Source organism: Vibrio sp. RW, from assembly GCF_027587105.1.
Classification (GTDB): domain Bacteria; phylum Pseudomonadota; class Gammaproteobacteria; order Enterobacterales; family Vibrionaceae; genus Vibrio; species Vibrio toranzoniae.
This window is the reverse complement of sequence record NZ_JAPPTM010000010.1, coordinates 1-115,343: the sequence shown is the minus strand read 5'-3', so window position 1 is coordinate 115,343 and position 115,343 is coordinate 1. Positions and strand designations below refer to the sequence as shown.

96 protein-coding genes, 5 tRNA genes and 1 pseudogene (1 of these 102 running past the window's edge) are annotated in these 115,343 nt (G+C 45.7%); 38 read left to right on the top strand and 64 right to left on the bottom strand.

Annotation, left to right across the window (positions count from 1 at the left end; all coding sequences use genetic code 11):
- Together spoT and recG are read left to right on the top strand one after the other, a co-directional pair.
- Nucleotides 1-548, top strand: the 3' end of a protein-coding gene (spoT, locus tag OCT63_RS11485) for a bifunctional GTP diphosphokinase/guanosine-3',5'-bis pyrophosphate 3'-pyrophosphohydrolase (RefSeq protein WP_161687366.1). The gene continues 1,579 nt to the left of window position 1, outside the view; 548 of the gene's 2,127 nt are visible here — the last part of the coding sequence; its start codon lies beyond the left edge, outside the window; the stop codon is at nucleotides 546-548.
- A 244-nt stretch (nucleotides 549-792) separates the two neighbouring features.
- On the top strand, nucleotides 793-2,871 hold the full coding sequence (recG, locus tag OCT63_RS11480) for an ATP-dependent DNA helicase RecG (protein ID WP_269983751.1): 2,079 nt from the start codon (nucleotides 793-795) through the stop codon (nucleotides 2,869-2,871).
- Between the two features lie 75 nt (nucleotides 2,872-2,946).
- Here the strand turns inward: recG and envZ are convergent, their stop codons facing one another.
- Entirely contained in the window at nucleotides 2,947-4,248 is a 1,302-nt protein-coding gene (gene envZ, locus OCT63_RS11475; protein ID WP_060466927.1) for a two-component system sensor histidine kinase EnvZ, read from the bottom strand.
- 328 nt (nucleotides 4,249-4,576) lie between these two features.
- Nucleotides 4,577-5,296: an osmolarity response regulator transcription factor OmpR gene (gene ompR / locus OCT63_RS11470; RefSeq protein ID WP_046223430.1), complete on the bottom strand. Its 720-nt coding sequence runs from the start codon at nucleotides 5,294-5,296 to the stop codon at nucleotides 4,577-4,579.
- 170 nt (nucleotides 5,297-5,466) lie between these two features.
- Here ompR and greB point away from each other — a divergent pair, with 170 nt between their 5' ends.
- Nucleotides 5,467-5,937 carry a transcription elongation factor GreB gene (gene greB, locus OCT63_RS11465; protein WP_269983750.1) on the top strand — a complete coding sequence of 157 codons (471 nt, stop codon included), beginning with the start codon at nucleotides 5,467-5,469 and terminating at the stop codon, nucleotides 5,935-5,937.
- A 33-nt stretch (nucleotides 5,938-5,970) separates the two neighbouring features.
- On the opposite strand, the gene OCT63_RS11460 is transcribed toward greB, so the two are convergent.
- Entirely contained in the window at nucleotides 5,971-6,753 is a 783-nt protein-coding gene (locus OCT63_RS11460; protein WP_161687373.1) for an AraC family transcriptional regulator, read from the bottom strand.
- 168 nt (nucleotides 6,754-6,921) lie between these two features.
- Between OCT63_RS11460 and OCT63_RS11455 the strand changes: the two genes are divergently transcribed.
- From OCT63_RS11455 to OCT63_RS11440, 4 genes are all read left to right on the top strand, one after another.
- Nucleotides 6,922-7,881 carry an ornithine cyclodeaminase family protein gene (locus OCT63_RS11455; RefSeq protein ID WP_161672373.1) on the top strand — a complete coding sequence of 320 codons (960 nt, stop codon included), beginning with the start codon at nucleotides 6,922-6,924 and terminating at the stop codon, nucleotides 7,879-7,881.
- 127 nt (nucleotides 7,882-8,008) lie between these two features.
- Complete coding sequence (gene nhaC, locus OCT63_RS11450; RefSeq protein WP_269983749.1) at nucleotides 8,009-9,490, top strand: Na+/H+ antiporter NhaC; 1,482 nt, start codon at nucleotides 8,009-8,011, stop codon at nucleotides 9,488-9,490.
- 43 nt (nucleotides 9,491-9,533) lie between these two features.
- Complete coding sequence (locus OCT63_RS11445) at nucleotides 9,534-10,829, top strand: NAD(P)/FAD-dependent oxidoreductase (protein WP_269983748.1); 1,296 nt, start codon at nucleotides 9,534-9,536, stop codon at nucleotides 10,827-10,829.
- Nucleotides 10,830-11,007: 178 nt separating this feature from the next.
- Nucleotides 11,008-13,338, top strand: a complete 2,331-nt coding sequence (locus OCT63_RS11440; RefSeq protein ID WP_269983747.1) for a Tex family protein — start codon at nucleotides 11,008-11,010, stop codon at nucleotides 13,336-13,338.
- A 208-nt stretch (nucleotides 13,339-13,546) separates the two neighbouring features.
- Here OCT63_RS11440 and OCT63_RS11435 read toward each other — a convergent pair whose 3' ends face one another.
- Together OCT63_RS11435 and bioH are read right to left on the bottom strand one after the other, a co-directional pair.
- Nucleotides 13,547-14,020, bottom strand: coding sequence for a hypothetical protein (locus OCT63_RS11435; protein WP_060466920.1), 474 nt, complete (start codon nucleotides 14,018-14,020; stop codon nucleotides 13,547-13,549).
- Between the two features lie 193 nt (nucleotides 14,021-14,213).
- The gene (gene bioH, locus OCT63_RS11430; RefSeq protein WP_017055618.1) at nucleotides 14,214-14,990 is read right to left on the bottom strand and encodes a pimeloyl-ACP methyl ester esterase BioH; all 777 of its coding nucleotides are present in this window, start codon (nucleotides 14,988-14,990) and stop codon (nucleotides 14,214-14,216) included.
- Between the two features lie 93 nt (nucleotides 14,991-15,083).
- On the opposite strand from bioH, the gene OCT63_RS21505 reads away from it, so the two are divergent.
- The 4 genes from OCT63_RS21505 (at nucleotide 15,084) to cysQ (ending at nucleotide 18,221) form a co-directional block, all read left to right on the top strand.
- Nucleotides 15,084-15,797 (top strand): ComF family protein, encoded by a 714-nt coding sequence (locus tag OCT63_RS21505; RefSeq protein WP_333482694.1) that lies wholly within the window; start codon nucleotides 15,084-15,086, stop codon nucleotides 15,795-15,797.
- Between the two features lie 109 nt (nucleotides 15,798-15,906).
- On the top strand, nucleotides 15,907-16,491 hold the full coding sequence (gene nfuA / locus OCT63_RS11420) for a Fe-S biogenesis protein NfuA (RefSeq protein WP_029626881.1): 585 nt from the start codon (nucleotides 15,907-15,909) through the stop codon (nucleotides 16,489-16,491).
- A gap of 293 nt (nucleotides 16,492-16,784) precedes the next feature.
- On the top strand, nucleotides 16,785-17,336 hold the full coding sequence (nudE, locus tag OCT63_RS11415; protein WP_060466918.1) for an ADP compounds hydrolase NudE: 552 nt from the start codon (nucleotides 16,785-16,787) through the stop codon (nucleotides 17,334-17,336).
- 57 nt (nucleotides 17,337-17,393) lie between these two features.
- On the top strand, nucleotides 17,394-18,221 hold the full coding sequence (cysQ, locus tag OCT63_RS11410) for a 3'(2'),5'-bisphosphate nucleotidase CysQ (RefSeq protein WP_046223426.1): 828 nt from the start codon (nucleotides 17,394-17,396) through the stop codon (nucleotides 18,219-18,221).
- A 119-nt stretch (nucleotides 18,222-18,340) separates the two neighbouring features.
- On the opposite strand, the gene OCT63_RS11405 is transcribed toward cysQ, so the two are convergent.
- From OCT63_RS11405 to gspC, 12 genes are all read right to left on the bottom strand, one after another.
- The gene (locus OCT63_RS11405; RefSeq protein WP_060466917.1) at nucleotides 18,341-19,120 is read right to left on the bottom strand and encodes a type II secretion system protein N; all 780 of its coding nucleotides are present in this window, start codon (nucleotides 19,118-19,120) and stop codon (nucleotides 18,341-18,343) included.
- A gap of 1 nt (nucleotide 19,121) precedes the next feature.
- The gene (locus tag OCT63_RS11400; RefSeq protein WP_269983746.1) at nucleotides 19,122-19,610 is read right to left on the bottom strand and encodes a type II secretion system protein M; all 489 of its coding nucleotides are present in this window, start codon (nucleotides 19,608-19,610) and stop codon (nucleotides 19,122-19,124) included.
- Nucleotides 19,611-19,629: 19 nt separating this feature from the next.
- Nucleotides 19,630-20,859: a type II secretion system protein GspL gene (gene gspL, locus OCT63_RS11395; protein ID WP_269983745.1), complete on the bottom strand. Its 1,230-nt coding sequence runs from the start codon at nucleotides 20,857-20,859 to the stop codon at nucleotides 19,630-19,632.
- Entirely contained in the window at nucleotides 20,828-21,877 is a 1,050-nt protein-coding gene (gspK, locus tag OCT63_RS11390) for a type II secretion system minor pseudopilin GspK (RefSeq protein WP_269983744.1), read from the bottom strand. Before gspK ends, gspL begins: the two co-directional genes overlap by 32 nt.
- A complete protein-coding gene (gene gspJ, locus OCT63_RS11385; RefSeq protein WP_060466913.1) occupies nucleotides 21,870-22,619 on the bottom strand; it encodes a type II secretion system minor pseudopilin GspJ in 750 nt (249 codons plus the stop codon). Before gspJ ends, gspK begins: the two co-directional genes overlap by 8 nt.
- On the bottom strand, nucleotides 22,606-23,001 hold the full coding sequence (gspI, locus tag OCT63_RS11380) for a type II secretion system minor pseudopilin GspI (RefSeq protein ID WP_161672365.1): 396 nt from the start codon (nucleotides 22,999-23,001) through the stop codon (nucleotides 22,606-22,608). The genes gspJ and gspI overlap by 14 nt, the downstream gene beginning before the upstream one ends.
- Nucleotides 22,988-23,581 carry a prepilin-type N-terminal cleavage/methylation domain-containing protein gene (locus OCT63_RS11375; RefSeq protein ID WP_161672364.1) on the bottom strand — a complete coding sequence of 198 codons (594 nt, stop codon included), beginning with the start codon at nucleotides 23,579-23,581 and terminating at the stop codon, nucleotides 22,988-22,990. Before OCT63_RS11375 ends, gspI begins: the two co-directional genes overlap by 14 nt.
- A gap of 100 nt (nucleotides 23,582-23,681) precedes the next feature.
- On the bottom strand, nucleotides 23,682-24,128 hold the full coding sequence (gspG, locus tag OCT63_RS11370) for a type II secretion system major pseudopilin GspG (protein WP_017055607.1): 447 nt from the start codon (nucleotides 24,126-24,128) through the stop codon (nucleotides 23,682-23,684).
- 96 nt (nucleotides 24,129-24,224) lie between these two features.
- Nucleotides 24,225-25,445: a type II secretion system inner membrane protein GspF gene (gene gspF / locus OCT63_RS11365; RefSeq protein WP_269983743.1), complete on the bottom strand. Its 1,221-nt coding sequence runs from the start codon at nucleotides 25,443-25,445 to the stop codon at nucleotides 24,225-24,227.
- Nucleotide 25,446: 1 nt separating this feature from the next.
- A complete protein-coding gene (gene gspE, locus OCT63_RS11360) occupies nucleotides 25,447-26,949 on the bottom strand; it encodes a type II secretion system ATPase GspE (RefSeq protein WP_060466909.1) in 1,503 nt (500 codons plus the stop codon).
- A complete protein-coding gene (gspD, locus tag OCT63_RS11355) occupies nucleotides 26,949-28,973 on the bottom strand; it encodes a type II secretion system secretin GspD (RefSeq protein WP_060466908.1) in 2,025 nt (674 codons plus the stop codon). The genes gspE and gspD overlap by 1 nt, the downstream gene beginning before the upstream one ends.
- Nucleotides 28,974-29,014: 41 nt before the next feature.
- Entirely contained in the window at nucleotides 29,015-29,941 is a 927-nt protein-coding gene (gspC, locus tag OCT63_RS11350) for a type II secretion system protein GspC (RefSeq protein WP_060466907.1), read from the bottom strand.
- Between the two features lie 287 nt (nucleotides 29,942-30,228).
- Here gspC and hslR point away from each other — a divergent pair, with 287 nt between their 5' ends.
- The 4 genes from hslR (at nucleotide 30,229) to OCT63_RS11330 (ending at nucleotide 35,599) form a co-directional block, all read left to right on the top strand.
- A complete protein-coding gene (hslR, locus tag OCT63_RS11345; RefSeq protein ID WP_060466906.1) occupies nucleotides 30,229-30,615 on the top strand; it encodes a ribosome-associated heat shock protein Hsp15 in 387 nt (128 codons plus the stop codon).
- A 19-nt stretch (nucleotides 30,616-30,634) separates the two neighbouring features.
- The gene (hslO, locus tag OCT63_RS11340) at nucleotides 30,635-31,516 is read left to right on the top strand and encodes an Hsp33 family molecular chaperone HslO (RefSeq protein WP_269983742.1); all 882 of its coding nucleotides are present in this window, start codon (nucleotides 30,635-30,637) and stop codon (nucleotides 31,514-31,516) included.
- A 335-nt stretch (nucleotides 31,517-31,851) separates the two neighbouring features.
- Complete coding sequence (gene pckA / locus OCT63_RS11335; RefSeq protein WP_017055600.1) at nucleotides 31,852-33,477, top strand: phosphoenolpyruvate carboxykinase (ATP); 1,626 nt, start codon at nucleotides 31,852-31,854, stop codon at nucleotides 33,475-33,477.
- 151 nt (nucleotides 33,478-33,628) lie between these two features.
- A complete protein-coding gene (locus OCT63_RS11330; protein WP_269983741.1) occupies nucleotides 33,629-35,599 on the top strand; it encodes an AsmA family protein in 1,971 nt (656 codons plus the stop codon).
- A 43-nt stretch (nucleotides 35,600-35,642) separates the two neighbouring features.
- On the opposite strand, the gene OCT63_RS11325 is transcribed toward OCT63_RS11330, so the two are convergent.
- Genes OCT63_RS11325 through OCT63_RS11315 form a run of 3 tightly spaced genes read right to left on the bottom strand, consistent with a single transcriptional unit; the run spans nucleotide 35,643 to nucleotide 37,942 of the window.
- On the bottom strand, nucleotides 35,643-36,578 hold the full coding sequence (locus tag OCT63_RS11325; protein WP_060466903.1) for a bifunctional GNAT family N-acetyltransferase/hotdog fold thioesterase: 936 nt from the start codon (nucleotides 36,576-36,578) through the stop codon (nucleotides 35,643-35,645).
- Between the two features lie 16 nt (nucleotides 36,579-36,594).
- Nucleotides 36,595-37,029, bottom strand: coding sequence for a D-aminoacyl-tRNA deacylase (gene dtd, locus OCT63_RS11320; protein ID WP_269983740.1), 435 nt, complete (start codon nucleotides 37,027-37,029; stop codon nucleotides 36,595-36,597).
- Nucleotides 37,001-37,942: a virulence factor BrkB family protein gene (locus OCT63_RS11315; protein WP_161679619.1), complete on the bottom strand. Its 942-nt coding sequence runs from the start codon at nucleotides 37,940-37,942 to the stop codon at nucleotides 37,001-37,003. Before OCT63_RS11315 ends, dtd begins: the two co-directional genes overlap by 29 nt.
- Before the next feature lie 197 nt (nucleotides 37,943-38,139).
- Here OCT63_RS11315 and OCT63_RS11310 point away from each other — a divergent pair, with 197 nt between their 5' ends.
- Nucleotides 38,140-38,670, top strand: coding sequence for an AAA family ATPase (locus OCT63_RS11310; RefSeq protein ID WP_269983739.1), 531 nt, complete (start codon nucleotides 38,140-38,142; stop codon nucleotides 38,668-38,670).
- A 199-nt stretch (nucleotides 38,671-38,869) separates the two neighbouring features.
- On the opposite strand, the gene typA is transcribed toward OCT63_RS11310, so the two are convergent.
- Nucleotides 38,870-40,702 carry a translational GTPase TypA gene (typA, locus tag OCT63_RS11305; protein WP_060466899.1) on the bottom strand — a complete coding sequence of 611 codons (1,833 nt, stop codon included), beginning with the start codon at nucleotides 40,700-40,702 and terminating at the stop codon, nucleotides 38,870-38,872.
- A gap of 561 nt (nucleotides 40,703-41,263) precedes the next feature.
- On the opposite strand from typA, the gene glnA reads away from it, so the two are divergent.
- From glnA to OCT63_RS11280, 5 genes are all read left to right on the top strand, one after another.
- Nucleotides 41,264-42,673 (top strand): glutamate--ammonia ligase, encoded by a 1,410-nt coding sequence (glnA, locus tag OCT63_RS11300; protein ID WP_060466898.1) that lies wholly within the window; start codon nucleotides 41,264-41,266, stop codon nucleotides 42,671-42,673.
- Between the two features lie 207 nt (nucleotides 42,674-42,880).
- On the top strand, nucleotides 42,881-43,444 hold the full coding sequence (locus tag OCT63_RS11295) for a DUF4124 domain-containing protein (protein ID WP_161672355.1): 564 nt from the start codon (nucleotides 42,881-42,883) through the stop codon (nucleotides 43,442-43,444).
- A 167-nt stretch (nucleotides 43,445-43,611) separates the two neighbouring features.
- Nucleotides 43,612-44,688 (top strand): nitrogen regulation protein NR(II), encoded by a 1,077-nt coding sequence (gene glnL, locus OCT63_RS11290; protein ID WP_269983738.1) that lies wholly within the window; start codon nucleotides 43,612-43,614, stop codon nucleotides 44,686-44,688.
- 110 nt (nucleotides 44,689-44,798) lie between these two features.
- Entirely contained in the window at nucleotides 44,799-46,202 is a 1,404-nt protein-coding gene (gene glnG, locus OCT63_RS11285) for a nitrogen regulation protein NR(I) (RefSeq protein WP_060466895.1), read from the top strand.
- Between the two features lie 108 nt (nucleotides 46,203-46,310).
- A complete protein-coding gene (locus OCT63_RS11280; protein WP_269983737.1) occupies nucleotides 46,311-48,857 on the top strand; it encodes an EAL domain-containing protein in 2,547 nt (848 codons plus the stop codon).
- Nucleotides 48,858-48,954: 97 nt separating this feature from the next.
- On the opposite strand, the gene hemN is transcribed toward OCT63_RS11280, so the two are convergent.
- The 5 genes from hemN to OCT63_RS11255 form a co-directional block, all read right to left on the bottom strand.
- Nucleotides 48,955-50,346, bottom strand: coding sequence for an oxygen-independent coproporphyrinogen III oxidase (gene hemN, locus OCT63_RS11275; protein ID WP_060466893.1), 1,392 nt, complete (start codon nucleotides 50,344-50,346; stop codon nucleotides 48,955-48,957).
- Between the two features lie 316 nt (nucleotides 50,347-50,662).
- Nucleotides 50,663-51,151 carry a DUF2489 domain-containing protein gene (locus OCT63_RS11270; RefSeq protein ID WP_060466892.1) on the bottom strand — a complete coding sequence of 163 codons (489 nt, stop codon included), beginning with the start codon at nucleotides 51,149-51,151 and terminating at the stop codon, nucleotides 50,663-50,665.
- 6 nt (nucleotides 51,152-51,157) lie between these two features.
- The gene (yihI, locus tag OCT63_RS11265; RefSeq protein WP_060466891.1) at nucleotides 51,158-51,718 is read right to left on the bottom strand and encodes a Der GTPase-activating protein YihI; all 561 of its coding nucleotides are present in this window, start codon (nucleotides 51,716-51,718) and stop codon (nucleotides 51,158-51,160) included.
- A complete protein-coding gene (locus tag OCT63_RS11260; protein WP_060466890.1) occupies nucleotides 51,718-52,356 on the bottom strand; it encodes a class I SAM-dependent methyltransferase in 639 nt (212 codons plus the stop codon). The genes yihI and OCT63_RS11260 overlap by 1 nt, the downstream gene beginning before the upstream one ends.
- A 557-nt stretch (nucleotides 52,357-52,913) precedes the next feature.
- Nucleotides 52,914-53,531, bottom strand: a complete 618-nt coding sequence (locus tag OCT63_RS11255; protein ID WP_017055583.1) for a c-type cytochrome — start codon at nucleotides 53,529-53,531, stop codon at nucleotides 52,914-52,916.
- 148 nt (nucleotides 53,532-53,679) lie between these two features.
- Here OCT63_RS11255 and yihA point away from each other — a divergent pair, with 148 nt between their 5' ends.
- Both yihA and OCT63_RS11245 read left to right on the top strand, forming a co-directional pair.
- Nucleotides 53,680-54,315 (top strand): ribosome biogenesis GTP-binding protein YihA/YsxC, encoded by a 636-nt coding sequence (yihA, locus tag OCT63_RS11250; RefSeq protein WP_269983736.1) that lies wholly within the window; start codon nucleotides 53,680-53,682, stop codon nucleotides 54,313-54,315.
- A gap of 212 nt (nucleotides 54,316-54,527) precedes the next feature.
- On the top strand, nucleotides 54,528-55,127 hold the full coding sequence (locus OCT63_RS11245) for a GTP-binding protein (protein ID WP_269983735.1): 600 nt from the start codon (nucleotides 54,528-54,530) through the stop codon (nucleotides 55,125-55,127).
- 264 nt (nucleotides 55,128-55,391) lie between these two features.
- On the opposite strand, the gene OCT63_RS21550 is transcribed toward OCT63_RS11245, so the two are convergent.
- The 4 genes from OCT63_RS21550 to hemB form a co-directional block, all read right to left on the bottom strand.
- Complete coding sequence (locus OCT63_RS21550) at nucleotides 55,392-55,439, bottom strand: hypothetical protein (protein ID WP_438356636.1); 48 nt, start codon at nucleotides 55,437-55,439, stop codon at nucleotides 55,392-55,394.
- Between the two features lie 193 nt (nucleotides 55,440-55,632).
- The gene (gene polA, locus OCT63_RS11240) at nucleotides 55,633-58,431 is read right to left on the bottom strand and encodes a DNA polymerase I (protein ID WP_269983734.1); all 2,799 of its coding nucleotides are present in this window, start codon (nucleotides 58,429-58,431) and stop codon (nucleotides 55,633-55,635) included.
- Between the two features lie 694 nt (nucleotides 58,432-59,125).
- Complete coding sequence (locus tag OCT63_RS11235; RefSeq protein ID WP_060466887.1) at nucleotides 59,126-59,566, bottom strand: GNAT family N-acetyltransferase; 441 nt, start codon at nucleotides 59,564-59,566, stop codon at nucleotides 59,126-59,128.
- A gap of 77 nt (nucleotides 59,567-59,643) precedes the next feature.
- Nucleotides 59,644-60,687, bottom strand: a complete 1,044-nt coding sequence (hemB, locus tag OCT63_RS11230; protein WP_060466886.1) for a porphobilinogen synthase — start codon at nucleotides 60,685-60,687, stop codon at nucleotides 59,644-59,646.
- A 207-nt stretch (nucleotides 60,688-60,894) separates the two neighbouring features.
- Between hemB and OCT63_RS11225 the strand changes: the two genes are divergently transcribed.
- Nucleotides 60,895-61,659, top strand: coding sequence for a TatD family hydrolase (locus tag OCT63_RS11225; RefSeq protein ID WP_269983733.1), 765 nt, complete (start codon nucleotides 60,895-60,897; stop codon nucleotides 61,657-61,659).
- Between the two features lie 275 nt (nucleotides 61,660-61,934).
- Here OCT63_RS11225 and tatC read toward each other — a convergent pair whose 3' ends face one another.
- The 7 genes from tatC to rmuC all read right to left on the bottom strand — a co-directional run bounded on the left by tatC (nucleotide 61,935) and on the right by rmuC (nucleotide 68,270).
- A complete protein-coding gene (tatC, locus tag OCT63_RS11220; RefSeq protein ID WP_017055575.1) occupies nucleotides 61,935-62,690 on the bottom strand; it encodes a twin-arginine translocase subunit TatC in 756 nt (251 codons plus the stop codon).
- 147 nt (nucleotides 62,691-62,837) lie between these two features.
- Entirely contained in the window at nucleotides 62,838-63,245 is a 408-nt protein-coding gene (gene tatB, locus OCT63_RS11215; protein WP_060466883.1) for a Sec-independent protein translocase protein TatB, read from the bottom strand.
- 3 nt (nucleotides 63,246-63,248) lie between these two features.
- On the bottom strand, nucleotides 63,249-63,503 hold the full coding sequence (tatA, locus tag OCT63_RS11210; RefSeq protein ID WP_060466882.1) for a Sec-independent protein translocase subunit TatA: 255 nt from the start codon (nucleotides 63,501-63,503) through the stop codon (nucleotides 63,249-63,251).
- Between the two features lie 53 nt (nucleotides 63,504-63,556).
- On the bottom strand, nucleotides 63,557-65,191 hold the full coding sequence (ubiB, locus tag OCT63_RS11205; protein WP_060466881.1) for a ubiquinone biosynthesis regulatory protein kinase UbiB: 1,635 nt from the start codon (nucleotides 65,189-65,191) through the stop codon (nucleotides 63,557-63,559).
- A complete protein-coding gene (locus OCT63_RS11200) occupies nucleotides 65,188-65,793 on the bottom strand; it encodes a ubiquinone biosynthesis accessory factor UbiJ (RefSeq protein ID WP_269983732.1) in 606 nt (201 codons plus the stop codon). The genes ubiB and OCT63_RS11200 overlap by 4 nt, the downstream gene beginning before the upstream one ends.
- 99 nt (nucleotides 65,794-65,892) lie before the next feature.
- A complete protein-coding gene (gene ubiE, locus OCT63_RS11195) occupies nucleotides 65,893-66,672 on the bottom strand; it encodes a bifunctional demethylmenaquinone methyltransferase/2-methoxy-6-polyprenyl-1,4-benzoquinol methylase UbiE (protein WP_060467028.1) in 780 nt (259 codons plus the stop codon).
- Nucleotides 66,673-66,737: 65 nt separating this feature from the next.
- Nucleotides 66,738-68,270: a DNA recombination protein RmuC gene (gene rmuC / locus OCT63_RS11190; protein WP_161672343.1), complete on the bottom strand. Its 1,533-nt coding sequence runs from the start codon at nucleotides 68,268-68,270 to the stop codon at nucleotides 66,738-66,740.
- A gap of 138 nt (nucleotides 68,271-68,408) precedes the next feature.
- On the opposite strand from rmuC, the gene OCT63_RS11185 reads away from it, so the two are divergent.
- Nucleotides 68,409-69,317, top strand: coding sequence for a DMT family transporter (locus OCT63_RS11185; protein ID WP_269983731.1), 909 nt, complete (start codon nucleotides 68,409-68,411; stop codon nucleotides 69,315-69,317).
- Nucleotides 69,318-69,521: 204 nt separating this feature from the next.
- Here OCT63_RS11185 and OCT63_RS11180 read toward each other — a convergent pair whose 3' ends face one another.
- The 5 genes from OCT63_RS11180 to OCT63_RS11160 form a co-directional block, all read right to left on the bottom strand.
- Nucleotides 69,522-70,517: a GlxA family transcriptional regulator gene (locus OCT63_RS11180; protein WP_269983730.1), complete on the bottom strand. Its 996-nt coding sequence runs from the start codon at nucleotides 70,515-70,517 to the stop codon at nucleotides 69,522-69,524.
- A 319-nt stretch (nucleotides 70,518-70,836) separates the two neighbouring features.
- Nucleotides 70,837-72,966: a peptidase domain-containing ABC transporter gene (locus OCT63_RS11175; protein ID WP_269983729.1), complete on the bottom strand. Its 2,130-nt coding sequence runs from the start codon at nucleotides 72,964-72,966 to the stop codon at nucleotides 70,837-70,839.
- Nucleotides 72,963-74,228, bottom strand: a complete 1,266-nt coding sequence (locus OCT63_RS11170; protein WP_269983728.1) for an HlyD family secretion protein — start codon at nucleotides 74,226-74,228, stop codon at nucleotides 72,963-72,965. The genes OCT63_RS11175 and OCT63_RS11170 overlap by 4 nt, the downstream gene beginning before the upstream one ends.
- Nucleotides 74,228-75,604, bottom strand: a complete 1,377-nt coding sequence (locus OCT63_RS11165; RefSeq protein WP_269983727.1) for an ATP-binding protein — start codon at nucleotides 75,602-75,604, stop codon at nucleotides 74,228-74,230. The genes OCT63_RS11170 and OCT63_RS11165 overlap by 1 nt, the downstream gene beginning before the upstream one ends.
- Nucleotides 75,605-75,661: 57 nt before the next feature.
- The gene (locus OCT63_RS11160) at nucleotides 75,662-75,868 is read right to left on the bottom strand and encodes a hypothetical protein (RefSeq protein ID WP_161687415.1); all 207 of its coding nucleotides are present in this window, start codon (nucleotides 75,866-75,868) and stop codon (nucleotides 75,662-75,664) included.
- Between the two features lie 1,243 nt (nucleotides 75,869-77,111).
- Between OCT63_RS11160 and OCT63_RS11155 the strand changes: the two genes are divergently transcribed.
- Nucleotides 77,112-77,924 carry a winged helix-turn-helix domain-containing protein gene (locus tag OCT63_RS11155; RefSeq protein ID WP_269983726.1) on the top strand — a complete coding sequence of 271 codons (813 nt, stop codon included), beginning with the start codon at nucleotides 77,112-77,114 and terminating at the stop codon, nucleotides 77,922-77,924.
- Nucleotides 77,908-78,393, top strand: a complete 486-nt coding sequence (locus tag OCT63_RS11150; RefSeq protein ID WP_161687419.1) for a hypothetical protein — start codon at nucleotides 77,908-77,910, stop codon at nucleotides 78,391-78,393. Before OCT63_RS11155 ends, OCT63_RS11150 begins: the two co-directional genes overlap by 17 nt.
- 242 nt (nucleotides 78,394-78,635) lie before the next feature.
- Here OCT63_RS11150 and OCT63_RS11145 read toward each other — a convergent pair whose 3' ends face one another.
- The 5 genes and pseudogenes from OCT63_RS11145 to ftnA form a co-directional block, all read right to left on the bottom strand.
- Nucleotides 78,636-80,633, bottom strand: coding sequence for a hypothetical protein (locus OCT63_RS11145; RefSeq protein ID WP_269983725.1), 1,998 nt, complete (start codon nucleotides 80,631-80,633; stop codon nucleotides 78,636-78,638).
- A gap of 472 nt (nucleotides 80,634-81,105) precedes the next feature.
- Nucleotides 81,106-81,254 (bottom strand): annotated as a pseudogene (locus tag OCT63_RS21545) (IS6 family transposase); the annotation flags it as partial.
- Nucleotides 81,255-81,505: 251 nt separating this feature from the next.
- A complete protein-coding gene (locus tag OCT63_RS11140) occupies nucleotides 81,506-82,699 on the bottom strand; it encodes an NAD(P)/FAD-dependent oxidoreductase (RefSeq protein WP_269983724.1) in 1,194 nt (397 codons plus the stop codon).
- Between the two features lie 218 nt (nucleotides 82,700-82,917).
- A complete protein-coding gene (gene uspB, locus OCT63_RS11135) occupies nucleotides 82,918-83,241 on the bottom strand; it encodes a universal stress protein UspB (RefSeq protein WP_017055567.1) in 324 nt (107 codons plus the stop codon).
- 68 nt (nucleotides 83,242-83,309) lie between these two features.
- Nucleotides 83,310-83,837 (bottom strand): non-heme ferritin, encoded by a 528-nt coding sequence (gene ftnA, locus OCT63_RS11130; RefSeq protein WP_017055566.1) that lies wholly within the window; start codon nucleotides 83,835-83,837, stop codon nucleotides 83,310-83,312.
- Between the two features lie 186 nt (nucleotides 83,838-84,023).
- Between ftnA and uspA the strand changes: the two genes are divergently transcribed.
- Nucleotides 84,024-84,458 carry a universal stress protein UspA gene (gene uspA / locus OCT63_RS11125; RefSeq protein ID WP_161687425.1) on the top strand — a complete coding sequence of 145 codons (435 nt, stop codon included), beginning with the start codon at nucleotides 84,024-84,026 and terminating at the stop codon, nucleotides 84,456-84,458.
- 52 nt (nucleotides 84,459-84,510) lie between these two features.
- Complete coding sequence (locus tag OCT63_RS11120; RefSeq protein WP_017055564.1) at nucleotides 84,511-85,389, top strand: carboxylate/amino acid/amine transporter; 879 nt, start codon at nucleotides 84,511-84,513, stop codon at nucleotides 85,387-85,389.
- Between the two features lie 93 nt (nucleotides 85,390-85,482).
- On the opposite strand, the gene OCT63_RS11115 is transcribed toward OCT63_RS11120, so the two are convergent.
- The 3 genes from OCT63_RS11115 to OCT63_RS11105 form a co-directional block, all read right to left on the bottom strand.
- On the bottom strand, nucleotides 85,483-86,043 hold the full coding sequence (locus OCT63_RS11115) for a hypothetical protein (RefSeq protein ID WP_269983723.1): 561 nt from the start codon (nucleotides 86,041-86,043) through the stop codon (nucleotides 85,483-85,485).
- Nucleotides 86,044-86,204: 161 nt separating this feature from the next.
- On the bottom strand, nucleotides 86,205-86,984 hold the full coding sequence (locus OCT63_RS11110; protein ID WP_060466875.1) for a class I SAM-dependent methyltransferase: 780 nt from the start codon (nucleotides 86,982-86,984) through the stop codon (nucleotides 86,205-86,207).
- Nucleotides 86,985-87,162: 178 nt separating this feature from the next.
- Nucleotides 87,163-90,273, bottom strand: a complete 3,111-nt coding sequence (locus tag OCT63_RS11105) for an EAL domain-containing protein (protein WP_060466874.1) — start codon at nucleotides 90,271-90,273, stop codon at nucleotides 87,163-87,165.
- Between the two features lie 125 nt (nucleotides 90,274-90,398).
- Here OCT63_RS11105 and asnC point away from each other — a divergent pair, with 125 nt between their 5' ends.
- Nucleotides 90,399-90,863 (top strand): transcriptional regulator AsnC, encoded by a 465-nt coding sequence (gene asnC / locus OCT63_RS11100; RefSeq protein WP_017055560.1) that lies wholly within the window; start codon nucleotides 90,399-90,401, stop codon nucleotides 90,861-90,863.
- Nucleotides 90,864-91,006: 143 nt separating this feature from the next.
- Here asnC and prlC read toward each other — a convergent pair whose 3' ends face one another.
- Nucleotides 91,007-93,049: an oligopeptidase A gene (gene prlC / locus OCT63_RS11095; protein WP_060466873.1), complete on the bottom strand. Its 2,043-nt coding sequence runs from the start codon at nucleotides 93,047-93,049 to the stop codon at nucleotides 91,007-91,009.
- A 281-nt stretch (nucleotides 93,050-93,330) separates the two neighbouring features.
- Here prlC and OCT63_RS11090 point away from each other — a divergent pair, with 281 nt between their 5' ends.
- Nucleotides 93,331-94,185, top strand: coding sequence for a 23S rRNA (adenine(2030)-N(6))-methyltransferase RlmJ (locus OCT63_RS11090; RefSeq protein ID WP_060466872.1), 855 nt, complete (start codon nucleotides 93,331-93,333; stop codon nucleotides 94,183-94,185).
- A 188-nt stretch (nucleotides 94,186-94,373) separates the two neighbouring features.
- Nucleotides 94,374-95,729 carry a glutathione-disulfide reductase gene (gorA, locus tag OCT63_RS11085; RefSeq protein ID WP_269983722.1) on the top strand — a complete coding sequence of 452 codons (1,356 nt, stop codon included), beginning with the start codon at nucleotides 94,374-94,376 and terminating at the stop codon, nucleotides 95,727-95,729.
- A 269-nt stretch (nucleotides 95,730-95,998) separates the two neighbouring features.
- Here the strand turns inward: gorA and OCT63_RS11080 are convergent, their stop codons facing one another.
- The 11 genes from OCT63_RS11080 to OCT63_RS11030 form a co-directional block, all read right to left on the bottom strand.
- Nucleotides 95,999-96,961 (bottom strand): SPOR domain-containing protein, encoded by a 963-nt coding sequence (locus OCT63_RS11080; RefSeq protein ID WP_269983721.1) that lies wholly within the window; start codon nucleotides 96,959-96,961, stop codon nucleotides 95,999-96,001.
- Between the two features lie 187 nt (nucleotides 96,962-97,148).
- Nucleotides 97,149-98,087 (bottom strand): ABC transporter permease, encoded by a 939-nt coding sequence (locus tag OCT63_RS11075; protein ID WP_060466869.1) that lies wholly within the window; start codon nucleotides 98,085-98,087, stop codon nucleotides 97,149-97,151.
- 2 nt (nucleotides 98,088-98,089) lie between these two features.
- A complete protein-coding gene (locus OCT63_RS11070; protein ID WP_017055555.1) occupies nucleotides 98,090-99,067 on the bottom strand; it encodes an ABC transporter permease in 978 nt (325 codons plus the stop codon).
- 180 nt (nucleotides 99,068-99,247) lie between these two features.
- The gene (locus OCT63_RS11065) at nucleotides 99,248-100,801 is read right to left on the bottom strand and encodes an ABC transporter substrate-binding protein (RefSeq protein ID WP_046223391.1); all 1,554 of its coding nucleotides are present in this window, start codon (nucleotides 100,799-100,801) and stop codon (nucleotides 99,248-99,250) included.
- A gap of 93 nt (nucleotides 100,802-100,894) precedes the next feature.
- Nucleotides 100,895-102,622, bottom strand: a complete 1,728-nt coding sequence (locus OCT63_RS11060; RefSeq protein ID WP_017055553.1) for a dipeptide ABC transporter ATP-binding protein — start codon at nucleotides 102,620-102,622, stop codon at nucleotides 100,895-100,897.
- A gap of 664 nt (nucleotides 102,623-103,286) precedes the next feature.
- Nucleotides 103,287-103,517 carry a hypothetical protein gene (locus OCT63_RS11055; RefSeq protein WP_161672336.1) on the bottom strand — a complete coding sequence of 77 codons (231 nt, stop codon included), beginning with the start codon at nucleotides 103,515-103,517 and terminating at the stop codon, nucleotides 103,287-103,289.
- A gap of 67 nt (nucleotides 103,518-103,584) precedes the next feature.
- Nucleotides 103,585-103,661, bottom strand: a tRNA-Pro gene (locus OCT63_RS11050).
- Between the two features lie 55 nt (nucleotides 103,662-103,716).
- Nucleotides 103,717-103,792 (bottom strand) — tRNA-His (locus OCT63_RS11045).
- A 44-nt stretch (nucleotides 103,793-103,836) separates the two neighbouring features.
- Nucleotides 103,837-103,913, bottom strand: a tRNA-Pro gene (locus OCT63_RS11040).
- Nucleotides 103,914-103,990: 77 nt separating this feature from the next.
- Nucleotides 103,991-104,066, bottom strand: a tRNA-His gene (locus OCT63_RS11035).
- Between the two features lie 47 nt (nucleotides 104,067-104,113).
- Nucleotides 104,114-104,190 (bottom strand) — tRNA-Arg (locus tag OCT63_RS11030).
- 297 nt (nucleotides 104,191-104,487) lie between these two features.
- Here OCT63_RS11030 and OCT63_RS11025 point away from each other — a divergent pair.
- On the top strand, nucleotides 104,488-104,901 hold the full coding sequence (locus tag OCT63_RS11025; RefSeq protein ID WP_017055692.1) for a c-type cytochrome: 414 nt from the start codon (nucleotides 104,488-104,490) through the stop codon (nucleotides 104,899-104,901).
- Nucleotides 104,902-104,982: 81 nt separating this feature from the next.
- Here the strand turns inward: OCT63_RS11025 and rep are convergent, their stop codons facing one another.
- The gene (gene rep / locus OCT63_RS11020; protein WP_161687442.1) at nucleotides 104,983-107,001 is read right to left on the bottom strand and encodes a DNA helicase Rep; all 2,019 of its coding nucleotides are present in this window, start codon (nucleotides 106,999-107,001) and stop codon (nucleotides 104,983-104,985) included.
- A gap of 179 nt (nucleotides 107,002-107,180) precedes the next feature.
- Here rep and OCT63_RS11015 point away from each other — a divergent pair, with 179 nt between their 5' ends.
- From OCT63_RS11015 to ubiK, 4 genes are all read left to right on the top strand, one after another.
- The gene (locus OCT63_RS11015) at nucleotides 107,181-107,762 is read left to right on the top strand and encodes a TetR/AcrR family transcriptional regulator (RefSeq protein ID WP_017055694.1); all 582 of its coding nucleotides are present in this window, start codon (nucleotides 107,181-107,183) and stop codon (nucleotides 107,760-107,762) included.
- An 18-nt stretch (nucleotides 107,763-107,780) separates the two neighbouring features.
- Entirely contained in the window at nucleotides 107,781-108,887 is a 1,107-nt protein-coding gene (locus tag OCT63_RS11010) for an efflux RND transporter periplasmic adaptor subunit (RefSeq protein WP_269983720.1), read from the top strand.
- Between the two features lie 11 nt (nucleotides 108,888-108,898).
- A complete protein-coding gene (locus OCT63_RS11005) occupies nucleotides 108,899-112,021 on the top strand; it encodes a multidrug efflux RND transporter permease subunit (protein ID WP_060466864.1) in 3,123 nt (1,040 codons plus the stop codon).
- 118 nt (nucleotides 112,022-112,139) lie between these two features.
- Complete coding sequence (ubiK, locus tag OCT63_RS11000; RefSeq protein WP_060466863.1) at nucleotides 112,140-112,391, top strand: ubiquinone biosynthesis accessory factor UbiK; 252 nt, start codon at nucleotides 112,140-112,142, stop codon at nucleotides 112,389-112,391.
- 315 nt (nucleotides 112,392-112,706) lie between these two features.
- Here ubiK and ilvC read toward each other — a convergent pair whose 3' ends face one another.
- On the bottom strand, nucleotides 112,707-114,191 hold the full coding sequence (gene ilvC / locus OCT63_RS10995) for a ketol-acid reductoisomerase (protein ID WP_161672333.1): 1,485 nt from the start codon (nucleotides 114,189-114,191) through the stop codon (nucleotides 112,707-112,709).
- 146 nt (nucleotides 114,192-114,337) lie between these two features.
- Here ilvC and ilvY point away from each other — a divergent pair, with 146 nt between their 5' ends.
- A complete protein-coding gene (gene ilvY, locus OCT63_RS10990) occupies nucleotides 114,338-115,228 on the top strand; it encodes an HTH-type transcriptional activator IlvY (protein ID WP_161672332.1) in 891 nt (296 codons plus the stop codon).
- Nucleotides 115,229-115,343: the final 115 nt, after the last annotated feature.

Below are 115,343 nucleotides of genomic sequence, written 5' to 3'. Positions count from 1 at the left end.
CATCAATTGGTCTCGGTGAGTTGATGAGTATCGTGATTGCTCGCCGTCTACTCGGTGATGCGGACGAACTGACTGAAATGGAAAACAGCAGCGGCACACCTAGGAAGAAATTGCCTATCCGTGGTGCTGAAGGTCTACTGCTGACATTCGCTAAATGTTGTCACCCAATTCCAGATGATCACATCATCGCCCATGTCTCTCCAGGTCGTGGTCTTGTGGTCCATCGTGAAACGTGTCCAAACGTTCGTGGTTACCAGAAAGAACCAGATAAATACATGGCGGTTGAATGGTCTGATGGTTATGATCAAGAGTTCATCGCTGAACTTAAAGTTGATCTACAAAACCACCAAGGTGCGCTGGCTGAGTTAACGAATGTTGTCTCAAAAACAGGATCTAACATTCACGCGATTTCAACGGAAGAACGTGATGGACGCTTGTACACTGTGACAATCTTGCTGACCACGAAAGATCGTGTTCATCTGGCAAGTATTATGAAGAAGCTGCGTGTGATGCCACACGCGCTGAAGGTAAGGCGTCGCAAGAACTGATCAAAATAAAGATGAGGGATTCGAGATGGCGAAATGCGAAGAGCAAAAGACTTCGTGACTCACCATCTTGGCTCCACATCTTTTTTAATCTTTTCGAATCCCATTAACTCGCATCCCGTATCTACTCTTATTCCCTTCGAATCCCGTTCACTCTCATCCCTCATCGGCTTCTAAGCTTTATCCTGTACAAAAATCCAGTAAAATGCTTGAATAGATCATCTCTCTTACGTATATGAGCCTTGTTATGTCACAGCTTTTATCTGCTATCCCTCTCAACTCTTTATCTGGAGTCGGCGCTAAAGTCGCAGAGAAACTGGAAAAGGTTGGGCTTAACAACGTACAAGATCTGCTGTTTCACCTCCCTTTACGCTATGAAGATAGAACACGTATCTATCCCATCGTAAAACTGCACGCAGGCCTTTGGGCGGCAGTGCAAGGCAAGGTGATGCACGTCGATACCATTTTTGGTAAACGTAAGATGTTAGCGGTAAAAATCAGTGATGGTAACGGCACCATTACTCTGCGTTTTTTCAACTTTACCGCCGGCATGAAAAATAACTTTGCCGAAGGCAAACAAGTGCATGCTTATGGTGAGATTAAGCGCGGCAATATGGGGCTGGAGATCGTCCACCCGGATTACAAATTCTTTGCCCCAAGGCAGCAACCTGACGTTGAAGCGAACCTGACCCCTGTATACCCAACCACTGAAGGACTAAGACAAGTCACACTGCGCAATCTGACTGAGCAAGCGTTAGAGCTGATCGACAAGGCCGCCGTGAATGAACTTTTGCCTTCAGGTTTATACGATCACCAAATTACCCTCGCCCAAGCACTGCACACCATTCACAGACCACCTCCGGGCATCGACCTAGAGCTGTTTGATGAAGGTAAACACCCTGCGCAGCTGCGCCTGATTATGGAAGAGTTACTGGCTCAAAACCTGTCGATGTTGTCGGTTCGTAGCAAAGGGCAGCAAGACAAAGCGATGCCCTTTCCTCCAGTACATACACTTAAAGACAAGCTATTGGCTCAGCTGCCGTTTTCGCCAACCAATGCTCAAGCACGAGTAACCAAAGAGATCGAAGCTGACCTTGAAAAGCCGCACCCAATGATGCGTTTAGTGCAGGGTGATGTAGGCTCAGGTAAAACCTTAGTCGCTGCACTGGCAGCCGTTCGAGCATTAGAACATGACCAACAAGTAGCGCTGATGGCCCCCACTGAACTGTTAGCCGAACAGCATGCGATCAACTTCGCCAACTGGTTTGAAGCGATGGGCATTCAAGTCGGCTGGCTGGCTGGCAAACTCAAAGGTAAGGCTCGTGAAACTGAGCTGGCGCGTATTGCCAGTGGCGAAGCGCAAATGGTGGTCGGTACGCATGCCCTATTCCAAGAGCATGTCGAGTTCAAAAACCTTGGCTTGGTGATCATTGATGAACAGCACCGATTTGGTGTCCACCAGCGATTAGAGCTGCGTGAGAAAGGCGCTAAGCAAGGCTACTACCCTCACCAGTTGGTAATGACCGCAACCCCCATCCCACGAACACTCGCCATGACCGCCTATGCCGATCTCGAAACTTCGATTATTGATGAATTACCGCCGGGGCGAACGCCCATTCAAACCGTGGCAATTCCTGACACCAAACGGGATGATATTGTCGAACGAGTGAGAAATGCGTGTCTCAATGAGGGCAAGCAGGCCTATTGGGTGTGTACGCTAATTGATGAGTCGGAAGTATTAGAAGCGCAAGCTGCGGCTGATACTGCAGAAGAGCTGCAACGCAAACTACCAGACGTAAAAATTGGTTTGGTGCATGGACGGATGAAGCCAGCCGAGAAGCAAGCAGTGATGCAGGAGTTCAAAGAGAACAAACTGCACCTGTTAGTTGCAACAACCGTGATTGAAGTCGGTGTGGATGTGCCGAATTCGAGCTTAATGATCATCGAAAACCCAGAGCGTCTTGGCCTAGCACAACTCCACCAGCTGCGTGGCCGTGTTGGCCGTGGCTCGGTCGCAAGTCACTGTGTATTGCTGTACCACTCTCCACTGTCTAAAACCGCTCAGAAGCGCTTAGGTGTGCTGCGTGAAAGTAACGATGGCTTTGTGATTGCACAGCGTGACTTAGAGATTCGAGGCCCCGGTGAACTGCTTGGTACCAAACAGACAGGCTTAGCCGACTTCAAGATTGCCGACTTAGTTCGTGACCAGCGACTGATTCCTGAAGTGCAGCGTATTGCGCGTCATATTCACGACAGCTACCCAGAGAATGCCAAAGCGATCATCAACCGTTGGCTGGGCGAGCGTGATGTGTATTCTAAGGCTTAATGAACAAAGTAACGTTAACCCAAAACGTCAAAAGGCTTCCCTCAAGGAAGCCTTTTCGTACTAGTCAGTTCAGCTCTAAGGTTTAACAGGGAAACTGATCTGCGCTTTCAAACCACCTTCACTACGATTGTTCACCACCACTGCGCCTTGGTGCTGGCTGACAATACGTTTGACAATAGCCAAGCCCAAGCCTGTACCTTCACTGCCACGCGCCGTATCGCCACGCGTGAACGGCTCAAACAGCTTGCCGACCTGGTCTTGCGGAATACCCGGCCCATTATCTTCCACCGTTACCCAAGCAAGCTTATTGTCGGCTGTCATTCCCGTCGATACCTTGACCCAACCATGACCATAACGCAGCGCGTTGACCACCAAGTTGCTCACCGCACGCTTCATTTCAATCGGGTTCCCTAAGGTGGGTTTCATTGATTCTGAAATGTCAGTTTCAATCTGTACCTCGTATCCACCCTCAGATATCGCAACTTCACGGGCAATATCATCGATAAACACCGCTTGGAATGAATCTCGGTCGACTGGCTTCAGGTAGTCCATAAACTGACTGATGATCTCGTTACACTCTTCGGTATCACTGATGATCCCTTCTGCTAAGTAACTCTCCTCTGGAGACATCATCTCTGTCGCTAAGCGAATACGCGTTAATGGAGTACGTAAATCGTGGCTGATACCCGCCATCAGCAGCGCTCGATCTTCTTCCAATTCTTGTATTCCTTTCGACATTTGATTAAAGGCTCGAGTGACGGAACGAATCTCTTGTGCACCTTGAACTGGCAATGGTGGGGGAATCTCACCTCGCCCGACACCTTGCGCCGCTTTCTCCAAGGTGATTAATGGTCGGTTCTGTAATCGAATAAACAACCAACCACCTGCAACAATCAACATCGCCATGATCAAGCTATTACGAAAAAGAGGGGCAAAATCTTCCTCTTGCAACTCTGATAGCGGAATACGAATTAAAGAATTAGGTAACTGCGCAATGTCCATCCACAACACATAACTCTCTTTGCCTAACATCAACCGCACTTCCGTCTCAGAGCCGAGTTCTTTGGTCATCTCCTCGCTCATCAGGTCAATCGCCACCGCATGGTAATACTCATCCGCCGCTCCGCTGTCCTTGGCATGAACGGTGACTCCTAGCTGTTCAAGCACACGCTGACGTAGCGGTGCATCAATCTCGATATTCATGTCACTGTCTTGATCCAACACTAGGTTTAACTCATGAGCCAAGATCTTATTAAACTGCTGCAAACTCGGCATCAAAGCATAGTTAAATACGGCGTAGTAAGAAAAAACTTGGCTGGCAACCAGCAAAGTTAACAAGAGCACTATCGACTGGGTAAAGGAGCTACGTATACGCATAGAAGGCCTAAAGTGAGGGATGATAAAGGGACATAATGGGAACTATAGCTGTAATACCAATCACAGTAAGTAAATGATCATAAATAGCGCCGGAAAAAGGCTTGAGAACAAGGCAGCAATTTTTGATAAGTAGTTATTCTACAATCAAAATTTCTAACGAAGTTATCGAGCGTTTTAACAAGCTAGGATGAGCAGTTATTTACTACGATTGGTATCTCTCATTGTGCTGAATACAAAACGGGCCATCACATATCAATGAGATGACCCGTAAATAATAAACTCTGAATCACAGAACCGGTAAAGCCGCTTTTGATCTTATAACGCGAGATTACACCGCTTTACCTTCTGGAACGAAGACATAACCTAGGCCCCACACGGTTTGGATATAACGGGGTTTACTTGGGTCTTCTTCAACAAGGCGACGCAGACGTGAAATCTGAACATCAATAGAACGTTCCATCGCGGCATATTCACGGCCACGTGCCATGTTCATTAGCTTATCGCGAGACATTGGCTCACGAGCGTTGGTCACAAGTGACTTCAACACAGCAAACTCACCAGAAGTCAGTGGCATTGGCTCATCACCGCGGAACATTTCACGCGTACCTAGGTTCAGGCGGAACTCACCAAATTCAACCACAGACTCTTCCGTGCTTGGTGCGCCCGGTGCTTCAATCACTTGGCGGCGCATTACCGCTTTAATACGAGCCAAAAGCTCACGCGGGTTAAATGGTTTCGGCAGGTAGTCATCGGCTCCCACTTCCAAACCCACAATACGGTCGACCTCATCACCCTTTGCTGTCAGCATTAAAATAGGCAGTGAGTTATTTGCGTTGCGTAGACGACGACAGATCGAGAGGCCATCTTCGCCCGGCATCATTAAATCCAATACCATCAAGTGAAAATTTTCACGGGTTAACAGGCGGTCCATCTGCTCACTGTTTGCCACGCTACGCACTTGAAAGCCCTGCTCAGACAGATAGCGTTCCAACAATGCACGTAAGCGAGCATCGTCATCGACCACTAAAATTTTGTAGTTTTCTTGCATGTAATGGTTCCACCTATTAAAGCTCAAACCGTAGGTTAAGCATTTTTGGTAAATTGTATAAGACATTAAAAATGTAACATTATTGGGGAAAAAGTCGCCTAAATAATTGTTAACGTATGTTGCCTTTCTATATATTCTATCTTAGAACATCATTTCATTAAGTCCGATTTATGAAAACCAAACTTATCACCCGAGAAGGTTATAACAAGCTCAAAGCAGAACATGACCATTTATGGCACGAAAAACGTCCAGAAATCACAAAAATAGTCACTTGGGCTGCAAGCCTTGGAGATCGTTCGGAAAACGCAGATTATACGTTCAATAAGCGTTTGCTTCGTCAGATTGATCGTCGAGTGCGTTTCTTACGCAAATTCCTACCTGATGTCACTATCGTTGATTACTCTCCGCAGCAAGAAGGTAAAGTGTTTTTCGGTGCTTGGGTCGAAATTGAGAATGATGAGGGGGACATTAAAAAGTTTCGAATTGTCGGCCCAGAGGAGATCTATGGCGATGCTAAAGGCTATATCTCTATCGACTCACCAATGGCTAGAGCTCTGCTGAAGAAAGAAGTGGATGATGAGTTTACGGTAAAAACACCGGAAGGCGACAAAGAGTGGTTCATTAACTCGATTCACTATTAATAAACCGAATAAGCGTGACCTATCGATTTGTTATTAGCGTGGCTTTCGGCGTGTGTCGCTAGGCGAATGTTGAAAGCTGCGTTTGTAGGCACGAGAAAAACTCGATAGCTGAGAAAAGCCAACCTCGGCCGCGAGTTCAGTCATTGGCATGTTGCTGTTGCGAAGTAAAAGCTGTGCTTTTTGCATGCGTCGCTGCATGACATATTTTTGCGGTGTCACCCCAAACTGTTTTTGGCATAAACAGTAAAAGTGGCTCTCACTCAAATGCATTGCGTGGGCAAGCTGAGCATTCGTTAACGCAGTCGCGATGTGTTGGTCGATGTAAGCATTTAAGTAACTCGTTTCTAAACGGCGGTGAGGTGAAGGCGTGGTAGATGATGCAGACATTTGGCCTAATTGCGTTAAAAACAACGACACTAACTGGCAGTTTATCTGTGGTGACATCGTATCTTGCCGAACTTTCTGAGCGGCAAAGTCCAATAATATCTGGCTTTCGGCCCCTAAATCTAAAAAGTAAGGCTGCTGAAATATCGATTCCTGTAATGACAAATTACACGCTTGCTCTAGAGCTTGGATGTAAGGATCGGCAGGTGCTAAGTCAATGACCAATAACTCACTGTCTTCACTTAGGCCATTATAAAAATGCGGTGCGTTATTGGGGATGACCGCCACCGTACCGTGACCTATTTGCCCACTTTCACGTTCAAACTCACACGCCATGGTACCTCGCCAACCTAGCAGTACTTGAGCATAGCTGTGTAGGTGCTGACCCTGGCGTCTAGCAATAACATTTCGTCTGATCTGAGTTTGATTCACCGTATCTTTCCTACGTTTATCTGTGTGCTTAGTTTTCCCACTGTAGTGCTTCCTTCCCCAAAATCTTTCACTTTCGGAGTCTGAGTTAAATACCACAGAGTCTCAGGCAAATGTTCATCTCTTTTAACAGATAACATAACAATATATTAACAGGGAAGGAAGAATGACATGCAACTTAACCAACAACAGGTTCACAACGCACTACCGTGGCTACCTTTAGTCGACGCGCTAAAGGATATTTTCACTCGCGATGTAACGGCACCGATTCGTCATCACCACACCATGAATGTACCGCAAGATCCTAGCGCGACTTTGCTATTAATGCCGGCATGGATTGAAGGTGAGTATTTGGGAGTGAAACAGGTCAATGTATTTCCGGGCAACTCTGCTCGTAATCAACCAGGGCTCAGCAGCCATTATCTACTTAGCTGTGGTAAAACAGGAAAAATGTTAGCTCAGATTGATGGGAACGAACTAACGGCACGCAGAACCGCGGCCGCTTCAGCATTAGCTTCTCATTATCTATCACGTGAAACGGCGAGCAAAATGCTGATGGTTGGAGCTGGAAGAGTGGCACGACGTTTAGTCCCAGCCCATATGAGTGTACGCCCAATCAAGACCGTTCATGTGTGGGATATTAATCAGTCCGCTGCTGAGCAATTAGCAACAGAACTACGCGATGAAGGAGTGGACGCTGTTGCCTGCCCAAATGATCAACTGGAAGCGATAGCAAGAGACGCTGATCTGATTAGTTGTGCAACGCTTTCAACGGCCCCAATCATTAAAGGTGAGTGGCTTAAACCCGGTGCGCATTTAGACTTAGTAGGAAGCTTTACCCCTACGATGCGTGAAACCAACAATGAAGCGCTAAAACGAGCCAATGTTTTTGTGGATGTGAAAGCAGCTGCACTGGTTGAGACGGGCGAGTTGATCATGCCTATCCGTGATGGCGCGATTACCGAAGAGAGTATCTTAGCCGATTTCTCAACCTTGTGCAGTGGTCAACATGCGGGGCGTGCAGGCCTTGACGATCCTGAAGCCGCAATCACTCTTTTCAAATCGGTCGGTGATTCTCGTGAAGATCTGGCTGGCGCGATTCTGGCTTACCAGTCAGTACAGAGCATTTAAATGGTAATAAGGCCGACGTGTACTTGGCCTTTTATTTTGCTGTCGCCTGTTTATCCACTAGCAGGATTTCCATACGCGGCGCACCTTGCTTGGTGTGGTTCTCGTGACTTTATTTGGAAAAATACCTATGACTAAAAAGAATTCAGATTATACGACGCCACCACCATTAGGCTTGGCGATCGTACCGATTATTCTCACCATTGCGCTGTTAGCGACACAAATTTTTTATTATGACGACTTCACCCCCCATATTGCGCTGGCCATTGGCTTCGCTATTACCGCGCTGGTTGGTTGGTATCAAGGGCTTCGGTGGCAGGACATAGAGTCCGGTGCATTTCGTGTTTTACACGTGGCGATGCCTTCAATAGCAACCCTTATTGTTGTGGGTATGCTAGTCAGCACTTGGATTGCCAGTGGTACGGTACCGACGCTGATCTATTACGGTTTAGTGTTAATCGAACCTGAATGGTTTCTGGCTGCCACAATGTTATTGTGCTCTGTCGTTTCCCTTTCTATTGGTTCGAGTTGGACCACTGTCGGTACGGTGGGCCTTGCCTTAGTGGGTATTGGTTTTGCTTTTGGTATCCCAGTCTACTGGACGGCGGGAGCCGTTGTATCTGGTGCTTTTTTTGGCGATAAAATCTCACCATTGTCTGATACGACCAACCTTGCCGCCGCTGTGACAGAAACTAATGTGTTCGCTCATATTCGCAACATGATGCCGACCACCATTCCAGCCATGCTAATTGCTTTAACGCTGTACTCCATTCTTGGTGGCGTGGTGATGAGCGATACGACATCAGGCGCTCAGCAGCTACAAGAAATCACCGCTATTCAATCGGGTTTGGAGAGTCATTTCTCTCTTGGTTTTCTTCCTTTGCTGCCACTTTTGGTGGTGATGGTGCTCGCTTTTTACAAAATAGCGCCGATCCCTGCCCTGTTTACAGGCTTTGTTTTCGGTGCCGGTGTGGCGGTGCATAATTATGATTACAACCTGAATGACATTCTGACATTTGCCCACAGTGGATACAAAATAGAGACAGGATCTGCAGCGCTGGATAATTTGTTGAATCGTGGTGGCGTCACATCCATGACCTGGGTGATTACCTTAATGATGTTTGCGTTGGCATTTGGTGGCGCGCTGGAGCGTACCGGATGTTTGGAGTCTGTCGTCAATGCAATAATGAAGTCCACTCGAGGTTTCAGAGGGTTACAAACCAATGCCATCCTCACTTCGGTAGCGACCAACGCCGTATCGGGTGATGTGTACCTCTCTATCGCGTTACCTGGCCGTATGTTTGGACCGCAATACGACAAACTCGGTTATAGCAGACTAAATCTATCCAGAGCGATTGAAGAAGGAGGCACATTAGTCTCGCCCTTGATCCCTTGGAATGCGGGTGGCGCATTTGTGATGGGAACATTAGGGCTGGTTGTCACTCCCGGTGATTACAGTGCCTTGCTATACGCACCATTGGCATTTGCTTGTTGGTTGTCACCCACTATCGGCATTATTTACGCTCAAACAGGGTGGTTCTCAAAGCGCACCGAGAAAAACGAAGCGACCAATAATGAGGTGGTTTCAGCCACCAGTGGCAGCCCCCACTGATCCATATAACACACGATTCTTTCGCTAAGCCAGTAGGTAAAACATGACACAATCCGCTATACACACACCGAATGAAGTTCAGTCCACTGTTGCAGTAATTGGTGCTGGAGTCATTGGCCTTTGTACAGCCCTAAAAGCGCAGCGCCATGGCTATCACGTCACACTGTTTGATAAGGGACTGCCGGGTAAAGGGGCTTCGTTTGGCAATGCGGGTTACTTAGCCACAGAATTGATGGATCCTTTGGCAACGAAAAAGATATTGTCTTCTGCGCCAAAAATGTGGATAGACCCAAAAGGTCCGCTGGCACTACCGTGGCAGTATCTACCCAAGGCGATCCCTTGGTTAGCACGCTTTGTTCGGTCAGCCTCTTCTTCAAAAGTTGAGGCAAGCCGAAAAGCGCTCTATCAACTCAATCAAGCAGCCGTTCCCGCTTGGCAGCGCTGCTTAGCCGATATTGGAGCCCAAGAACATCTCGTACCGTCAGGTTATTTATTGGTATGGGAATCAGCAAGCAAATTAGAAGAGGCAAAAGCGCATGCTGCTTACCTTGCACAGTGGGAAATAGAAAGCGTCTTATTGCAAGGAGCACAACTGAGGGAAAAAGAACCAGGGCTGGCTGAGACGGTCAGTCATGCTCTGTTTTTTCCCAATGCTTGCCGAGTTAAAGACCCTTACCTCCTATCAAAACATTTATTTGCGGTTTTTCAGGCCCGCGGGGGATGCTTTGAACAAGCTGAAGTAGACAAAATTCACCCACAAGGTAATTCCGTGAGAGTGGTCACCACGGATTTGCATGTGTTTGAGCATACGATACTTTGTACGGGAGCGTGGGGGAAACCATTACTACAACAAGTGGGCATTTCCGTTCCACTCGAAGCTGAGCGTGGGTATCACTTGACGATAGATACAACGGACTTGGATACAACGGATTTGAAATCTAAGCCACTCAAACATCCGATTGGCTCAGCAGAGCGTAAATTTGTTATGAGCCCATTGGCGTCTGGTTTAAGGGTCGTGGGGATAACAGAAATAGGAGGCTTGCGTTTACCAGCGTTTACTCACAGGTTTCATGTGCTACGTCATCACAGCAGGCAACTGCTGCCGTTATTGAACAATTCGGCGTTGCCAGTGAGTGAATGGATGGGACACAGGCCCACGATTGCCGATTCACTGCCGGTGATAGATCGACACCCACATCATCCACAATTATTGTTTGCTTTTGGCCATCAGCACTTAGGATTGACTCAAGCCGCTATTAGCGCGGAGTTGGTGATCAGCTTGTTGCGTAAAACAGAGCCTGAGTTTGATGTTGCTCCGTATAGGGTGGATAGGTTTTAAGCCTTACCGATTGCCGTTAGCCACCCATTGAAACCCAATCTTTAACAGGCCGAGAGAGGCGGATTTTTTCCGCTTCACATATCGCTTCATGCTTACACATCATTGACATATCACCGCTTGCTTGCGCTACTTTACTCCGTAGAATAGGGCCATCAACATCAAACTAGAGATTCATCGGATGAGCCAAGCTATCTGTCGACTGATCGCTGAAGAACTGAATGTTCGTTCAGAGCAAGTCACCGCCGCAGTAAACCTAATTGACGACGGTAACACCGTTCCCTTTATTGCCCGTTACCGTAAAGAAGTGACGGGAGGCTTAGACGATACCCAACTACGTAACCTTGATAGTCGCCTTTCTTACCTTCGTGAACTTGATGATCGTCGCCAAACGATTCTTAAGTCGATTCAAGACCAAGGTAAACTCACGCCAGAGTTAGAGCGTGATATCACTCAAGCCGACAGCAAGACGCGCCTAGAAGATCTGTATCTACCGTACAAACCAAAGCGTCGCACTAAAGGTCAGATCGCCATTGAAGCAGGCTTAGAGCCACTCGCCGATACGTTATGGAATGAACCACAGCACGATCCTGAAACCGAAGCCGCCAACTTCATCAGCAACGACAAAGGCATTGCCGACATCAAAGCAGCACTCGATGGCGCACGTGCGATCATCATGGAGCGCATTGCAGAAGACGCAAACCTGCTTGAGAAAATTCGCCAACACCTAAACCGCAATGCAGAGCTTTGCGCTCGTGTTGTGACTGGTAAAGAGAACGAAGGTGAGAAGTTCAAAGACTACTTCGAGCATAACGAAGCTCTGAGCAAAGTACCATCTCACCGTGCGCTTGCGATGTTACGTGGCCGCAATGAAGGCTTCCTAACGCTGGCGATGAATGCAGACCCAAAGCAAGAAGAAGGTGTTCGTGGTTCATACTGCGAAAACATTATCTCTGATCACTACGGCATTACCCTAAGCAGTGCACCTGCGGATGCTTGGCGTAAGCAAGTGATCAGCTGGGCATGGCGCATCAAGGTGTCTATGCACATGGAAACCGAATTGATGGGCGCGATGAAAGAGCGCGCAGAGATCGAAGCGATTGAAGTATTTGCGACCAACTTGAAAGACTTGTTGATGGCGGCGCCTGCTGGCCCTCGAGCAACTTTGGGTTTGGATCCGGGTTTACGTACCGGTTCGAAAATCGCCGTTGTCGATTCAACCGGTAAGGTTCTCGCGACAGAAACCATTTACCCTCATCCGCCACAAAAGCAATACGACAAGTCTGCACACGTGGTTGAGCAGATGGTTCGCCAATTCAATGTTGATTTGATTGCGATTGGTAATGGTACCGCTTCACGCGAAACCGACAGTTTTGTGGCTGACGTAATTAAGCGCGGCAATCTAAAAGCGCAAAAAATCATTGTTAGTGAAGCGGGCGCATCGGTGTATTCTGCGTCTGAATTAGCAGCAAAAGAATTCCCGAACATGGATGTATCGATCCGTGGTGCGGTGTCTATCGCTCGTCGTCTACAAGATCCACTGGCAGAGCTGGTGAAGATTGACCCTAAATCGATCGGTGTGGGCCAATACCAGCACGACGTTAGCCAAACCATGCTCGCTAAACGCCTAGATGCGATTGTCGAAGACTGTGTAAACGCCGTGGGTGTTGATGTGAATACCGCGTCTGCCGCACTGCTGACTCGCGTCGCTGGTCTGTCTAACACCATCGCACAGAACATCGTGGATTTCCGTGATGAGAATGGTCGCTTCGAAGCGCGTACCACATTGAAAAAAGTCGCTCGTTTGGGGCCAAAAGCCTTTGAACAGTGTGCCGGCTTCCTACGTATCATGAATGGCAAGAACCCGCTGGATGCTTCATCGGTTCACCCAGAAGCTTACCCCGTGGTGAAAACCATCGCTGAGAAAAACCACAAAGACATCAAGTCTCTGGTGGGCAATACAGATTTCCTACGAGGTTTACATGCGATTGATTACACCAACGAAAGCTTTGGTGTACCAACCGTAACCGACATCATTAAAGAGCTGGATAAACCGGGCCGAGATCCTCGCCCTGAGTTCAAAACAGCAACCTTCGCTGATGGCGTAAACAGCGTTTCAGATCTAGAGCCGGGCATGATTCTAGAAGGTGTGGTTTCAAACGTGGCCAACTTTGGTGCCTTCGTTGATATTGGTGTTCACCAAGACGGCTTGGTGCATATCTCTGCGCTCACCGATCGCTTTGTTTCAGACCCACGAGAAGTGGTTAAAGCCGGTGACATCGTCAAGGTGAAGGTGATGGAAGTCGATGTTCAACGTAAGCGTATTGCACTAAGTATGCGCATGAAAGATGAGCCAGGCCAAGACAACCGAGCACAACGTTCAAGTGCGCCTCGTACGCAAAACCGCCCGAATCAAAATTCACAAGGTGGACAGCGCCGTCGTGAGGAACCGCAACAAAACGCGGCGATGGGCGGTGCTTTCGCTGCTGCCTTTGCGAAAGCGAAGAAATAAGGTGCGCTAAAGCGAATAATCGGCGACTAACGAGTCAGTTTTCATCTTCAACAAAACTGACGTGCTAAAACAGAAAACCTGCACCCCTAAGGGTATGCAGGTTTTTTATTATGTGTTCAAAAAAGACATCAAAGCTTAGCTGTATTCTACGTCTTTTATACTCAAAATAATTGGAGTTGCTGCGAGGCAACAAGTATGAAGAGTATAATCACAATACAACCAACACTTCCGATGGAGCATGAGGCGCAACAGCATGACCATAATGATATTTTATGACCTTACGTCGTTTCTCCATCTGCCCTTCCTGAATCGCCGCACCTAAAACATGCTTTGGCAGGCGGAAACGCATGGTATAGCCTTTGCCTTGGTCAGCACTGTATGTTCTCAGTGCCAATAAGCTGAATAACCGCTCAAAAGGATCTTGAGGTTCTTCATGGCTAATCGAATTGGCCTCTGACTCGTTTTCCATTTCATAACCAGGATGGTCTGAAGGATCCCAAGCTGACTGCTGCCTTCGCTTATCGTCCGGTTTTACCTTTCGTTCTGCATTGGTTTTGGCCAATGCTACTGCGGGAGCGACGGGTACTCGAACTCTATTATCACGCGCAACTTGCTCTGTTTGCACATTAACGGATGGGGCAATTAGTGGCACACTCACTGCAGTTGCAGGTGACACAATCATCGCGAACTCTCCTCAAGAATCGCCCATCGCTATTGCTAGTTTGCCGCGAGCATCATCTTCAACAACTCAACGCTCACAAACATAGCCCCTCTAGTTCAAATCCATACCGCGAATACAACCACATTGGCCTAATTCATATGAACTACTCTAGGGGTAGTCTATATATCGACCAAGTTATTTATTAATTTAGCAGTTATTTTTGAGCGAAGCTGACCAGTTCACTACAAAAGGCATCCGCTTCTGTCATAAATGGCGCATGCGAAGACTGAGTAAAGATGTATTGCTCGGTATGAGGCAAGGCTGTGCCCAGGTCTTTGGCGACCTTGATTGGCACCAATCCATCTAATCGACCGTATAAGCGCAACATAGGCACTGAAATCTCAGGTAACTGGTCACGGAGGTCCACATCTGACAACATTTTCAAACCAGCTAACAACGACTTAGGGTTAGGCAGTGGACGGGACAACACCGCTTGCTTGAGCTGTTTTACATCTTGCCTTGCAGAAGGGCTCCCCATGGCTTGCAATGCCATAAAGCGTTCAATAGTAGTTTGAAAGTCTTCAACTAACTGCTCGGTAAAAGCCGTTAATACGTTGGGTTGAATACCTCGCCATAGTACAGGTTCTTTTGCAGCAGCAAATTTCGGCGAACTCGCGACCGTCACCAGTTTGCTTACGTAATCAGAGTGATGCAAAGCCATATGTGTCGCGACCAAACCACCGAGCGACCAACCAACCCAAATCGCTTGTTTTGGTGCGTCGACCATCAGTTGGTGAGCAATTTCTTCAAGGTTTTGAGCATGGCAATGCGCGCTGTGTCCATACCCCGGAAGATCCACAACGTGAACTCGGAAATTAGCCTCTAAAGCATCCACGGTTTGCTGCCATACCGCCCCATTCATTCCCCAACCGTGAACCAAGACCAAATCCGTTCCTTGCCCGGATACATGCCAATACAACGCGTCACTCATTCTCAATATTCCCTACTTTTTCCATCAGCAATAACCTGCATTTTTCACTATGGTGAGTAAAAGGAACACCATAACCCAAAAGCATCACAAGCTATGTTATCCGATTGGCTACAAAAACACACACCGCGCCTGGTCACATCACAATGCCACCTGTGCAAACTAGACAAACTCCCCAGCGATACTCATCCTCGGTGGTGCCAGACTTGCCTCGGTCTCTTTTGCCAACAGCCACGCTGCCAGCAATGTGGCTTGAAAACCTTAACTAGCGTCGAGCAATGTGGTCAATGTCTATCGAATCCACCACCTTGGCATCGTCTCTATTGTGTGGGTGACTACGTCTTTCCAACAGCACACTATATCCAACAGATGAAATACGCCGATAAATTTTGGTTTGCGCGCGATCTATCAAAACTGTTAGCGCCACGTATTGAACACCCAGCGCCATTGATAACCAGTGTGCCTCTACATTGGGGACGGTATATTCACAGGGGCTTTAACCAGAGTCAGTTATTAGCCCATTACGCAGCCCAAGAGTTGGACGTCAAAAGCGCGGTTTTATTTCGTCGTTCTCGTTCAACGGTTTCGCAGCAAGGATTAACCAAGTCCGCAAGGCAGATCAATCTAAAAAACGCTTTCACGCTGCGCAATATGCATTTTTCAACGAACAATTATGCTCACGTCGCGATAATTGATGATGTTGTAACCACAGGCAGCACTGTGTATCAATTATGCCAATTACTACTTGAAGTGGGCGTGAAAAGGATTGATATTTACTGCATCTGCCGCACTCCTGAGCCCTCTGGATAACAGCTGTGGCTCGCTACTTGTACAGCAATCCAACAAAAAAGGGCTGAATTACAAATCTGACAGGGGTAGAATGGCGCTAATAACCTACAAATCTACTCAGGTATTCGTCGTGTCAAATATTACTATTACAGAAACAGCTCAAACTCACTTTGCCAATCTGCTGTCACAGCAGCCTGAAGGTACAAACATTCGTGTGTTCGTGGTAAATCCAGGCACACAAAACGCTGAGTGTGGTGTTTCTTACTGCCCAACAGATGCTATCGAAGCGTCTGACACTAAACTGTCTTTCGACGCTTTCTCTGCGTACGTAGATGAGCTAAGCCTACCATTCCTAGACGAAGCTGAGATCGACTTCGTAACAGACAAAATGGGCTCTCAACTAACGCTTAAAGCGCCAAACGCAAAAATGCGTAAAGTATCAGATGATGCGTCTCTTACTGAACGTGTTGAATACGCCATTCAAACACAGGTTAACCCGCAACTGGCTGGTCACGGTGGCCACGTTAGCTTGGTAGAAATCACTGAAGATGGTGCGGCTATCGTTGCATTCGGTGGCGGTTGTAACGGTTGTTCTATGGTTGATGTCACCCTAAAAGAAGGCATCGAGAAAGAACTTCTTCAACAATTTGAAGGTGAACTAACGGCGGTTCGTGACGCAACAGAACACGATCGTGGTGAGCACTCTTACTACTAATCACTGATTCAGCGTTCGTAACGGATAAAAAGGTTGATGCACCAGCATCAACCTTTTTTTGTTTTGTAAAGGTAGAGAACGCCTGTCTGTTGCCATTCAAAATGCCACTTTTCAATCAACTCACTGAGCCGTAGAAACCCGATTCCACTTTGATTTAAACAATAGCAGTGATCGCAATCGGTTCCTGTTCAATAATTCTAGGATATGAAAGCTCGCCTCTAGGAACTCAGCGTCATTTCCCCTATATTAGAATGACTTTCTACGAAAAATCCAATGAGTTAAGGAGTGGGCGCATGACAAAAAGGACCAAGCCGGAAATATTGGCTCAGCAAACTGTCGCTCAGTCAAAACTGTTCTCTATAGAGTCGCTCGATTTACGCTTTTCAAACGGTGAAGAGCGCACGTACGAACGCATGAAGCCCAGTGGCCGCAATGCCGTAATGATGGTTCCAATTACTGAACACGGCGATATTCTGTTAGTGCGTGAATACGCAGCAGGGACCGAACGCTATGAACTTGGCTTCCCTAAAGGACTCATTGATGCTGGTGAACAACCTGCTGAAGCCGCCGTTCGAGAGCTGAAAGAAGAGATCGGCTATGGTGCCAACAGACTCACTCCACTCAAAGAGGTTATCCTCGCGCCCTCTTATTTCTCTAGCAAAATGACACTATTCATTGCAGAAGAACTATACCCAGAGAAACTCGAAGGGGATGAACCAGAGCCACTAGATGTCGTGCGATGGCCGCTCTCGCAAGCCGAAGAGCTGCTAACACACCTCGACTTCTGCGAGGCTCGATCTATTACTGCCCTACTATTAGCCCTTCGAGTCTTAAATAACAATTAGAACAAACGATCGCACTCGAAGACCAAACAAGCTCGATCGAAGAGTAAGAGAACATTTATGCCAATAACAAAAGATTTTTCTCACCTCCTTCCCTCTGTCATTGAGATTGCTCGTTCTGCTGGACAGCTCATCTTAGAGATATACGAGAAGAAAGATTACGAAGAGTTCACCAAAAGCGATGACACACCGGTCACCAGTGCCGACCTTGCAGCGCATAAACTGATCTCGAAAAAACTCAGTGAACTCACCCCTGACATTCCCGTGTTATCTGAAGAAGCTGCAGACATCAGCCTAGAGCAACGTTCTCAATGGGATCGCTACTGGTTGGTTGATCCACTAGATGGAACTCAGGAGTTCATCGCAAGAAGTGGCGACTTCGCGACAATCATCGCCCTAATTGAGCATAATAAACCCGTAATGGGGGTGGTGTATGCGCCTGTTTCCGGTGTGAGTTATTACGCTTACAGTGGCAAAGGGGCTTGGAAGATCCCAGACCTTAACGACAGCGTTAAAATCAAAACGCATCGTCATGAACTGCCAAACCAATCCATCGCAATGGCAATCAGTCGCCGCCAAGATATCAATCGCATCACTAGCCGTATGAACTCAGCTTGGAATTATGATTTGGTTCCGCTAGGTTCAGCCGCGCTTAAAGCCTGCTTAGTAGCAGAAGGGGCGGTGGATTGTTATCTCAGACTTGGACCAACGGGCGAGTGGGATACCGCAGGGACACAGTGTATTGTTGAAGAGGCTGGCGGTCGTATTTTGAGTACACAGTTAGAGCCGCTTTCTTACAATGAAAGAGAGACGCTTGAGAACCCGAATTTCATCGTGCTTGGTGATGCAGACTTACCATGGCCCGAGATCTTACAAGGTAAAGACTAAATCGCGTAGTGCCATGACAATCTGATATTCAAATAAAATGGGCACCTCAGTGAGGTGCCCATTTTTTATATCTCGTTTTTTGATAACCAACGGATGCTAGCTCAGAAGTAGATACCGGGCTAAAAACGACCTTGGTAGGTAAATTGGTATTTCCCTTGGTTATCAGGGTTGCCTAACCACTTAAGCTGGCTCTGCATCGCAGGCGGAAACTCAGCACCCGGTTTAAACCATGCCGATGAGGTGTAGCTTTGATTCGGCGTTACGCTCGCAGAAAATTCGCTGCCCACTTGTGGGCTACTCTGTATTCCCTTGGCTGAAATGGCGTTATCTTGACAGCTAATATCCGCAATCACAGGGCCTAGGTCTAACGAACCAACAGGGGAATCCACTGCCGCACCAGACCATGCCACTGTACCTTCGCCCGATTGACACCAAGGCAGAGCATGAGCCGCGTGCTTGATCGTCAATTCAACTTGTCCACCAATCGAAACAGGCACTGGGATGGTTGGGGCATATTTCATCACGTTCATAGCAGGCATTGAAGCCACTAAGTTTTCCGCATATGCACCACTCATGCTATACCCAATATGCCCTTTACCTGACAAGTTCATGTCGCTGTTACGGCCAAAACGCACGGCGAGCTCTGCTTTAGCTTGGAATAATTTAGAGAACTGGAAATCCCACTGCACTGCTCCGTAATTGACTCGCTGCCACACAATATTGTTGGCGCGACCCTGCCAAACTGTACCTTCAACACCTTCGATACTCAGACCGCGTACAGCAGGTGCATGCTTAAGAGCAAAAGATGCCGGTAAGTGCAGCAACAGGCTGACAGAGAAAAAGACAATAAAGGTGCCACTGAATAGCAGGCCATATTTAAGAGATAAACCGCGTTTCACATTAACCTCGTTTAAACTGTAGTCGGTTGACGTCAATAACCCCAGGGTTATCGGAGCGATCAATATCCATAAATTCAACCTCAACACCCTGTTTTTCTTTCAGGTATGTCAGCCAGTCAACGAACTTATTAAAAGGCACAGGTTTTACCCACACTTGCAGCATCTCGCCACGCGGTTGCACTCGAATCAACTCAATCTTAAAACGACGCATAGAAGCGGGCACAGATTGATTCAAAGGCTGACTAGCACTAATGCCTGCGCTGCCTCGCAACTCAACAACTTCATTGGCTTTATTGGTTACCCAAGCTAAGAGTTGTTTCTCACTTTGAATACGACTTTGCGCCAGTCCAGCTCGCTGACTAAGTGGCTGTATTAATCCCCAATAAACGACACCCACCACCAATAAAATTGAACAGCCAATGACCAGGCGCTGTTCTCTTTGACTTATTGAGGTCCACCACGCTTGGAGTGGTTCAATCATATTTTTCATCACTGATCTCCTTGCGCGGTTACTGACGTGGTTTAAGAGTAAAGCTGCCAAATACGGCATCGCCATTACGGTTTAATGGCCCTTGTTCCACAGCAAACTTCTCATCGAGCTTCATTCTAGCGGTCTCAAAATGTTGAAAGTTCGAACTTTTAGCCTGTAGTCGAATTTCAGAACGGTTACCATCGTAGCGAATGCTTTCAACTTCGATTGACTTCACTTGACCTAGCGTTTCTGGCAATAAAGCTAACCACCCTAACAAGGAATCGTTAGCACCGGATCCACCATATTTCTTAGCTTCGTCGCTCATCTGACGCTTAAGGTAACTCACGGTCGGAATGCGTTGTTTTCCTGGGAGCACGGATCTAAAAATACGTTCACTCTCCATTCGGTAAGCTTGAGCTTGCGCTTCATACTGCTGAACCTTCAGCACCTGCTGAGACACAATCACGGCCACCAGCAAACAAGCGGCAATCGCTACTTTTTGCCATACGCGCCAATATTTACTGAAGGAAGATTTGGTTTTAAAGGTACCAGTCAGTAAATTCACACTGCTCATGATCGCTTGTTGGCTCAATAAAGACATCACCAATTCCGCAGGCTTCGCTTGCCACTTCACACCACTTTGTTGCTGAACGTCGTCGCTCGGCATCGCGGTGTAACTGAAGATAGTCGCGGGCTGCTCTTCGTCATCAACGACAACCCAGTCACTCTGCAAGAACATCGGGAGCCATGCTTCGCTGATCGATACCGCTTGATAGTTACCTTGGCGTAAAAGCCAATATTGATCAATCTGCAACGCACTGATGCCCTGCTCTTCCAAAGGTACAGCTAACGCATCCGGCAGCACTTTACGAAAGACAATACCGGCTTCGCGAAACTTATCTAAAGCTTGTTTCAACCATTTGCGTTCGACACCGCATACTGTGGCATGGGTGGCGTCTTTATGTAGAATGGTGAGATGTAAATCTTCGATATCTTGCGCCACTTCGTCTTCTAACAAAAACGGCAGCATAGAATCGAACTGGCGAGCAGCACCTTTCGGGATTTCAACGCGCTTTATCAAGCATTCGCTTCCCGGTAATAAAGCGATACAGCTGCGCTTTTCAGCGTAAGGCGTTAACTCATCAAGCTGCTCCCAGCTAGACAGTTCACCGCTTGCTATCACTTCTTGTTGGCTTGTCGACCAAACTAACCACTGCACAGGGCTTTGTGGTTCGCTACTCAGTCGAACGGTCAGAAACTCGCTCACTGATTCCTCCAAAACGACGGCGTACTACCGTCACTGTTTCTCGATTACTACTATAGAAAAGCGTTCGTATACGTACACGTGACTGCTCAACTAATACCTCTGCATCTAGCTCAAAATAAGCGCTATCTACAGTTAAATATCCTTTCGCTTTCTTGCTGACTTCTGCACTCACACCAACAATGGCAGGCTCAGCCATAAAAGCATCCACCGTATTCCAGCCATCAAATGGTCGCTTGTCTAGCAGTTGTTTTGCATCCGATGCGCTTAAGCCCGGAGCAAACATCGCTTCCAATAAAGGCGCTTGCTTTTCCGTGAGTGTGTTTACATTCAAGCGGAAATCATCGGTTGGCAGAGCGCAAACAAATGGGCGAAGCTTATTCATCACCTCACCCGTAACCTGGTAAACCGCTCGTAACTCGGATTCATCGGCCATTAAGCCATTAGCCGCCAAATAAGAGGGCTTCATCGCCTCATAAGTACTGTCTTCTACGCCTACCGTAGAAGTGGTTCTGGTATCTGCATCGACAAACTCCCAACTTGAGTTTGCGATCACCTCAGCCTGATAAGGTTCAATATCTTGGTTTTCCAACAAGGTTTGCCAAACCGTCACTAAATAGGGTGTTTGGTTGCTTGAAGTCGCCGTTACCCCAGCCAAAGCATTGAGATTAAAACACGCTTGGGCATCGACAATGCGACCCGATACTTGTCCATAATCCAATGGGTATACCTGTTCTTCCAGTGCCCATGGCTGACTTAGATTCACGGTATCACTGTCTTTATAGCTTTGACTAATCCCGTCTTGTACTAGTGCTTCCACACCAATGCTATACCAATAGGCCTGTTGGTAATTTAACTGATTACCAACACGTTTGAATTGTGTAAACAAACGCTCCGACATGCTGCCCGCAATGGTGGCCATGATAGCCAAAAGCATCAGAATGATGATCAGTGCGACACCATTTTGTTTTCGTCCCATTGCAGAATGTATCTTAGCAAGATCATGGGGGCGATTAGCCATTGTTACCCTCACTATTTGAAGAGTCACTCGCGTCATTGACCTGATCTAAAGTGCCACTTGGCGTGAGATAAACTCGCTCTATCTCATCGTAGTCTTTCAACGTCAGCTTGAGTCTCACCGCTTTCGGCAATGATTTATCGGTTTGCCACTCTTTACCCCAGCGACTCCCATCATAAAACTCGATTTCAAAGCCTTCGACATCATCAAGCAGCGGAGTAATCACACCCTCTTGGCCTGCAGGAGTGTCGGGATAACGCCACCAGACACGCTCAAGTGTTTCTTCTTTGATGCGGTAGCCAACCTTCGTGACTTCTCCACGAGGAAACTGCTGTTGTGGGTTGTGCCACCCCAAGCGAGTAAATATGATGCCAACACCGTCGGAGTCCAATAAATACTCTTTCATTAATATCAGCTTAGATGATGCTTCTTCACCATTAGTACGAAATTTTCGCACCGCCATCTGACGAAAATCATTATCTAAAATGACTAAGCTACGTTGCAGTTGATTCAAACGAGCACTGCGTTCGATTGAGAGTTCGTTGCTTCGCTGCACCTGATTCACGACCTGATAAGCCGCCATGCTCAACGTGGCAAAGATAGCGATCGAGACCAACACTTCAATTAAGGTAAAGCCTCTCCCTTTCGAAGATAGACCTTGTTTACGAGGTACACGCTTATTGGCGGGCATGCTCTTACTTAGCGACTTGCTCTTAACTAACGACACGCTTTTAGTTGACCACATAGCTGCGCACCGTGACCACTGGAGAAGCTTGTTTACTGGTTGCCACACTCACATCAAACGCCTTTAATAAATCATCGCTGGTATCAATTGGCGTCACTTTCCAGAACCACTCTCTTCCAGCCAACTCTTGTGTACCCTGCACTTTTTTTAGCTTGTCAGGGTGCAGCATCACCAAGGCCATTTGATTATCAACGACCATAGCAGCGAAGGTTTTTTCTTCTAGGTAACTGAGGGTATTGATGTGCTGAGTGACAGCACGAATCACACTGATCGCCGCAGTCGCAAAGATAGCGAGCGCCACCAATACTTCAAGTAGAGTCATTCCTCGAGAACCAAGAGGCATACCACGAGAACGATAAGAAGAACGGTTATTCCTCTTCATCTTCTTCTCCTGGTTCAAGCAAACGAATGACACCATTGTCTAACACTCGAATGCGCCAGCCATCTTGTATTGTGTCACCCGTATTGGGATAAAATGATAGAACAAAGGGGGTTACTTCAGCACTCGACAAGATATAGACCTGTGGTGGTTTCGGTTTTTTTTCCTCTTCAAGATCAGCAAACATATCTTCATCAAATAAGCTTCCTGGATTAAACAACCGATCATCGTCTTCCCACACGCCCCCCCCTAAGGTCAGTGACAAAGCAAGTTCTTCAGGTAATTCCGTTGAAGAGGGGATCTTTTCGAATTCGACCTCCTGCCACCCTTCTGACTTAAGCGCCATCAGTACATAGGTCGATTTCTTTTCATCAACACGAACGCCAAAGTCCAATCCACTCAAGATAGCCTCTTCATTGAGTAATAGAACTCGCTGATAAAAGCTTTGAGCGTATTGTTTAGCGACATCTTTACTATTGGTAGGAATGGTCGCGATCACCGCAACCGCCGTTAATGATAATAATACCAACACCAAAAGAATCTCAATTAAGGTGAAACCTGGCTGTGTTTGCTTAGTTTTCACCTTTAGACTCCATCTGTTTGCGTCCTACCATCAAATACCGGCATCAAGCCCAATAACTTATTTACCAACAGGAACTTATCAAGCAACAATAAGCCGAAGCTTATTGAAAATCTTGTATGTTCCAGTTACCAACATCGGCAGCAATACCTTCACCACCTTCTTGGCCATCAACACCTAGAGTAAAGATATCGATAGTGCCGTTATCACCTGGGCTTAGGTATTGGTACTCGTTACCCCATGGGTCGTTCGGCAGACGTTTGATGTAACCACCATCGCGGTAATTACGAGGCTCAGGGCTACTTGTTGGCTTAGAAACCAGTGCATCAAGGCCTTGATCCGTTGTTGGGTAAACGCTGTTATCCAGTTTGTACATATCCAGCGCGTTCTCTAGCGCTACAATGTCCGTGATGGCTTTCTGTTGGTCAGCCTTCTCTTTGTTACCCAGTAAGTTAGGGACAACAAAGCTCGCTAAAATACCAAGGATAACCACAACAACCATCACTTCTAATAAGGTAAAGCCTGACTGTTTCTTCATTTTAGTTTTCATTATTTTCTCCAAATTAAAGACAGCGAGTTGAAGGGAGTGATCGCCTTCATCTCGATAATCCAAAAACGAACGTTCTGTTCTATGAGTCGATTGTTGTTAACCGCTCATTAAATTATTCATTTCAAGCATCGGCATCAGAGTCGCCATCACAATGAATAGCACTAAGCCTGCCATCAACGCGATAAGAGCCGGGGTAAAAATACCTAAGGCGATATTGACTGTCGACTCAAAGTTTTGATCTTGGGTGTCTGCTGCTCTGGTCAACATCTGTTCCAATTGGCCACTCTGCTCACCACTGGCGATCATATGCAGCATCATTGGAGGGAAAAGCTTAGTTTGGTCGAGCGCTTTACGTAGGCTAGCCCCTTCTCTGACACTATCCGATGCCTGTAATACTTGTTGTTTAACATGGTGATTCGACATCACGTCAACCGCGACTTTCATTCCTTCAAGGATTGGAATCGCACTCGAAGTACAGATAGAGAGTGTGCGTGCAAAGCGAGAGGTATTGATCCCTTTGGCTATCTTGCCGATCAGAGGAATACTCAATAATTTGCGATCCCAACTCATGCGAGCGGCTGGCTTTTTCAGTGCGGTCTTAACCAGAACAATCACACCAATGGTCAACAACAGCAATTGGATTCCCCAATTCTGAATAAATTCACTCGATGCTAATAAAAATTGTGTCGATTGAGGCAGCTCTTGGCCCATTTGGATAATCGGCTCAACGATCTTTGGTACGACGGTAGCAAGCAAGAAGGAAACAATCGTCACTGCAAATACCACCAGCACCACTGGGTAGATCATCGCTTGCAGCAGCTTAGAGCGCATCTTTTGGCGATTTTCAGCGTAATCGGCTAATCGCTCCAATACCGCATCTAAGTGCCCCGATTTCTCACCAGCCGCAACCATAGCCCGGAATAGTTCATCGAAAATATGGGGATAATCAGACAGGCTGTCAGCGAGTGAGTAGCCTTCAGTCACCTTAGAGCGAACGGCCAACAGCATAGTTCGAATACGTGGCTTTTCCGATTGCTCGGCAACCGCTTTTAAGCACTCTTCGAGTGGCATACCCGATTGAACGAGCGTTGATATTTGGCGAGTAATTAAAGCAAGATCAGGTGTACTGATACCACGCTTAAAGCTGGTCGAAGGTTGTGTGCCTTTCGCCGCTTTTGCTTTAGCTTCGGCCATCTCAACCGGCATCAAGCCTTGCTCTTTTAAGCGCTGACGAGCCTGACGAGCATTATCAGCTTCAATAGAACCCTTTTTGCTCTTGCCTTTGGCATCCAGCGCTTTGTATTCAAATGCCGCCATACTAAACTTCCTTGGTCACGCGCATCACTTCTTCTAGGGAAGTTACCCCTTTCAGAACTTTGCTCAAGCCATCCTCTCGAATACTTGGTGTTGTGCCACGAATTGCTTTCTCAATCGCTTGCTCGCCCGCTTCGCTGTGAATCAACTCTTGCACCGATTCATCAATCATCAATAGTTCATGGATACCGGTACGGCCTCGGTAGCCCTTGTGACCACACTCTTCACAACCTTTCGCATGATAAAGGGTCAGGCTTTCTTTTTTCTTCAATCCAAACAGTTTCTTCTGTTCTTTATCGGCTTCATAAGGTTCTTTACAGTGGTGACACAAGGTGCGAACTAAACGCTGAGCCAGAACACCAAGTAGTGAAGAAGAGATTAGGAAGGGTTCAATCCCCATATCGCGCAGACGGGTAATCGCACCAATGGCGGTATTGGTGTGCAAGGTCGACATCACTAAGTGACCAGTCAAAGAGGCTTGTACCGCGATTTCTGCCGTTTCCAGATCTCGGATCTCACCAATCATGACGACATCGGGATCCTGACGAAGAATGGCACGTAAACCACGCGCAAAGGTCATATCAACCTTAGGGTTTACCTGCGTTTGGCCAATGCCATCGATATCAAATTCGATTGGGTCTTCAACCGTTAAGATATTGCGCTCGTTACTGTTGAGCTCTTGCAGACCAGCGTACAAGGTCGTTGATTTACCAGACCCCGTAGGCCCCGTCACCAAGATAATGCCGTGCGGACGTTGAATCAGCTTACGAAAATTCTCATGGTTCTCTGCCGTCATGCCTAAGCTATGTAAGTCTAGACGAGTCGCGTTCTTATCCAACAAGCGCATTACCACGCGTTCACCGTGAGAAGAAGGCATGGTAGATACACGAACATCGACCGCTCGGCCACCGATACGCAGAGAAATACGACCATCTTGTGGCACGCGTTTTTCCGCAATATCCAGCTTAGCCATCACCTTTACACGTGAAACCAACAGCGGAGCCAGTTTACGACTCGGCGCGAGAACATCACGTAGCACACCATCAACTCGGAAACGGATACAGAGTGACTTTTCAAAGGTTTCGATATGAATATCCGAAGCACCTTCTTTGATCGCTTCACCCAACATCGCATTGATTAATTTGATGATAGGCGCGTCATCCTCCGATTCGAGTAAATCTTCATCTTGAGGAAGCTCTTCTGCCAGAGAGAAAAAATCGTCGTTGTCAGCACCAATGTCTTCCATCAGTTGACGCGCTTCTGATGAGTCACGCTGATAAGCATCGGTCAGTTTTTTATCAAATTCATCTGCAGTAATCGCTTGTGGTGTGAAACCACTTTTCACAACACGGCTGACTTCTATGATCGCCGCTGATTTCAGTGGTTCAACATAATAAAGTATCGGCGCACGCTCTGGATGCTGATATTCCAACACCATCTTATAGCGATTTGCAAAGCTAAACGGCAAGCGCTGATAAGTACGTGCCGCCCCTACCAATTCAGCCATTATTCTTGTTCCATTTGATCGATGAACGCTTGGATTTCAGCTGGGTGATTCATGCTTTCGCCAAACTTAGGTAATACTGGGATATTGTCGTCATCCATCAGTTTCAAACCTTGCTCAGACTTATACAGCTGCTCAGCACGGATGAAGTTGTATTTACGCTGAGTGATACCATCTGCCGTCATGCCATCACGAATGATGGTTGGTTTAATGAAGACCATTAGATTCTTTTTCTCAACCTGAGTACTGGTTGATTTGAACAAATGTCCAAGTACAGGAATATCACCCAAGAACGGGACTTTAGACTCACTCTCCAATGCTCGCTCATCAATCAAACCACCCAACACCAGCATTTGACCGTCTTGAACAATCACCGATGTATTCAGCTGACGCTTAGCAAAGCGCACATCAACCGCGCCGTTTGCGCCCAATACGTTCGATACTTCTTGTTCGATTTGCAGCTGAACCGAGTCACCTTCATTGATTTGCGGCACGACTTTCAGCTTGATGCCCACTTCTTTACGCTCAACCGTCTGGAATGGGTTGTCGTTACTTGAACCCGCCGTCGAACCGGTTAAAACCGGAACCTCTTCACCCACAATGAACGACGCTTCGCCGTTATCCATTACTGTGATGCTTGGAGAAGATAGGATGTTTGAATTGGAATCGGTGGCTACCGCACTGATCAATGCAGTCCAATCACCCATTACCACACTCATAGCCGCACCGTTAACACCAGAAAGAGCAGAAGCCAAACTTGAGTAGTCACCTTGTTCAGTAGTAGTTTCGTTTCGTACGAACTTACCGTTCTCATCATAAACCGCAGTGGTAGTTTCAGTATCTTTAGCTTCTTCTAAACCCACCATGACACCACCAATCGATGCACCAGTATTGCTGTACTGAATCATGGCACCCGTTTCTAGGTTACCCCATTGCACGCCAAGGTTAACGCCATCGCCTTCTGCCATTTCAACAATCAAGGCTTCAATCAATACTTGAGCACGACGAATATCCAGTTGCGCGATCACGTCTTGCAATGCGTTCATAATGTCCGGCTGAGCGGTAATAACCAGAGAATTGGTATCACTGTGCGCTGAGATCATCACTTGGTTGCGTTGAGACGAGCTGCCTTTAGTCGATGATTGCTTCTCTGACTGTAGGTTGTCCGACACGCCCTTTAACACATCGACAAGATCTTCGGCTTTTGCGTACTTAAGGTAGATAACTTGGTTGTTGCCCTTGGTCGCCATTTCGACATCAAGTTGCTCGATAAGCTTTCTTAAACGGCTACGAACTTTAGGGTCACCAGAGATAAGAATCGCATTGGTACGCTCATCAGCGACTAATTTTGGTTGCAGAAAGGCTGGCGTATTTTTAGCATCGTTGGTTTTGCTCAGTGCATCCACGATACGTACCATTTCGGCCGCAGACGCATTTTTTAACTCAACCACCTCAACCTCTTTATCACCAGCTTGATCAACACGCTTGATGATTTCCGCTAAGCGATTGACCACCGCCGCACGGCCAGTAATCAAGATAATATTAGCGGGATCGTAGTGCACGACGTTACCCGCGCCAGCATTGTCATTCAGTTGACGAAGCAAAGGAGAAAGTTCGCGAACCGAGACATTGCGAACGGTCACAACACGTGTAACCACGCTGTCACCTTTAATCGAATCACGCTCACCAACAACGGGGATTGCCGATGTTTTTGAGTCTTTAGCTTTGATTACCTTGAGAACACCCGAGTCCATTTCAACGACCGCGTAGCCGTACACTTCTAAGACGTTTAAGAAGAAGCTGTAATATTGTTCTTCGTTGAGTACATCATAGCTACGGACATCGATTTTACCGCGCACCGATGGGTCAACGATGATCGTCTTCTCTAGATTACGGCCAACAATATTAATAAACTCTTGAATGTCAGTGCCCTTAAAACTGGCACTAAAATCACTAGCGATGGCTGCGGGGGTGCAGATTAAGCTTCCTGCCAATAACCACGCACTTTTCTTAAACCAATGCTTCACGTACTTCTCCTACACTTTCGTCCTTGGTTAGACGCAAAGTTCTAAAATTCAATAAATACTTCATGTTGTTGACCATCTCGCTCAACGACGAGATTTAGCTCAGTTAGCTCTGAGATTGATCGGAATATGTTGCCCATAGCGGCAGGGTCAGTCAGATCTTGTCCATTTAACTGAGTAGCAATATCCCCGTTTTGGAGCCCAACAGAGTTAAAAAGTTCTGAATCTTTGCCAGGGCTCACACGATAACCGATCACTTGATCGTCACGCTTAACCTGAGATAAACGAACATATTGGAAAATTTGTTGTGGATCCTCCATTATCTTCGCTTTTATTTCATCCAACTTCTCTTCTGCAGAAGCTGGGTTATTGCCACGAACCGAAGAAGAAGCGCGAGGTGGCGCAGGTTCAGATACGGCTAAACGTTTGTATTCAATACCTTCAAGCATCAGGGTTTCATCTCGCCCTGAGTTATCAATAATGACACGATCCACTAACACCGCTTTGAGCTTAGCTCGAGTGCCTTCTATTACTTCGTTAATTCCGTAGGTTGCTTGTGTGCCACGATTAGCAATCACAGCTAAGCTTAATTTGGGGTTAGAACTGGCGACTGCACCCACTAAAATCAGGTTCAACCGTGTCTTTGGCGCATCTTGGATAACTTGCTGTTCAACCACAGCGGGCGTGGTTGGGTTATAGGCGCCAAAAAGGTTACTCTGTTGCAAAGAAGAGATATCAAGGGTCGGTTGAAGTGCTGAAGAAGAAGATGAAACAGACGCTTTCCAAGGCACAACCGTTTGCTCGGCAGGTACAAGAAACCATGCAAGCTGTCCTAAAATCCATGCTGAAGCTGCAATTAACAAACAACAAGTCGCTAGGCTTAGTTTCTGCTGAAATACAAATTTATTCTCTAATAAGCGGCTCAACACAGGTGAGTGTCCTATGCGATTTTTGAGCTCTAAAAAGTTCACTTCCCTTGCCCCTTTTCAAGACGACAAACGCTGAAAATCATTAAGCTTCCAACTTTTTCATTCATTCGTTCGATACCAAGCGCATTTAAGCATAAGATCATGAATTATATCATAGCCAATTCATAAATCGGCATTAGATGGCTATTTTGTAATATGACTTGAAAAAAATGCCAACCGCCTCCACTTTAAGCTTCTACTTAATGTGATAAGCATCATCAAGAACATGTTGCGCTCTGTTAATTACAGTTAAACCACATTCATTTTTCACTGAAAAGGCACAACCCTATATGAAAACTGTTGATGAAGCTGTCAGACTCGATAAATGGTTGTGGGCAGCTCGTTTTTACAAAACCCGCTCTATTGCTCGCAACATGGTCGATGGTGGCAAAGTCCACTATAATGGTCAACGCAGCAAACCAAGTAAAATTGTCGAACTTGGGGCGGTGATTACACTGCGTCAAGGGAATGAAGAAAAAACGGTGACTATCGAGAAAATTTCGGCGCATCGTGGCGGGGCTCCGATCGCTCAAACACTCTATGAAGAAACCACCGAGAGCTTGGCAAAAAGAGAAGAGTTTGCGAAACAACGCAAGCTGAATGCTCATAACCCAGCTCCAGATCGTCGTCCGGATAAGAAGCAACGTCGTGACATCATCAAGTTCAAGACTCAATAAGCTAGAAGGAATAGACCCAATGTCTACAAGTAATGTTTTAAATCGCTACCTATTTGAAGACCTATCAGTACGTGGTGAATTGGTACAAATGGATAAAGCGTACCAACAGATTATTTCTAGCAAGGAATACCCAGCGCCAGTACAGAAACTGCTGGGTGAGCTATTGGTCTCAACGACACTACTAACGGCGACCTTAAAGTTTGAAGGTTCTATCACTATGCAGCTTCAAGGTGATGGCCCAGTATCTCTCGCTGTGATCAATGGTGATAACAACCAGAAGATCCGCGGTGTTGCTCGCTTTGAAGGGGATATTGCTGACAACGCAGGCCTACACGACCTTATGGGTAAAGGCCATCTAGTGATCACTATCGACCCTAAGCAAGGTGAGCGTTACCAAGGTATAGTTGGCCTTGAAGGCGACACGCTTGCTGAAGTGCTTGAAGGTTACTTCGCTAACTCTGAACAGCTTAAGACTCGTCTATGGTTACGCACTGGCGAGCATGAAGGTAAAGCACACGCTGCTGGTATGCTATTGCAGGTTATGCCAGACGGCACAGGTACGCCAGACGACTTCGAACACCTAGAGCAACTAACTGACACAGTTAAAAACGAAGAACTGTTCTCCCTAGAAGCGAACGAACTGCTTTACCGTTTGTACAACCAAGAGAAAGTCCAGCTGTTCACCCCACAACCAGTTGAGTTCTACTGTGGTTGTTCACGTGAGCGGAGCGCGGCGGCTATCATTACGGTTGCTCAAGAAGAGATGTACGACATCCTAAGTACCGAAGGTAGTGTTGCTCTGCATTGTGATTACTGTGGCACAAATTATTCATTCGACAAGAACGACGTTGATGCACTGTACGCTGAAGCAGCCGATAAAGGCAGCAATACCGTTCATTAATTTATAACGTACCCAAAACACGTAATTTACCCAAAAAGGCCAGCTGCAAGCTGGCCTTTTTTGTGATCAAAATAGCGCAAAGCCCGTTACATCTCGTAATAAAATCACCGCTTAATTTTCATCAATTAATAATGTTCCTGCCCCTAGCGCAAAGGTTTGCGTACAGGATAGACTAGTTGGGCCAATATGTGACGAGACACTTAAAACCTCAATGTTAATATGGATACTTTTTGAGCTGTATCCCTGTTTCCCCCGAGTCTCGTTGCTAGCATGGTGAGCAGATAACCATAAAAATTAATACAAAATCCCTACAAAATATCCTACAAGGAGCACCTATGACCGTTATGGAACATACAAAGGCTGCACAAATTGATCTAACTAAGCACGGACTGACAGGCGTTACTGAAGTTCTTCGTAACCCTAGCTACGAGCAGCTATTCGTTGAAGAAACACTGCCAGGTTTAGAGGGCTACGAAAAAGGCGTAGTAACGGAACTTGGCTCTGTTGCGGTTGACACTGGTATCTTTACTGGCCGCTCACCAAAAGATAAATACATTGTTAAAGATGACACGACCCGCGATACCATGTGGTGGTCAGATCAAGGCAAAAATGACAACAAACCGATTACACCTGAATTATGGAATGAGCTGAAAGAGCTTGTGACAACTCAGCTATCTGGCAAGCGCCTGTTTGTGATTGATGGTTACTGTGGTGCGAACCCAGATACGCGCTTAAGTGTTCGTATTATCACTGAAGTAGCGTGGCAAGCGCACTTCGTTAAGAACATGTTCATTCGTCCAACTGACGAAGAGCTTGCAACGTTCGAACCTGATTTTGTGGTAATGAACGGTGCTAAAACAACCAACCCGAACTGGGAGAAGCAGGGCCTAAACTCTGAAAACTTCGTTGCGTTCAACCTGACAGAGCGCGTTCAAATCATTGGTGGTACTTGGTACGGCGGTGAGATGAAAAAAGGCATGTTCGCAATGATGAACTACCTACTTCCTCTGCAAGGCATTGCTTCAATGCACTGTAGTGCAAACGTAGGCGAGAAAGGCGATGTAGCCGTATTCTTCGGCCTATCAGGTACGGGGAAAACAACACTATCGACGGATCCTAAACGTGAGCTGATCGGTGATGATGAGCATGGTTGGGATGACGACGGTATCTTCAACTTTGAAGGCGGTTGTTACGCGAAGACGATTCGCCTATCGAAAGAAGCGGAACCTGAAATCTACAACGCAATCCGTCGTGATGCTCTGCTAGAAAACGTAACGGTCCGTGGTGATGGTTCTATCGATTTTGATGACGGTTCAAAAACAGAAAATACTCGTGTTTCTTACCCGATTCACCACATCGAAAACATTGTTAAGCCAGTATCAAAAGCAGGTCACGCTAAAAAAGTTATCTTCCTGACAGCGGATGCATTTGGTGTGCTACCACCAGTATCGAAACTGACTCCTGAACAGACTAAATACCACTTCCTATCTGGGTTTACAGCGAAGCTCGCAGGTACAGAGCGCGGTATTACAGAGCCAACGCCAACGTTCTCTGCGGCATTTGGCGCTGCATTCCTAACGCTCCACCCAACTCAGTACGCTGAAGTGCTTGTGAAGCGCATGGAAGCGGCTGGTGCAGAAGCTTATCTAGTTAACACAGGTTGGAATGGCAGTGGTAAGCGTATCTCTATCAAAGATACTCGCGGCATCATCGACGCTATTCTAGATGGTTCAATTGACAATGCAGACACTAAGGTTATCCCTATGTTTAACCTAGAAGTGCCACTCGCCTTGCACGATGTAGACTCGACCATTCTTGACCCACGTGATACGTACACTGACCCGCTACAGTGGGAGAGCAAAGCGAAGGATCTAGCAACACGATTCATCAACAACTTTGATAAATACACAGACAATGCTGAAGGTCAGTCACTGGTTGCGGCTGGTCCACAATTAGACTAACCCACCTATCTGCTCGGGCTAAGTCCAAAACGAACGCCCATTTACAATGATATTTTGTAGCAAGCCCCTCTTTTGAGGGGCTTTTTTGTTGATGCTTATCCCTTTTTGTTCCACTCTGTTTGAGACTATTGAAATTTAAGGCTTTCAGGGAATGAAAAAGGTATTCATGGTATTCGGTATTGTGCTGGCTATCGCCGTTGCGGTTATCGCTGCGTTGTTATTAAGCCTGCAGACTCAATACCGTGCTGATGTTGCTAATTTTTTTATAAAACATACGCTTGAACAACCTCTACTCATTGAAGATGTTGAGTATCAGGCGCCTTATCACATCACTTTGATGGGTATTACCCAAAACCGACCTGAAAAAAAGTCGCCTTTGTACATCGACAAAGTCAGTATGTGGTTTAGCCCTAGCTCTATAGTTCAAGCCAAACTGATCTTGGATTCAGTGTTGATCAGCGGTCTGCAGTTAGAAGTTGATGATTTAAAAAACCTCACATCGGTACTTACGCAGCCAAACCTCAAGCTTCACCAGTTGGCCATCAATAATCTAGATTTCTCGACCCCAGACTTTAATGCGCGAGGCATTGATCTTCAGATCTCCGATCCCATATGGGACGGGCACAACTCATTATTACCTTATGGCAAAACCCAACTCTCAACCACGCAACTGTATTGGCAAGACGAAGCATTCGATAACCTGTTGATTGACCTCGAACTAAAGCCGATTGACAGCACTCTTTATGGTGCTTCATTTGACTGGCGTGGCGCTAAGGTTTCCGGTCAAGCAGAACAATATCAACATGACTGGTCTTTGGTGAATGTGACGATCGATGGTTTACGACTCAACCAAAAACAGACCCAAAGCCTATTGAACAAACAATGGGATATGACAGGTATCCAGATCAATCACATCAACAGCTTAGATATTTTGCGTAGTGACCTAGAATGGGCAGACGGGCACCTCGCATCCTTTGACGCCTCATTAGAAAACATACAGTTGCCTTTTGAATTGTGGCAACAACAGAACGCCATTTTTTCTCTACAAGCTGAAGGCGTCACCTTAGACAATGACCAATTCATCGACCCAAGCCTTAAGCTCAACCTAGAGCCCAACCGGATTCTGATTGAAGACTTCTATACTCAGTTTCTTCAAGGCAATGTTCAGCTCAATGGCAAGGTGACGCCTGATGCTATTGATTTAGCACAGCTCGACCTGCAAGGCATCAAGTGGCTTACCGAAAGCCAAGATAACCACCTACCAGCCGCACGCCTAATACCATGGCTGAGACAACTCCAGAACGTCGAAATTAACCGACTTAACATAGAACGCAGCCAGTTCATCCAGCTCGCAGAAAAACCTTACTGGCAGGTATCAGGGCTGCATGTAGAAGGGCATCAAGTTCAACTGTTGCAAGATAGAAAGCTAGGCTTGTGGCAAGGAGAGTTATTGGCAAGCGCCAACGATGCCAGCTATCAAAACATTCTCAGTGCTCAGCCTGTGATTGAGATGAATAGCAAACAAGGAAAGTGGACGTTAACACGCCTGTTTATGCCATTGAAACATGGTTATATTGAAGCGAACGCCACCTTAGACTTCAATCAAATCAGCAAGCCATGGAGTGTCGATATCTCGGCTGATGGATTACCGATATCATTAATGTTACAACCATTGGAGTTACCACTCGATGCAACAGGCTACGGGGAGTTCGAACTTCAAGCCGCGGGTTTATATGGTGATTCATTAATGCTTGGCTACTCAACCACTGGCCAACTCACCGGTAGCGTTCGCCAAGGGGTGATGACCTTTAACGATACGCTGTCTGAGGCATCGACTGATAACGTGTTTGAAATCCCAGAATTCAATGCGAATTTTGACCGTGGACGCTTCACACTTGAACCAGTGCACATTATTGGTGCATCCGCAGCCGAGAAAGGTACGCAAAGGGTTCAAACGTTAAATGGTGAGGTAAAGGGAGAGCTCGACTTGCTTAAAACTGAGCGACATACGCTATCCATTACTCTGTCTGACCAATGCCATCAAATCTCAGGAAAGCTCGACCAAGCCGAATATTCAGAGATAAATGACTGCCAACAAAAAAGCGCGACTCCGCAAGAGTAGCGCCTTCAATCAATAACCCAATCTACATCAAGCAAGCGTGAAGTTATTCACTCACCTTGTTATCAGTCGATAGGATTTCCTTGTAGTCAGGAATCAGCATATAGGTTCCCGTAAACTCCACCGCTTCCACATCGCCACTGCGAATCGTCACGTGAATAATAATACGAGCCTTCCTACCTGAAGCGAGACGATCCAAGTCACCACTTATTCCATCTAGAGATGTCGCCGCAACCGGATTTTGCTCGACTGGGTGACGGTAGCGAATATTACTGTCTGCCAGCACAATATCACCACTAAGGCCTCGCTCTTTCATCAGTAACCAAGTCATTCCCCAGCCCGTTAAGGTCGCTAAGGTAAAGGCCGAACCTGCAAACATAGTGTTGTGAGGATTGAGGTTGGGGTTCAACTGAGCACTACACTCAAACTGATAGCCAGTATACTGGTTGATCTTGATGCCCATTTTGTCACTGATTGGAATTTGATGCTCCCAACGCTGCTGCAGTTCATTACACCATTCTGGTTTGCGAAGCACGTCAGCCATAGGGTCAAGGTGCTTAACCATCTGTTGATGACGAACGGGGCCACGTTGGTCACTAATCTCACCGCGACATTCAAATTCATTCTTTTCATAGAATGAGATCGCATCTTCACGAGCATTACACACCAAACGCTTGGCCCCTTCTTGACGGGCCAGCGACTCTAACGCAACCAAGATAAGTGAGCCCATGCCTTTACTCTGGCGAGATTTCTTCACCGCCATGTAGCGGATTTGACCTTCTAGATCGGAGGTAATATATAGGCGACCAATCGCCATTGGACGACCTCGACCATCCACAATCACACGATGATGACTCATAGGATCGTATTCATCACGCTCTGAGCCAACGGGCATACGCCAAGGCTCACGCAGCATCTGCCATCGAAAATGGTAATACTTATTCAGTTGATTTTCGGTGGTTGGAGTTATGAGTTTAAACATGCTTATTCCTTTAAGCTTAAACCTGTAGCCAGAATGTCACTGGACCATCATTAACCAACGACACTTTCATGTCGGCTGCGAATCGGCCACGTTCCGTTGGCAATACTGATTCACATTGGTCAGAAAAAAAATCGTAAAGACGCTCTGCATCTTCAGGGTGGGCACCACGAGAGAAACCCGCTCGAGTTCCCTTCTTGGTATCGGCTGGTAGTGTAAATTGAGAAACCACCAACACTTTACCTTCAATTTGCTTTACGTTGAGGTTCATTTTTCCGTTTTCATCTTCAAAGACACGATAAGTGGTCACTCGTTCCATCAAACGCTTCGCTTTGGCTTCGTCGTCACCTTTTTCTACGCCTAACAGCACCAACAAACCTTGCTCTATCTCGCCAACGACTTCGCCATCAACACGGACGGCAGCGTCACTTACTCTCTGGATCAGTGCTATCACTATTGTTTCCTTGCTCTGTGATTTTGTCTTTATCTGACGAGTGTACCACTTCTTGCGAACCACTCCACTGTTCGTGCTCACCAAGCGCAGCGGTCACTTCAGCCCCGACTAACACGATAAGCCAACACAAATAAATCCAAACAAAGAGAATCGGAATCGCCGCTAGCGCACCGTAAATCAACTGGTAAGACGGAAACTGAGTAATGTAAGCCGCAAAGCCTTTCTTGCTGAATTCGAACAACAGAGCCGCAACGAGAGAACCAACAGCCGCATGAGAAAAGTGTACCTTTTTATTTGGCACTAGCAGATACAAACCGAAGAAAGCCAAGAAGGAAATGATCAAAGGAAGCTTTCGAATGACCGTATTAAATGCGTCAGACACAATGTCATGTTGTAACAAACTTAAGGAAGTGACATAAGAAGTGACGGCAATGCTCGCTCCTACCAAAATAGGTCCAAGCGTTAATACCATCCAATACATAGAAAAAGACAACACCGCACGTCGCTTTTCGGTCACACGCCAAATGTAGTTCAGGTTCTTATCTATATTGGAAATCAGCATCAAGGCTGCGATAAACAAAAACACACTGCCCACCGCCGTCATCTTGCCCGTATTGGCGACAAACTCAAGCAAGGCACCGTTTACCGCATCACCTGACGCAGGCACAAAGTTGGTAATAATGAAGTTTTGAATCACCAGACCGACATCGGAAAAAACTGAAAACGAAGACAAGGTAGAGAGCAAAACCGTCAGCATCGGTACAATCGAGAGTAAAGTAATGTAAGCCAAGTAGCCCGCATTTACGTTCACTCTATCGTGTGTCATCCGCGTGAGAAGATAGCGGGAAAACTGGATGCTTCCAGTGATTGCGTTTTTTATCTTCAACTTGTAACCCTCTTGTAACTCGTTCATAGTCCTAATTATTATTCCGTCATTTAACTATAGGAAACTAGGATGCCTTATTTAATCGTTATAGTCCTCTCTATTTTTCACGCTGACTGGGTGCCAATCCGCTTATTACTGAACTATGAAGCGTGCCGAGAAAAAAAGGCATCGCCTACGCGATAAAAATAAATCGTCTCAATAACAGCAAACCAATAAGAACCCACATGAAGCCAATCATTATCACTGGCGGTCCCGGAGCCGGAAAAACGACCTTAGTTAATGCCTTAGGTGACGAAGGTTACCCTATCTTTTCTGAATCCTCTCGCCAGTTAATTGAACAGCAAAGCCAGCTTGAAGGTGGGGTCCTGCCTTGGCTAGACTTACCGGGATTTGCTCGCCTGTGTTTAACTGTGATGCGTGAACAGAAGGAACAAGCTAATCAACATCAGATTACGTTTCTCGATCGCGCGATCCCAGACATTTGTGGTTACCTAACTCAGGCTAACCTTGAGATTAATGAGATTTACCGAGAAGCCAACAAAGGCTATCACTCCCAAGTCTTGTTCTGTCGACCAGAAGCCTCTATTTATGTGCAAGATGACGTGCGTCCTTATCCCTTTGAAGAAGCATTAGAGATTCATCATACGTTAGTCAACGTTTATCAAGAACTAGGTTATGCGGTGGTTGAAGTACCATTTATGTCGGTAACAGAGCGAGTGCAATTCGTTGAAAGTCACCTGGGAATCAAAAGCTAGATTCCAGATATCTCGTCCCTCGATTCAGGAATGACGATTCGATGAGTGATATGGAACGCGCTCTTCGTATCTCGCATCTCGTTTACCCGTATCTATCTTAATGCCACACAAAACAAAAGCCCCGAGCAGCATAGTCACTACTCGGGGCTTTCTTAACTAAAACGTATAGTTAGCTCTAAACTAACTCACCTGCAAACAATTAGTCTTTAGCAGGGCGAGAAGCGCGCTTACGTTCGTTCTCAGTAAGAAGTTTCTTACGGATACGTACGTTTAGTGGCGTAACTTCTACTAGCTCATCTTCATCGATAAACTCAAGAGCTTGCTCTAGAGTATGCTTGATCGGTGGAGAAAGAACTTGTGCTTCATCAGTACCAGATGCACGAACGTTCGTTAGTTGCTTACCTTTCAGACAGTTTACTGTCAGGTCGTTTGAACGGTTGTGAATACCGATGACTTGACCTTCATAAACTTCATCCGCGTGCTCTGTGAATAGACGACCACGAGCTTGAAGGAAGAATAGTGCGTAAGTCAGAGCTTTACCCGTTGCGTTCGAGATAAGAACACCGTTATTACGCTGACCAATGATACCGCCTTTGTAAGGGCCGTAGTGATCGTATGAGTGGTAGATAAGACCAGAACCAGACGTCATTGTTAGGAATTCAGTTTGGAAACCGATAAGACCACGAGAAGGCATCATGAAGTCCATGCGAACACGGCCTTTACCATCTGGAGCCATATCCGTTAGCTCACCTTTACGCAGACCGATGCTTTCCATGATTGCACCTTGGTGCTCTTCAAGTACATCGATAGTCACCGTTTCAAACGGTTCCATTTTCTGGCCATTTTCTTCTTTAATGATTACTTCTGGACGAGATACTGCTAGCTCAAAACCTTCACGACGCATGTTTTCGATCAGGATAGATAGGTGAAGTTCACCACGACCTGATACACGGAAACGGTCTGGACTGTCAGTTTCTTCAACACGCAGTGCAACGTTGTGTACGAGTTCTTTTTCTAGACGCTCAAGGATGTTACGTGAAGTAACAAACTTACCTTCTTTACCCGCGAACGGAGAAGTGTTTACTTGGAACGTCATTGTTACTGTTGGTTCATCAACAGACAGAGCTTCCATCGCTTCAACATTGTTTACGTCACAGATAGTGTCTGAAATTTTCAGCTCACCAAGACCAGTAATCGCAATGATGTCACCAGCATTCGCTTGTTCAACTTCGTGACGGTCAAGGCCTAGGTAACCTAGAACCGTACCGACTTTACCGTTACGTTTCTTACCGTCAGAACCAACGATAGTTACTTGTTGGTTTGGCTTAACAGAACCACGTGTAACACGAGCAACACCGATAACACCGACGTAAGCGCTGTAATCAAGTTGCGAAATTTGCATCTGTAGAGAACCGTCAAGGTCAACGGCAGGCGCATCTACTGTATCAACAACTGCTTGGAACAATGGTTCCATGTCTGTACCAACTTCGCCTTCTTCCATTGTTGCCCAACCGTTTAGAGCTGAAGCGTAAACAACGGTGAAGTCCAGCTGCTCATCAGTAGCACCTAGGTTGTCGAAAAGGTCGAACACTTGATCCATAACCCAATCAGGACGAGCACCTGGGCGGTCAATCTTGTTGATGACAACGATTGGCTTAAGGCCGTGTGCGAATGCTTTTTGCGTTACGAAACGAGTTTGAGGCATTGGGCCATCAACTGCGTCAACGATAAGCAGAACAGAATCAACCATAGACATGATACGCTCAACTTCACCACCGAAGTCCGCGTGTCCCGGAGTATCTACGATGTTGATGCGGTAATCATTCCAGTTAATTGCTGTGTTTTTAGCAAGAATGGTAATGCCACGCTCTTTTTCGATGTCATTCGAATCCATGACACGCTCTTCAGCTTCACCACGAGACTCAAGAGTGCCTGACTGTTGTAGCAGTTTATCAACCAAAGTCGTTTTACCGTGGTCAACGTGCGCGATGATCGCGATATTTCTTAACTTATCAATCTGTGGAGTAGACATGGATTCTCGATTCACTCATAAAAGTAGCCGTCAGTTATCTCAAAAGTTTGGATAATAACCGCTAGCTTGATTTAAAAAACGGTCAATAATATACCAGATTCTAGACAAAAACCTAGAAATATGTGATCTGAACCAAAGCTTTTTTCTTTGTTAGCGATTCATATCCGCTAACTTTGAGCCAGTACGGTGCTGCACAGCTAAATTCGCAGAGCTCTAAAAAAACATCGCACGTGAGCTGCGAGCTAAATCTCTGGCAAAACCACAAAAGTGGATTGACAACTTAAGCAATTCATTGCTGAATGGTGCTCTCATATGTCATATATTGGTGCACAGGCAAACGTCCGCACCAACAAGGTGCAATGAAGGATCATTTTGGTGCAAAAACCAAAGTGAACAACACAGATAAACAAGTAAACCGTTGAAATTAATGGAATAATTTTTTTGGCACGTTTTTGGCTTTAGATAAATCAGCATCGATTAATGCACTTATAGACATTAATCAATGCTAGTTTCAACCGAATCGAGCTAATACCGAATTAATAACACTGGAGGTTATCCAAGATGTCAGTAGAAAATGTACTATCCCTGATCCAAGAGAACGAAGTTAAATTTATCGACTTACGTTTTACTGATACAAAAGGTAAAGAGCAGCACATCTCTATTCCTTCTCACCAAGTTGATGCAGACTTCTTCGAAGAAGGCAAAATGTTTGACGGCTCTTCAGTAGCTGGTTGGAAAGGCATTAACGAATCTGACATGGTAATGATGCCAGACGCAGCCTCTGCTGTACTGGACCCATTCACAGAAGACGCAACACTAAACATCCGTTGTGACATTCTTGAGCCTGCAACAATGCAAGGCTACGACCGTGACCCACGCTCTATCGCTAAACGTTCTGAAGAGTACCTACGTTCTACAGGTATCGCAGACACAGTTCTCGTTGGTCCAGAGCCAGAGTTCTTCCTATTTGACGACGTTAAGTTCTCAAACGATATGTCTGGTTCTTTCTTCAAGATTGATGACGTAGAAGCAGCTTGGAACACAGGTTCTGACATCGAAGGCGGTAACAAAGGTCACCGTCCTGGCGTTAAAGGCGGTTATTTCCCAGTCGCTCCTGTCGATTCATCTCAAGACATCCGTTCAGCAATGTGTCTAGTAATGGAAGAGATGGGCCTAGTCGTTGAAGCTCACCACCACGAAGTAGCAACTGCGGGTCAAAACGAAATCGCAACTCGCTTCAACACGCTAACAACGAAAGCGGATGAAACTCAAATTTACAAGTACGTGGTACACAACGTTGCTCACGCATTTGGTAAAACAGCGACATTTATGCCTAAGCCACTCGTTGGTGACAACGGTTCTGGTATGCACGTTCACCAATCTCTAGCAAAAGACGGTGTGAACCTGTTTGCTGGTGATAAGTACGGCGGCCTATCTGAAATGGCACTTTACTACATCGGTGGTATCATTAAGCACGCTCGCGCAATCAACGCATTTGCTAACCCATCAACGAACTCGTACAAGCGTCTTGTACCTGGTTTCGAAGCACCGGTAATGCTTGCTTACTCTGCACGTAACCGTTCTGCTTCTATCCGTATCCCAGTAGTACCAAGCCCTAAAGCTCGCCGTATTGAGCTACGTTTTGGTGACCCAGCAGCTAACCCATACCTATGTTACTCAGCAATGCTGATGGCTGGCCTTGACGGCATTAAGAACAAGATTCACCCAGGCGAAGCGATGGATAAAGATCTATACGACCTTCCTGCAGAAGAAGCGGCTGAAATCCCAACAGTTGCAGAATCACTACAAGAAGCTCTAGCTGCGCTTAACGAAGATCGTGAATTCCTAACCGCTGGTGGCGTATTCTCTGATGACTTCATCGATTCATACATCACTCTGAAATCAGACGATGTACAGCGCGTGAACATGGCGACACACCCACTTGAATTTGAACTGTACTACTCAGTTTAGTCCTCAGTTGGAAGTGCTGCGGCCCTTACCCTAACAGGTAAAATCCGCTGCAACATGTAAGAACCACTAAAAAATATTAGGCTCGCCTCGCAGGCGGGCCTTTTTTCGATTCTCCCCTCCTCTTCTTCTTCGTAACATGCCTCCTACCAAAAACAATAAAATCAACGCCCAACATCAAACCACCTGCGGTTGAAAGAGTCTAAATATATGAAAAATATACTGTTCCTAATCGGGTTAACCGTCTCACTCTCATGCAATGCTCAAACGGTATATACTTGGGTAGATGACGATGGTGTACTCCACTTTAGTGATACTCCTACCGGTCAAAGTGCCAAGTCCCTGCACTTACCTGACGTACAAGCTTCTGCGCCCGCACCTAAATTTGAGAGCTCGACCCCCGTTGACACTGCAGCTTCATCTACAACTAAAACGACAACGCCAGCTCAAACTCAACCAAAAGCTACAGAACGCGAGGCACCAACTCAATTAACACTCACCATGCTAAATCCAGTTCATGATCAAACCATCCGTAGCAACCTCGGCTTAATCCCTGTTCAGATAGATCTTAACCGCAAACTCGGTATTGGAGAGCAGTTGCAATTGATGCTCGATGGACGCCGCTATGGCGCCCCGCAGACCCAAGCGAATTGGCAACTCAAAGACATAGAACGAGGCACACACACCATTGCCATTCAAGCACATAGAAGCGGCAAGCTTATTGCATCTACTAGTCCAGTCACCGTGTATTTACATCGAGCGACGATCAAGTAGGCCAATGTGCAAAAAGAGACGAGATTCCCTCTACTTTTCACCTAATCGAAGCAGCTTTCAGCGACCCTAACGAATTATCTTTAGCTTCTGATTGATATGCGCCATACTTGAACTTAGCTACGCACCAATTTGGTGCAGTGAGAAAACACCAGTTCAAGGACGAAACAGTGAATCGATCAGCCAAAAGCGACAGTATAGATACACATCATCTTTCCAGCGCCATTCTCGACAATATGGTGACCTCGACATTGATGCTCGATGAGCAACTCTATGTCCGATACGCCAATCCGGCGGCTGAACAGCTCTTTTCACAGAGCGCACGACGCATCGTTGATCACCCATTGAGCCAACTGATCCAGCACGCCTCTCTCGACTTAGCACTGCTAACCCAACCACTACAAAGCGGCCAGAGCATTACCGACAGTGACGTTACCTTTGTCGTAGACAACCGCCCATTAATGCTCGAGGTAACGGTGAGCCCAATCTCTTGGCAGCGTGAGACCTTGCTATTGGTTGAGATGCGTAAGATAGACCAACAACGACGACTCAGCCAAGAGCTCAACCAACACGCGCAACAACAAGCGGCTAAGTTACTGGTGCGCGGGTTAGCGCATGAAATTAAGAACCCTTTAGGTGGTTTAAGAGGAGCGGCGCAACTGCTTGGAAAGATGCTCCCTGATCAATCTCTGAATGAGTATACGCAGATCATTATTGAGCAAGCCGACCGCTTACGTGCTTTAGTCGACCGCCTGCTTGGCCCTCAAAAGCCGGGAACTAAGTCAGAAGAGAACCTTCACCAGATTCTAGAAAAAGTCCGACAGTTGGTAGAGCTCGAATCGGGTTCGGCACTCGCTATCGAAAGGGATTACGACCCTAGCCTACCGGACATCTTGATGGATTCGGCACAGGTTGAACAAGCCATGCTCAATATCGTGAGCAACGCTGCACAGATTCTAAAGACTCAGGAATCTGGGAAAATCACCATTCGCACCAGAACGGTGCATCAAGCAAACATACATGGGCAACGACACAAGCTCGCTGCTCGCATTGAGATCAGCGATAACGGCCCGGGCATTCCCGACGAGTTAAAAGACACCCTGTTTTACCCCATGGTCAGCGGACGAGAGGGTGGCACAGGGCTTGGGTTATCGATATCTCAAAACCTCATCGATCAGCACAATGGAAAAATTGATGTTGAGAGCTGGCCGGGTAACACCACATTCACGATTTATTTGCCGATATAGGCGAAATCTTGTCTCCCACTGGAAACAACGTTTCATCGGCAACAACAAATACCGAACAATAAAAACAACAATGATCATCACAATAGATTTGGCTGCAAAGGAATTGAATTATGAGTAAGGGATACGTTTGGGTCGTCGATGACGACAGTTCTATACGCTGGGTCGTAGAGAAAACACTGTCATCTGCGGATATTAAGTGTGAAACATTTGCTGATGCAGAGAGCGTATTACTCGCTCTTGAGCGCGAAACACCAGACGTATTAGTGTCTGATATTCGCATGCCTGGTATCGACGGGATTGAGCTGTTGCATCAAGTGCATCAACGCTCTCCCGACTTGCCAGTGATCATCATGACCGCACACTCCGACCTTGATGCTGCGGTAAACGCCTATCAGAAAGGCGCTTTTGAATATCTACCAAAGCCGTTTGATATCGATGAAACGCTTACTTTGGTAGAGCGAGCCATCGCACACAGCCAAGAACAGAAGCGAGAACAAGCCAGCGAAGTGGTCGAAGAGACTAACGCCCCCGAAATCATCGGTGAAGCACCGGCAATGCAGGAGGTTTTCCGAGCTATTGGCCGTTTGTCTCGTTCATCCATATCCGTGCTGATCAATGGTGAATCAGGTACTGGTAAAGAGTTAGTGGCTCACGCCTTACACCGCCACAGCCCTAGAGCAAAGAACCCCTTTATCGCTCTTAACATGGCCGCAATCCCCAAAGACCTAATCGAATCGGAGCTATTTGGTCATGAGAAAGGTGCCTTTACTGGCGCAAATAGTGTTCGCCAAGGACGTTTTGAACAGGCTAACGGTGGCACGCTATTTCTTGATGAAATTGGTGATATGCCACTCGACATTCAAACTCGCTTACTGCGTGTACTTTCTGATGGTCAGTTTTATCGCGTGGGTGGCCACTCTGCGGTTAAGGTCGACGTTCGTATCGTGGCGGCAACCCACCAAGATCTTGAACGATTAGTGCATGAAGGTGGCTTCCGTGAAGACCTTTTCCACCGACTCAATGTTATTCGAATTCATATCCCTGCACTGCGCGAACGTAAGCAAGACATAGAAAAGCTCACTCATCACTTCCTAGCTTCAGCCGCTGAAGAGCTCGGGGTTGAAGTGAAGACACTACATCCTGAGACGGTTTTAAAACTGAATCAGCTGAATTGGCCCGGTAATGTTCGTCAGCTTGAAAACATTTGCCGTTGGCTCACCGTCATGGCCAGCGGTAGTGAAATACTCCCTTCAGATCTGCCACCGGAGCTGTTGGAAGAGAAAACAGTGACCACTTCAGGATCTGGAGATAACTGGCAACAACTGCTCGCTAATTGGGCAAAATGTGCACTTGATTCAGGAGAAAAAGAATTACTCACTTATGCTCTTCCTGAGTTTGAACGGATACTGCTGGAGGCTGCACTCAAACATACCAATGGTCACAAACAGGACGCAGCCAAAGTGTTGGGATGGGGGAGAAACACCCTAACTCGTAAACTCAAAGAACTGTACTAAGCTTATATGATTATCAGTGCAGCTACTTTTTTAATCAAAAAAGTGTCGCTTGGTGTTAATAGTATCAGTACAATTACAAAACGACATTCACCAAAATTGTAGCTAAAAATGTCTTTGAAAACACAAATTACATTGAGAACCGCAGTGGTTCTGCCATTCGTGATGATTTTTCTGTTCACTATGGGCGTAATGGTTTTCACTCAAAAGCAGAACTATGAAGAAACGGTGAGTGATCTTAGTACACGCCAACTAACATCACTCACTGATAACGTTCATCAAAGCCTCACAGAATTTTTAGAAAAGCCGTTTCACGCTAACCTTTCACTCAGTCACAACATTGGTTATCACCACCTTTACCAAGCAGGTGACCTCAGTAAGGTCCAAGACTACATTCTTTATAAGTTTTCGAATCATTTTACGACTGTACCTCAACTCGATGTGATCGGCTTTGGCTCTGAAAACGGTAATTATGTGGGTTTCCGTAAAGAAGCGAATAATGGCTACACCTTGATGGTGCAAGATGATCGCACTCAAAATCAACTCGTGATCTACCGTGGTCGCCAGATCAGTGACGATATACGTTCAGTCATTTCGGGATATGACCCAAGAGTTCGCCCTTGGTATACGCCTGTGGCTAACCAGAAAAAAGCCTCATGGTCTTCGATTTACACTAATGCTGATGAACGCCAAGAGATCACCTTATCCGCCCTCGCCCCTATCTATGACGGCAACGAATTTAAAGCGGTTATCGTCAGTGACATCAAGCTCAATACCTTTAACATATTCTTGAATAATTTAAAATACAAAACCGATGCCTCTGTCTACGTCATTGACCAACAGCAGCGCTTGGTTGCGCACTCCGGAGGAGGCAAGGTTGTCTCCAAAAGGACGGATAAAAGCCACACAAGCCAGCGCTTGTTGGCAACAGAGAGTGACAACCCAATAATACGAGAGAGCGCCAGCTACGTTAACCAATTCCATTTGATTGAAAACAGGCAAATACAACGTTTCGACTTTACTCTGAATGGCGAGCGATACTTCAACCAGATAACGCCTTACGAGGATGAGCATGGCATCACATGGTTTATTGGTATGTCGATCCCTGAAACCAACCTACTCGGTGCATTACCAGAAAACCAAAGAAACAGTTGGTTACTTGGACTAACGCTGAGTTGCATTGGTGTCATCGCCGGATTAATTGCTTTTAATCGAGTGACCCAACCCATCACCTCCACCGCAGATGCAGCAAAAGGTCTAGCGACTGGCGATTGGGACAGCAGCATGCCGAAACCAGGTAATATCTACGAAACTAGCATGTTGGTAGAAGCCTTTAATGAAATGACTAACAACTTAAAGGCTTCTTTTGAACAATTACAGGCTCAACTTACCTATGACTCACTAACCAAATTGTATAGCCGAGAGGGTTTTATCGATGCTATACAGAAAAAGACAAAAACCGAGAAAGGCACACTGTATTTAGTTGGTATTGATCGCTTTCGCGACATTAATGACAGCCTAGGCCATTACAATGGCGACCAACTGCTTATCATCGCAGCCGCTCGTTTGAGAGGTACGCTACCCTCTGAGTATCTATTGGCACGTACTGGTGGTGATGAATTTGCGATTTACGCGCCTGACGTTCTCCAAGAGGGGGGTGTTCATCAGATCGCTAACCGCTTACTCCAAACCTTTGCGGCTCCATTCGCCATGGAATCCGAGAATGTCGTGATCAATGTCTCTATCGGTGTCGTTCATGTTTCCGGCACTAAAGATATTACATTGTGGCTGCGTAACAGCAGTATTGCCTTGAGTAATGCCAAGCAAGACAAGACTCGCGTCAGTATATACAGCCCAGAGATGGGCAACGCTTCTAGGCATCGAACCCAGATGCTAACACGCATCAATCGAGCAATTGAGCAACAACAGTTCGAGCCTTTCTATCAACCAATCATCAACCTTGAATCTGGCTCCCCTATAGGTGCAGAGGCTCTGGCACGATGGGTAACGAAAGAGGGCGTCATTTCACCACTTGAATTCATTCCGCTTGCCGAAGATACAGGGCTTATCTACGATATCGGCAAACAAATACTACACAAGTCCTGTCGAGATACCGCCATCGCCATTGAGTTAGGAAAATGGGACGAAGACTTCTCTCTGCACGTTAACCTTTCTGTCGACCAACTCACCGAAAACGGTTTCATTGACTTGGTTAAAAACACTTTGTCTGACACCAAGTTACCGGCTAAAAACCTCACATTAGAGATCACCGAGTCACGCATCATCGACAATGATCCAACGATCATCGACAACATGCTAACGCTGAAAGCATTGGGTATCTCAATTGCGATTGATGATTTTGGTACCGGCTACTCATCGCTTGCTTACTTGCAAAAACTGCCATTTGATTGCCTTAAAATCGATCGCAGCTTTGTTAGCAAACTCGATCAAGAGAACCTAGACAGTTCTATCGTCGCGGCCATCGTCAATATTACCAAGGGCTTCAAGGTGAGTTTAGTAGCAGAAGGGGTTGAAACTCAGCAACAGGCTGAACTACTCAAGCAGCTACAGTGTCCACTTGCTCAAGGGTTCTTGTACAGTCGCCCAGTTCCTTTTGATCAGTGGCCTAGCAACATCACGAATCACAACAGTAAATAAAACATGACGTAACAATCAGCAGATAATCGAATAAACCAAATACAAAAATGCCAGCTTGATGCTGGCATTTTTTATGTTTCTATTCTCAATCGAGCGATTAGATAACGCGAGAGAATTGCTGTTGACGAGCCTTAGCGCGCAGGTATTTATCAAAACACATACAGATATTACGAATCAACAAACGGCCACGCAGAGTCACGCGGATTTCCTTGTTATCGACTTCAATTAACCCATCATTAATGAAGGTTTGTAGAAGCGCTAAGTCTTCTTTGAAGTAGCGATTAAAGTTAACTGAGAACTCAGATTCAATCGTGGTTTTATCAAGCTTAAAGTTACAGATAAGCTGCTTAATCACCTCACGACGCAGCAGATCATCATCGTCTAATACCACCCCTTTCCAAAGGGCATGACGCAAGTCATTGACCTGAGCGTAGTATTTCTTCAACTCTTTTTGGTTTTGTGCATAAGCATCGCCTACCATAGAGATAGCCGATACACCAAAACCAATCAGATCACATTCACCCTGAGTGGTGTAGCCTTGGAAATTCCGGTGCAGAATACCTTCACGCTGCGCAACTGCTAGCTCATCTTCAGGTAGTGCAAAGTGATCCATGCCGATGAACTGGTAACCCGCCCCCGTTAAGGTCTCGATGGTATCTTGAAGAATCGCCATTTTCTCTTTTGCTTCTGGCAGGTCTTCGTCTTTAATCTTACGCTGCGCAGCAAACAGCTGCGGCATGTGTGCGTAGTTAAATACCGATAAACGACCCGGTTTCATTTCAAGCACTTGCTTCAATGTTTCAGCGAACAAAGCTTGAGTCTGTTTTGGCAGGCCGTAGATCAAATCTAGATTAGTCGAACGGAAGCCTAACTCTTTAGCACGTTGAACCATCGCGATGATGAACGCTTCGTCTTGCTCACGGTTGACCAGCTTTTGGACTTCTTTGTTAAAGTCTTGCACGCCAATACTCAGGCGGTTAAAGCCTTCGTTACGCAGGTGATCGAGAACGTCTAGTTCAATCTCTCGTGGGTCAACTTCGATACTGATTTCAGCATCCGCAGTGAAGTTAAACTCATCACGCAGAATCATCATCAAGCGAGTGATTTGTATTTTGGTCAAGAACGTTGGCGTACCGCCACCGAAATGCAGTTGAGTCACTTCGCGGCCATTCAGCAGCGACGCACGCTGGCGAATTTCATGTTCAATCACATCAAGGTACTCATCCGCTTTATGCGAGTGACGAGTAATGACCTTGTTACAACCACAGTAGTAACAAAGTTTGTGACAAAATGGGATGTGCACGTAAAGAGAAAGGGGACGCTCTGGGTATTGAGTACACGCCATGTCGTAATCAGCGACGGTAAACGCTTCATGAAACTCCAACGCTGTTGGGTATGAGGTGTAACGAGGTCCCGAATAGTTGTACTTGTTTAAGATTTCTTGATCCCAAACGATTTGCTGATTCGTTGTTACTGGCTTGCTCGACATAGCGGTACTTCCAATTTAGATCCGCGAGAACCTAAGGTCTCTCAAATCATTTTACATACATTAAAATATAGACGGGCTATTTTGCCACACGACCTGTAAGGTCGTTCAAGACAAAATCAATTTTTCAGAGAAAAACTCAGAACTGCTAGCTTGATCACTAACAAAGCGTCGGGATTAACGAGACGCAAGAGGTAAGAAGGCTCGTTTAACATTCGGTATTCAAGACAATACTATTGAAGACAATGTGTCCTAAAAGCAATATGCCTTAAGAATAACGTGTATTAAACAAACCTCTATATTTAAAAGTCTGTCGTGACTAGATCATCTGAATGTTAATTTGGTTGTTGAGAGGCTTGACCTTCTCCTGCAACCTTTTCAAATCTTCGATAACCGCATCATTCAAGCGAGTCTCTGCCTTGTGGCGTGTGAGATTCTGCTGCATGCGTTCTTTTTTCGTCAGTTCTTGTCTTGCCTCTCCTCGCGCCATATCTTTAACGATATGGTACAGCTCAGAAAGAGCAGGATATTCCGAATCAAAATCGACACGCTCATCACCCTGAACATTATCCATTATGATACACACTCGGATACTGATCTCAGGTAAATCACACTGGCCTTGGATACCCGCTAAACACAAGGTATTTACGTTGTCGTAAATCGTTGCGTTACGTTTTTCAATGGCGAGTGCTTGATGCTGCTTTTGCAACTCCGTCTGCTTCTTCACTTGAAGTAGAAGGTAACCTGCGTAAGAGCCCAAGCCGAGAATGATCATTCCACCAGCAATTGCTAATAAGGTTACGTTCATTGGCTATTAACCTTTAAAGCTGTCTAAGTCGATGTCTTCAAATTGAGATAACAAGTCTTCATCAGAGTTTGTTTTCTTCTTCTTCGATTCAACGGCTGTTTCTTCGAAGATCTCTTCTTCATCGTCTTCTGGCTCTAACAGACCTAAGCGGCCCATCAGGTGTTCGATACGATCAAGCTTCTCATCAACAAACTTCTGTAGACCTGCACCTAGGTTTTCACCATTTTCGATACGATCCAACAGTGTGTTCAGTTGAGCATCGTTCTCAAGCATCTCTAACTCTTGTTCGTTAGATAGCTTACGCTCTTGTTTCGTCGGCTTCTTCGCTGGTTCAACAATCAGTGGGATTTTTTTCTTGCTGCCTAAACGTGGATCGCGATCTTGTGCAGCTTTACGCTGTTTTGCTTCGCTACCATCTGAATGGCGGCTGCCAGACTTAAGACCTTTGCGCTTTTTAACACGCTTACGCTCACGACCTTCAACATCAGATTCACTACGGTTACGAGTAACCATAGGTTCCGGAGCGCCAAGTGCGCCCGGCTTTCTTGATTTCTTACTACGACCCATTACTGCACTTTCCTCAGTAAAATTACATCATTTCCAAAAAATTCTAGTTCGAGCTTATCCCGCTCTGCCAAAAACTGGAATGTTTGACGACTAAAGAAGACGACATGTGTCGGGTCATTCTTGTAGTGCCAACCAGCAAACGCATCTACGTCTATTACTAGCTTAGTCATAAGACCAATCCAGCCTTTGGGTTTAACTAAATTCAACCATTGCTGCCACACCTTGTCTGGATGATAAAGATGTTCAATCACCTCCGTGGCAGTCACAAAGTCATACGTTTTTTCCAACACAGAGGGCTCTGGGTGGTAATAGATATCGTACAACTCCACGCTGTGTCCGGCTTCTTCTAACATAATAGATAGCGTAGGGCCCGGGCCACAACCAAAATCCAACCCTTGTGAGTTAGATGAAATTTTGTCTGTTAGTGGATCCGCGATGCGAGATAGAAAGCGGCGATAACCTTCATCACTAGGATCGTTCTCATGGAGATCATAGTGTGCTTTCTCTTCTTTTGCTTCTAACCTTTGTTCAGGTTTAACAAATACCAGTTCACATTGCTGACACTGCAGATAGGCTCTGCGTTTGTCTTCAAAATAGTGATTCACGCCTTGGTGATGGCATAAGGGACAAGTATACATAGCACATCCTTAAACAGGGATGCGAAACATACCAGAAACTGAGTTTATAGTGGAGAGGTATTGGGTATTTTTTCATCAAATCAATAAAAAAAGCGATAGGAAAACCTATCGCTCTCTAAATCTGCCTTTATCGGCCAAAATTTGCATACTCAACTTGGTACACAAATCTCCCTTTGTTATTGGTGCTTTCCATGCCAAGTTTGTTTGTTGTTCATCGTCCTGATGAGTTTTGGCTATCCTTTTCTAACACCTTGTTGCTGGGCTGTCCTAGCCTGATCCATTTCTGTCTATACCATTAGACTAGATGATCATCCATATCTAAGTCAGCTCCTAGCTGATGGCGATTACTTTACCCGGTTACAAAAAGACTACAAGAGTGCTACTTCACACTTTCGTACACGAATCGACCACACATTGATAAATCAGACATTAAATAGAAACGCATAAATAAAACCCACACAAAAGAAAACACCCCAACCATTACTGATCAGGGTGTCTCTTTAACCTCGCTCGAACGTACATTTCTTTACTCTGGCTAAGAGCAAGAAACCGACAAATTAGTGTAGACCACCAACGTACTTCGATAAGGTATCAATGTCTGCGTCTGTTAACTTTTTAGCTACATCACGCATCATCGCATTCATGTCGTTATTACGGCTATCATCGCGGAATTTCTCAAGTTGAGCCTTGATGTAATCTGCGTGTTGGCCTGAAATTTTAGGGAAACCAGAAAGTTCGGTGCCGTTACCACGAGGACCATGACAAGCAGTACACGCTGTTAGGCCGCGTTCTGAGTCACCCGCCGTGTAAAGAACCTTACCTTCATCTACAACATTTTCAGGAGTAGAGTTATTAGAGATAGGGAGAGAGGCGTAGTATGCCGCTAGGTCAGCCATATCTTCTTCAGATAAAGGCATCGCCATTGCACCCATTACAGGTTCATAACGACCTTGTTTACCACCACTCGTCATACCTAACTTAAGCTCTTTTAACTGCTTTATTAGGTACTTCTCATGTTGACCAGCCAGTTTAGGGTACTGGGTGATCAGACTGTTGCCGTCAGCACCATGGCAGGCGACACATGTTTGTGATTTGGCTTTACCAGCTTCAATACTACCTTGAGCCCATACTGAGCAGCTGGCTAAAAGACTCAAAATTAGCGCTAATTTCTTCATGACATTCCATTATAATTATCAAGCTTCCAGTACCACTCTATGTTGCCACTCATGGTACAATAGGCGACCTTATGCCGAGCACGGTTATTTTACACAAATTCACAAAAAAGTAATCAATCGACTACACAAAGTCGAGATGGAGTTAACAGTGAGCGTAAAAATTCATTATCAAAACACGCATTTCATTACCAGTGCACCTGATATTCGTCATTTACCAGAAGACGAAGGAATCGAAATTGCGTTTGCAGGACGCTCCAATGCTGGTAAATCTAGCGCGCTAAACCGCGTTACCAACCAAAAAAGCTTGGCGAAAACCAGTAAAACACCAGGTCGAACTCAGTTAATTAACCTATTCAAGGTAACAGATGGTTGTCATATCGTCGATTTACCTGGATATGGCTTCGCTCAAGTCCCCCTTGAAATGAAGAAAAAATGGCAGAAGTCGCTAGGTGAATACCTACAACGCCGAGAAAGCTTGAAGGGCTTAGTGGTATTGATGGATATCCGTCACCCAATGAAAGACCTTGACCAACAAATGATCTACTGGGCTATCGATAGCCGCATCCCAGTACAGGTTTTGTTAACAAAAGCCGACAAGCTGAAAAGCGGCGCGCGTAAAGCACAGCTACTGAAAATCCGTAACGATGCAAAATCTTTCGGTGGTGATGTCGCGGTTGATGTCTTCTCTTCAATGAAAGGTATCGGTGTTGACCAACTGCGTGCCAAGATGGATGAGTGGTTCGCGCCAGCGCTAGCAGACGAAGAACACAACGATTCAGAGTAGTCTCTATATAGATGGACTAGATCACTACCATAAAGTGATCGCACCTTATCAATACCCTGCCTTATATAGGTGGGGTATTTTTTTACCTATAAATTAGCGGGTTAAATTCAAAAACTAAGGATAAAAAACAAGATAAACCCGTTATAAGCAACAGAAGTGGACCATACTAAAAAACAGACTTTGATAAACAGAATATAGAGAAAGGAATACTCATGTGGAAAACACTCTTGGCCGTAATGGCAATGATGCTGATACCGGTTATAGGCCACACCTCTGAAGCAGAACCAACAGAAGCATCACTGATCAACGTCGATATGACCTTAGATCTCGATGGCATGGAGAAGTATGCTCAGGAGGCCAGTGAATCTCTTGAGAAGATATCGCAATCTTTGCAAGCCATCGTCAATAACCCCAATCTCAGCGAAAACCAGCAACAAGCCTTGAATCACACCGTCGACAGCATGAATAAATTTGCGGCTTCAACTCAGACATCACTCAATCAACTCCCTCAAGCCTTGGATCAATCTCGCCTCGCCTTTAAACAAACCAGTCAAATGCTGCTCGATGATATACAGACCAAGATCATCATTGCGCTGGCGGCGGTTATCGCTGTCATTATTATCGCTTTAACCGCTATCTATCTGCTTATCCTGAAACCCATGCAGCAAACCTTGGTGAAAGCGACCAACAATATCTCTTCGATGGCGCACTCCATCCAGATCACCGCCGAAGCACTGAAATACAGCACCGAGAAACAACAGAAAATCATGGACTACATCGAGCATTCACCCGCTCAATACACTGATAAATAAGGTGCGAGCTAGCTATCCTTTACCGGAAATTTGTAAAATAAAAGTTATTTCAAATGAAAAAACAATCGAATTTGAGACGGATTAAAATTACCAATTTCTGATTGAGTTCCAAATTTAAGAAAACTAACGTAATAAAGACGATTTTTGAAAAGCCTAGGAAAAGGCATGAAAAGTAAGCGGAGTAGTAGGATAAATATGGTTGGAAATATTTTTCTTTCGCACAAGAAAAAACGCCCCAGTCAAATGCTGACTGGGGCGGCTGAATCAGCCTAATCCAATAACGTGAAACAAAAGGTCTGAAAGATAGAACATCTTACCTCTGTACCCTACGAGATTTAATGTACAACAATTGCTCAGAAATGAAAACATTTTTTGTAATTTTTTTTCATGAATGTTTTATTAAAACACCCAGGTTCTTTCCACAATTCGACTTTATTTTAGATAAAAAAAAGCCAGTGTTTGTGCACTGGCTCATACTAATTCACTCGATAAGGTCAAAAACTGATTAGTGGGCTTGATCCCAGTTATCACCGTGGCCAGCTTCCGCAACAAGCGGAACGGCTAGCTCAGCAGCGGATTCCATCAATTCTTGTACTTTACTTTCAATTTCGGCTAAAGATGACTCTTCCACTTCAAATACCAATTCATCGTGCACTTGCATTAGCAGTTTCACACGACCATCGCCTTCCGCTTGAATCCACTCATCAACCAATAGCATCGCTTTTTTGATAATGTCAGCCGCCGTACCTTGCATTGGTGCGTTGATCGCCGCACGCTCAGCCGCTTTACGACGCATGCCATTTCGAGATTTAATCTCCGGCAAATGTAAACGACGACCATAAATCGTTTCAACAAAGCCCTGCTCTGACGCTGCGCTACGTGTGTCTTCCATGTACTGCATTACGCCAGGATAGCGTTCAAAGTAGGTGTCCATGTAATGTTGCGCTTCACCGCGAGGAATACCCAGCTGCTTAGCCAAACCAAAGGCACTCATACCATAGATAAGACCAAAGTTAACCGCCTTGGCACGACGACGCTGCTCAGAGGTAACGCTTTCAATATCAACGCCAATAATTTCAGCCGCAGTGGCTGCGTGGATATCTTTGCCTTGTTGGAAAGCTGCCAATAAGGCTTTGTCGCCCGACAGGTGCGCCATAATACGTAATTCAATTTGTGAGTAATCGACCGCTAGAATCTTCCACCCATGTTGAGCAACAAATGCTTGGCGGATACGACGACCCTCTTCATTACGAATTGGGATGTTCTGCAAGTTTGGATCGGTCGAAGACAAACGACCTGTCGCTGTCACCGCTTGGTGATAAGACGTATGAACACGGCCCGTTTCAGCGTTGATCATCTTAGGTAGTTTATCGGTGTACGTCGATTTCAGTTTTGCTAGGCCACGATACTCAATGATCAGCTTAGGCAGCGGGTAGTCCAACGCTAACTCTTGCAACACTTCTTCGTTGGTTGAAGGGCTACCTGATGGCGTTTTCTTGATAACGGGCAGACCCATCTTTTCAAACAAGATCGCTTGCAACTGTTTTGGCGAGTTCATGTTGAACTCTTGCTCTGCAATCTCATAAGCTTTCTGCTCTAGCTCAACAAGACGAACCGCAATCTCTTGCGATTGAGCCCCTAGTAACATGTCATCGATAAAGACACCTGTGCGTTCAATACGAGACATCACAGGAATCAGTGGTACTTCTATCTCTTCATAAATTGCTTTTAGCTTTTCATCTTGCTCAATGTTTTCCATTAAACGATGATGAAGACGCAATGTCACATCCGCATCTTCCGCTGCATATGGAGATGCTTCGCCCAATTCAATCTGGTTGAAAGTAAGCTGTTTTTTTCCTTTACCTGCAATTTGCTCAAATGAGATACAGCTATGCTGAAGGAAACGCAGCGCTAAGCTATCCATATCATGCTTACCACCTACGCTATTGAAAACGTATGATGCCAGCATGGTGTCGTGTTTGATGCCTTTCATCTCGATATCGTAGCGCGCTAAAACGCTCATATCGTACTTCAGGTTTTGACCTACTTTTGCTTGCGTGTCATCTTCTAGTATCGGTTTAAGCTGTTCTAGTACCCAATCACGATCCAGCTGCTGCGGTGCATCGAGGTAGTCATGAGCAACCGGCACGTAAGCGGCAACGCCTTCTTCGGTGGCAAATGATAGACCGACAAGGTTAGCGACCATGTAGTCTAGGCTGTCTGTCTCTGTATCAAAAGCAAACACTTCAGCCGCTTTAAGTTTTTCTAACCAAGTATTGAAAGTATCTTCATCTAGAATCGTTTCGTAGTGGCTGCGATCAATCGTCACTGCAGAGGTATTCATCTCAACAGCTGAAGTGGCAGACGAGCCGTTGCTGCGTACCGCACCTGATCTTTCAGCCGCTTCCACCACCCCATTACCGCCATCAAGTAACTCATTGAGCCAAGACTTAAACACCAGCTGACCATATAGCTTAATCAGCTCATCAATGTTTGGTTGAGCTTTCACGAGCGATTCCGGTGTTTCTTCTAACTCAACATCCAACTTAATGGTCGCAAGCTCGTAAGACATCTCAGCGTTGTCTTTATTATCAATAAGCTTCTTCGCCATGGTTTTTGAACCACGAAAGCCAAGCGCCGCAATGTCATCAAGATTTTGATACAGTTTTTCGATGCTGCCGATGCCTTGCAACAGAGCCGTCGCTGTCTTATCACCCACACCCGGCACGCCCGGAATGTTATCGACTTTATCCCCCATTAGAGCAAGGTAATCGATGATCAACTCAGGTGGGATACCAAACTTCTCGATAACGCCTTCACGATCCATCACCACGTTGGTCATGGTATTGATCAAAGTAACGTTGTCATCGACCAGTTGCGCCATATCTTTATCGCCAGTACTGATAAGAACAGGCATGCCCATCGCGGAAGCTTGAGAAGCCAGCGTACCAATCACGTCATCGGCTTCTACCCCAGGGATAGAGATAAGCGGTAGACCCATTGCACGAATGACATTATGCAGCGGCTCGATCTGGCAACGAAGGTCGTCAGGCATTGGTGGACGGTTTGCTTTGTACTCTGGGTACATATCATCACGGAACGTTTTCCCTTTCGCATCAAAAATTACCGCCATACGATCAGAAGCGAATTGACGCATCATGCTACGTAGCATGTTAACCACACCATAAACAGCGTTGGTTGGGATATCACCATTGCTCATTGTGCCAGGGTAAGCATGGAACGCGCGATATAAGTAAGAAGAGCCATCGATTAGAATCAATGGATTATCAGGAATACGAGCCATAATGTTTGTGTATCCAGTAAGTACAGAAATAATCTGTTAAGAATGCCACGTCTGTTGGTTGGATTCTACGTTGTCGATCCGTATCCGTTCATTCGATTGTATTCGTTATAATCAATTTATTGTTATTTTTTGTTCTGAGACACCAGCCACCTGTGGATAACTCTGTTTATATTATTTATCCACCCTGTTGAGAACTAAGGTAAAGCAATAAAAAAACAAACATAAACAACTGAAAATAAAGGTAAAAATAACAGATCGAACAGATGATCAACGATCTTTTTTCGATCCTGCATTGTGGAAAAGAATACTGATGGCGTTTTATTCATAAAAATACGTACCACTAAATATGCATCTTGTTGAAATAGAGGTATAAAAAAAGCGACACCCGAAGATGTCGCCTAGCAAAAACCGGTAAAGCTATTCAAATTGAATACCACAGCTTTACCTAAAAGCTATAAATTACACTGGAAGCAATGTGAGCAATGTCGTGTCAAAAAGAACTTAGTATAAGTTCGCGAGAATTCTGTTACGTAACCAAGTAGATACTTGAGTACTCAACATCCTTGTGAACATTTCCTCATTCCCTAAGACAGGGTTAATAATAATGATTATCATTTAATAGTCAACAGTTAAATGATAATAAATCTCATTTAATTTATAATTAGTGAATCATCACACTAGTTTCAATCACTCATCACACTGAAAGTGTCTTCAAAAAATAGATTCGATTTTCAGTAATATCTTCTTTTTCTTCCAGTTTTTCGATTTGATAGCCGTTTCTCAATAACAAACGCAGCATAGCTGGAAACTGATTGCGAGATTTAACTTTCAGCTGTTGGTACCCCTGTTGTTCTACCCAAAGTTCCTGAGCATCGAGTTGCGCCTGTGCGACCCCTTTGTTTCTAGCAAGTGGAGAAACGCCCCCAAACCAACTATAAAAGGTCTGCTGATCCAATTCATAGCCGATCTTAAAACCAAGTAACACGCCTGCTTCTTCAGCAACGAGGATCAGGCTTGTTTTACCCGCTAACCGCTCCGATAAAGATGCGACACTCTCTTTTTTAGCGAACTCAGAGATTTGCTCGACCACAGACACCACTTCTTCTAACGAACCTTCACGTACGACAACTGACACTTATTTCATCCTTATAAACGAAAGGGCTGGCACAATGGCCAACCCTTTTACTGATCACTTAAGTTCATTCTGCGCAGTTACTTTTCTTTTAAATGCTCTGATACTTGTGCATTGTCTTCCGCAAGCCACTCTGCGACATCTTTAGCAAAGTAAGTAAGAATGCCATCGGCGCCCGCACGCTTAAAGCACAGCAGTGATTCCATGACGGTTTCGCGCTCTTTCAACCAACCATTTTGAATAGCGACTTTGTGCATCGCATATTCACCAGACACTTGGTAAGCAAATGTCGGCGCTTGTAGTTCATGCTTCACACGGCGCACGATGTCTAGGTAAGGCATGCCTGGCTTCACCATCACCATGTCCGCGCCTTCATTCAGATCGATTGCCACTTCGTGAATCGCTTCATCGCTGTTTGCCGGATCCATCTGGTAGTTTTTCTTGTTACCACCTTTCAGGTTTGAAGCACTGCCGACAGCATCGCGGAATGGGCCGTAGTAGCACGATGCGTATTTCGCTGAATACGCCATAATTTGGGTGTGAATATGACCGGCTTCTTCTAGCGCTTCACGGATTTTACCAATACGACCGTCCATCATATCTGATGGGGCAACCACATCAGCCCCCGCTTCAGCGTGTGACAGCGCCTGCTTGATCAAAACTTCGGTCGTCTCATCATTCATCACGTAACCATCTTCATCGATGATACCGTCTTGGCCGTGAGTAGTGAACGGGTCTAGTGCTACGTCAGTAATAACGCCCATGTTTGGCACGTGCTCTTTTAGTAAACGTACTGCACGTTGAACTAAACCTTCCGAGTTATGAGCTTCAACCGCACATAAACTTTTAGCGTCTTGGTTCACTACCGGAAACAGAGCAATCGCAGGAACACCTAATTTTGACAGGTAATCCGCTTCCTCAAGCATAAGATCGATCGACAGGCGTTCAACACCCGGCATGGACTCTACAGGCTCGCGGCGTTCTTTGCCCATAAGGATAAACATTGGGTAGATGAGATCATCCACAGACAATTGATTTTCTGCCATTAGGCGACGGCTAAAGTCGTGCTTGCGCATACGGCGCATACGACGACCTGGAAATTGACCTTGAATTGAAACAGACACTAGATTCTCCTTGCCTAGTCTAAGCACGAAATACTTAGATATGAAAAGTGCTAAATACAAGCAAAAGCATATCATTGATGGCTCAGGACGCTAGCAGTAAAGTATAAAACCCATTCAAAAATAGGGATGAATGGCAAAAAATGACCTTCTCCTCACACTGCCGTATACTCATGACAACTCAGTAAAGACCGCTTTCAGGACAAAATAATGATCGACACCCATGCTCATATTTACGCGAGCGAATTCGACGAAGACCGCGAACAAGTAGTACAACGCGCACGAGATCAAGGAATTGATACGATTCTGCTGCCTAATATCGACTTAGAATCTATCGAGCCAATGCTAGCGACGGAAGCACAGTTCCCTGAGGTGTGTCACTCAATGATGGGCTTACACCCCTGCTACGTGGATGCCAATATTGAACAAACCCTGAAAACCATTCGAGCTTGGTTCGATAAGCGTGACTTTATCGCCGTAGGTGAAATTGGCATCGACCTGTACTGGGATAAAACCTTTAAAGCCGAACAAGAGATGGCGTTTGTGACTCAACTACAGTGGGCAAAAGAACTCGATTTACCAGTAGTGATCCATACTCGAGACTCTATTGAAGAGACACTAACTCTACTTCGTCAAGAGCAAGACGGTCGCTTACGTGGCGTGTTCCACTGCTTTGGAAGCAGCTTAGAAGAAGCTCAAGCAATCAACGCGATCGGCTTTCATCTTGGATTAGGTGGTGTTTCGACCTTTAAGAATTCGGGGATGGATAAGGTAATCCCACATCTGGATATGAATTACGTCATCTTGGAAACAGATTGCCCTTATTTAGCACCCGCGCCACACCGTGGTAAACGTAATGAACCCGCTTATACGGAGTTGGTTGCGAAACGTATTGCCGACCTAAGGGGCATGACAATGAAAGAAGTTGACGCAATAACCACTCAAAATGCGAGAGACTTATTTAATTTGTCATAAATCAAATTGATTTAAACCCCCAAAACATTTGAGAAGAGCTAGCAACAGGTCTATTATCAACTACATTCATATGGAGATGATAATTATGTGTGACCACTCACAGCACTTGCAACGCCAGCATCGAACCTTGTGGCATAAAATATTAGGGATTAAAGAGCTCTACATATGTCAAAACTGTGGATATCAGTTAAAGATTCGATAAACAAGACACAACAAAAAAGCGGCCTATGGCCGCTTTTTTATTGTTAAATGACTCGTTAAGAAGCACGGTTCAATTAAGATTCAGCTTCTTCCTCTTCATCGCCATTCGGCTTACGCACATAGAAGCGCGCAAAGAACAGACCAATCTCAAACAAAATACACATTGGAATGGCCAACAGCGTTTGCGATATCATATCAGGTGGTGTCAGCATCATGCCGATAATGAACGCACCCACAACAATATAAGGGCGCTTTTCAGACAGCGATTTAGGCGTTGTCGCACCAGTCCAACATAACAAGATAATCGCAACAGGCACTTCAAAAGCAATACCAAAGGCCAAGAACAGTGCCAGTACAAAATCAAGATAACTCGATATGTCTGTCGCAAACTCCACCTGTCCCAAAGAGATAGTGGTAAAGAAGCTAAATACCAACGGGAATACCACGAAGTAAGCAAACGCTACACCACAGTAAAACAGCAGCGAACTTGAAGCCAGCAAAGGCATTATCAAACGCTTCTCATGTTTGTATAAGCCCGGTGCAACAAAAGCCCATACTTGATACAAAATAAACGGTACCGCGACAAAAATAGAGGCGACTAAAGTTAACTTTAATGGCGTGAAAAATGGTGATGCAACATCCGTTGCAATCATCGTCGCCCCTTCAGGTAGGCGATCTACCAAAGGGGCCGATACGAATTCATAAATATCATTAGCAAAATAAATTAGCCCAACAAACACAACCAGAACGGCAACAATCGCACGCAGTAGGCGATTACGTAGCTCTAGAAGGTGGCTAATTAAAGGCTGTGTCTGCTCAGTCGAAGACATGTCAAACCTCTTAAAAGGAAGATCGAAAAGGAGCCGCGCGCCTATCTATCCAGTTGAATTAGTATCCACTTGAATAGCTATTTACTTAAATATGTAGCTACTTAAACATCTAGCTACATAAGTATCTGGCGACTCCTCCTTGCGAGACTATTCGGCTTTCTTATCTGACGGTGCTGAAGCCTCACTGTTAACCTGAATAGTTTCAGATTCCACAGTTTCCGTGACACTGGATTTAGTCTCACTTGGCTTATCAGACTCAGGCTTAGCATATGGACGTTGAACCTCAGCAGCGGCCTGCTTAAGTTCATCCACTGATGCTTGTAGGTCTGGAGATAAATCTTCCATACCCATTTTTTCCGCCTTACGTAGGTTTTCTTGCAGCTCTTGTACCTTAAGCTCATGAGAAAGTTCATCTTTCACACTATTCGCCATGCTTTTCGCTTGTCCAACAAACTTGGAGACACTGCGAATCGCTACAGGCAAACGCTCAGGTCCTAAAACCACTAACCCAACGACAGATATTAATACCAGTTCCCAAAAACCGATATCAAACACGATTTACGCCTGCTCTTTGTCTTTCTTTGTTTCAGCAGTTGTTTCAGCGCTCGCTTCTTTCTTCTGCTGTTCAATATTCTTTGGTTCAAAGTCTGCGTCTTTCTTATCTGCAGGCTTTTCTTCATCGCTCATCGCTTTTTTGAAGCCTTTAACCGCTGAACCTAAGTCACCACCCATGCCGCGCAGTTTCTTTGTTCCGAATAGCAAAATTACAATTACAGCAATGATTAAAAGTTGCCAAATACTGATACCACCCATTGTCATTGTCCTCGGGTCTGTCTACACATAAAAATATTAAGAGAGTCTACTGTCTAACGACGGTAAGCTCGCCAACTAAGCAACCAAAATGTGACACCTGCGATGCCACAGCCCATGGATAGCTGCTCATAAGGGCTTGAAACTAATATTGCGGAGCATACGACTAAAGTAGCTCCAACGCCAAACAAAAACTTTCCAGTCGCTTGCTGACGCTTACTATCTCGGTAGCCTTGATAAAGCTGATCCATTCTGTGGTTCATCGCTTTACCTTGGCGCAAGCTGTCATAAAGTAGCTCTGGCAGCTCTGGCAGTTTTTCTGCCCAGAATGGCGCGCGCTCTTTGACTGCGTTAATCACAGCTTGCGGCCCCACTTGATTCATCATCCAAGTTTCTAGGAAAGGCTTCGCCGTTGCCCATAAATCAAGTTGCGGATACAACTGGCGGCCTAGGCCTTCCACATACAACAAGGTCTTCTGCAAAAGCACCAACTGAGGTTGAACCTCCATGTTGAAACGTCTTGCTGTATTAAATAAGTTTAGCAACACATGGCCAAATGAGATCTCGCCAAGTGGTTTGGCAAAAATAGGCTCACACACCATACGAATCGCAAATTCGAAATCATTGACGTTGGTGTCGTGTGGCACCCATCCAGAATCCACGTGCAGCTCGGCAACTTTACGATAATCTCGATTAAAGAACGCCAGCAGGTTTTCGGCTAAATAGCGCTTATCTTCGCTGTTGAGCGTGCCGACAATGCCACAATCCAAGCCAATCCACTGAGGATTATCTGGATTTTCAGGGTTAACGAACACGTTGCCAGGGTGCATGTCTGCATGGAAAAAGCTGTCGCGGAACACTTGGGTGAAGAAGACTGTCACACCGCGTTCAGCCAGCAATTTCATGTTAGTGCCGTTGGCGTTTAGCGTTTCAATGTCTGAAACTTGAATACCATAGATTCGTTCAGACACCATCAAGGTTTCACTGCTTAAATCAGGGATAACCTCTGGAACATACAGCTCTTCACTACCCTCAAAATTACGTCGCAGTTGAATCGCATTGGCCGCCTCACGACGCAGATCGAGTTCATCAAGTAGCGTTTTTTCGTACTCGTGAACCACCTCAACGGGTTTCAAACGACGTGCTTCAGGAAGCGACTTAGCGACTATACGCGCCATTCGGTGCATCAGTTTTAGATCTGCATCAATCACCGGGCGAATATCAGGTCGAATTACCTTGAGAACAATCTCGCGACCACTCTCTTTTAGCTTTGCCGTATGCACCTGAGCTATAGAAGCCGAAGCCAGTGGCTCAATATCAAAATCAGTAAACCAGTTATCTAAACTGCCACCCAATGCCGTTTCCATATCTTGCTTGGCCAACGCGCCATCAAATGGCGCCACTTGGTCTTGCAACAACGCCAATTGATCGGCGATATGAGGAGGAAATAGGTCACGACGTGTCGACATCATCTGTCCGAATTTGATCCAGACCGGCCCTAATTCTTGTAATGCTAAACGCAAGCGGTGGCCTAACTCTTTATCTTGATGCTTATTCTTGAGCCAAAACAGTGACTTTCTCGCCAGCAAAGGGGCTTTAGTCAATTGGTGTTCTGGCATCAACTCATCAAGGCCATACTCTAACTGTACCTTGATAATATGATAAAGACGTTTCACTTCTGCAGGGGTCATGCTTTCTCCAACAGAGTATTCAATTTTGATTCAAGGCGTGCGGTGGCACTTTTTACGTCATCAACCTGATCGCAAAAATGTGCGACTTCTAACGGAGCGGGTGCCATTTTCCACTCCTCAGTCAAAACCTGAGCAAGGTGGTTTTGATGCTTAGTTGCCTGCTTGGCCATCAGGTCACCCACATTTTTAGCGCTTTGGACCAAGGTATGCGCAACCACATCGCCAGTCACTCGTGACAACCACTCTTCCAAGTCAGGCTTGCAGTCTGTCATCAATTGAGCAAATTTTTGTGCCAACTGAATATCACCGTCTAAGATCAGCTTATCTTGCTTGATCAGCTTAGTGATATTCGACTGCTCACGCAGTTCCGGTAATACCGATAGGTTCAAGGATAAGTAACAATCAGGTTGTCCTTCGTATTCAGCCAATACATCAATTTGTTGGCTGAAAACGAAAGTGAGTGTTTTATTCAACTCTTTCAAATTGACTTGAATGATCTGCCCCTTTAAACGCGACAAACGACGAACCAAGGCTGGATCATCGTTCACGAAAGTATTTAAAGAGGTTTCAATAACCGCGGTGACCAATGGATCAAATGGCATGACTGTCCTTACCTTTGAAAACGGATAAGCCTTAACCTATCCGTTCTGTCTTTATTCTTTTATTGTCTAGCCAGCTCAACGAGCCTACTACAAGTTCGACTAGAACTTGTAACCTCGGTGCAGCGCAACAATGCCGCCCGTTAGGTTGTAGTATTTAGTGTTTTCAAAACCCGCTTCTTGCATCATGCCTTCCAAAGTTTCTTGATTTGGGTGCATGCGGATAGATTCGGCAAGGTAGCGGTAGCTGTCTGCATCATTGACAATCAGCTCACCAATTTTAGGTAACAGGTGAAAGGAATATGCGTCATACACTTTCGATAGTGGCTCAAGTACTGGCTTCGAAAACTCCAGAACCAACAGGCGGCCGCCCGGCTTAAGTACGCGGAACATTGAACGCAATGCTTGGTCTTTATCGGTTACGTTACGCAGACAGAAGCTGATCGTAATGCAATCAAAGTAGTTATCTGGAAATGGTAGGTCTTCAGCATTGGCTTGTACGTAGTGCACATTGCCCACAATACCGTTATCTCGCAGCTTATCACGGCCAACATTCAGCATTGAATTGTTGATATCAGCAAGAACCACGTGGCCTTTTTCACCAACAATACGCGAGAATTTCGCCGTAAGATCGCCAGTACCACCACCGAGGTCTAGAACACGTTGACCCGGGCGAACGCCACTGCAATCAATCGTGAATCGCTTCCACAAGCGGTGAACACCACCCGACATTAAATCATTCATAATGTCGTATTTAGCAGCTACAGAGTGAAATACCTCTGCGACTTTCGCGACTTTTTCGTCTTTCGCGACGGTTTCGAAACCAAAGTGTGTGGTTTCTGACTCTACTTCTGAATTTGTCTGCACGCTTGTGTCCATAATGCTGTTATCTACCATGGTAAGTTCTCATCGACAGCGCACTGTGTGTTTAGAGGCGCTGCGGTCGATTAGTTTACTTTATCCTCAGCAGGTTGTCTTTCTACTAACGAGTCATTTTCTGAAAAAGCCTCATTTTGCGCCATTTCAGCCAAACCTATCGAAATCGGTTTTTTCACTTCAACACCCAATTGCTTGAAGCTTTCTGCCTGACGAATCACATTACCCCGCCCTGTTACTAGCTTATTCATCGCCCCTTGGTAGCTTTGATTGGCTCTATCTAATGAGCTACCAAGGCCTTCCATGTCATCAACGAACAAGCGCAATTTGTCGTAAAGCTTGCTCGCACGTTCCGCAATAACTTGAGCGTTCTGGTTCTGCCTGTCGTTGCGCCACAGGTTATCAATGGTACGCAGTGCCACCAGCAAGGTCGTTGGGCTAACCAAAATGATGTTTTGCTCCATCGCGTCTTTGACTAAGCTAGGGTCGGCTTGAATCGCCACTTGAAATGCTGGCTCTACCGGAATAAACATCAACACATAATCGAGGCTCTGAATGCCTTTGAGTTGATGATAATCTTTCTGGCTCAAGCCTTTGATGTGCGCTCTTAGAGAAACTAAGTGATCCCGTAGTGCAGCATCGCGTTGTTGATCAGTTTCAGCATTGAAGTAGCGTTCAAAGGCCACCAACGCCATTTTCGAATCCACCACCACTTGCTTATCTTGTGGCAGATGCACAATCACATCCGGTTGATAACGCTTGCCCGCATCGTTTTGCAGGTTCACTTGCGTTTGGTATTCATGGCCTTCGCGCAGGCCTGATTCAGCGAGCACACGAGCCAGTACCACTTCGCCCCAGTTACCTTGCTGTTTATTATCACCCTTGAGCGCTTGAGTCAGATTTACGGCTTCACGCGTCATGCTCTCATTCAGACGTTGCAGGTTTTTCAATTCATGCACTAAGGTGTGGCGCTCTTTGGCTTCTTGGCTAAAGTTATCGTTAACCTGCTTTTTAAAACCTTCTAGCTGTTCTCTCAAAGGTGACAACAAACCTTCTAGGCTCTGCTTGTTCTGCTGATCAACCTTGGCGGTTTTAGTTTCAAATAACTGATTAGCTAAATGCTCAAACTGTTGCTTTAATCGAGATTCAGCATGCTCCAACAGCTGCAGTTTTTCATTATTGGCGAGATTTTCTTGATCGTGCCTCGCCTCTTGCTCTCGCAGCTCAGCTTCTAGCTCTGATTTATGAGCTTTAAGCACATTGATCTCATCAGCATATTGCTGGCGCTCCTGCTTAACGGCTTCAAAATAACGAAGCTTTTCCATCGCGGCCATCACCTTGCCGTGCGCTTGCTTGAGTTCAAATACCGCTTTATCTCGCTCATCATCCAGCTCATCCAACTCTTGTTGTGCCTCTGCAAGCGATAACTTGAGTTGCGACTGTTGAGATTGATGCAACAAACGATCGGACTCAAGTTGCTGTTCAAGAAGTCGCTGTTGAAAAGAGAACTTTTGCTTTATCCACCAACCCACCACACCGCTGCTGACGAGCGCGCCAGAAATTGCAGCAATAAGCGTTGCTTGATGTTCGATAATCCATTGCATGATAATGATTTAGCCTAATTGGAAGTAACTCATTAAATGGTATTTTGATACTGGATAAATGTCCAGTTTGCCGTATTAAAATTCGCCAGATAGACTAAGCGCTCTGTATTAATTTCCATCAAATTAGAATGAGTTGCTATGAACGAACGTCGTGCCTTGGGCTTTGGCCTTTCCGCAGTGCTACTGTGGTCAACGGTCGCTACTGCTTTTAAGCTGACCCTTGCTGAGTTTTCACCGATTCAAATGCTGACCATCGCCAGCATTGTGTCGTCGATTGCACTGATCGCGGTTTGCGCCTTTCAAGGCAAACTTACTCAGTTGAGTACTACGTTTCTTTCCAACCCTTGGTATTACCTCCTGCTCGGTTTGGTGAATCCTCTAGCCTACTACCTGATTCTCTTTAAAGCGTATGACCTACTGCCCGCTTCTCAAGCTCAAGCCATCAACTACAGTTGGGCGATCACCCTAACTTTAATGGCAGCGGTGTTTCTAGGACAAAAAATTCGCAAACAAGATTGGATTGCGTGTACCTTCAGCTATGCAGGTGTCGTGGTGATAGCCACCAAAGGCGACGTGCTAGGCATGCAGTTCGATAGCCCACTCGGTGTGGCACTGGCGCTGCTTTCAACCCTGCTTTGGGCGGGTTACTGGATTCTCAACACCAAAAACAAGGCTGACCCTGTGGTTGGCGTACTGCTTGGGTTCTTAGTGGCATTGCCATTCGCGATTGGCTTAACCCTTTACGAAGGTGAAAGCTTTAGCCAAATCACAGCGAAAGGTTGGATGGCGGTGACTTATGTGGGCCTATTTGAGATGGGGATTACCTTTGTATTGTGGCTATCAGCACTGAAACTGACCAACAACACAGCACGTATCAGTAACCTAATCTTTGCCTCACCGTTTATCTCACTAATGCTACTTTCAACCATCATTGGCGAAGAGATTCACCCGGCGACACTGTTTGGCCTGGTATTAATCATTTCCGGCTTGGTGATTCAACAAGTTAAATGGGGCAAGAAAAGGGACAGCCTCAGCACAGAAAGTTAGTGGTTATCGTTGAGTAAAGCCATCGGAGAATGAAAGGTAAAGTGCATCGGTGTCTGGAATGGAAATCTGATGAGGAAGCCAGTTCCCCCCTTATCGGAGTGGAACTGTGGTCGATACAGATCCACAACCTTTAAAGCTTATCTGCGGGGAGCCGTTTTACACGCTAGCACCTTAGCGGTATCTAAAACTCAGCACGCATGTGGTTCAATTAAACTCTGTGACAGAACCATATGACTGCGTGACTTTGCGGTATTGAGTCGGCGTCATGTCATAGAACCTCTTAAACAGTAACCGAAAATGATTGATATTGCTGTAGCCCACTTGACGACTGATGGTCTCAATGTTCAGTCGAGTAGTGCTCAGCTTATCCTTTGCAGAAAAGAGACGCAGACGCTGAATGTAATTAACCGGAACGTCGCCGGTTGCCGCTTTAAATCGACGTGTCATCTGTTTTTCGCTCAAAAAACTTTTACTCGCGCACCGCGCCACGGTCAGATTGCCTGGGGGTTCATGATGCATCCAGTCTTGCAGCTTGTGGATCAGAGCGTCATTATGCTGCTTATATTGTCCGAAACTGGTCAGACAAATCCGCGAGACACTGGAAATATCACCGCCGATGTAGCGCTCACAGCGCGTGCGATGTTCACTACCGAACAAGTCATCAATCATCAATAAGGTAGCGTCGTAATAATCCCTTACGCTCGACGAGCAGATAAACGGCCCTTCATGAGTAATTTTCAGATGAGGCATCAGCTTGACACGGGGATAGAGTTTGCGAAAGCTCGCCACATGTGCCCAGTGAGTAGTGGCGCATCGATGATTAAGTAAACCAAGCTCTGCCAGTAAGAACGTCCCCGTACACAAGGAGACGACAAATTGACTGCCAACCAGTTGCTGCACCAACCACGTCTTCAGGTTTTCTGGCAGCAGATAGGCCTCGTCACTCAGGTCGCCGCAACAGCCAAGCAAGAAAATGTCCGTTTTTTCAATTTTCTGCCACGGTGTGGGACAGGTAATCGTCAATCCAGAAAAAGTTTGAATGTGCACATCGTTAGGAGAAATATAATGCACTTCGGGGTCGGGTAGCCCTGCCAATTTAGCGGCGATGATTAGCATCTCTACTGGGCCGGTGATCGCAGTAGTCGGGGCATTGTTGAGTAATAAAGCTGTTATACGCAAAGGTTTGCTAAGTTCTACCATCCGTTCGAAATCACTTGTTGAGCAAATCATAACACCACTATGCGCTGTAACTAGTTATAGTAGTTAATCAAAAAAAATGAATTATCAGTCAGTCATATCGTTATAGGTCGTTGCCACTTTTTTTTAACCAATTGATAAATAAGTATTAATTATACCTACACTTCGTTAATAACCATTTATGTTGTTTTTAATAGTGTAATTACTCTATTTTATAAGATGTATTAGCAATTTGGCCGCAAATAAAAAGGGCTTTTACAGACAAAGAGGGACGAAGCTAGAAATCTGTGCTGTGTATCACCGCTCATCCCTATCATGTACGCTAGAACCGAGCGTTAACCCCATTTAGCTCGGCAATATTAATCACCCGATCCGCGGAATCTATGGTGCTGGGACGGTGGGCTACAATTACTCGGGTGATCGCAGCTTGGCCTCGGATCATGGTGTTGATGTGCTGCTCCGACTGGGCATCCAAATGACTGGTTGCTTCATCAAAGATTAGAATGTCTGGCTGTCGGTATAAAGCCCTGGCGAGAAGTACTCGCTGTTTTTGTCCACCGGACAAGGTATTACCCAACTCACCCACTAAGGTTTCATACGCCATCGGTAATTTCTCAATGTGTTGGCGAATATCAGCCATCGCGGCCACTTCGCGTACTCGCTGCGTATCGACATGGAGGTCGAAGAACGAAATATTTTCTTCTAGCGAGCCAGATAGCAGGGTGTCATCTTGCATTACACTCCCAATCATTTGGCGATACTCGCTCAGATTCAGCGAACTGAGTGGCGTATTGTCGATGAAAATTTGGCCTTGAGTGGGCGTTAACATACCGAGTATCAGCTTAATGACGGTGGTTTTACCACATCCTGAGGCGCCAGTCAGGGCGACGGCTTCACCCGCATGGATCTCAAAGCTGAGATCATCGATCACGCGAGTCTCGTGCTCAGAATACTGATAACTGACATGCTCAAAACGAATGCTGGGTGACAAGTGTGCGACGTCGACGTAGGAACGCTGAGGCTCGTGCTCTTCTCGCTCAGTTAGCACCACATCTCCAACGCGCTCTAAGTGTAAACTCAGCATCTTGAGCTGAAACAGAGTATCAATAAACCCTGAGACCCGGCTAGAGAACTGATCTTTAAACGATAATGCCGCTATGAGCATCCCTACAGTCAGCTCCCCTGAGAGCGCCGCAGCGGTGCCGATCCAAACGATCATGAGACCTTCAATACCAAAAACCAGGGTACTCATCGATTCGAACATAATGCCGAGTTTCTGCTGTCGAATATCGGCATTTCGCTCATCGACCAAAAGATTTTGCCAGCGAACTGCGCGATTGTCAGTACGGCCAAATAATCGGATGCTCTGGATGCTGCGGACGGTTTCTAGAAAATACGTTTTTTCCTTGGCACTGGATAAAATGAACTCGAGATTGAGTTCGCGAAATCGCGCAAACAATCCTTGTCGAAGCAAGAAGTAGACACTCATGGCCCCCAAGGCGATGGCGGCAATTTTAGGATCGTAACTCAATAGCATGGCCAGCGCGCCTACCGCCAACATCCCGTCCAACAACGCTTCGACAATTTGTTTCGTAATGGCACTTTCGATAACGTCCAAGGAATCAAACCGTGACGCAATATCGCCAAGGTTACGTTTTTCAAAAAATGGGATAGGTAAGTGCATCATGTGCTGAAAGACGCGCGCGCGCCACTGCAAGTTAAAACTGGCACTGACCGCCATGACGGTCCAAGCGCGCAATGCGCTGGCACCCACTCGGATCAGCAGCAGTAAGCCAAAACCTACAATGACCAGCGACAATAAGCTGCTATCTTGACTGGGGATAACGTGGTCAATCACCACCTGGGGAAGAAAGCTGGCCCCTAAAACACAAACTTCATACACCAACGCTAACGCGACAATTTTCGCCAATGAGCCGATCAGACCGTTAGGGCGGCCGAACACATCACGTAGGGTAGGTTGATGGATGTCATGGTGCGTGATGGTCATACTGTCGAGCGGAGTAAGCTCTAAGATCACTCCCGTGAAATGCTGAGAAAAAGCCGCGCGTGACAGACGGCGGCGGCCAATATAGGGATCGTGAATATAAAAATAATGCCGGCTGACCTTCACTAAGACGACAAAGTGATTAAGATCCCAATGCAGGATGCACGGAGCAGTGATACTCGCCAGATCGTCCACTTCGACACGTAGTGGACGACCACTTAAGTCAAGCTTTTTAGCCATGGTCATCAGATCACTTAGCCTGCTGCCATTGAGCGACACCGACATCTCGCTGCGCAAGCGGGTTAGGTTCAATTTGTGACCCCAGAACTCGGCGATCATACCGACACACGCGAGTCCACATTCAGCAGCTTCGGATTGGTAAAAGAGGGGGATCTTGCGCGAAAAACCGATCTGCAGACGTTCCGCTAAGTCATTCAGTACTGTCACAGTGTTACCTTAATGTATTCTTGGATTTTTTTGAAAGGATCAAGGAGCCATTGATAAATCTTTCGTCGTTCAACTTCTAGGCTCGCTTCAAGGTTCATTCCCGCACGAAGTGGAGTATCGTCCCCATACACATCCACCGATTGCGACATCAGCGTCACTTTGACTAAATAGACAAACGGAGGCAAAGGAGTCTTTGATTGGGAAGGCGGTTGGTATTTGAGATCATCCACCGCGACAGTTGTGGCAGAAATGGTGTCAATCACTCCCTCGTATTGACCAAATTTTTGATAGGGAAAGGCTTCATATTGCAAACGCACAGATTGACCCACAGATAAAAACCCTACCGCCCGGCTCGGAACAAACAACACCGCCTGCAGAGCTTGACCTTCAGGAATGATGCTGAGTAAAACACTGCCTTGCGACACGGGCCCTTGCGACACATTGAGTGCCGAGACGGTGCCGTCAAAAGGCGAGGAGACGACCGTATCTTTGAGCGCATTGTTGGATGCTAATTGTTGCTGAACCTCACCGACACGGCGCTGCAATTGGCCGCGCTCTAAGGCTAATTGACTGCTGAGTTGCTTAATTTCAGCACGTTTTTGCGTTTGTTGATAACGAAAATCTCCCAACTGCAATTGTAATTGCTGCAAATTAGCTTCAATGGCCAGCATGTCACTGCGACGTTGTCGAAGCTCTATTTTACTGATGGCTTGTTTCTGTTGCTCGGTGGCAAAGGAAACCAGTGTATCCTGAGCCAGTTTGAGCTGCTTTTTCTTGAGCGCGATGACCTGTTCGTGACCTTCGGTCTTGACCGCCAATTGTTGGATTTCCCGCTCCAGCGCCTGTTGCTTCTGAGCGGTTAAGGTTTCGTTGACCGCGACCTGCTGCTTGACCAGTTCGACATTTTTGTTAATCAGTGCACCCAAGTGCTGACGCAAATCGCCATCAGTGGGGTTGGTGGATTCCGTGTTGATGACATACAGCGCTTGCCCGCGTGTTACCTGCTGTCCCTCTTCTACCAGCCGCTGGCTGATAATACCGGACTCTGGAGCGAAGACGTCGGCAATGCCCCCTTTTGGCAGCAACAGCCCTTGAACTTTCTCTTTTTGGCTAAACTCCCCCCACAGAGTGAAAGCAACTACGAATAACCCAACTAGGCAGGTCAGAACAATCAAGCGCGTAAAAGTGGGCGGCAGCGCGATCAAAATGTCACCGTAGTAGCCATGCTGCCGCTCTGTCACGTCATTGCGAAATAGGCTCATTAGTACTCCAAAACGGCGCGATATTCATGAAAGTAGACCTCGGCATTACGCCAAAACAACCACCCTTGTGGGCTGATTTCTATCAGTCGACACATGGCGTCTGCCTTAGCTTGTACTACGGCTTCACGTGACAGCTGTTGCGTCGGGATGGGCCTAAAGTCCAGCGTCATGCGCCCCCGATCTACCAGTCCGGCGACGTACAAATTAGCCGCCGTTTTTTCTACCAACAAGGCGCCGGTATGGGTGAGGAAGGCGCGGTGATGCCACATCTCACACGCCGTGAATGAGCGTGCCATCTGTAGGCCCGACGCCTCATCCGAAACAAACAACGGATTGCCATCAGCAAACATAATGATGTGCGCACCTGCCCGAGCTCGCTTGAGCAGTTTGAAAAAAGAGTGCTTACCCGCGGGAGGCAAGATCTCCAACGTGCGTTCATCGCCTTGGTCAGCAAATGCTTGTTGGCACAGGGTGATCATAGTTTCATCCCAAGGGTTGCCGTAGACCACCACATCCCGATCAGAGGGCAGGTTTTGCAGGACGCTGTACACCGCGCTAATCGGATCAAACAAGTGGAGTAACTCAATGATACACTGACCGTCAAACGGTGATTGAGGGGTAGACAGCGGAACCGAGACGATGCGGCGTGTCCATTCAACCGAGCGAGGACGGCGCAATTTTCTCAGCAGATAGCCGGTGTAGCCCATGTTGATCGCCAGTTCTGCCAGGTTGTCTCTGGCCAACTGGCGTGCTTGTTCGTTGGAACACGCAAGCAAGCGCTGAATATTGTGTCGCGGCGCGACAAAAATGTCAGGTTGAACGCAGCGATCCCACCATCGAGTCAGCAAACGAAGGAGCGCGCGGGTCGGGCGTTTACCAACAGACGACATCATCAAGGCCAATGGTACTAATCGTTTGACCAGTGTGCGCTCTTGAGCTTTTTCTCGCTTGAATACTTGCGCCAGTGATGAGGGAAATGAGGGTGTTTCACCCAGTGATAAGACGTAGTTGACGTAACCGGGCTTTTTACACAGATCGATAAACTCCATGCTGCAATAATGCCGCTCGCCTAAGTACGGATCCCACACCAGCAATCCCTGAAGGGAGACGTTGAGAACGACAACGCAGTGGTGCAAGTTCCAGTGGACCAGACATGGCGGCGACAATAACTCCAGATCCGACTCCTCATGAATAGCGGTAGTGGAAAATGGTACGCCTTTCTCCGTCAAATATACCGCCAAGCGTTCGTGCAGATACATCGAGGTAAACGAGGACAGGCGCTCAGCGTGATTTTGGGAGAGAGAGAGCCCTAGTTTGGTTATGCACTGAATCAATGGGTGTTGCGCGTCGGGCAGATCGTTAGTGGGTAAGTTCATAACAGTGGTCCAATTCGGGTAAGAAGGAGGCGGGGCTTGATACCCCGCCTGCGCCGATTAGATGCGGCGGCTGTTGCTACAACATACGTTGCCATTTTTTGGTTTTGGTGATGGACGGGTTAGGCCTTCAACACCAAGACCTGCGGACTCGAGTAGTCGAGATAAACCGTCTGCAACCGCACCGGCTCCGTCAATCCCGCCAGCCACGCTACCGCCGCTCACTTGTTTTGTTTCTTCTTGAGTCAATAATTGTGTGTTTTTCATAATCGAATTTCCTTAATTTATTTTTGATTAACAAGTTGAGTTTTAATAGATTGCCAAACTGACAGTTCTATAAAACTCAAATTCAAATTATTGAATCTTTTTTTTGAAAACAATGAAATATATAATGAATGTCCTTTTCCCGATGCAAATACAATCCAAATCGTAATAATATAGTGGATACCTAAATATTTAATTAATCACTAATAAATGAGTTGCTAATTAAAGACAACCTAATTAATTAAAAGGTAATTATATTATTGGCCGATTGAGTGGCGAGAATATAATCTGGTTCAACGAACGAGACAGCATGAATAGGCATAATTTAATAAGTACCAACACTTCAATAAATAAAATAATAAAAGTGATCCTAAATACCGGAAATGAACGTCGTTTTATTGTAGGTTCACGTTTATTTCATAACGCTTTTTTTCGCTCAACAAATACGCTTATTCATTGCATGAAGGCATAGAAAACAGGAAATTACTTAAGTGGCAAAGACTTGAGTTGACGGCTTTGCGGGAGCAAGATTAGAAAATGTCCCTTTTAGGGTGTGGATCCGGGCTAAATGGCACTTCACGGCGCGAAGTTTTCATATAACGTAACCCCCCAACTTACTATCAGCGATAAACCGCTTTAAACTCCGTGAATAAACAGCTTTAAGATGGGGAAGCAGTGCTAGTGGCTAGATATCTTGCTTTCATTATTGTTCGGTGCACAATAAAAATGCTCTATTGTTCACAGAACGAGCTTGACATTGTTTACTTTAGAAGCAGTAGTGATGTCTCCTTTGTATGGCGAGTGTTTGGAGACGGATTGTTATCCTCGGTTGTTCACGAGTTGGTGTCAGGCGGCTATGAAGTTTTAGTTATTGGCCTCAACTCAAGAAGATCAACAACAATAATAATGATATCTGTTGCAAGCAGAAACATATAGCCTCAACGCAAGTGACTATCCCAATCTAGAGCGAAGCTTACCGTTGGTAATGAATCATACCTTTGTCTTACGTTGGCAAAATAAGCATGATCAGCCAATGTCAGAATCCAGTAATTTCTCATAATTGTAATGATATGACACATCTGGACGTAATAAGTACTGTCAGACCTCCTCGGTGATGTGGTGTGGGGAGAACAGCCTCTGACTTCTAACTAAGCGATACCATGACGTCTTACTATAAGCTGGAGTAGCGAATAACAACTTTAGTACCTAGAAGAGGTACCACTATGCATTAGAGGAGGTAGGGTGAGTGAAAGAAGATATCAATGACACATCATTGTGGCAGTTTGCGCCACTAGATAAATATCAACTGATCCATGTGCAAACCAAACAAGTGAAAAAGCTCAAGGGTCCGGAATGTAGAGTGCTAGAAGTCCTGCTGGCTCACCAAGGACAAGTTGTCGCTAAGCACGATCTGTTGACAATGGCTTGGCCAGGTCGCGTTGTCTCCGATGCGAGCCTGACCCAAAGCATTGCTCAGTTACGCTTGGCCCTTGGCGATAATGGCAAAAATCAACACGTGATTAAAACTGTGCCCTATCAGGGCTACTTGCTGTTCGATAACCTGATTGAATGTGCAGAACCGGCGTCCAACGACTCAAAACCCGGCGAGTCGACAGACTTGGTATTGGTACAGGAAGAAGTAGCGCCCGGCCGGCCTGTTGAGCACCGAGCACGGTGGCTCCTGTGGTGTAAAATAATGGTATCGGTACTGCTAATGTTGATCGCGGCAGTACAAACTGTGGAGGCTGTTCATCGTTACACCTTCGCCTGGGATGTCCAGTTGGATACTTGGAAAACAGTCAACCACGCCAACACGACCTTTTTTTATCAGGATAATCACGCCAGTCGCAAGCTTTATCAATATTTAAGTAACAACAGCGCAATCGCCACCGATCACCAGATCAGTCGCTTGCTAGTATCGACGGGCGTGCGTCATTACTACGTTGCCTGTCTGTACACGGATGTCCATACGAGCATGCTCAGCGCCAAAAATCTCACCTTTGCGTTACACGAGCGATTTCAATTTATTGGAGGCACTATCGATGATGTCTGCCGATAACTGGCTCAAACTGTCGTTGTTACTGGCGTTGATCACCTCATTGATAAACGTCACTCTGAAAATTTGCAATCTCCCGGAATTCATGGATGGAGAAAGCAGTCAATTGTACTACAGCAACAGTACCAACTATCGACCTAATGGAGACGTGTTCTACATAGAAGACTTTCATACACTCAATGCTCAGTTGCTCTTTCGCGATAAATCTCACACCAGTCGTATGATCCTGGGTGAGGACAAAGCCATTTATTTCAGTTACCTTGCCGAGTTTTACAGTCACAATCTGGTCCAGTTTTCTCAGTTCTCATTGAACAGTGGTTTACCAGGAGTACAAAAAGTGGTCGATGTGGAAGCTCACGCGTTGGGTCGATTAACCAATGAAATTTTGCAGGTCGTCCATCAACAAGGTCCGGTGCTGTGCTATATGAAGTTATTGGAAGGCAGCGTCAAATGCGCAGTGAGGAGAAAATAAAGGATTTGTCGCAAGTTTGAGCACCCTTAACGCCCAAGCTCAGTGGAAGTGTGACTATCGGTCAGTTGATAAGTAGGCGATGTCATTGATATTTACTATGCGAGCTCCGCCATTAGTAAGCAAAGCCACTCACCAGTGCGTACCATCGCTAGAAAAAAGAAACACCTCCACCCTAACGTTACATAGGTGAGCCCACATCTTGCGAACTCACCTTTGCTCCATTAAGAAACATCAAATAGGAATTAATTTCCAGGTCCGAACCCTGCAATACAGTCAATAAAGTCTTTAATACTTATCTCATTGCCCGTTAGGTAATCCGTCACGATAGTACATTGATTGCCTACCGAATTGGTTACCGAGGTGTCGCTGCCCCCAAGCGCGGAGCCGCCAAAGTAATCAAAGTTACTCACTGAATTTTCAACATTTGGTAGCTTGCCATTAAAGCCAAAGCTCTTGCGCAACCTGTTGGCCGAATCTTTGGTGTACACAAAAACCTTACCCGTGTCCGTCATACCCGGTTTGTCATAACCCGGCGCAGAAAAGACCATCTGAATCGTCGGATCTTGATCATCTAATGCGGTTACTGCCGCTAGGTTGGTCCCGAACACATCGCCCGCATGCACACTTGGCGCTTTCACATATTTAAAGAAGTTATACGCCACCTTGGTGTTATCGTAATTGTTGTCGTTGTAGATGTAAGCCGCCCCCGAATCCAGAGCCTGGTTGTTGATCAAACCAGGATTTTGACATGGGGCTTTGTTATTTGCACCATCCACATGCGTACCACAGTTATCTTCTCCAGGTGCACCTATCATCAGGCCGCCCACACTGTCGATGAACAAGTTGGCGCCGAACTGATCGTTCGCGTCAGGGTTTGGCGCTTTGATGTAGGCCACTTCCTTCAAATTGGCCTTGTTGTCATCGTACGCAAACACATAAACCGCGCCTGACTTGCCAATCCGGTTGTCCAATTTAACGTTACTGTTAAGCGGCGAGTTACCACAAACACTTTCACCATTGATCTTATTGTTAGGGTTTTGAAGCGCCCCATCAATCCCAGCTGAGCAGCCAGACTCCCCTGGCGCACCAATCACGATTTTGTCGTCTTGGTGATCAAACGACAGTGCGCTGCCAAACAAATCCCCTGCGTCGGTGTTTGAGGCTTTAATGTACTCTTTCAGCACCCACTGCCCACTCTCTCGCGCATAATGATACACAGCCCCAGAATCCCTCGCCGAGTTATCCCACAGGTTTGGGTTAGGATTTGTCCCACACACGGAACCATAACCAAGGCGTTGATTTGCGTTCGCTCCCAGGCCACCCACACCTGTCCCGCAGTTATCTTCACCAGGGGTACCCACAAGCAGTTGATCCCCATCCGAGTCCAATGCCAAAGCAGAACCAAACATATCGCTAGGATCGGTGTTTGGCGCTTTTAGGTATGCATCCAACACCCAAGTGTTGTTGCTTTTTTTATAGATGTACACTGCCCCAGAATCTCGGGCACTGTTGTCATCCATACCCGGTTGCACGTACTGGCCGCAGACCGAGTGACCACCTAAACGTTGATTCGGGTTGACTCCCGCGCCTCCAACACCGATGCCGCAATTGTCTTCTCCTGTTGCGGCAATAGCGATGGTATTGCCATCACCACTGATGTGGACCACACCGCCAAAGTTATCCCAAAGGCTGGGGTTAGGCGCTTTTATGTAAGTGGTAAAATCAAGCAACTTATGACCTGCACTTGTTTCAAACTGACTGTTGTTTGCAAACTGCCCCTGCCCTTCAAATATATAGGCCGCGCCAATGGAGACGGAATCTAATGGCTGACCAGAATCCGCATTACTCTCCATTCCATACGAAAAACAAGTAACTCGACTGTTGGTGCCAATGAGGTTGGCGTGTTTGGTTGCCCCAACATTGGCCCCACAGCCCGATTCACCTGGCGCACCCACCACCAAAACTTGATTGTTTCCGGACAGAATGGCCGCTTCGCCGAACTTATCTGAACTTTCTGCATTAGGGGCTTTAATGAGCGAAGTACCGAGTTGCCCTTGTAGTGTTTTCCATTTGAGGTAAACCGCGCCAGAATTGGGCGCAGAATCCCCCCCTGGCTGCGAAGCTAAGCTATCTTCATGTGGCGCACCAACCACTATAGGGGCAAAACTCGCCTCCGCTGCAAACGTGGCCGACATATAGCTAGCAAGTGATAGGGAGATTATGGTTCGTAAAACATTCATAATGTGACTCCAGACATCTTTCCATGTTAATTATAGTTATTCACTTTTAGAGTATGAATAACGATTTGCGCACCCTTAATAACCCAACCAAGTTATTATTTAGACTTATTAATAACAGTATGTGTTAAATACCAGAACTCCATCAGGTTTGTTATTTACGCAATCGATATGCTACTGATTGAGTTTTCATTTCTCAATATGAAACGAGCGAGATGTCGGATATCTGATGGATATTGTGCGGAATAATAATGGATTAGAGAGATGCCCACTTACTAATTACAAAAGTAATATTTAACTCTTCTTAGATAAAATAGTTCTGTCGCCAAGTTTAATTGAACCATATGTGTACTGAACTTCAGATACAACTAGGCTGCTAGGATCCCAAACTGATAAGCCTTCAGAGTTGTCGATCTGTCCATTTTTAATTATCGGTCACAATTCTACTCCGATAAGGTGGGTATTCCATCACCTAACGGTTCAATGTTGAGTGGTCAACATTGATGTTACGCTCTGCTAACGCCTCCTCCATTTCACGGCAGCTTAGCTTGTAGGAAATATAGTAAGAAAGGACTACAGTATGATCTCGGAAGGAAAATGACAGCTTGTGAATTTAATGGTCATAATGTTCAAGCTGATGAATGTTAAGGGTACTCCCTTATTTGCGACAAACCCAAATGAATCAATATAAGAAAGGGAAAAACTCAAGTATCAATAATGTCTGACGAGTTTGGTATACCTTAAAATTTACTTATTTTGTGAAGATTCAAGCTTAACAAGACTAGTTTGCTTAATAGTAAAAATGAGTAAGGCCGACAAACAGAAGCTCATCAGCCTTATATGAAAGCCTTCAATATATTAACGATAAATTAATATTATGCATTTTGCCCTGCTACCCAGCCAGAACTCCAACACCATTGGAAGTTGTAGCCACCCAGCCAGCCAGTTACATCCATCACTTCGCCGATAAAGTAGAGGCCAGAGACACTCTTACACTCCATGGTTTTTGAAGATAGGTGATGAGTATCCACCCCACCGAGAGTGACTTCGGCCGTTCGGTAGCCTTCAGTCCCATTGGGTGCGATTTTCCAGTTTTCTAGATGTTCTACAACACCATTCAATTGCTTTTCATTAAACTGTTTAAGTGGCTTGTCTTCCAGCTCTTTACGATCAATCAGTACTTCAATAAAACGCTTTGGCAATACTTTCGCCAAGGTGTTTTTCAGGCTCTGGTTTGGGTGTTTCTCGCGAGAGTTTTCAAGTAGCTCCGCAACATCCACTTCGGGTACTAGGTTGATAGAGACCGATTGGCCCGCTTTCCAGAATGAAGAGATTTGCAGTACTGACGGACCAGATAAGCCGCGGTGTGTAAACAGCAGCGCTTCTTTGAATACAGTGCCGTCTTGAGCGGTGATCTCAGCAGGGATGGCGATACCAGAAAGCTCAGCGAAGGCTTCTTTGTCTTCTTTATGCAAAGTAAATGGCACCAAACCTGCGGTAGTCGGCAACACAGACAAACCAAACTGCTCGGCAATCTTATAGCCAAATGGCGTTGCGCCGAGCTTAGGCATCGACAAACCACCTGTCGCGACAACCAAGGAGTCACACTCAACTTCGTCGGTGTTGAGGTGCATCTTGAAACCTGTATCTGTTTTTTCGATGGAGTGAACATCACAACGGTAGCGTTGTTCGACTTTCGCTTGCTTACACTCATCAAGCAGCATGCTCACGATGTCTTTTGCGGTGTGGTCATTCACACAGAACAATTGGCCGTGATCACGCTCTTCGAACTCAATGCCGTACTTGCTCACCATCGAGATAAAATCCCAGTTGGTGTATTGAGACAGCGCTGACTTCACGAAGTGAGGGTTGTTACACAGGAAGTTGTTTGCTGAAACATCATAATTAGTGAAGTTACAACGGCCGCCACCTGAGATTAAAATTTTTCTGCCTGGTTTCTTTGCATGATCAACCACCAGCACTCGTCGGCCGCGTTTGCCCGATTCCGCAGCACACATTAAGCCCGCGGCGCCCGCACCCATTACGATTACATCAAATTTTTCACTCATTGTGGTTCTGCTTTTCTTCACTTTTGCAGCCCGAGTACGCCCTGTTCTCGAAATGCGGTCAATAAAAAAGGATGTGCATAAACAGCACATCCTTACTTGTTGCTCGCTATTTTAGCGGCAATTTTCAACTTTGCAATTGATGTTCAATTGTACGAATCGCAAGCATCAATATGTTCACTGACTGGATACGAGACCTACAACCAAAATCCAGGTCACGCTTAAACGATGAACGAAGATAGTAACGTTACACCCAGCAAAGAGACAGAAAGTATAAATAGCTGCCTCACTCGATCACATTTCGATGTGAAAACTTCATCATGGTGATGGTGATATTCTTTGCTTTTTATGTAACTAAACAAGCGAACCTGTTTGGTCATGTTGCCATGGGTTGTGAAAAAACCGCCTCCGTCTACTTGTTGATAAAGCAGAGGGTGCGCTTCTCGCATAATATAAATGAGTGTTCGTAGCGCAGTAAAATAACGCAACCAGTTCACACATGTCACAACCATTAGTGCAAATAGAATAGTGTCGCCGCTGATCATCCTTTCCTCCCTACATCTTCATCAGAAAACTCGGAAGAAAAAGATAATCAGTGTCTTTCTCTTACTACCTAAACAGCAGGAGTTTCCATAATTGAAGATGAACCATCTTTTGCCAATTGCGCTAAGTCTTTATCAATAAAGAACAGTGCTTTACCGTCTTCACCAACAAGTTCTAGCTTATCTAATACACCTTTAAATAATTTTTCTTCTTCGTGTTGCTCTGCAACGTACCATTGCAAGAAGTTAAAGGTTGAGTAATCTTGTGTGCTAAAAGCGACGTGAGCGAGTTTGTTGATTTTTTGAGTAATCATTTGCTCATGTTCATAAGTTTCACGGAACACTGCACCAAGGCTATCAAATTCATGTTTTGGCGCTTCAATCGCACCTAGAATTGGCATCGCACCCGTTTCACTTACGTAAGTAAAAAGACGTTGCATGTGTCCCATTTCTTCTACTGCATGAACACGCAGAAACTCTGCTGCACCTTCAAATCCTTTGTCTTCACACCAAGCACTCATTTGTAAGTATAGATTGGATGAGAAAAATTCGAGGTTAATTTGATCGTTCAGTTGCTCAACCATTGTTTTAGACAGCATTTCGGTCTCCTAATTACATCCGTTATTTTCTCTATCATATCACTATTTAATGAATATCTCGCCGGCCATTAGTTAACCAATATTTCCCTCTTACTACGCAAGACGATGGATATGAGATCACTCTGGCAAAAAAAGACATCACATAGTGCTAATCTTTAACTAGACAATGAATAGGGAGGTAGCGATATGAGTTACAAACATATTTTGGTTGCGGTCGATTTATCTGAAGACAGTAAACGACTCGTCGATAAAGCGGTTGTATTGGCTAAACCATTGGGTGCAAAAGTCTCTTTTATCCACATCGATATTAATTATGCCGAGCTTTATACTGGGCTGATTGATATCAACATGGCAGAAACTCAGCACAATGCGATGGAAGCATCACGAATTCAATTACAAAGTTTTGCTGAACATGCTCAGTACCCAATCGCTCATACTTTAGTAGGCAGCGGTGACTTGAGCCATGAACTGTGTGACACCATCAACGAGTTTAATGTGGATCTAGTGGTCTGCGGACATCACCAAGATTTTTGGAGCAAGCTGCTTTCTTCAACACGACAACTGATCAACGCGTCACCGGTTGATATGCTGGTCGTGCCTCTAAGAGATTCAGAAGACTAATGATTTAAGGTTAGGTAACATACAGCTCATATCTTATTAACGAAGTTTTTATATGAGCTATTTAGCTGGTGTTACCCTCCTGTGGGCCTTCTCATTTAGCCTGATTGGCGTCTACCTTGCTGGTCAGGTTGATTCTTGGTTTTCTGTTTTAATGCGCGTCGCCCTTGCTGGCATCGTATTTCTTCCTTTCCTTAAGTTCCGTGGCGTCTCGCGTAAGTTGATCGCTAAATTGATGGCAATTGGTGGTATCCAGCTTGGTCTGATGTACTGCTTCTACTATCAATCTTTCTTGCTACTATCTGTGCCTGAAGTCCTTTTGTTTACGGTTTTCACCCCGATTTACGTCACACTTATTTATGACTTCCTAAAAGGGCAGTTTTCACCGTGGTATTTGGTAACAGCAGCGACGGCAGTGCTTGGAGCCATTTTTATTAAGTTTGCAGGGATCAACGACAATTTTTTAGTCGGTTTCTTAGTCGTGCAAGGCGCTAACCTGTGCTTTGCTATCGGACAAGTAGGCTATAAAGTGGTGATGGAGAAGGAATCGACTGAACTACCGCAAAGAACGGTCTTTGGTTACTTTTACTTAGGTGCGTTATGCGTCGCTTCGGTTGCTTTCATGCTACTGGGCAACGCTGAGAAGTTGCCAACGACCACACTTCAATGGGGAATCCTGATTTACCTAGGCTTGATAGCCTCGGGGCTGGGTTACTTTATGTGGAATAAAGGCGCATGTATGGTGAATGCAGGCGCACTGGCCGTAATGAATAATGCCTTAGTTCCAACCGGCCTTGTGGTGAACATCCTGATTTGGAATAGGGATGTTGACCTGGTTCGACTTGCCATTGGTGGCTGCGTTATCTTGTTTTCTCTATTCCTCAATGAGACCTGGGTGAAGAAGCGCGTAGCGAGATCCGCAAGCAACGTTTAACCGATCGATTGGATTGAACAGATTGTGGCTACCCCAGAAAGCAAAAGAGCGACCTAAGGTCGCTCTTTTTAAATAAACTTATCATCTTCAGTATTAGTGAATATGGTTTGCTACCAACGATTGGCTTTCTGTGAAAACAACGTCATCAAGTTGTAGGTTGATGCGTTCCAGTTTGCTTTCCATCTTCTGACTTTTCTTAAACAGCTTTTGCTGCTTCTTAATCATCTTCGCCAATTTCTTATTGTACTTCTCTTGCTTCTTCGCGGCTTTTTTCACTCGCTTAAGCTCTTTTTTCTGACCGTTGCTCACCATGAGCTTTTTCAGCTTGGCTTTTTTCAATGATGGTTTTTTAGCAATGCTTACCACGCTAGGATCGAACATTTGTACGGCAGAATCAGGCGTTACAACCTCAACAAGCGTTATTTCAGGCTTAGGCAGCGTTTCAGCTAACAGGCCACACGCCACTTTCTCTTCGATGGGTTTGCTTTGACAACCAAGCGGTGGAATTGCAGTGGGTTTGCATAGGTTCGCTTCGTCCGCCGATGAACGCGCACAAGAACGACACACAAACTTGGGTTCCGTGACCAAGCTGTGGATCTCACCTAGGTGTTCGGTAATATCTCGACGGTTTAACTTACAAAAGCGTTTAGCCATGCTACAACTCCAGCTAAGAATAATAATGATTCTTAGTTAGATATACATCCGTAACGCGACTATCGCAAGTGTTAAATGGTGATTTATCGTATTTATGACGGGGAATTTTCTTAGCGTGTCGCTAAGTTATTGATGCTTTAACTGAGTAATTGATACTTTACCTAGGTCATTGATGCTTTCACATACACATCAAAACGGTTCTTTTTGGTTTCGATCGCCATGCTTGGCTTTTGCTCGTCTAACCACGCGGCGTAATCCGGTCTTTTAACCACAACGCGTTTTGATGCGAGCTTAAGAGCAGGTTGTAATAAAGCATCAGCATCCATATCAGCGCCGACCAAAGATTGGAATACGCGCATCTCTTTTTTAACCAAAGCCGATTTCTTTTTGTTTTCAGGGTGTGGGTACATAGGGTCGAGGTAAACCACATCTGGTTGCTTGAAATTAGGATCATCACAGAGCTTATTTAAGGCGTCATGACTTGAAGCGTGAATCAACGTCATACGTTCGCTTACCCAACCACCAATATCCAGATCTTGCTGCGCACGTTGTAAGCCATCATCAAGCAACGCGGCCACGACAGGATGACGCTCTACCATTTGCACTTTACAGCCCAACGAGGCCAACACAAACGCGTCACGTCCTAAACCGGCCGTGCCATCGAGGATAGTCGGTGTTGCTCCTTTGTTTAAACCTGCCGCTTTGGCAATCGCCTGGCCTTTACCGCCACCAAACTTACGTCTGTGACCAACGGCACCTCCGACTAAATCCACAAAGATAGCGCCCAACTTCGGTTCGTCCACTTTGCGTAACTCAAGTCGCTCGCTCGTTAATACCAACGCAAAATCGCTGTTTTCATCATGGGATAAATGCCAACGGGTCGCGAGGTCATTTAAATGATCGATTTGGGTCGCATCTTCGCAAATCAGTTGTAGTTGCAAGGTCGTCTCCAACAGACAGTAGTATTCAAATAAAAGAGGCAACCAGTTTACCTGATTGCCTCAACAATACATATTAACGGTGTAAAAACGATGAAGACGTAGAAACGATGAGTAAGGAAAAACACTCATGGTGCTTAGCGTTCATCACAAAGCTATACTCACTCACTAAGTCCAAATGTTATAGAAAGCGCTCTTGCTGTAACTCTTCGACTAATTCTTCAAGCGGCTTAGGCTTACCTATGATGTAGCCCTGCGCATAGTTAACACCAAGCTCGAGCAGTTTGTCGATCACCTGAGTGTTTTCAACAAATTCAGCCACCGTATATTTGCCCATCTGCTTAGCTAGGTCGTTGATAGAACGAACCATCACGTGGTCCATCTCGTTGACATCAATATCACGTACAAACAAACCATCGATTTTCACAATATCGACCGGTAGCTTCTTCAGATACCCAAACGACGATAACCCTGAACCGAAATCATCCAGTGCAATCATACAGCCCAGCTCTTTAATTCTCGTAAAGAACTTGATCGCCTGTTTCATGTTACTCATTGCGGCCGTTTCAGTGATCTCTAAACAAATTTTATGACTCGGTATTGACGAGTTTTTGAGGTTATCAATCAAGAACTCGACAAACTCTCGATTACCCATCGAATGACCCGATAAATTGATTGAGCACATCCCAAGCTCATCAATAACCTGTGGCCGTTGCTCCAACCAACTCAATGTCTGGCTCACCACTTTGCGGTCAATCAGGTGTGCAATGTTGTATCGCTCTGAAGCGGGCATGAAGATACCCGGAGAGATGTATTCCCCATCAACATTCTTAATCCGAACCAAAATCTCGAAATGCATTTTCTCGCAATCGGTATCTAAACCTAGAATACGCTGTGCAAATAGCTCTAAGCGATCATTGGCCAAGGCTTCATGCACCAAGTTCACGCTCTCCATCTCCAAATGACGGCGACGAAGGTCTTCATCATCTTGATGATAAAGGTGATAGCGGTTACGCCCCTCCTCTTTGGCCACATGACAAGCAGCATCAGCCTGAGCATGCACCATCTGCGGTGAGGAGGCAGTATGGTCAATCAATCGAAGGCCGATAGAGCAAGTGAGGTTGAGGCGAATATCCCTCCATACAAATGAATTCTCACTCATCATAGAAATAATGCTACGACACACATTGAGCGCATCTCGCTCGGTGCAGTCTTTGATTAACACGGCAAATTCGTCACCACCCATGCGCGCCAATAACGCATTGTAGGGCAGCACATCTTCTAACAGTTTTGCACTAAACAAGATCGCGGCATCGCCCGCTTCATGCCCTGCGGTATCATTCAACACCTTCAGTTGGTCTAAATCTAGGAACAACATCGCATGAGTGCGCATGTGGCTTTCCACTTCTTTAAGCGCCTTTTGCAGCTCTTGCTCAAAGTGGTTGCGGTTAAAAGTGTCAGTCAACAAGTCGTACTGTGCTTGATACTCTAACTTTTCTGACAGCTCGTGTGTTTCAGTAATGTCTTCACCAACAATCAACAGCTGATCAGACTCAACCAACGGGCGAATATTTTCTCTAATCCAGATGGTGCTGCCATCAGCATGACGATATTCAATATCACGACGCCACACACCGCGGATTTTATGCTGCGGTTGCAACAAGGTATTACGTGGAGTCATCGCATTCTCATCAACGTAGAACTCGCGAGGGCGATGGCCCAATAACTGTTTCAATGAATAGCCCAACAACTTTTCAGCAAACTGATTCACTTGTTGGATGCGGTTGTGACCATCCAGCGTAATCATCATTACCGGTTGTTTGTCATAATACAGCTTTAGGTTTGCTTCACGCTGGAACAGCTTATTCTCAACAAGCTTACCCGACGTAACGTCACGAGCTTCAAATAAGAACTGAATATCATCCCCTTCGCTGATCGGCATTGGCTTTAATGAGATATCCAATACCATTGTGCCACGATCACGACACCACACTTCGGCTTCAAATCGCAAAGCCTGATGTTCGTCTTTAGAGATAAAATATTCCTTTAGCCGCTGCTTTGCAGAATCTTCCCAGTGTTGGTGGTTTTGAAGAGGCGTCCCCAATTTATAGCCTTGGTTGTAAAGAAGTTCATGCAATTTACTATTACTAGACAACAGCACACCAGCCTCATCGATGATCCCCATAAACTGTAAACTCTGGTCGAATATCGACTCAAGTAGCCGTTGGCTCTGGCGGCTCGTTCTCTCACTTTTCTTGAGACGATTAAGGTAATAAACCAAGATCGCGATGACGCTCGACATCGTTAGAAACAGTAAACCTATGGTCTGAATTTCATCGCGGTAGCGAGTCAGGAATGATTTGGGCTTATTGAAGAAAGCCACCGAGGCTTCATTCTCAGCGCCCAAGTCCCAGCGTGAGATTTGTTGATAATCAAGTTTGATTTCTGGGGCGCCAGCAACCACTTTCGGCAAAGGTTTATCCGGGTTATCGAGCACCTTCAGCAACACCTGCCCCGTACCTCGCCCTTGTGTCTTACCACGGTGAATGACACCGCCAATAGCACCATACCCAAGCCCCAAATCATGCACGATATACAATGGTATCTGAGCTTTTTTGTTAAGCTGGCGCCAGTCCTCATTACTGCTGACTCGGCCATTGATATCTCGGTAGTAAGCCCAAAACAGCAGGCTTTTTTTAAGATCAGCGCGTTGAGCGAACGTCATCAGTTCTTGATAAGAGTCGGGTTTATATTGCTCTACCAACCTAGAAAACTCAGGACGCTTTTGTAGGAATAGATCCACTTGAGCGCGAATAGCTTCACCCGTTACCGAGTGATCAGTGACCACATATATTTTTTCCACTGTCGATTGAAGTCGCTTGATCAGCTCTACATTGCTTGCTATATCAATATCTTCGGTGATACCCGTCGCATTCAAGCCTTCTATCATTTGCGGAGAGAAATTGTTGATGCCGCCAAAAATAACGGGCGTGCCATTGAGCTCAGGCGCTAAGCGCTTCATCAGGTTAAGGGCGTTGTTATCGCTGACCACCACAGCGGTAAACTCTTCATGCGATAGCTTGGTACGGTATAGCTGATAGATTCGCTCTAAGTATTCCGTGTTTTGAGTACGCTTGCTATCGAGATAAACGACACGATAAGACAGGCCGTCACGGTCAAGTTCTTCAGCCAACCCTTCATGGAAATCATCTGTCCAGAAAAAACCTTGATGATAAGAGTGAATGACCAATACATCTTTTGTCTGTGCTGAAGTAAAAACACTCCAACACATCAAAACTAATAACAACGAAAATCGCACTGAATTCACCCTAACACTATAGTTACTGCTAATATTATCACCCTTGGCTATGATGTGTACTCTAGCCGGTATGTTTTCATTCAATCTAAGGATTACGCATGTCCACAACAACCGCTCGTCTAGATGACCTAGACCGTGCCATTCTCAAAACTTTAATGGAAGATGCGCGAACGCCTTATGCTGAAATGGCAAAGCAGTTTGATGTCAGCCCAGCCACGATTCATGTTCGTATCGAAAAGATGAGAGCGGCTGACATTATTGAGCGTACCGAGGTTGTGGTAAACACCAAAAAATTAGGTTACGACGTATGCTGCTTTATTGGCATCAATCTCAATGCCGCCCGCGATTACCATTCAGCCATCGACAAACTCAATGCTTTAGAGGAAGTGGTAGAGGCGTACTACACCACAGGCGCCTATAATATTTTTGTCAAACTGATGTGTAAATCGATCGAAGAACTGCAGTTTGTATTGATCGATAAGCTGCAAGCGATCGATGAGGTTCAGTCGACCGAGACCCTGATTTCATTGCAGAACCCTATCAATCGCAATGTGAACCCATAGCGTTCATTCGTCTTGTTTGGCATCAAACACAGACAAAAAAAGAGCCTCTAACGTAGAGGCTCTTTTCGCTATTAACTCCGCAATAAAGATAATGAACTCGTAATAAAGCTAAGCAATTACCGCCGTTACGGAAATGATAGCAATTACGCGTTGATTCCCGCATGACGCAACATTGCATCAATGTTTGGCTCACGACCTCGGAAGCGTTTGAATAACTCCATTGGCTCTTCACTGCCACCCATTTCAAGGATATTACTCAGGAAGCGATTACCGGTTTCTGTATTGAAGATACCTTCTTCTTCAAATGCAGAGAACGCATCGGCTGAAAGCACTTCTGCCCATAGATAGCTGTAGTAACCTGCACTGTAGCCACCAGCAAAGATGTGGCCAAAGCTATGCGAGAAACGGTTCCAATCAAGGCTTGGTAGTACCGATACCTTAGACTTCACATCGGCCAGAGTCTCTAGCACGCGCGCACCCACTTCTGGATCGTATTCTGTGTGTAGCGTGAAATCGAACAAACCAAACTCTAGCTGACGCAGGATAAACATCGCAGATTGGAAGTTCTTCGCCGCTAGCATCTTCTCGAGCATCTCTTTTGGCAGGGCTTCACCCGTTTCGAAATGGCCAGAGATAAACGACAGCGCCTCTTCTTCCCAACACCAGTTCTCTAGGAATTGACTTGGCAGCTCAACGGCATCCCAAGGCACACCATTGATACCAGAGACGGCACCCGCTTCAACTTGCGTCAACATATGGTGAATACCATGACCAAACTCGTGAAACAGAGTCACGACTTCATCGTGAGTAAATAGCGCAGGCTTATCACCGACTGGTTTGTTGAAGTTACACGTTAGGTAAGCGACGGGGGTTTGTAGTTCACCAGATTCAGTAATACGACGACCACGACAGTCATCCATCCAAGCACCACCACGTTTGTGCTCACGTGCGTATAGGTCTAGGTAGAAGCTGCCGCGTAGTGCACCTGTCGCGTCAAAGATATCAAAGAAGCGCACAGACTCGTGCCATGTGTCGACACCTTCACGCTCTGTTACCGACATACCAAACACACGGTTTAGTACCTCAAATAGGCCTGATACAACATTAGACTCAGGGAAGTAAGGGCGAAGCTCTTCATCAGAGATCTCGAACAGATTCTGCTTCTGTTTTTCGCTGTAGTAAGCAATGTCCCACAGGTTTAGCTCAGACACACCAAACTCTTTCTCAGCAAACTGACGCAACTCTTCAACTTCGCGTTCACCTTGTGGTTTCGCTTTTACGGCTAGATCATTGAGGAAACCAAGCACTTGGTCCGGCGTTTCAGCCATTTTGGTCGACAGTGATTTTTCGCTGTAAGTATTGAAGCCAAGCATGCGTGCAACTTCGTGACGCAGTTTAAGTTGCTCGGTGATGATCTCTGTGTTGTCCCACTTACCTGCATTTGGACCACGGTCAGAAGCGCGAGTTACGTAAGCTTCGTATAACTCTTTACGTAGCGCTTGGTTATCACAGTAGGTCATCACAGGTAGGTATGATGGAATGTCTAGAGTCAGTAGGTAACCTTCCTGCTCTTTAGACTCCGCTGCTGCTTTCGCTGCCGCTAACGCAGATTCAGGCAAGCCCGCCAGTTCAGCCACGTCTGTGATCTGCTTGCTCCACCCCATGGTGGCATCAAGTACGTTATTCGAGAATTGAGAGCCTAGCTCAGACTGACGCTTGCTGATCTCGCCGTAGCGGTGCTGCTCGTCTGCTGGCAGGCCAATACCCGACAGTTCAAAGTCACGTAGTGCGTCAGTAATGGTTTTTTGTTGCGCTTGGTTCAATGCCGAGAATGCTTCACTCGCCTTGATCGCTTTGTACGCTTCAAACAAACCTTTGTGTTGACCCACCCAAGTACCGTATTCAGATAGAGCAGGCAAACAGCTCTCATACGCGTCACGTAGCTCATCACTGTTCACGACAGAATTCATATGGCTTACCGGTGACCAAATGCGGCTTAAACGATCGTCCACTTCTTCAATCGGAGCAACGAGGTTGTCCCAACTTGGTGCAGTATTACCTTCAAGTACTTGTTCTATCTTGTTGCGACACGCTTCAATCACTTGCTCAACCGCTGGTTTAACGTGCTCAGGCTTGATTTGTGAAAACGGAGGTAAGTCCGTGAAGGTTAATAGCGGATTAGACATATAAACATTCCTTTGGCTTTAGAGACTTTCGTCTTTTTTGTAATGAGGTCGTCTTACAGTCATCAAGCTCAGGTTCGCCCTAAAAAAAATCACCTGCGAATAGTTATTAAATAGTGCCCAATAAGGCAAATTTCAATAGTAGAACCAATAACTAACCACATATTGCGAACGACTGTTCCTGAATTGTTCGAGAATTTATGGTCCATTGAGGGTTATAATGGTCTGATTAACCCCACCTACACTAACCACACTCTAAATCGAGAGTGTTACGAGAGTTTAATTTGTTAAGTTATCGCCACAGCTTCCACGCAGGTAACCATGCCGACGTAGTAAAGCATATCGTACAGAGCCTTATTCTTAATTCTTTGAAACAGAAGGATAAGCCTTTTGTTTATCATGACACTCACTCTGGTGTAGGTCGTTACGACTTAACGCATGAATGGTCTGAAAAAACCGGTGAATACAAGCAAGGTATTGCACGCCTATGGTCTGCGAGAGAAGCGGAACAACAAAATCTTCCTGAAGACATTCAAAGCTACCTTGAGTCTATCTCAACGCTAAACAATGGCGACAAGCTGCGCTACTACCCAGGCTCACCACGTGTTGCACGTGCCCACCTGCGCGACCAAGACCGCATGGTACTGACCGAGCTTCACCCAGCCGATCACCCGCTGCTTGAGCAAGAGTTCCACCGCGATCGTCAGGTATCTATCTACAAAGAAGATGGCTTCCAACGCTTAAAAGGCAGCCTACCACCAAAAGAGCGTCGTGGTTTGGTGCTTATCGACCCGCCTTATGAGCTGGCAAAAGAGTATCGTGATGTGGTGACTGCAATTGCTCAAAGCCATAAGCGCTGGGCAACCGGTATCTACGCAATTTGGTACCCGGTAGTAAACCGTTGTGACATCGAAGATATGATCGAAGGCCTTGAAGGCTTAGGCATCAACAAGATTCTACAAATCGAACTTGGCGTGTCACCAGACACCAACGAGCGCGGTATGACAGCATCAGGCATGATTGTTATCAACCCGCCTTGGAAGCTAGAAAGCCAAATGAACGAGATTCTTCCATTCTTGAAGGAAGCAATTGCGCCGGCAACCGGTCACTTCAAAGTAGAGTGGATCGTACCCGAGTAATCTCGAACTTAACGCCATAGTCTAACGAATATTCAACAGATTGTGACGTACACGAATAAATTTCAAACAGGGTGATTGAGTTCAACCGATCTGCCCTCAATATAATAATTAGACAATTTAAGAATCTATAGGACGTAGGTATCCAGTGCGCTCACTGTAACTACAACCTTCAACAAATGGAGAAAGTAATGGCGACTCATTTTGATTACATCTGTATCGGCGGCGGTTCAGGCGGCATCGCTTCAGCAAACCGCGCAGCTATGCACGGTGCAAAGGTTGCACTTATCGAAGCTCAGGACCTTGGTGGTACTTGTGTAAACGTTGGTTGTGTTCCTAAAAAGGTAATGTGGCACGGCGCTCAAGTCGCTGAAGCTATCAACCTATACTCTGAAGACTACGGCTTCGACGTTGACGTAAAAAGCTTCAACTGGGGCAAACTGGTTGAAAACCGCCAAGCGTACATTGGTCGTATCCACCAATCTTACGATCGCGTTTTGGGTAACAACAAAATAAACGTCATCAAAGGCTTTGCTAAGTTCGTTGATGAGAAGACGGTTGAAGTTAACGGCGAACACTACACAGCAGATCACATCCTGATCGCGGTAGGTGGTCGTCCAACGATTCCAAACATCCCAGGTGCAGAATACGGCATCGACTCGAACGGCTTCTTCGACCTGATGGAGCAACCAAAACGCGTTGCTGTTATCGGTGCAGGCTATATCGCGGTTGAAATTGCTGGCGTTCTAAGCGCGCTTGGCACAGAAACACACCTGTTCTGTCGTAAAGAGTCACCGCTACGTAGCTTTGATCCAATGATCATCGAAACACTAGTAGAAGTAATGGAAGCAGAAGGTCCAACACTTCACACGCACTCAGTGCCTAAAGAAGTTGTGAAAGAAGCGGATGGCTCGCTAACTCTACACCTAGAGAACGGCAACACTCAAAACGTTGACCACCTAATCTGGGCTATCGGCCGCCACCCAGCAACTGACGCGATCAACCTAGCATCAACTGGCGTTGAAACGAACGACCGTGGCTACATCAAGGTAGATGAGTTCCAAGCGACGAACGTTCCTGGTATCTACTGTGTTGGCGATATCATGGAAGGCGGTATCGAGCTAACACCTGTAGCTGTTAAAGCAGGTCGTCAGCTTTCTGAGCGCCTATTCAACGGTCAAACCAACGCTAAGATGGACTACAAGCTCGTTCCTACCGTTGTATTCAGCCACCCACCTATTGGCACTATTGGTCTAACGACTCAAGAAGCTGAAGAGCAGTACGGCAAAGACAACATCAAGGTTTACACATCTGGCTTCACTGCGATGTACACAGCAGTAACCAAGCACCGTCAACCTTGTAAGATGAAACTAGTATGTGCTGGCGAAGAAGAGACAGTCGTTGGCCTACACGGCATCGGTTTCACTGTTGATGAGATGATTCAAGGCTTCGGCGTTGCAATGAAGATGGGCGCAACCAAAGCAGACTTCGACTCTGTTGTGGCGATTCACCCAACGGGCTCAGAAGAGTTTGTTACCATGAGATAATCAACGCCTTCCGTTGATAACTCTTAGAAGCAGGCCTTGAGCCTGCTTTTTTATGTCCACTAAGAACCTGAGTTATAGATTCGACCTAACTCAGGTATCAACTTATCGAGAACAGCTTGGAGTTTAAGGTGACTCTACTCCTTGAATTCATTTGAAAGCAGAATCTGCTTGGCTTACCAAACCGTTGGGGAGTACAAGTCATTAATCCAAAACTGCACCCTATGAAATTTTTATCTCTGGGGTTTCTTTTATCTATTAAGAACAAAAAGTCACTTAACGCACATCACGTTTAGCAGTGAAGACCCTTTTAGTTGATTCACGTTCCCGTTAGTAAACAGACCTTTCTTATCTGCGCCCCAATAAGGTAGATGCATTGGCCAATTCTGGTTTTCCATAACCGATGAGCCAAGAATGCTCTGCCATTGCTGATCACTCATCAATTTCATGCCAATTTGCTTACACACTAGCTCAGCACTTCCAAAATCTAAGCGGCTCCAAGGTTTACCTTGTTCCATATAAAACTGTTGCTGATGATCGACTAAATAAGGAATGGCATATTTGCTACCCGCAACGTTTGCTGTCACTCGGATTTCGATATCAAGGTCATTGTCAGGACTTGTGCCACTGCTTGGGAAAGCTTGAATTGCAGCGACACTCGTTGCCGCTTGAGTTGCAACCACAGGTTTCGGTGCTGGCTTAGCTGCTGGTTTTGGCTTTGCCGGAGTTGCAGGCTTAACCGCTTTTGATTGTGCCGTTTTCGTAACGATAGGTTGTGATGAGGTTTTCGACTTATCGACCATGCGAATAAAGGCTTCACCGTAACCAGGAACCTTACGCACCTGAGCTAGGTCTTTTCTCGCATCAGAGAAAGTAGAGTATGGGCCGATTAAGCAACGGTAATCGCCACTTTCCGGCTTCATCCAAACGTTAGTCGAAATTTTTTCATAAAGAGGTTTCGCTCGGCCTAATGACAAAGGCTCATTTAGCAAGCCGCATTGAACCCAAAACAACTCGTTTTCTGAATGACGCTTAGGGGCTTTTTTTCCCCACACACCCTTACCGATAGGACATGATTGTTCTAACTGTGGTAATTGATTAGTACTGGCTTGAGTCGCATCACATAGAACCGATTCCGCATTAACCTGGCTCGATACTAAAAGGGATACCGCGATAAGCCCCATACGATAATTTTCACTCACAACACAGCGTACAGCATTCATTGTCAATTTCATAACCACCACTTAAACCCTTTCGGGCTAATTGTTACCGACGCTATGTCGATAAAACATGAATTCCATTTTAAGTATTATTGACCATACCAATAATCTATAGTTCCAGATTCATTAAGCAAAAAAAGAGCCGTAATTGCTTACGGCTCTTAGTTTAGTGACTTTTTTTGTCAAAAATCAATCTGTGCTATCACCCTTTATAAATTTTAGGGTTAAACACATCACGTAACCAGTCACCTAATAAGTTAATTACTAGAACTAATGTTACCAAAAGCACACCTGGGAATGCTGTGATCCACCATGCTCCTGAGAAGATGTAGTTAAAACCAGTACTGATCAGAGCACCCAGTGACGGTTGGTCTACCGGAAGGCCTAAGCCTAGGAAAGAAAGTGCCGCTTCTGACATAATGGCATTTGCCACCTGTACCGTTGAGATAACCAAAATCGGTGATAAACAGTTAGGTAGAATATGACGGAACATGATGCGAGGTGCTCTGAAGCCCATCACACGCGCCGCTTCTACGTACTCTTTCTTCTTCTCTGCCAATACCGATGCACGAATAGTACGAGCATACTGAGGCCATTCGGCAATACCAATGATCACCACCAGCATAACAACGGCATATTGTGCATAGAAGTCACTACCGAAACTTGCCTTAAAGATAGCCGACACAATGATCGCAACCATCATGGTTGAGAACGAAAGCTGAACATCGGCAAAACGCATCAGGAAGCTATCGATACGACCACCGAAATAGCCCGCAGAAAGACCAATGATGATACCTAGAGTCAGCTGAAGGCCAACCGCTAAGAAACCAATCGTCAATGAAAGACGCGAGCCGTAAAGCATCGTAGATAGGATGTCACGACCTTGCTCATCCGTGCCCAATAAGAAACGCTCTTCGCCGTCTTCCATCCAAGATGGTGGTAACTCTGAATCCATGATGTCGATTGAGGTCACGTCATATGGGTCCATTGGCGCTAAAATCGGCGCCGCTAGAGCCATCACTAGGAAAGCGGCAAAGACCGCAAAGCTGAACATTGCCACTTTGTCGCGTAAAAAGTAGTACAGAATGTCTGACTGCTTGAATCGCTCCCAACGAGATGGAGCTGTGGTTGTTTGTTCCATGATTATGCTCCTTTCCCTGTGATGTTCACTGTTGGGTTAATGATGCCGTATAACAAATCAACAATGGTGTTCGTAACTACGAAGATCAGGCCAACAAAGATAACGTATGCGGTAATTAGTGGTGTATCCACTCGGTTAATCGCTTCCAAGAATAGGAAGCCGGTCCCCGGCCATTGAAATACGGTTTCAGTCAGAATGGTGTACGCCACCATGGTACCGATTTGAACACCACCTACCGTTAGTACTGGCAGCATTGTGTTTTTCAAAGCGTGTTGGTAGTAAATCTTGTTCAGCGCTAGGCCTTTTGCTTTACCAAACTTGATGTATTCAGAGCTCAGAACCTCGAGCATTTCAGAGCGAACAAGACGAATGAACAGCGGCAGCATGATAGATGCCAGTGCAATACTTGGCAGTACTAAATGCGCCAAGCCATCTAGCGTTAAGAAGCCAGATTCCCACCCAAACCAATTTGCGGTATCACCCCGCCCGAATGACGGTAGCCAACCGAGTTCGATAGAGAACACATACATCAGCATGATTGCGGTTAAGAAAACCGGCACAGAGATGCCGATACTACTGCCCGCCATCACGAGCTTGGTGAAGAAACTTTTTGGATGTATTGCAGAATAAACGCCAAGTGGGATCGACAGACAAACAATGATCAGAGAAGCGCCCAACACCAGTTCCAGTGTCGCGACCAGTTTATCTAAAATTACGTCCACTGCAGGACGTTTAAAGAAATATGAAGTACCAAGATCGCCTTGTAGAGCAGCGCCTATAAAGCGAGTGTATTTTGTAACGAAGGGATCATTTAAGCCGAGTTCATCACGCAGCGCTTGACGCTCCGATTCTGAAACAGATTGACCGACTAACTCACGCAACGGGTCGCCCAGGTTATCCTGAATGGCAAACGCCACCAAACTGATCACAAACATCACTATCAGTGCCTGAAACAGGCGCTTGACCAGAAACGTAACCATTCCTTGCCCCTTATCTATCCATGACTATCTAATCGAACTCCGCGACTAGACAATAAAAAATTCAGTCTTAAAAAAGTATTTAGCCAGACTGAAGGAAAACCAAATACCAAAACTTAAATCTATTTCTTAATAATTTTGAGAGCCTGAAAAGCTTCAGGCTCTCGACTCTAGCAAGCTAGATTATTTTACAACTAGGTCGCCAAAGTAAGGCATAACCATTGGGTTTACTATATCAGCGGCACCTACGTTAGACTTCGCGCCCCACGCTTCACTCTGCCAGTGTAGAGGTACGAATACCGCATCGTTGTAAAGTGTTGCTTCAACACCTTTCAACATCTTAGAGCGTTTAACCGGGTCAGTTTCAGTGTTAGAAGCTTCTACAATTGCATCCATTTCAGGGTTTGAATAGCCAGAACAGTTGTATTGACCACGACCAGTCTCTTCGTTACGAGTCATTGTTAGGAACTCGTTGAAGTTCGCTGAATCTTCGGTATCTGAGTGCCAACCGATCATCATCATGTCTGCTGAACATAGGTCAAACTCAGGCCAGTACTGTGCTTTAGGCATCGTCTTAAGATCAACTTTGATACCAATCTTAGACAGCATTGCCGCAGACGCTTGCGCTACTTTCGCATCGTTCACGTAACGGTTGTTTGGTGCTGCCATAGTTAGTGTAAAGCCATCTTCGTAGCCCGCTTCTTTCATCAGCTCTTTCGCTTTTTTCAGATCGTAACGAGGCACTAGTTCTTCGTTGTGACCCGCGTAGCCTGTTGGGCTTTGCTGACCAGCAGCTGTCGCGAAACCTTTCATGATTTTCTTAACAATACCTTCATTGTTAATTGCATGAACGATTGCTTGACGAACACGTACGTCTTTCAACGCTTCGTTGCTGTTTTGGTTCATTTGAAGCGTAATGATACGAGTACCAGGCAGCGTTACTAAATCGATGTTCTTAGCATTTTTAACACGCTTATGATCGTTTGGTGCGACAGGGTGAATCATATCAACGTCGCCAGAAAGAAGCGCGGCGACACGTGTTGCGTCTTCTTTGATTGGTACAAGTGTTAGCTTGTCTACGTTGCCGTCAGACTCTGTGTCCCAGTAATCGTTGAAACGCTCAAACGTTACTTTAACGCCTTGCTCACGCTGCGTTACGATGAATGGACCTGTACCTGAAACGTTAGTCGAAGCGTACGAGTTACCGTGCTTAACTAGCTCAGACTTGTCTTTCCCTTCCGCGGTTTGACCAGAGTAGAACTTGCTGTCCATTGGGAAGATGTAAGTTGCTGTTTGTAGTACTAGTGGGTAAGCCGCTTTTGATACTAGTTCAACGGTGTAGTCATCCACTTTTACCATTTTCTCGTATGGCGTGAAGATAGACTTAAAGTCTGGAGAAGCTTGTAGACGATCAAAAGTCCACACAACATCATCAGCAGTCAGTTCGTTACCAGAGTGGAATTTCACACCTTTACGTAGGTTGAAGCGGAAAGTCGTTTCATCAATACGCTCCCAGCTCGATGCTAGGCGGCCTTCAAAATCCATCTCTTGTGTGAAACGTACTAGAGGGTCAAACACCATGTGAGACATTTGCAGTGTACCACCAGACAACTGCTCGTGCGGGTCAAGTGATACTGGGTCAGCTGCGTAGCCAACAGTAATATCTGCGGCTGCTACACTAAAGCTTAGTCCAGCTGCCATCAAAGCTACTGCTAATTTGCTTTTCATGGTTTTCATTGCATAACTCCTTCATGCGGGAATCCAGATCCCTAGTTGTTGTATGTGCGTCTGTTTATTTTTGTTAGCAGGCTAAACTCCAGCCTGCTGATTTTATGTCGCGGCTTGTGCCACTGCTTTTTCTTCTCTTAAACCCGTAAATTCAGGCATTAAAGAAATTAGGTGTTTGCTGTATTCATGTTGAGGCGATTGGAACAGCTGCTCTGTTGGCGCTACTTCCAGTAATTCCCCCATTTGCATCACGCCAACACGATCACACATTTGGCGAATAACCGGTAAATCGTGACTGATGAACAGCATGGTTAGGTTGAGCTCGTCTTGCAGGTCTTTCAATAGATTAAGGATCTGAGCCTGTACTGACACATCCAGCGCCGAGGTAGGTTCATCACAAATTAATAGACGAGGACGAGTTGCCAGAGCGCGAGCAATAGAGATACGCTGACGTTGGCCACCTGAGAATTCGTGCGGGTACTTCACCCCTGACATCTTGCCTAAACCAACGTGATCAAGCAGGTCGTTCACGATCTGACGAGTTTCATTCTCGTTACGAGTCAGCTTATGAAATCGGATAGGTTCCGCAATGATGTCGAATATTTTCATTCGAGGGTTCATTGATGTGTATGGGTTTTGGAAAACCATCTGCATTTGGCGACGCATTGGACGACGCTCTTTCTCAGACTTAAGTCCTGTCAGATCAATCCCTTCAAAAGTCACTTTGCCTGAGTTTGGTGCGTACAAACCAGCAATAACACGAGCAATCGTTGATTTACCTGAACCGGATTCACCGACTAGACCAAACGTTTCGCCTTCATGTACTTCAAAGCTGACGTTATTTGACGCTTGAACGTACTCACGACGGCTCTCAAAGAAGGAATCTTTGGTGGTGAAGCGCAAGTTTACGTTTTCAACGTTCAGCAGTGGACCAGTGTAATCACGGTGATCTTGGCTTTGACCTAACCAGTGGTTTTTCACATCCAGTGGTGCCATCTCTTGCGCTTCTTCGATGTAGCTCACGGTAGGGAAACGATCGAGTTTACGATCTGAGCGCGGAACCGCTGAAATAAGACTGTGTGTGTAGGGGTGCTCAGGAGTACCCAGAACTTTCGCTGTTGGGCCAAACTCAACTAAATCACCACGATACATGACGGCTACGCGATCAGTAACGTTAGATACCACGCCCATGTCGTGCGTGACTAACATGCAACCCACGTTTTTCTTAATACATAGCTCGCGAATCAAGCCCAAGATTTGGTCTTGGATTGACACATCCAGTGCCGTTGTTGGTTCATCGGCAATGATAAGGTCAGGTTCACCTGCCAAGGCGATCGCGATAACCACACGCTGACGCATACCACCAGAGAATTGGTGTGGGTACTGCTTTAAACGATTTTCTGGTTGCGGGATACCCACTTGGTTCATCAAGTCTAATGAGCGCTGGTAGGCTTCTTGATCTGAAACCTTCATGTTGGCATGAATCGTCTCTTTTAACTGCTGCTCTACGGTGAATAGAGGGTTAAGAGACGTCATTGGATCTTGGAAGATAAAACCAATCTTTGAGCCGCGAACAGAACGCATCTGTTCAGGAGATAGACCTGAGACTTTTTCGCCATCCAGAAATACCTCGCCGCTAGCAATGCGGCCGGGAGGGCTCAGCAAATCGATCACAGCATTACCTACTGTTGATTTACCTGCACCAGACTCGCCTACAACACCAACAATCTCACCACGTTCAATACTGAACGAGAGTGATTTAACTGCGGCGTGAACTCCATGACGAGATGGGTATTCGATACGAAGATTTTTTACTTCTAAAAGTGACATTACCAGACCTCTACTGCTTTGGCAGCTTTCTGCCCTGTCTGCAAAATTGAATCCATTCTTACCAGAATATTGTTCTGATATTTTATACGGTTGACAATTTGGCAAATAATTCACAGAAAAGCAACAAAAATAGGATAAAAAGTCGACATCAAACGCTTAACAGGCAAAAGTATCACATAAATATTCACATAAGAAGCATATAGTAATAAAAATCAACATTATATTATCGGCGATAAATTCTCACAAACCCCATACAACTACTTACTTGTAGAGCTAAAATTATAGCTAAAAGCAGATCTCACTATTAGTCACTGAAAACAAATAATTATTCCAAAAAACAATTAACACTATAGAAACAAACTCTACATTTTACACTTTAAGCAAACAAAACAACTAGATAGGAATATATAAGCCAGATATTTAACCACCCACATAGCTACAGTAAATATAAAACAACAAACCTAAAAGCTTGATAAATTAGATGAGATTTTGAGGTATTTGACCGAAAGAAAGTTGTCAGATATAGCTCTTAGTGACCAAATCCGGGGCCAAGTTTCTCTTTTCACAAAATCCGTAGACCAAACACATTAATTTGTCGAATTATTGATCGGTAATTTTAGATAAAACTAGATATAGATCTTCGAGTTTAATAAGGCGAGTCTCTCTATGAAAAACCAAGAATCGAGAAAATCCAAGGTGGGATACCGGTATATGAATGAGGGGATCTTACTGAGGAGGTGCCAGGAGAGTGACCTAACTCAACTCGCTCCATGCCATCAGAAACAATAATTGAGAATACCAGTACGACAGATGTAAAAAAGCCCCACTCTTTCGACTGAGCTTTCTTAAAGGTGGTCGGTGAAGAGACATTCTTTGAACACCAGGCGAACCCCACTTGAGTTCCAATCGAGTGATCTACAGATGAAAAAAAGCCCCGTCATTTCTGACGGGGCTTCTTAAGGTGGTCGGTGAAGAGGGATTCGAACCCCCGACCCTCTGGTCCCAAACCAGATGCGCTACCAAGCTGCGCTATTCACCGAGACGTTTCGTTTGATTTATCAAACTGGGAACTTCAAAAAAGCTACCAAAATTAATGGGGTGGCTAACGAGATTCGAACTCGCGACCACCGGAATCACAATCCAGGGCTCTACCAACTGAGCTATAGCCACCACTAACTTTTTATATAACCGCTTAACAGCCATTATTGAAATAGTGGTCGGTGAAGAGGGATTCGAACCCCCGACCCTCTGGTCCCAAACCAGATGCGCTACCAAGCTGCGCTATTCACCGACTAGTTTTGTCTCGACTCAGGGAATATTAAGTCAACACAGGAAGCCTAGGCTACCATTATTTTTTAAAAGAAAGAATGGGGTGGCTAACGAGATTCGAACTCGCGACCACCGGAATCACAATCCAGGGCTCTACCAACTGAGCTATAGCCACCATTGTTTCTTTGTGCCAATTTTCACTTACCTAAGTAAGAGACCGGATGGCGCGCCTGAAAGGATTCGAACCTTCGGCCTTTGGCTCCGGAGGCCAACGCTCTATCCAGCTGAGCTACAGGCGCATGCCCTGTCGGCGGAGTGGAATAATACGTAGATCACCCAATGCCGTCTAGTACTTTTTTAACTTTTTTTTCTGTTTGGTCTCTTTTTCGACAGTTAATATGTGATAAACCCCTTATTTGAGTACTACAACCTGTCACAGCTTATAAGTTGTTGTTTATTGCAACAACTTATCGGGATATAATCACCCATTATTTACATTGGTTTAACAGTCGCTCTTTGCTGCTCAAATCAAAACACCCTTCCAACACTATAAATTGGTAAGCATGTACTTACCTTGGGAATGTAAAGTGAGTTTAATGGATATGTCTCGTCGAATTTTAAGCGTTGTCATCGCAGTTTTAACCTTTTCAACTGGCGCAATGGCTTCAGGCCTAAGCGAAGCAGAGCAAGATATAATTGCAGAACGCATCAAGCCAGTTGGTCAAGTATACCTAGTCGGCAGTGAGCCAGTAGCCGCAGAACCAACAGGCCCTCGCGACGGCGCAACCGTTTATGGTACTTTTTGTATCGCTTGTCACGCATCTGGCGTAAGTGGCGCACCTAAAAAAGGTGATGCGGGTGACTGGGGGCCTCGAATTGCTCAGGGTCGCGACATTCTAGCGGACCACGCAATCAACGGCTTCAATGCAATGCCAGCGAAAGGTTCATGTATGGATTGTTCAGACGACGAAATCAAAGATGCTATCGAGCACATGATTGCTGGTCTGTAATTAAAAATATCAAATTCAAAAAAGGTGACCTGATGGTCACCTTTTTTATTGTCTTTTATATAGTGCTAGTTAAGTAGAGCATTACTTCTTATTGAACATCGCACGAATGTTAGCAATGTGCGCCTGCCCTTTTTCCATTCTTTCTTCAGCGGATTGAGGTTTCTTGACGCTTTCCCACTCCACGTCATCATGCGGCAACTCATCAAGAAAGCGGCTTTGGGTTGGCTTGATCAATTCACCATACTGACGACGTTCACGACACTTAGTAAAAGTCAGCTCTTTTTGTGCGCGAGTTATACCCACGTACATTAAACGACGCTCTTCTTCTACATTGCCTTCATCAACGCTGGTTTGGTGAGGTAAAATGCCCTCTTCCGCTCCCATTAAAAATACATATGGAAACTCCAAGCCTTTCGATGCATGCAGTGTCATTAACTGAACTTGGTCAGCATCATCGTCATCTTCTCCACGTTCCATCATGTCGCGCAAAGTTAAGCGCTGAACGACTTCTCTTAGTGTTTTCTCTTCTTTATCATAATTGTCACCTTCTAAGTCAGCCACAATCCAACTATAAAGGTCAGAGACGTTTTTCATTCTCATTTCAGCGGCTTTCGGGCTCGTCGAGGTTTCGTATAACCAATCTTCATAGTTAATATCGCGTACCAAAGCACGAACCGCTTCCACGGTGTTACCACGCTCAGCGTTATCCGATATACGAACGATCCAATCACTGAAACGACGCAGATTTTCTAAACCACGGCCAGTCAATGTTTGCTCCAAGCCCATCTCAAAGCTGGCTTCAAATAGACTTTTGCCACGCATATTGGCGTAGCTGCCCAATTTCTCAAGCGTAACCGGGCCAATTTCGCGACGCGGCGTGTTTACAATACGTAGGAAGGCGTTGTCATCATCTGGGTTCACCAACACACGCAGGTAAGCCATGATGTCTTTTATCTCTGCTCTAGCGAAGAAAGAGGTGCCACCAGAGATCTTGTAAGGCACACGGTTTTGCATTAAGGCTTTTTCAATCAAGCGAGATTGGTGGTTACCTCGGTAAAGCACCGCATAATCTTTGTACTCTGTGCGGTTCAAAAACTTGTGTGCAATGATCTCACCGGTAATACGTTCGGCTTCGTGCTCTTCATTCTTGGCATTCAATACCTTGAGCTTTTCACCATCAGGGATCTCAGAGAACAGCGATTTCTCATACACGTGCGGGTTATTGGCGATCAAGATGTTCGCGGCACGCAAGATTCGGCTGGTTGAGCGATAGTTTTGCTCTAGCTTGATCAAACGCAGATTAGGGTAATCCTCACCAAGCAGCACCAAGTTTTGCGGTTTTGCGCCACGCCACGAGTAAATGGATTGGTCGTCATCACCTACTACCGTAAGACGTCCTCTTTCACCCACCAACAATCGCACCAATTCATATTGGCTGGTGTTGGTATCTTGGTATTCATCCACAAGTAGGTAGCGAATGCGCGACTGCCAACGTTCACGCACTTCTTGATTGGTTTTGAGTAGCAATACTGGCATCGCAATCAAATCATCAAAATCGAGTGCGTTATAGGCCTTCATCTGTTTTTGGTACATCTCAAAGCAGAAAGCAAACAACTGCTCTTGTTCGCCTTGAGCGCGCGCTTTCGCCTGTTCTGGCGTCAGCATGTCGTTTTTCCAGTTCGAAATGGTACTCATCAATGCGCGCAGCAGATCCTTATCACCATCGATCTGCCTTTCTGTTAGCTCTTTTAATAGCGCTAACTGGTCTTGGTCATCAAACAGAGAGAAACCCGCTTTCAGACCCAGCGCTTTATATTCACGACGAATAATTGTTAAACCCATGGTATGAAATGTTGAAACGATCAGACCTTTTGATTCATTTTTACCTAGGGTTTGTCCAACACGCTCTTTCATTTCGCGAGCCGCTTTATTGGTAAAAGTGACCGCTGCAATATTACGAGCTTTGTAGCCACACTCTTGAACCAAGTAAGCAATCTTATTGGTGATAACACGTGTTTTGCCTGATCCTGCACCCGCTAATACTAAGCAGGGGCCTGAAACATACTTCACGGCTTCATCTTGTCTTGGGTTCAGTTTCATTGGGTTCTCAATTTGGTCTAGAGGTGCGAATTAAATTGCGCGTCTATAATAATGCTGCAATAGCATGATTGCTATGCTCTCTTATATAAGATTTTTACGTTATTTGTGCAAAATTTTGTTGCACACGTGTATAGTTATCAGGCTACAATGAATGAACGTTCATTCATCGGTGATGGAAAATGACAGCTCATACACCTCAGGATAAACGCCAACAAATACTTTCTGCCGCTGAAAAGCTAATTGCAGAGGTCGGCTTTCAAGGCCTCTCAATGCAAAAATTAGCGAAAGAAGCAGGAGTAGCTGCAGGCACTATCTACCGCTACTTCGATGATAAAGACCACTTGATAGATGATGTTCGAGTGCTCGTAACTCAACGAGTAGCGGATGCTGTTCAAAAAGGGGTTAATGATTCGGATCCAATAAAGCAACGCTATAGAACCATGTGGTTAAACATATGGAGCTTATCGGGAACGAATTTAGCCGCGATTAAAAATCAGGTTCAATATGACTCTTTACCCGTGACAAATAGCCAAGACTTCAGGGAACTAGAACGTAAAATGTTTGCCCAAGTTGAGCTGCTATTTAATGAGGGCAAAGAGCGAGGGTTATTTAAACCACTTGATAATGAAGTATTAAGTGGCTTGAGCTTAGCAGCTAGTGTCTCGCTAGCACGTAAGCATTCTTTAGGATTTTACCAACTCGACGAGGCTGCACTAGAAGCGGCAATAGAAGCCTGTTGGGATGCAATAATTAAACACTAGATTGGAGTTTTGACCATAATGAAAAAGTGGACTTTCTTCATGTTACTCATCGCTGTACTGCTTTTCGGCAGCGTTATTGGGTTTAACATGTTCAAACAACAAAAAATTGCTGAGTTTATGGCCAACCGTCCTGAGCCAGAGTTTCCAGTAACGGTAACTGAAGTTCAGCCGATCGACTGGGTTCCGGTGATTGAGGCAATCGGCTTCATTGAACCAAACCAAGGTGTCACTCTAGCAAACGAAACCAGTGGTGTTATCGATCAAATTTCCTTCGAGTCAGGTACTGAAGTTAAGAGTGGTCAGCAACTGGTTCGTCTTGACTCTGGTGTGGAAAAAGCAAACCTAAAGAGCTCTGAAGCTCGTTTGCCTGCTGCTAAAGCAAAATACAAGCGCTACCAAGGTCTATTCAAAAAAGGCTCTATCTCTAAAGAAGCATACGATGAAGCAGAAGCGAACTACTTCTCTCTCTCTGCTGATATTGAAAGCCTAAAAGCATCGATTGAACGTCGTGAAATCCGCGCACCGTTTGATGGTAAGGTTGGTATTCGTAATGTGTACTTAGGTCAATACCTGCAATCGGGTACGGATATTGTTCGCTTAGAAGACACCAGTGTCATGCGCCTGCGCTTCACGGTTTCTCAAACTGATATCTCTCGCATCAACGTTGGCCAAGCGATCGACATCTTTGTTGATGCTTATCCTGAAACACCTTTTGAAGGCTCTATCAGTGCTATTGAACCTGCAGTAAGCATCCAAAGTGGTCTTATTCAAGTTCAGGCAGACATTCCAAACAATGATGGCAAGCTTCGTAGCGGCATGTTCGCTCGCGCTAACATCATTTTACCTAAATTAGAGAACCAAGTAGCTCTGCCTCAAACAGCCATTACTTTTACTCTATACGGTGACAATGTTTATATCATAACGGAAGAAGATGGGGTTCAACGTGTTGCTCAACATGTTGTAAAAGTAGGCGAACGTACCGCTGATATCGCTCATATTCTTGAGGGTGTGAAAGCCGGTGATACGGTTGTCACTTCAGGCCAAGTACGTCTAAGTAATGGTGCCAAAGTTAAGATTGTTGAAAGTGATGCCATCACTCCACCATCTGAAACACCTAAGCTGTAACTGGAGGCACAATGCGCTTTACTGATGTTTTTATTAAACGTCCAGTTCTAGCGGTATCCATCAGCTTTTTGATTGCGCTGCTTGGCTTACAAGCAATCTTCAAAATGCAGGTGCGTGAATACCCTGAAATGACGAATACCGTCGTAACCGTTACTACGAGTTACTACGGTGCAAGTGCCGATCTTATCCAAGGCTTTATCACCCAGCCCCTCGAACAGGCTGTGGCTCAAGCGGATAATATCGACTATATGACCTCTTCTTCTGTTCTCGGTAGTTCAACGATTACCGTGAACATGAAGCTGAACACCGACCCGAATGCAGCGCTGTCTGACATACTGGCCAAGACGAACTCGGTTCGTTCGCAGCTTCCAAAAGAAGCCGAAGACCCAACTGTAACTATGTCTACCGGTTCAACGACGGCGGTCCTCTACATTGGTTTTACCAGTGATGAGTTAGTATCGAGCCAAATTACCGATTATCTAGAGCGTGTTATCAACCCGCAGCTATTTACGGTAAACGGCGTATCTAAAGTTGACCTATATGGTGGTATGAAATACGCACTACGCGTATGGCTAGACCCCTCAAAAATGGCAGCGGTTAGCCTAACTGCATCTGATGTGATGACGGTACTGAACGCTAACAACTACCAATCAGCTACGGGTCAAGCGACTGGTGAGTTCGTGCTTTATAACGGCAGTGCAGATACTCAGGTATCAAACACTGAAGAATTAGAGAACCTAGTAGTGAAGAGCGGTGAAGGTGAGATCATTCGTCTATCCGACATCGCTAAGGTCTCTTTAGAGAAAAGCCACGATATTTACCGAGCAAGTGCCAACGGTCGAGAAGCAGTTGTTGCAGCGATTAACGCGGCACCAAGTGCTAACCCAATCAATATTGCAGCCGATGTACTTGAGCTTCTTCCTCAGTTAGAGAAGAACCTGCCAAGCAACATATCAATGAACGTGATGTATGACTCGACCATTGCGATTAATGAGTCTATTCAAGAAGTTATCAAAACTATTCTTGAGGCTGCCTTAATTGTATTGATCGTTATTACCTTGTTCCTTGGTTCATTCCGTGCAGTTCTTATTCCTATCGTTACTATCCCACTATCACTTATTGGTGTGGCAATGGTAATGCAAGCAATGGGCTTCTCGTGGAACCTGATGACACTACTGGCCATGGTACTCGCCATCGGTCTAGTGGTAGATGATGCGATCGTAGTACTCGAAAACGTTGACCGGCATATCAAGCTCGGGGAATCTCCTTTCCGAGCTGCCATTATCGGTACCCGTGAAATTGCGGTTCCCGTTATCGCGATGACACTAACGCTAGGTGCGGTATACGCTCCTATCGCTATGATGGGTGGTATTACAGGCTCGTTGTTTAAAGAGTTTGCATTAACCCTGGCTGGTTCGGTTTTTGTATCGGGTATCGTGGCACTGACGCTATCGCCTATGATGTGTTCAAAAATGCTAAAAGCTCATGCAGAACCAAGCAAATTTGAACTAAAAGTACATAGCGTATTGGATGGTATGACTAACCGCTACGAGCGTATGCTTGGTGCGGTTATGCAACATCGTCCAGTGTTCATTGGCTTTGCTATCATCGTATTTGCAAGTTTGCCGTTGTTGTTCAAGTTCATCCCGAGTGAGTTAGCACCTTCAGAAGATAAAGGTGTAATCATGTTGATGGGTACAGCACCATCGAATGCGAACTTAGACTTCATGCAAAATACCATGAATAGCGTAAACACCATTCTTTCTGACCAGCCAGAAGTCGCTTACGCACAAGTGTTTACAGGTGTACCAAATGCAAACCAAGCCTTTGGTATCGCATCGATGGTTCCTTGGAGCGAACGTGAAGCAAGCCAGTCTGAAGTAACAAACCGTGTTGGTAATTTGGTGAAAGATGTCCCTGGTATGGCCGTAACAGCCTTCCAAATGCCAGAACTTCCAGGTGCAGGGTCAGGCCTTCCTGTTCAGTTTGTTATTACCACACCGAACAGCTTCGAGAGCCTATTCCAAATTACAACAGAGATCTTAGCCGAAGTATCTACTAACCCGCTGTTCGTTTATTCAGATCTTGATTTGAACTACGACTCAGCAACGATGAAGATCCATATCGACAAAGACAAAGCGGGGGCTTACGGCGTGACCATGCAAGACATTGGTATCACTTTAGGTACTATGATGTCTGATGGTTACGTAAACCGTATCGACTTGAATGGTCGTTCTTACGAGGTTATCCCTCAAGTTGAACGTAAGTTCCGTCTAAACCCAGAATCGATGAACAACTACTACGTGCGTGCAGCAGACGGAAACGCTGTACCTCTAGGCAGTTTGATTACGATTGATGTTGTGGCAGAGCCTCGTTCTCTTCCTCACTTCAACCAATTGAACTCAGCTACGATTGGTGCAGTACCTGCTCCAGGCGCTGCAATGGGTGATGCAATTGCATGGTTTGAAGACACGGCAGCGAATAAGCTTCCAAGTGGCTACAACCACGATTACATGGGTGAAGCACGTCAATACGTAACAGAAGGTAGCGCACTTTACGCAACCTTTGGTTTAGCTTTGGCTATCATCTTCTTGGTATTGGCGATTCAGTTCGAATCTCTGAAAGATCCATTGGTTATCATGGTATCTGTACCACTTGCGATTTGTGGTGCCCTAATCGCTCTGGCTTGGGGTGCTGCAACCATGAACATCTACTCACAAGTAGGTCTCATAACCTTGGTTGGCTTGATTACCAAACACGGTATCTTGATCTGTGAAGTAGCGAAAGAAGAGCAACTACACAATGGCAAGACGCGTATTGAAGCCGTTATGGAAGCGGCGAAGGTTCGTCTTCGTCCAATCCTAATGACGACTGCTGCGATGATTGCGGGTCTAATCCCACTGATGTATGCAACGGGTGCAGGTGCGGCTCAACGTTTCAGTATCGGTATTGTAATCGTTGCTGGTCTAGCGATTGGTACATTGTTTACCTTGTTTGTACTGCCAGTGATTTACAGTTACTTGGCTGAAAAGCACAAACCTCTACCTGTATTTGTTGAAGACAAAGATCTAGAAAAGCTAGCTCGTGTCGATGAAGCAAAGGCTGCGCAGAGAGGATTCGCTGACAATAAGTAATCGCTAAGTCGTAAAACAATGAAAAAGGCTACTTCGGTGGCCTTTTTTTATACGCGATAGGCGACATCTCAGGTGTGATTAAATAGAATAGTGATAAATAGTCAGGAGTTTAATTGATATGTTTGATCCAAAAAAACTAGAGCAAATTGCTAAGCAGATCCACGACTCTATGCCTCAGCCAGTGAAAGAACTGGGTTCAGACGTAGACCAAAAGGTTCGCCAAGTTATCCAAGGCCAACTGAATAAGCTAGACGTTGTCAGCCGTGAAGAGTTTGATGTTCAAACACAGGTGCTGCTGCGCACTCGTCAAAAGCTGACGGAAATGGAACAGAAGCTAGCTGAACTAGAAGATAAGCTTGCTGACAAGTAAGCATTCAAGCGAGAAGATATATGAAGGGTTGACGTGAGAACGTCAGCCCTTTTTTATGCGGACGAGAACTCAAATAATGAATAGTTTCCTGACCACGTTCCTTCGTCACTTTCGGGAATGACTTAGCTTGAAAGCCATCATTCTCTGGTACGCGAAGCATTCTCGATACCGCCCCTTGAAAAGCAAAAAGGCTTGGTCAACGGCGACCAAGCCTTTTTATTAGATGTTGTGTTGCTGAATAATGGCTCCAACCTATAAGGAGCTAGTGATACTGCTTTGCTTTTTCTACAAGTTTATCAGTATCTAAGCGACGAATTAACCACCTACAGCGATACGCTTCATGTCGCTCATGTAGCTACGTAGCTCTTCACCAATGTACTCTACAGGGTGGTTACGGATAGCTTCGTTTACTTCAATCAGCTTAGCGTTATCTACTTGGTTAGATGTTTCACCTAGACCGCGACCGATTACGTCCGTTGCAACTGAAGGCATGAACTGCTCGCGTAGTAGCGGTGTTGCTACGTTTGCGAATAGGTAGTTACCGTACTCAGCAGTATCAGAGATTACAACGTTCATTTCGTACAGACGCTTACGAGCAACTGTGTTTGCAATTAATGGAAGCTCATGTAGAGATTCGTAGTAAGCAGACTCATCGATGATACCTGATGCCGTCATAGCTTCGAATGCGAGCTCAACACCGGCACGAACCATAGCAACCATTAGGATACCGTTGTCGAAGTACTCTTGCTCTGAGATTTCTACGTCAGAAGCTGGGTAGTTTTCGAATGCCGTTTCGCCTGTCTCTTCACGCCAGCCTAGTAGGTTCACATCATCGTTCGCCCAGTCAGCCATCATAGTGCTAGAGAAGTGACCAGAAATGATGTCATCCATGTGCTTGTTGTAAAGCGGACGCATTAGATCTTTCAGCTCTTCAGAAAGCTCAAACGCTTTAACTTTAGCAGGGTTAGATAGACGATCCATCATGTGAGTGACACCACCGAACTTAAGTGCTTCGGTAATCGTTTCCCAACCGTATTGTAGAAGTTTCCCTGCATAGCCTGGTTCGATACCATCGGCAATCATCTTCTCGTAAGATACGATAGAACCTGCTTGTAGCATGCCACATAGAATGGTTTGCTCACCCATAAGGTCAGATTTAACTTCCGCTACGAATGAAGATTCTAGACAACCAGCACGGTGACCACCTGTACCAGCAGCCCAAGCTTTAGCGATATCCCAGCCTTCGCCCTTAGGGTCATTTTCTGGGTGAACCGCGATCAATGTTGGAACACCGAAGCCACGCTTGTACTCTTCACGTACTTCAGAGCCTGGGCACTTAGGTGCAACCATTACAACGGTAAGGTCAGCACGTAATTGCATGCCTTCTTCAACAACGTTGAAACCATGAGAGTAACCAAGAGCAGCACCTTGTTTCATTAGAGGCATTACTGTCTCAACAACATTAGTGTGTTGCTTATCAGGAGTAAGGTTAATCACTAGGTCTGCTTGAGGGATTAACGTTTCGTAGCTACCAACTGCAAAGCCGTTTTCGTCAGCGTTCTTGAATGATTGACGCTTCTCATCAATTGCCGCTTGGCGTAGAGCGTAAGATACATCTAGACCAGAATCACGCATGTTTAGACCTTGGTTCAGGCCTTGAGCACCACAGCCAACAATGACGATCTTCTTACCTTCAAGGTATTCAGCTTCAGTCGTAAATTCTTCACGATCCATGAAACGGCAGCGACCTAATTGGTCTAGTTGCTCACGAAGGTTTAATGTATTGAAATAGTTAGCCATTGTAGGGCACTCCTTTAAAAATAAGTCCGTAAGGTCGATATCTCTCTATCGAATGACTTCATACTAAAACAGACACTCCGTTGCTGAAAGTGATATATTCACAATTAGTCATTGCAATAAATGCAACATGGAAACGATCGCAGAACATGAACATAAAGTCTCTACAATTATTTATACATTTATGTGATAGCAAGAGTTTCAGCAAAACCGCTGCTGCTATGCACGTCAGTCCTTCAGCGCTGAGTCGTCAAATACAAAAGCTTGAGGAAGAAACAGGGCAAGAACTGCTTATCAGGGATAACCGCAGTGTTGATCTCACTCCAGCAGGCAAACACTTACTGCCTGTCGCATTGAACATTGTTGGGGAATGGCAGCAATACAACCTTCACTTAAAGGGTGGCGAACAGGAGCTGAAAGGTGAAATACGTATATTTTGTTCCGTGACAGCAAGCTACAGTCATCTCCCAGAGCTCATTACTGAATTCAGAGCCATTCATCCATATATTGAATTCAAACTTTCTACAGGTGACCCAGCTCAATCTATCGATAAGATCCTAAATGACGAAGCGGATATTGCGATCTCGGCGAAGCCAGACATCCTTCCTTCAAGATTAGAATTCGAAACCATCAGTGATATTCCACTATCAGTTATTATTCCATCCGGTGTCAGTAGCTTTAGCCAACAAATTCAATCTGACAAACCTAACTGGAATGCAATACCTTTTATTATCCCTGAAGCGGGTACAGCGCGTGACCGAGCCAATACATGGTTCAAAAAAATGAAGATAAAGCCCAATATTTACGCTCAGGTGTCAGGCCATGAGGCGATTGTAAGTATGGTTGCACTGGGTTGTGGAGTGGGTATTGCGCCTGATGTTGTAATTAACAACAGCCCAGTAAGAGATAAAGTCGCTCGCTTAAAGATAGAGCCAATCAAGCCTTTTGAATTAGGAGTTTGCTGTAAACGATCTCAACTTGAGAACCCTCTGATCAGAGCATTCTGGCAGGTTGCAGAAGGGAAATATTTAACGGACTAGCAATAATAGCTATCTATCAATACGCAAAAAGAGAAGAGCACATCAGTGCTCTTCTCTTTTTTATTTCTTAAATTTCAGATAATAAAAAAGCCCGCTGATTTCTCAGCGGGCTTTT

Bases quoted from the DNA above. Each gene is read 5' to 3' on its own strand.
- recG (WP_269983751.1), top strand. From the start codon at position 793: ATGTCACAGCTTTTATCTGCTATCCCTCTCAACTCTTTATCTGGAGTC.
- envZ (WP_060466927.1), bottom strand. From the start codon at position 4,248: ATGCGTATACGTAGCTCCTTTACCCAGTCGATAGTGCTCTTGTTAACT.
- ompR (WP_046223430.1), bottom strand. From the start codon at position 5,296: ATGCAAGAAAACTACAAAATTTTAGTGGTCGATGACGATGCTCGCTTA.
- greB (WP_269983750.1), top strand. From the start codon at position 5,467: ATGAAAACCAAACTTATCACCCGAGAAGGTTATAACAAGCTCAAAGCA.
- OCT63_RS11455 (WP_161672373.1), top strand. From the start codon at position 6,922: ATGCAACTTAACCAACAACAGGTTCACAACGCACTACCGTGGCTACCT.
- nhaC (WP_269983749.1), top strand. From the start codon at position 8,009: ATGACTAAAAAGAATTCAGATTATACGACGCCACCACCATTAGGCTTG.
- OCT63_RS11445 (WP_269983748.1), top strand. From the start codon at position 9,534: ATGACACAATCCGCTATACACACACCGAATGAAGTTCAGTCCACTGTT.
- OCT63_RS11440 (WP_269983747.1), top strand. From the start codon at position 11,008: ATGAGCCAAGCTATCTGTCGACTGATCGCTGAAGAACTGAATGTTCGT.
- OCT63_RS11435 (WP_060466920.1), bottom strand. From the start codon at position 14,020: ATGATTGTGTCACCTGCAACTGCAGTGAGTGTGCCACTAATTGCCCCA.
- bioH (WP_017055618.1), bottom strand. From the start codon at position 14,990: ATGAGTGACGCGTTGTATTGGCATGTATCCGGGCAAGGAACGGATTTG.
- OCT63_RS21505 (WP_333482694.1), top strand. From the start codon at position 15,084: ATGTTATCCGATTGGCTACAAAAACACACACCGCGCCTGGTCACATCA.
- nudE (WP_060466918.1), top strand. From the start codon at position 16,785: ATGACAAAAAGGACCAAGCCGGAAATATTGGCTCAGCAAACTGTCGCT.
- cysQ (WP_046223426.1), top strand. From the start codon at position 17,394: ATGCCAATAACAAAAGATTTTTCTCACCTCCTTCCCTCTGTCATTGAG.
- OCT63_RS11400 (WP_269983746.1), bottom strand. From the start codon at position 19,610: ATGAAAAATATGATTGAACCACTCCAAGCGTGGTGGACCTCAATAAGT.
- gspK (WP_269983744.1), bottom strand. From the start codon at position 21,877: ATGGCTAATCGCCCCCATGATCTTGCTAAGATACATTCTGCAATGGGA.
- gspJ (WP_060466913.1), bottom strand. From the start codon at position 22,619: ATGTGGTCAACTAAAAGCGTGTCGTTAGTTAAGAGCAAGTCGCTAAGT.
- gspI (WP_161672365.1), bottom strand. From the start codon at position 23,001: ATGAAGAGGAATAACCGTTCTTCTTATCGTTCTCGTGGTATGCCTCTT.
- gspG (WP_017055607.1), bottom strand. From the start codon at position 24,128: ATGAAAACTAAAATGAAGAAACAGTCAGGCTTTACCTTATTAGAAGTG.
- gspF (WP_269983743.1), bottom strand. From the start codon at position 25,445: ATGGCGGCATTTGAATACAAAGCGCTGGATGCCAAAGGCAAGAGCAAA.
- gspE (WP_060466909.1), bottom strand. From the start codon at position 26,949: ATGGCTGAATTGGTAGGGGCGGCACGTACTTATCAGCGCTTGCCGTTT.
- hslR (WP_060466906.1), top strand. From the start codon at position 30,229: ATGAAAACTGTTGATGAAGCTGTCAGACTCGATAAATGGTTGTGGGCA.
- hslO (WP_269983742.1), top strand. From the start codon at position 30,635: ATGTCTACAAGTAATGTTTTAAATCGCTACCTATTTGAAGACCTATCA.
- pckA (WP_017055600.1), top strand. From the start codon at position 31,852: ATGACCGTTATGGAACATACAAAGGCTGCACAAATTGATCTAACTAAG.
- OCT63_RS11330 (WP_269983741.1), top strand. From the start codon at position 33,629: ATGAAAAAGGTATTCATGGTATTCGGTATTGTGCTGGCTATCGCCGTT.
- OCT63_RS11325 (WP_060466903.1), bottom strand. From the start codon at position 36,578: ATGTTTAAACTCATAACTCCAACCACCGAAAATCAACTGAATAAGTAT.
- OCT63_RS11315 (WP_161679619.1), bottom strand. From the start codon at position 37,942: ATGAACGAGTTACAAGAGGGTTACAAGTTGAAGATAAAAAACGCAATC.
- OCT63_RS11310 (WP_269983739.1), top strand. From the start codon at position 38,140: ATGAAGCCAATCATTATCACTGGCGGTCCCGGAGCCGGAAAAACGACC.
- typA (WP_060466899.1), bottom strand. From the start codon at position 40,702: ATGTCTACTCCACAGATTGATAAGTTAAGAAATATCGCGATCATCGCG.
- glnA (WP_060466898.1), top strand. From the start codon at position 41,264: ATGTCAGTAGAAAATGTACTATCCCTGATCCAAGAGAACGAAGTTAAA.
- OCT63_RS11295 (WP_161672355.1), top strand. From the start codon at position 42,881: ATGAAAAATATACTGTTCCTAATCGGGTTAACCGTCTCACTCTCATGC.
- glnG (WP_060466895.1), top strand. From the start codon at position 44,799: ATGAGTAAGGGATACGTTTGGGTCGTCGATGACGACAGTTCTATACGC.
- OCT63_RS11280 (WP_269983737.1), top strand. From the start codon at position 46,311: ATGTCTTTGAAAACACAAATTACATTGAGAACCGCAGTGGTTCTGCCA.
- hemN (WP_060466893.1), bottom strand. From the start codon at position 50,346: ATGTCGAGCAAGCCAGTAACAACGAATCAGCAAATCGTTTGGGATCAA.
- OCT63_RS11270 (WP_060466892.1), bottom strand. From the start codon at position 51,151: ATGAACGTAACCTTATTAGCAATTGCTGGTGGAATGATCATTCTCGGC.
- yihI (WP_060466891.1), bottom strand. From the start codon at position 51,718: ATGGGTCGTAGTAAGAAATCAAGAAAGCCGGGCGCACTTGGCGCTCCG.
- OCT63_RS11260 (WP_060466890.1), bottom strand. From the start codon at position 52,356: ATGTATACTTGTCCCTTATGCCATCACCAAGGCGTGAATCACTATTTT.
- OCT63_RS11255 (WP_017055583.1), bottom strand. From the start codon at position 53,531: ATGAAGAAATTAGCGCTAATTTTGAGTCTTTTAGCCAGCTGCTCAGTA.
- OCT63_RS11245 (WP_269983735.1), top strand. From the start codon at position 54,528: ATGTGGAAAACACTCTTGGCCGTAATGGCAATGATGCTGATACCGGTT.
- polA (WP_269983734.1), bottom strand. From the start codon at position 58,431: ATGGCTCGTATTCCTGATAATCCATTGATTCTAATCGATGGCTCTTCT.
- OCT63_RS11225 (WP_269983733.1), top strand. From the start codon at position 60,895: ATGATCGACACCCATGCTCATATTTACGCGAGCGAATTCGACGAAGAC.
- tatC (WP_017055575.1), bottom strand. From the start codon at position 62,690: ATGTCTTCGACTGAGCAGACACAGCCTTTAATTAGCCACCTTCTAGAG.
- tatA (WP_060466882.1), bottom strand. From the start codon at position 63,503: ATGGGTGGTATCAGTATTTGGCAACTTTTAATCATTGCTGTAATTGTA.
- ubiB (WP_060466881.1), bottom strand. From the start codon at position 65,191: ATGACCCCTGCAGAAGTGAAACGTCTTTATCATATTATCAAGGTACAG.
- OCT63_RS11200 (WP_269983732.1), bottom strand. From the start codon at position 65,793: ATGCCATTTGATCCATTGGTCACCGCGGTTATTGAAACCTCTTTAAAT.
- rmuC (WP_161672343.1), bottom strand. From the start codon at position 68,270: ATGCAATGGATTATCGAACATCAAGCAACGCTTATTGCTGCAATTTCT.
- OCT63_RS11185 (WP_269983731.1), top strand. From the start codon at position 68,409: ATGAACGAACGTCGTGCCTTGGGCTTTGGCCTTTCCGCAGTGCTACTG.
- OCT63_RS11180 (WP_269983730.1), bottom strand. From the start codon at position 70,517: ATGGTAGAACTTAGCAAACCTTTGCGTATAACAGCTTTATTACTCAAC.
- OCT63_RS11170 (WP_269983728.1), bottom strand. From the start codon at position 74,228: ATGAGCCTATTTCGCAATGACGTGACAGAGCGGCAGCATGGCTACTAC.
- OCT63_RS11165 (WP_269983727.1), bottom strand. From the start codon at position 75,604: ATGAACTTACCCACTAACGATCTGCCCGACGCGCAACACCCATTGATT.
- OCT63_RS11160 (WP_161687415.1), bottom strand. From the start codon at position 75,868: ATGAAAAACACACAATTATTGACTCAAGAAGAAACAAAACAAGTGAGC.
- OCT63_RS11150 (WP_161687419.1), top strand. From the start codon at position 77,908: ATGATGTCTGCCGATAACTGGCTCAAACTGTCGTTGTTACTGGCGTTG.
- OCT63_RS11145 (WP_269983725.1), bottom strand. From the start codon at position 80,633: ATGAATGTTTTACGAACCATAATCTCCCTATCACTTGCTAGCTATATG.
- OCT63_RS11140 (WP_269983724.1), bottom strand. From the start codon at position 82,699: ATGAGTGAAAAATTTGATGTAATCGTAATGGGTGCGGGCGCCGCGGGC.
- uspB (WP_017055567.1), bottom strand. From the start codon at position 83,241: ATGATCAGCGGCGACACTATTCTATTTGCACTAATGGTTGTGACATGT.
- ftnA (WP_017055566.1), bottom strand. From the start codon at position 83,837: ATGCTGTCTAAAACAATGGTTGAGCAACTGAACGATCAAATTAACCTC.
- uspA (WP_161687425.1), top strand. From the start codon at position 84,024: ATGAGTTACAAACATATTTTGGTTGCGGTCGATTTATCTGAAGACAGT.
- OCT63_RS11120 (WP_017055564.1), top strand. From the start codon at position 84,511: ATGAGCTATTTAGCTGGTGTTACCCTCCTGTGGGCCTTCTCATTTAGC.
- OCT63_RS11115 (WP_269983723.1), bottom strand. From the start codon at position 86,043: ATGGCTAAACGCTTTTGTAAGTTAAACCGTCGAGATATTACCGAACAC.
- OCT63_RS11105 (WP_060466874.1), bottom strand. From the start codon at position 90,273: ATGTGTTGGAGTGTTTTTACTTCAGCACAGACAAAAGATGTATTGGTC.
- asnC (WP_017055560.1), top strand. From the start codon at position 90,399: ATGTCCACAACAACCGCTCGTCTAGATGACCTAGACCGTGCCATTCTC.
- prlC (WP_060466873.1), bottom strand. From the start codon at position 93,049: ATGTCTAATCCGCTATTAACCTTCACGGACTTACCTCCGTTTTCACAA.
- gorA (WP_269983722.1), top strand. From the start codon at position 94,374: ATGGCGACTCATTTTGATTACATCTGTATCGGCGGCGGTTCAGGCGGC.
- OCT63_RS11080 (WP_269983721.1), bottom strand. From the start codon at position 96,961: ATGAAATTGACAATGAATGCTGTACGCTGTGTTGTGAGTGAAAATTAT.
- OCT63_RS11075 (WP_060466869.1), bottom strand. From the start codon at position 98,087: ATGGAACAAACAACCACAGCTCCATCTCGTTGGGAGCGATTCAAGCAG.
- OCT63_RS11070 (WP_017055555.1), bottom strand. From the start codon at position 99,067: ATGGTTACGTTTCTGGTCAAGCGCCTGTTTCAGGCACTGATAGTGATG.
- OCT63_RS11065 (WP_046223391.1), bottom strand. From the start codon at position 100,801: ATGAAAACCATGAAAAGCAAATTAGCAGTAGCTTTGATGGCAGCTGGA.
- OCT63_RS11060 (WP_017055553.1), bottom strand. From the start codon at position 102,622: ATGTCACTTTTAGAAGTAAAAAATCTTCGTATCGAATACCCATCTCGT.
- OCT63_RS11025 (WP_017055692.1), top strand. From the start codon at position 104,488: ATGGATATGTCTCGTCGAATTTTAAGCGTTGTCATCGCAGTTTTAACC.
- rep (WP_161687442.1), bottom strand. From the start codon at position 107,001: ATGAAACTGAACCCAAGACAAGATGAAGCCGTGAAGTATGTTTCAGGC.
- OCT63_RS11015 (WP_017055694.1), top strand. From the start codon at position 107,181: ATGACAGCTCATACACCTCAGGATAAACGCCAACAAATACTTTCTGCC.
- OCT63_RS11010 (WP_269983720.1), top strand. From the start codon at position 107,781: ATGAAAAAGTGGACTTTCTTCATGTTACTCATCGCTGTACTGCTTTTC.
- OCT63_RS11005 (WP_060466864.1), top strand. From the start codon at position 108,899: ATGCGCTTTACTGATGTTTTTATTAAACGTCCAGTTCTAGCGGTATCC.
- ubiK (WP_060466863.1), top strand. From the start codon at position 112,140: ATGTTTGATCCAAAAAAACTAGAGCAAATTGCTAAGCAGATCCACGAC.
- ilvC (WP_161672333.1), bottom strand. From the start codon at position 114,191: ATGGCTAACTATTTCAATACATTAAACCTTCGTGAGCAACTAGACCAA.
- ilvY (WP_161672332.1), top strand. From the start codon at position 114,338: ATGAACATAAAGTCTCTACAATTATTTATACATTTATGTGATAGCAAG.